Origin of the sequence: Pseudomonas sp. NFPP02 (assembly GCF_900119355.1) — a bacterium.
GTDB lineage: Bacteria > Pseudomonadota > Gammaproteobacteria > Pseudomonadales > Pseudomonadaceae > Aquipseudomonas > Aquipseudomonas paracarnis.
Genome location: NZ_FPJI01000008.1, coordinates 1 through 112,544, shown reverse-complemented (window position 1 = coordinate 112,544; position 112,544 = coordinate 1). Strand labels below are relative to the sequence as shown.

Annotated in this window: 115 protein-coding genes, 1 tRNA gene and 1 pseudogene (1 of these 117 running past the window's edge); 48 read left to right on the top strand and 69 right to left on the bottom strand. The window is 59.2% G+C overall.

All coding sequences use genetic code 11. The annotated features are described in order from the left end of the window. The 4 genes in view from nirB to cobA are tightly spaced (at most 10 nt apart) and all read left to right on the top strand, a layout consistent with a single transcriptional unit that may run on beyond the window. A protein-coding gene (gene nirB, locus BT204_RS15605; protein ID WP_072447409.1) for a nitrite reductase large subunit NirB crosses the window boundary here: on the top strand, positions 1-1,703 show its 3' portion. It extends 751 nt beyond the left edge of the window; the window shows 1,703 of its 2,454 coding nt (coding positions 752-2,454); its start codon lies off the left edge, out of view; the stop codon is at positions 1,701-1,703. After that, positions 1,700-2,017 (top strand): nitrite reductase small subunit NirD, encoded by a 318-nt coding sequence (nirD, locus tag BT204_RS15600; protein ID WP_014719483.1) that lies wholly within the window; start codon positions 1,700-1,702, stop codon positions 2,015-2,017. Before nirB ends, nirD begins: the two co-directional genes overlap by 4 nt. Beyond that, positions 2,017-4,725 carry a nitrate reductase gene (locus BT204_RS15595; RefSeq protein WP_072447408.1) on the top strand — a complete coding sequence of 903 codons (2,709 nt, stop codon included), beginning with the start codon at positions 2,017-2,019 and terminating at the stop codon, positions 4,723-4,725. The genes nirD and BT204_RS15595 overlap by 1 nt, the downstream gene beginning before the upstream one ends. 10 nt (positions 4,726-4,735) lie before the next feature. Continuing rightward, positions 4,736-5,479: a uroporphyrinogen-III C-methyltransferase gene (gene cobA, locus BT204_RS15590; RefSeq protein WP_057976264.1), complete on the top strand. Its 744-nt coding sequence runs from the start codon at positions 4,736-4,738 to the stop codon at positions 5,477-5,479. Positions 5,480-5,539: 60 nt separating this feature from the next. Here the strand turns inward: cobA and BT204_RS15585 are convergent, their stop codons facing one another. The 8 genes from BT204_RS15585 to ppsA all read right to left on the bottom strand — a co-directional run bounded on the left by BT204_RS15585 (position 5,540) and on the right by ppsA (position 13,678). Further along, positions 5,540-6,520, bottom strand: coding sequence for an OmpA family protein (locus tag BT204_RS15585; protein ID WP_019820540.1), 981 nt, complete (start codon positions 6,518-6,520; stop codon positions 5,540-5,542). A gap of 107 nt (positions 6,521-6,627) precedes the next feature. After that, complete coding sequence (gene sigX / locus BT204_RS15580) at positions 6,628-7,218, bottom strand: RNA polymerase sigma factor SigX (RefSeq protein ID WP_003193286.1); 591 nt, start codon at positions 7,216-7,218, stop codon at positions 6,628-6,630. An 87-nt stretch (positions 7,219-7,305) separates the two neighbouring features. Next, positions 7,306-8,130 carry a mechanosensitive ion channel family protein gene (locus BT204_RS15575; protein ID WP_003193288.1) on the bottom strand — a complete coding sequence of 275 codons (825 nt, stop codon included), beginning with the start codon at positions 8,128-8,130 and terminating at the stop codon, positions 7,306-7,308. 2 nt (positions 8,131-8,132) lie between these two features. Further along, positions 8,133-8,378: a hypothetical protein gene (locus BT204_RS15570; RefSeq protein ID WP_014719486.1), complete on the bottom strand. Its 246-nt coding sequence runs from the start codon at positions 8,376-8,378 to the stop codon at positions 8,133-8,135. Positions 8,379-8,464: 86 nt separating this feature from the next. Further along, a complete protein-coding gene (locus tag BT204_RS15565; RefSeq protein WP_054897192.1) occupies positions 8,465-9,460 on the bottom strand; it encodes a zinc transporter ZntB in 996 nt (331 codons plus the stop codon). 25 nt (positions 9,461-9,485) lie between these two features. Then, positions 9,486-9,977, bottom strand: coding sequence for a ribonuclease E activity regulator RraA (gene rraA / locus BT204_RS15560; RefSeq protein ID WP_014719488.1), 492 nt, complete (start codon positions 9,975-9,977; stop codon positions 9,486-9,488). A gap of 229 nt (positions 9,978-10,206) precedes the next feature. Next, complete coding sequence (locus BT204_RS15555; protein ID WP_072447406.1) at positions 10,207-11,196, bottom strand: alpha/beta fold hydrolase; 990 nt, start codon at positions 11,194-11,196, stop codon at positions 10,207-10,209. 106 nt (positions 11,197-11,302) lie between these two features. After that, a complete protein-coding gene (gene ppsA / locus BT204_RS15550) occupies positions 11,303-13,678 on the bottom strand; it encodes a phosphoenolpyruvate synthase (RefSeq protein ID WP_003193296.1) in 2,376 nt (791 codons plus the stop codon). 178 nt (positions 13,679-13,856) lie between these two features. On the opposite strand from ppsA, the gene BT204_RS15545 reads away from it, so the two are divergent. Then, positions 13,857-14,675: a posphoenolpyruvate synthetase regulatory kinase/phosphorylase PpsR gene (locus BT204_RS15545; RefSeq protein ID WP_003193298.1), complete on the top strand. Its 819-nt coding sequence runs from the start codon at positions 13,857-13,859 to the stop codon at positions 14,673-14,675. A gap of 123 nt (positions 14,676-14,798) precedes the next feature. On the opposite strand, the gene BT204_RS15540 is transcribed toward BT204_RS15545, so the two are convergent. Further along, positions 14,799-16,223: an aminotransferase-like domain-containing protein gene (locus BT204_RS15540; protein WP_034128356.1), complete on the bottom strand. Its 1,425-nt coding sequence runs from the start codon at positions 16,221-16,223 to the stop codon at positions 14,799-14,801. Positions 16,224-16,332: 109 nt separating this feature from the next. Between BT204_RS15540 and BT204_RS15535 the strand changes: the two genes are divergently transcribed. From BT204_RS15535 to BT204_RS15515, 5 genes are read left to right on the top strand one after another with little or no spacing between them, the layout of a single operon-like run. Then, positions 16,333-17,277 carry a DMT family transporter gene (locus BT204_RS15535; protein ID WP_034128416.1) on the top strand — a complete coding sequence of 315 codons (945 nt, stop codon included), beginning with the start codon at positions 16,333-16,335 and terminating at the stop codon, positions 17,275-17,277. 23 nt (positions 17,278-17,300) lie between these two features. Continuing rightward, positions 17,301-19,163, top strand: coding sequence for a molybdopterin-synthase adenylyltransferase MoeB (gene moeB / locus BT204_RS15530; protein ID WP_072447404.1), 1,863 nt, complete (start codon positions 17,301-17,303; stop codon positions 19,161-19,163). A gap of 16 nt (positions 19,164-19,179) precedes the next feature. Then, positions 19,180-20,094 (top strand): PLP-dependent cysteine synthase family protein, encoded by a 915-nt coding sequence (locus BT204_RS15525; RefSeq protein WP_072447525.1) that lies wholly within the window; start codon positions 19,180-19,182, stop codon positions 20,092-20,094. Positions 20,095-20,131: 37 nt separating this feature from the next. Next, the gene (locus tag BT204_RS15520; protein ID WP_072447402.1) at positions 20,132-21,124 is read left to right on the top strand and encodes a serine O-acetyltransferase; all 993 of its coding nucleotides are present in this window, start codon (positions 20,132-20,134) and stop codon (positions 21,122-21,124) included. Between the two features lie 2 nt (positions 21,125-21,126). Then, positions 21,127-21,861: an alanyl-tRNA editing protein gene (locus tag BT204_RS15515; protein ID WP_072447400.1), complete on the top strand. Its 735-nt coding sequence runs from the start codon at positions 21,127-21,129 to the stop codon at positions 21,859-21,861. A gap of 133 nt (positions 21,862-21,994) precedes the next feature. Here BT204_RS15515 and prpD read toward each other — a convergent pair whose 3' ends face one another. The 6 genes from prpD to BT204_RS15485 all read right to left on the bottom strand — a co-directional run bounded on the left by prpD (position 21,995) and on the right by BT204_RS15485 (position 30,391). Further along, on the bottom strand, positions 21,995-23,479 hold the full coding sequence (gene prpD, locus BT204_RS15510) for a 2-methylcitrate dehydratase (RefSeq protein ID WP_072447398.1): 1,485 nt from the start codon (positions 23,477-23,479) through the stop codon (positions 21,995-21,997). Positions 23,480-23,637: 158 nt separating this feature from the next. Beyond that, positions 23,638-24,828 carry a 2-methylaconitate cis-trans isomerase PrpF gene (gene prpF, locus BT204_RS15505; protein ID WP_072447396.1) on the bottom strand — a complete coding sequence of 397 codons (1,191 nt, stop codon included), beginning with the start codon at positions 24,826-24,828 and terminating at the stop codon, positions 23,638-23,640. 11 nt (positions 24,829-24,839) lie between these two features. Beyond that, complete coding sequence (acnD, locus tag BT204_RS15500) at positions 24,840-27,434, bottom strand: Fe/S-dependent 2-methylisocitrate dehydratase AcnD (protein ID WP_072447394.1); 2,595 nt, start codon at positions 27,432-27,434, stop codon at positions 24,840-24,842. A gap of 183 nt (positions 27,435-27,617) precedes the next feature. Next, positions 27,618-28,745, bottom strand: a complete 1,128-nt coding sequence (prpC, locus tag BT204_RS15495) for a bifunctional 2-methylcitrate synthase/citrate synthase (RefSeq protein ID WP_014719499.1) — start codon at positions 28,743-28,745, stop codon at positions 27,618-27,620. A gap of 42 nt (positions 28,746-28,787) precedes the next feature. Continuing rightward, positions 28,788-29,681, bottom strand: a complete 894-nt coding sequence (prpB, locus tag BT204_RS15490; RefSeq protein WP_003193320.1) for a methylisocitrate lyase — start codon at positions 29,679-29,681, stop codon at positions 28,788-28,790. Beyond that, the gene (locus BT204_RS15485; RefSeq protein WP_014719500.1) at positions 29,678-30,391 is read right to left on the bottom strand and encodes a GntR family transcriptional regulator; all 714 of its coding nucleotides are present in this window, start codon (positions 30,389-30,391) and stop codon (positions 29,678-29,680) included. The genes prpB and BT204_RS15485 overlap by 4 nt, the downstream gene beginning before the upstream one ends. Before the next feature lie 270 nt (positions 30,392-30,661). Between BT204_RS15485 and BT204_RS15480 the strand changes: the two genes are divergently transcribed. The 6 genes from BT204_RS15480 (at position 30,662) to BT204_RS15455 (ending at position 36,138) form a co-directional block, all read left to right on the top strand. Continuing rightward, positions 30,662-31,186 (top strand): retropepsin-like aspartic peptidase RloA, encoded by a 525-nt coding sequence (locus tag BT204_RS15480; protein ID WP_014719501.1) that lies wholly within the window; start codon positions 30,662-30,664, stop codon positions 31,184-31,186. Between the two features lie 18 nt (positions 31,187-31,204). After that, positions 31,205-32,737 (top strand): osmotic stress tolerance membrane protein RloB, encoded by a 1,533-nt coding sequence (locus BT204_RS15475; RefSeq protein ID WP_003193324.1) that lies wholly within the window; start codon positions 31,205-31,207, stop codon positions 32,735-32,737. After that, entirely contained in the window at positions 32,737-33,723 is a 987-nt protein-coding gene (locus BT204_RS15470) for an alpha-L-glutamate ligase-like protein (protein WP_003193326.1), read from the top strand. Before BT204_RS15475 ends, BT204_RS15470 begins: the two co-directional genes overlap by 1 nt. 186 nt (positions 33,724-33,909) lie before the next feature. Beyond that, positions 33,910-35,253: an aminodeoxychorismate synthase component I gene (gene pabB, locus BT204_RS15465; protein WP_072447392.1), complete on the top strand. Its 1,344-nt coding sequence runs from the start codon at positions 33,910-33,912 to the stop codon at positions 35,251-35,253. A gap of 226 nt (positions 35,254-35,479) precedes the next feature. Beyond that, positions 35,480-35,782 (top strand): type II toxin-antitoxin system HigB family toxin, encoded by a 303-nt coding sequence (locus BT204_RS15460; RefSeq protein ID WP_032903090.1) that lies wholly within the window; start codon positions 35,480-35,482, stop codon positions 35,780-35,782. Beyond that, positions 35,782-36,138, top strand: coding sequence for a helix-turn-helix domain-containing protein (locus tag BT204_RS15455; protein ID WP_072447390.1), 357 nt, complete (start codon positions 35,782-35,784; stop codon positions 36,136-36,138). Before BT204_RS15460 ends, BT204_RS15455 begins: the two co-directional genes overlap by 1 nt. A gap of 127 nt (positions 36,139-36,265) precedes the next feature. Here the strand turns inward: BT204_RS15455 and thrH are convergent, their stop codons facing one another. Then, positions 36,266-36,883, bottom strand: coding sequence for a bifunctional phosphoserine phosphatase/homoserine phosphotransferase ThrH (gene thrH / locus BT204_RS15450; RefSeq protein ID WP_014719505.1), 618 nt, complete (start codon positions 36,881-36,883; stop codon positions 36,266-36,268). Positions 36,884-37,034: 151 nt separating this feature from the next. Here thrH and BT204_RS15445 point away from each other — a divergent pair, with 151 nt between their 5' ends. The 3 genes from BT204_RS15445 (at position 37,035) to BT204_RS15435 (ending at position 40,531) form a co-directional block, all read left to right on the top strand. Beyond that, positions 37,035-37,769, top strand: a complete 735-nt coding sequence (locus BT204_RS15445) for a phosphoadenylyl-sulfate reductase (RefSeq protein ID WP_072447388.1) — start codon at positions 37,035-37,037, stop codon at positions 37,767-37,769. A 490-nt stretch (positions 37,770-38,259) separates the two neighbouring features. Continuing rightward, entirely contained in the window at positions 38,260-39,789 is a 1,530-nt protein-coding gene (locus BT204_RS15440) for an NCS1 family nucleobase:cation symporter-1 (protein WP_057976279.1), read from the top strand. Positions 39,790-39,802: 13 nt separating this feature from the next. Further along, positions 39,803-40,531, top strand: a complete 729-nt coding sequence (locus tag BT204_RS15435; RefSeq protein WP_054897200.1) for an aspartate/glutamate racemase family protein — start codon at positions 39,803-39,805, stop codon at positions 40,529-40,531. Positions 40,532-40,636: 105 nt separating this feature from the next. Here BT204_RS15435 and BT204_RS15430 read toward each other — a convergent pair whose 3' ends face one another. Continuing rightward, positions 40,637-41,560, bottom strand: coding sequence for a LysR family transcriptional regulator (locus tag BT204_RS15430; RefSeq protein WP_054897201.1), 924 nt, complete (start codon positions 41,558-41,560; stop codon positions 40,637-40,639). Between the two features lie 107 nt (positions 41,561-41,667). On the opposite strand from BT204_RS15430, the gene BT204_RS15425 reads away from it, so the two are divergent. Next, positions 41,668-42,414: a 3-oxoacyl-ACP reductase family protein gene (locus BT204_RS15425; RefSeq protein WP_054897202.1), complete on the top strand. Its 747-nt coding sequence runs from the start codon at positions 41,668-41,670 to the stop codon at positions 42,412-42,414. Positions 42,415-42,543: 129 nt separating this feature from the next. Here BT204_RS15425 and BT204_RS15420 read toward each other — a convergent pair whose 3' ends face one another. Continuing rightward, positions 42,544-43,230 (bottom strand): HAD-IA family hydrolase, encoded by a 687-nt coding sequence (locus BT204_RS15420; protein WP_054920599.1) that lies wholly within the window; start codon positions 43,228-43,230, stop codon positions 42,544-42,546. Positions 43,231-43,454: 224 nt separating this feature from the next. On the opposite strand from BT204_RS15420, the pseudogene BT204_RS15415 reads away from it, so the two are divergent. The 3 genes and pseudogenes from BT204_RS15415 to BT204_RS15405 all read left to right on the top strand — a co-directional run. Beyond that, a pseudogene (locus BT204_RS15415) lies at positions 43,455-43,706 on the top strand (type II toxin-antitoxin system RelE/ParE family toxin); the annotation flags it as partial. Continuing rightward, positions 43,690-44,016, top strand: a complete 327-nt coding sequence (locus tag BT204_RS15410; RefSeq protein WP_014719512.1) for a helix-turn-helix domain-containing protein — start codon at positions 43,690-43,692, stop codon at positions 44,014-44,016. The pseudogene BT204_RS15415 and the gene BT204_RS15410, both read left to right, overlap by 17 nt. Before the next feature lie 51 nt (positions 44,017-44,067). Next, positions 44,068-44,424: a DUF2784 domain-containing protein gene (locus tag BT204_RS15405; RefSeq protein ID WP_014719513.1), complete on the top strand. Its 357-nt coding sequence runs from the start codon at positions 44,068-44,070 to the stop codon at positions 44,422-44,424. Here BT204_RS15405 and BT204_RS15400 read toward each other — a convergent pair. After that, positions 44,411-45,379: an NAD-dependent epimerase/dehydratase family protein gene (locus tag BT204_RS15400; RefSeq protein WP_054897204.1), complete on the bottom strand. Its 969-nt coding sequence runs from the start codon at positions 45,377-45,379 to the stop codon at positions 44,411-44,413. The genes BT204_RS15405 and BT204_RS15400 overlap by 14 nt on opposite strands. 94 nt (positions 45,380-45,473) lie before the next feature. Between BT204_RS15400 and BT204_RS15395 the strand changes: the two genes are divergently transcribed. The 8 genes from BT204_RS15395 (at position 45,474) to BT204_RS27480 (ending at position 53,363) form a co-directional block, all read left to right on the top strand. Next, on the top strand, positions 45,474-46,358 hold the full coding sequence (locus tag BT204_RS15395; protein WP_014719515.1) for a LysR family transcriptional regulator: 885 nt from the start codon (positions 45,474-45,476) through the stop codon (positions 46,356-46,358). 53 nt (positions 46,359-46,411) lie between these two features. Beyond that, entirely contained in the window at positions 46,412-46,990 is a 579-nt protein-coding gene (locus tag BT204_RS15390) for a DUF4337 domain-containing protein (protein WP_003193347.1), read from the top strand. 178 nt (positions 46,991-47,168) lie between these two features. Continuing rightward, the gene (locus tag BT204_RS15385) at positions 47,169-47,504 is read left to right on the top strand and encodes a hypothetical protein (protein WP_054897205.1); all 336 of its coding nucleotides are present in this window, start codon (positions 47,169-47,171) and stop codon (positions 47,502-47,504) included. A 69-nt stretch (positions 47,505-47,573) separates the two neighbouring features. After that, positions 47,574-48,614 (top strand): DMT family transporter, encoded by a 1,041-nt coding sequence (locus BT204_RS15380; RefSeq protein WP_072447384.1) that lies wholly within the window; start codon positions 47,574-47,576, stop codon positions 48,612-48,614. 725 nt (positions 48,615-49,339) lie between these two features. Then, entirely contained in the window at positions 49,340-49,555 is a 216-nt protein-coding gene (locus BT204_RS15375; protein ID WP_038451147.1) for a hypothetical protein, read from the top strand. A gap of 516 nt (positions 49,556-50,071) precedes the next feature. After that, on the top strand, positions 50,072-51,055 hold the full coding sequence (locus BT204_RS27490) for a HipA domain-containing protein (protein WP_139271517.1): 984 nt from the start codon (positions 50,072-50,074) through the stop codon (positions 51,053-51,055). Next, positions 51,048-51,797, top strand: a complete 750-nt coding sequence (locus BT204_RS27485) for a HipA N-terminal domain-containing protein (protein WP_139271516.1) — start codon at positions 51,048-51,050, stop codon at positions 51,795-51,797. The genes BT204_RS27490 and BT204_RS27485 overlap by 8 nt, the downstream gene beginning before the upstream one ends. A 156-nt stretch (positions 51,798-51,953) precedes the next feature. Continuing rightward, positions 51,954-53,363 carry a hypothetical protein gene (locus BT204_RS27480; protein ID WP_072447382.1) on the top strand — a complete coding sequence of 470 codons (1,410 nt, stop codon included), beginning with the start codon at positions 51,954-51,956 and terminating at the stop codon, positions 53,361-53,363. Positions 53,364-53,486: 123 nt separating this feature from the next. Here the strand turns inward: BT204_RS27480 and BT204_RS15365 are convergent, their stop codons facing one another. From BT204_RS15365 to BT204_RS15255, 23 genes are all read right to left on the bottom strand, one after another. Further along, a complete protein-coding gene (locus BT204_RS15365; RefSeq protein WP_072447380.1) occupies positions 53,487-54,458 on the bottom strand; it encodes a hypothetical protein in 972 nt (323 codons plus the stop codon). After that, positions 54,431-55,135 carry a hypothetical protein gene (locus tag BT204_RS15360; protein ID WP_072447378.1) on the bottom strand — a complete coding sequence of 235 codons (705 nt, stop codon included), beginning with the start codon at positions 55,133-55,135 and terminating at the stop codon, positions 54,431-54,433. Before BT204_RS15360 ends, BT204_RS15365 begins: the two co-directional genes overlap by 28 nt. Continuing rightward, a complete protein-coding gene (locus tag BT204_RS15355) occupies positions 55,132-55,683 on the bottom strand; it encodes a baseplate complex protein (RefSeq protein ID WP_072447376.1) in 552 nt (183 codons plus the stop codon). Before BT204_RS15355 ends, BT204_RS15360 begins: the two co-directional genes overlap by 4 nt. Beyond that, entirely contained in the window at positions 55,680-56,603 is a 924-nt protein-coding gene (locus BT204_RS15350) for a hypothetical protein (RefSeq protein ID WP_072447523.1), read from the bottom strand. Before BT204_RS15350 ends, BT204_RS15355 begins: the two co-directional genes overlap by 4 nt. Beyond that, positions 56,600-57,307 carry a DUF4376 domain-containing protein gene (locus BT204_RS15345; RefSeq protein WP_072447374.1) on the bottom strand — a complete coding sequence of 236 codons (708 nt, stop codon included), beginning with the start codon at positions 57,305-57,307 and terminating at the stop codon, positions 56,600-56,602. The genes BT204_RS15350 and BT204_RS15345 overlap by 4 nt, the downstream gene beginning before the upstream one ends. 8 nt (positions 57,308-57,315) lie before the next feature. Beyond that, complete coding sequence (locus BT204_RS15340; protein ID WP_072447371.1) at positions 57,316-59,736, bottom strand: phage tail-collar fiber domain-containing protein; 2,421 nt, start codon at positions 59,734-59,736, stop codon at positions 57,316-57,318. Between the two features lie 8 nt (positions 59,737-59,744). Beyond that, entirely contained in the window at positions 59,745-60,269 is a 525-nt protein-coding gene (locus BT204_RS15335) for a phage tail protein (RefSeq protein WP_072447369.1), read from the bottom strand. After that, positions 60,266-61,438: a baseplate J/gp47 family protein gene (locus BT204_RS15330; protein WP_072447352.1), complete on the bottom strand. Its 1,173-nt coding sequence runs from the start codon at positions 61,436-61,438 to the stop codon at positions 60,266-60,268. The genes BT204_RS15335 and BT204_RS15330 overlap by 4 nt, the downstream gene beginning before the upstream one ends. Further along, positions 61,435-61,752, bottom strand: a complete 318-nt coding sequence (locus BT204_RS15325; protein ID WP_072447351.1) for a DUF2590 family protein — start codon at positions 61,750-61,752, stop codon at positions 61,435-61,437. The genes BT204_RS15330 and BT204_RS15325 overlap by 4 nt, the downstream gene beginning before the upstream one ends. Next, a complete protein-coding gene (locus tag BT204_RS15320) occupies positions 61,749-64,061 on the bottom strand; it encodes a phage tail tape measure protein (protein ID WP_072447349.1) in 2,313 nt (770 codons plus the stop codon). Before BT204_RS15320 ends, BT204_RS15325 begins: the two co-directional genes overlap by 4 nt. A gap of 170 nt (positions 64,062-64,231) precedes the next feature. After that, entirely contained in the window at positions 64,232-64,519 is a 288-nt protein-coding gene (locus tag BT204_RS15315; protein WP_043047322.1) for a putative phage tail assembly chaperone, read from the bottom strand. 34 nt (positions 64,520-64,553) lie between these two features. Beyond that, positions 64,554-65,006 carry a lysis protein gene (locus BT204_RS26950; RefSeq protein WP_083544069.1) on the bottom strand — a complete coding sequence of 151 codons (453 nt, stop codon included), beginning with the start codon at positions 65,004-65,006 and terminating at the stop codon, positions 64,554-64,556. After that, complete coding sequence (locus tag BT204_RS15305; RefSeq protein WP_072447345.1) at positions 65,006-65,539, bottom strand: lysozyme; 534 nt, start codon at positions 65,537-65,539, stop codon at positions 65,006-65,008. Before BT204_RS15305 ends, BT204_RS26950 begins: the two co-directional genes overlap by 1 nt. Then, complete coding sequence (locus tag BT204_RS15300; protein WP_032879140.1) at positions 65,536-65,742, bottom strand: hypothetical protein; 207 nt, start codon at positions 65,740-65,742, stop codon at positions 65,536-65,538. Before BT204_RS15300 ends, BT204_RS15305 begins: the two co-directional genes overlap by 4 nt. After that, entirely contained in the window at positions 65,739-65,957 is a 219-nt protein-coding gene (locus tag BT204_RS15295; protein WP_072447343.1) for a TraR/DksA C4-type zinc finger protein, read from the bottom strand. The genes BT204_RS15300 and BT204_RS15295 overlap by 4 nt, the downstream gene beginning before the upstream one ends. Next, positions 65,957-66,406, bottom strand: a complete 450-nt coding sequence (locus BT204_RS15290; RefSeq protein ID WP_072447340.1) for a phage protein — start codon at positions 66,404-66,406, stop codon at positions 65,957-65,959. The genes BT204_RS15295 and BT204_RS15290 overlap by 1 nt, the downstream gene beginning before the upstream one ends. Positions 66,407-66,412: 6 nt before the next feature. Beyond that, on the bottom strand, positions 66,413-67,528 hold the full coding sequence (locus tag BT204_RS15285; RefSeq protein WP_072447338.1) for a DUF2586 domain-containing protein: 1,116 nt from the start codon (positions 67,526-67,528) through the stop codon (positions 66,413-66,415). Positions 67,529-67,539: 11 nt separating this feature from the next. Continuing rightward, the gene (locus BT204_RS15280) at positions 67,540-68,220 is read right to left on the bottom strand and encodes a phage virion morphogenesis protein (protein WP_072447336.1); all 681 of its coding nucleotides are present in this window, start codon (positions 68,218-68,220) and stop codon (positions 67,540-67,542) included. Beyond that, complete coding sequence (locus tag BT204_RS15275) at positions 68,210-68,659, bottom strand: phage tail protein (protein ID WP_019817377.1); 450 nt, start codon at positions 68,657-68,659, stop codon at positions 68,210-68,212. The genes BT204_RS15280 and BT204_RS15275 overlap by 11 nt, the downstream gene beginning before the upstream one ends. Continuing rightward, positions 68,656-69,126: a head completion/stabilization protein gene (locus BT204_RS15270; protein ID WP_072447334.1), complete on the bottom strand. Its 471-nt coding sequence runs from the start codon at positions 69,124-69,126 to the stop codon at positions 68,656-68,658. Before BT204_RS15270 ends, BT204_RS15275 begins: the two co-directional genes overlap by 4 nt. A gap of 97 nt (positions 69,127-69,223) precedes the next feature. Beyond that, positions 69,224-69,952 carry a phage terminase small subunit gene (gene gpM / locus BT204_RS15265; protein ID WP_072447332.1) on the bottom strand — a complete coding sequence of 243 codons (729 nt, stop codon included), beginning with the start codon at positions 69,950-69,952 and terminating at the stop codon, positions 69,224-69,226. Beyond that, a complete protein-coding gene (locus BT204_RS15260; protein WP_072447331.1) occupies positions 69,949-70,971 on the bottom strand; it encodes a phage major capsid protein, P2 family in 1,023 nt (340 codons plus the stop codon). The genes gpM and BT204_RS15260 overlap by 4 nt, the downstream gene beginning before the upstream one ends. A gap of 1 nt (position 70,972) precedes the next feature. Beyond that, positions 70,973-71,890 carry a GPO family capsid scaffolding protein gene (locus tag BT204_RS15255; RefSeq protein ID WP_072447329.1) on the bottom strand — a complete coding sequence of 306 codons (918 nt, stop codon included), beginning with the start codon at positions 71,888-71,890 and terminating at the stop codon, positions 70,973-70,975. 163 nt (positions 71,891-72,053) lie between these two features. Between BT204_RS15255 and BT204_RS15250 the strand changes: the two genes are divergently transcribed. The 3 genes from BT204_RS15250 (at position 72,054) to BT204_RS15240 (ending at position 75,218) form a co-directional block, all read left to right on the top strand. Beyond that, positions 72,054-74,105 carry a terminase large subunit domain-containing protein gene (locus BT204_RS15250; RefSeq protein ID WP_072447327.1) on the top strand — a complete coding sequence of 684 codons (2,052 nt, stop codon included), beginning with the start codon at positions 72,054-72,056 and terminating at the stop codon, positions 74,103-74,105. Next, the gene (locus BT204_RS15245; protein WP_072447326.1) at positions 74,017-74,886 is read left to right on the top strand and encodes a phage portal protein; all 870 of its coding nucleotides are present in this window, start codon (positions 74,017-74,019) and stop codon (positions 74,884-74,886) included. The genes BT204_RS15250 and BT204_RS15245 overlap by 89 nt, the downstream gene beginning before the upstream one ends. Positions 74,887-74,960: 74 nt before the next feature. After that, complete coding sequence (locus BT204_RS15240) at positions 74,961-75,218, top strand: ogr/Delta-like zinc finger family protein (RefSeq protein WP_072447324.1); 258 nt, start codon at positions 74,961-74,963, stop codon at positions 75,216-75,218. Positions 75,219-75,517: 299 nt separating this feature from the next. Here the strand turns inward: BT204_RS15240 and BT204_RS15230 are convergent, their stop codons facing one another. Beyond that, complete coding sequence (locus BT204_RS15230) at positions 75,518-75,910, bottom strand: helix-turn-helix domain-containing protein (RefSeq protein WP_239695918.1); 393 nt, start codon at positions 75,908-75,910, stop codon at positions 75,518-75,520. A gap of 42 nt (positions 75,911-75,952) precedes the next feature. On the opposite strand from BT204_RS15230, the gene BT204_RS15225 reads away from it, so the two are divergent. From BT204_RS15225 to BT204_RS15190, 8 genes are all read left to right on the top strand, one after another. Beyond that, positions 75,953-76,165 carry a helix-turn-helix domain-containing protein gene (locus BT204_RS15225; RefSeq protein WP_057976343.1) on the top strand — a complete coding sequence of 71 codons (213 nt, stop codon included), beginning with the start codon at positions 75,953-75,955 and terminating at the stop codon, positions 76,163-76,165. A gap of 29 nt (positions 76,166-76,194) precedes the next feature. Then, positions 76,195-76,674 carry a YmfL family putative regulatory protein gene (locus BT204_RS15220; RefSeq protein ID WP_275668963.1) on the top strand — a complete coding sequence of 160 codons (480 nt, stop codon included), beginning with the start codon at positions 76,195-76,197 and terminating at the stop codon, positions 76,672-76,674. After that, the gene (locus BT204_RS15215) at positions 76,671-76,907 is read left to right on the top strand and encodes a hypothetical protein (RefSeq protein ID WP_072447316.1); all 237 of its coding nucleotides are present in this window, start codon (positions 76,671-76,673) and stop codon (positions 76,905-76,907) included. Before BT204_RS15220 ends, BT204_RS15215 begins: the two co-directional genes overlap by 4 nt. Positions 76,908-76,981: 74 nt before the next feature. After that, positions 76,982-77,215, top strand: a complete 234-nt coding sequence (locus BT204_RS15210) for a hypothetical protein (RefSeq protein ID WP_038451200.1) — start codon at positions 76,982-76,984, stop codon at positions 77,213-77,215. A gap of 3 nt (positions 77,216-77,218) precedes the next feature. Then, positions 77,219-80,017, top strand: coding sequence for a toprim domain-containing protein (locus BT204_RS15205; RefSeq protein ID WP_072447314.1), 2,799 nt, complete (start codon positions 77,219-77,221; stop codon positions 80,015-80,017). Between the two features lie 15 nt (positions 80,018-80,032). Then, positions 80,033-80,326, top strand: coding sequence for a hypothetical protein (locus BT204_RS15200; protein WP_072447312.1), 294 nt, complete (start codon positions 80,033-80,035; stop codon positions 80,324-80,326). 67 nt (positions 80,327-80,393) lie between these two features. Then, positions 80,394-80,642, top strand: coding sequence for a hypothetical protein (locus tag BT204_RS15195; RefSeq protein ID WP_072447310.1), 249 nt, complete (start codon positions 80,394-80,396; stop codon positions 80,640-80,642). 269 nt (positions 80,643-80,911) lie between these two features. After that, positions 80,912-82,096, top strand: a complete 1,185-nt coding sequence (locus BT204_RS15190; RefSeq protein ID WP_072447308.1) for an Arm DNA-binding domain-containing protein — start codon at positions 80,912-80,914, stop codon at positions 82,094-82,096. Here the strand turns inward: BT204_RS15190 and BT204_RS15185 are convergent. From BT204_RS15185 to BT204_RS15165, 5 genes are all read right to left on the bottom strand, one after another. Further along, entirely contained in the window at positions 82,080-82,331 is a 252-nt protein-coding gene (locus BT204_RS15185) for a hypothetical protein (protein ID WP_072447307.1), read from the bottom strand. The two genes, BT204_RS15190 and BT204_RS15185, sit on opposite strands and share 17 nt — an antisense overlap. Before the next feature lie 10 nt (positions 82,332-82,341). After that, positions 82,342-82,629, bottom strand: coding sequence for a hypothetical protein (locus tag BT204_RS15180; protein ID WP_072447305.1), 288 nt, complete (start codon positions 82,627-82,629; stop codon positions 82,342-82,344). 177 nt (positions 82,630-82,806) lie between these two features. After that, positions 82,807-83,013 carry a hypothetical protein gene (locus BT204_RS15175; RefSeq protein ID WP_072447303.1) on the bottom strand — a complete coding sequence of 69 codons (207 nt, stop codon included), beginning with the start codon at positions 83,011-83,013 and terminating at the stop codon, positions 82,807-82,809. Between the two features lie 83 nt (positions 83,014-83,096). Beyond that, positions 83,097-83,627, bottom strand: coding sequence for a hypothetical protein (locus BT204_RS27895; RefSeq protein ID WP_175550972.1), 531 nt, complete (start codon positions 83,625-83,627; stop codon positions 83,097-83,099). Positions 83,628-83,880: 253 nt separating this feature from the next. Next, positions 83,881-83,970, bottom strand: a tRNA-Ser gene (locus BT204_RS15165). A 321-nt stretch (positions 83,971-84,291) separates the two neighbouring features. Between BT204_RS15165 and BT204_RS15160 the strand changes: the two genes are divergently transcribed. From BT204_RS15160 to BT204_RS15150, 3 genes are all read left to right on the top strand, one after another. Further along, the gene (locus tag BT204_RS15160) at positions 84,292-84,984 is read left to right on the top strand and encodes a crotonase/enoyl-CoA hydratase family protein (RefSeq protein ID WP_054920502.1); all 693 of its coding nucleotides are present in this window, start codon (positions 84,292-84,294) and stop codon (positions 84,982-84,984) included. 212 nt (positions 84,985-85,196) lie between these two features. Then, entirely contained in the window at positions 85,197-85,919 is a 723-nt protein-coding gene (locus BT204_RS15155; RefSeq protein WP_054920500.1) for a 1-acylglycerol-3-phosphate O-acyltransferase, read from the top strand. A gap of 147 nt (positions 85,920-86,066) precedes the next feature. Further along, entirely contained in the window at positions 86,067-87,038 is a 972-nt protein-coding gene (locus BT204_RS15150; protein WP_003193449.1) for a magnesium and cobalt transport protein CorA, read from the top strand. Here the strand turns inward: BT204_RS15150 and BT204_RS15145 are convergent. From BT204_RS15145 to BT204_RS15135, 3 genes are all read right to left on the bottom strand, one after another. Beyond that, positions 87,035-87,760, bottom strand: coding sequence for an amidotransferase (locus BT204_RS15145; RefSeq protein ID WP_014719523.1), 726 nt, complete (start codon positions 87,758-87,760; stop codon positions 87,035-87,037). The two genes, BT204_RS15150 and BT204_RS15145, sit on opposite strands and share 4 nt — an antisense overlap. 206 nt (positions 87,761-87,966) lie before the next feature. Further along, positions 87,967-90,111 (bottom strand): 3-hydroxyacyl-CoA dehydrogenase NAD-binding domain-containing protein, encoded by a 2,145-nt coding sequence (locus tag BT204_RS15140; RefSeq protein ID WP_072447299.1) that lies wholly within the window; start codon positions 90,109-90,111, stop codon positions 87,967-87,969. 16 nt (positions 90,112-90,127) lie between these two features. Continuing rightward, positions 90,128-91,333 carry an acetyl-CoA C-acetyltransferase gene (locus tag BT204_RS15135; protein ID WP_054897210.1) on the bottom strand — a complete coding sequence of 402 codons (1,206 nt, stop codon included), beginning with the start codon at positions 91,331-91,333 and terminating at the stop codon, positions 90,128-90,130. Positions 91,334-91,980: 647 nt separating this feature from the next. Here BT204_RS15135 and BT204_RS15130 point away from each other — a divergent pair. Next, positions 91,981-92,781: a c-type cytochrome gene (locus BT204_RS15130; RefSeq protein WP_034127040.1), complete on the top strand. Its 801-nt coding sequence runs from the start codon at positions 91,981-91,983 to the stop codon at positions 92,779-92,781. Between the two features lie 171 nt (positions 92,782-92,952). On the opposite strand, the gene BT204_RS15120 is transcribed toward BT204_RS15130, so the two are convergent. From BT204_RS15120 to BT204_RS15055, 14 genes are all read right to left on the bottom strand, one after another. Next, positions 92,953-93,735, bottom strand: a complete 783-nt coding sequence (locus BT204_RS15120; protein ID WP_054897211.1) for a transglutaminase family protein — start codon at positions 93,733-93,735, stop codon at positions 92,953-92,955. After that, positions 93,732-94,682: an alpha-E domain-containing protein gene (locus tag BT204_RS15115; protein ID WP_034126756.1), complete on the bottom strand. Its 951-nt coding sequence runs from the start codon at positions 94,680-94,682 to the stop codon at positions 93,732-93,734. Before BT204_RS15115 ends, BT204_RS15120 begins: the two co-directional genes overlap by 4 nt. A gap of 4 nt (positions 94,683-94,686) precedes the next feature. Next, positions 94,687-96,096, bottom strand: a complete 1,410-nt coding sequence (locus BT204_RS15110) for a circularly permuted type 2 ATP-grasp protein (RefSeq protein ID WP_034127039.1) — start codon at positions 96,094-96,096, stop codon at positions 94,687-94,689. A gap of 445 nt (positions 96,097-96,541) precedes the next feature. Next, positions 96,542-96,883, bottom strand: coding sequence for a ribonuclease E inhibitor RraB (locus BT204_RS15105; RefSeq protein ID WP_003193463.1), 342 nt, complete (start codon positions 96,881-96,883; stop codon positions 96,542-96,544). 213 nt (positions 96,884-97,096) lie between these two features. Next, the gene (locus BT204_RS15100; protein WP_034126755.1) at positions 97,097-97,357 is read right to left on the bottom strand and encodes a hypothetical protein; all 261 of its coding nucleotides are present in this window, start codon (positions 97,355-97,357) and stop codon (positions 97,097-97,099) included. A gap of 79 nt (positions 97,358-97,436) precedes the next feature. After that, positions 97,437-98,042 carry an START domain-containing protein gene (locus BT204_RS15095; RefSeq protein WP_072447296.1) on the bottom strand — a complete coding sequence of 202 codons (606 nt, stop codon included), beginning with the start codon at positions 98,040-98,042 and terminating at the stop codon, positions 97,437-97,439. 41 nt (positions 98,043-98,083) lie between these two features. Further along, a complete protein-coding gene (locus BT204_RS15090) occupies positions 98,084-98,338 on the bottom strand; it encodes a YkgJ family cysteine cluster protein (protein ID WP_034126753.1) in 255 nt (84 codons plus the stop codon). A 162-nt stretch (positions 98,339-98,500) separates the two neighbouring features. After that, positions 98,501-98,992, bottom strand: coding sequence for a hypothetical protein (locus BT204_RS15085; RefSeq protein WP_034126752.1), 492 nt, complete (start codon positions 98,990-98,992; stop codon positions 98,501-98,503). Positions 98,993-99,085: 93 nt separating this feature from the next. Further along, positions 99,086-100,525 carry an aminotransferase-like domain-containing protein gene (locus tag BT204_RS15080; RefSeq protein ID WP_003193472.1) on the bottom strand — a complete coding sequence of 480 codons (1,440 nt, stop codon included), beginning with the start codon at positions 100,523-100,525 and terminating at the stop codon, positions 99,086-99,088. 269 nt (positions 100,526-100,794) lie between these two features. Further along, the gene (locus BT204_RS15075; RefSeq protein WP_072447294.1) at positions 100,795-101,607 is read right to left on the bottom strand and encodes an OmpA family protein; all 813 of its coding nucleotides are present in this window, start codon (positions 101,605-101,607) and stop codon (positions 100,795-100,797) included. Further along, on the bottom strand, positions 101,604-101,966 hold the full coding sequence (locus tag BT204_RS15070; RefSeq protein ID WP_003193475.1) for a DUF4398 domain-containing protein: 363 nt from the start codon (positions 101,964-101,966) through the stop codon (positions 101,604-101,606). Before BT204_RS15070 ends, BT204_RS15075 begins: the two co-directional genes overlap by 4 nt. A gap of 9 nt (positions 101,967-101,975) precedes the next feature. Then, positions 101,976-102,791, bottom strand: a complete 816-nt coding sequence (locus tag BT204_RS15065) for a substrate-binding periplasmic protein (protein WP_072447292.1) — start codon at positions 102,789-102,791, stop codon at positions 101,976-101,978. A gap of 156 nt (positions 102,792-102,947) precedes the next feature. After that, positions 102,948-103,877, bottom strand: coding sequence for an electron transfer flavoprotein subunit alpha/FixB family protein (locus BT204_RS15060; protein WP_034120769.1), 930 nt, complete (start codon positions 103,875-103,877; stop codon positions 102,948-102,950). Positions 103,878-103,879: 2 nt separating this feature from the next. Further along, a complete protein-coding gene (locus tag BT204_RS15055) occupies positions 103,880-104,629 on the bottom strand; it encodes an electron transfer flavoprotein subunit beta/FixA family protein (protein ID WP_014719538.1) in 750 nt (249 codons plus the stop codon). 516 nt (positions 104,630-105,145) lie between these two features. Between BT204_RS15055 and BT204_RS15050 the strand changes: the two genes are divergently transcribed. Next, positions 105,146-106,810 carry an electron transfer flavoprotein-ubiquinone oxidoreductase gene (locus tag BT204_RS15050; RefSeq protein ID WP_072447290.1) on the top strand — a complete coding sequence of 555 codons (1,665 nt, stop codon included), beginning with the start codon at positions 105,146-105,148 and terminating at the stop codon, positions 106,808-106,810. A gap of 345 nt (positions 106,811-107,155) precedes the next feature. Here the strand turns inward: BT204_RS15050 and BT204_RS15045 are convergent, their stop codons facing one another. After that, on the bottom strand, positions 107,156-108,049 hold the full coding sequence (locus BT204_RS15045; RefSeq protein WP_054922615.1) for an AraC family transcriptional regulator: 894 nt from the start codon (positions 108,047-108,049) through the stop codon (positions 107,156-107,158). A gap of 180 nt (positions 108,050-108,229) precedes the next feature. Between BT204_RS15045 and BT204_RS15040 the strand changes: the two genes are divergently transcribed. Next, positions 108,230-109,282 carry an NAD(P)-dependent alcohol dehydrogenase gene (locus BT204_RS15040; protein ID WP_054897943.1) on the top strand — a complete coding sequence of 351 codons (1,053 nt, stop codon included), beginning with the start codon at positions 108,230-108,232 and terminating at the stop codon, positions 109,280-109,282. Here the strand turns inward: BT204_RS15040 and BT204_RS15035 are convergent, their stop codons facing one another. The 3 genes from BT204_RS15035 to BT204_RS15025 all read right to left on the bottom strand — a co-directional run. Next, entirely contained in the window at positions 109,283-110,086 is an 804-nt protein-coding gene (locus BT204_RS15035) for an IclR family transcriptional regulator (protein WP_034126746.1), read from the bottom strand. It lies immediately after the preceding gene. Between the two features lie 220 nt (positions 110,087-110,306). Further along, complete coding sequence (araH, locus tag BT204_RS15030) at positions 110,307-111,272, bottom strand: L-arabinose ABC transporter permease AraH (protein ID WP_014719542.1); 966 nt, start codon at positions 111,270-111,272, stop codon at positions 110,307-110,309. Positions 111,273-111,294: 22 nt separating this feature from the next. Further along, the coding region (locus BT204_RS15025; RefSeq protein WP_072447288.1) for an ATP-binding cassette domain-containing protein at positions 111,295-112,544 on the bottom strand (1,250 nt) is incomplete at its 5' end.

Sequence of the window (112,544 nt, the reverse complement as noted above, 5' to 3'; positions counted from 1 at the left end):
AAAAGTCCGGCATCCCCTGCAACCGTGGGATCCTGGTCAACGACACAATGCAAACCTACGACCCGCGTATCTATGCGATCGGTGAATGCGCCAGCCATCGCGGCATCGCCTATGGCCTGGTGGCACCCTTGTTCGAACAGGCCAAGGTCTGCGCCAACCACCTGGCCCAATTGGGCTTTGCCACTTACAAGGGCTCGGTGACCTCGACCAAGCTGAAAGTCACCGGCATCGACCTGTTCTCCGCCGGCGACTTCATGGGCGGCGAAGGCACCGAAACCATCACGCTCTCCGACCCGATTGGCGGCGTGTACAAGAAGCTGGTGATCAAGGACGACATCTTGGTCGGCGCCTGCCTGTACGGCGATACCGCCGATGGCGGCTGGTATTTCCGCCAGATCCGTGAGAACCACGCCATCGGTGAAATCCGCGATCATCTGATGTTCGGTGAAAATGCACTCGGCGATGTCGGCCACCAAGGCCAGGACAAAGCCATGAGCATGGCCGACAGCGCCGAAGTCTGCGGCTGCAACGGTGTGTGCAAAGGCACCATCGTCAAGGCGATCCAGGAACAAGGGCTGTTCAGTGTCGATGAGGTGAAAAAACACACCAAGGCCGCCAGTTCCTGCGGCTCCTGTGCCGGGCTGGTCGAGCAGATCCTGATCAACACCGTGGGCGGCGCCGCCGACGTCAAACCCAAAAGTGAAAAAGCCATCTGTGGCTGCAGCGACCTCAACCACGGGCAGATCCGCCAGGCCATCCGCGAGCAGCACCTGCTGACCATCGACAGCACCATGCGCTACCTGAACTGGCGCACCCCCAATGGCTGCGCCACCTGCCGCCCGGCCCTCAACTACTACCTGATCTCCACCTGGCCCGGCGAAGCCAAGGACGACCCGCAATCGCGGCTGATCAACGAACGGGCCCACGCCAATATTCAAAAAGACGGCACCTACTCTGTGGTCCCCCGGATGTGGGGCGGCGTGACCAATCCTTCGGAGCTGCGCCGCATCGCCGATGTGGCCGACAAGTACAACGTGCCGATGGTCAAGGTCACCGGCGGCCAGCGCATTGACTTGCTCGGTATCAAGAAGCAGGACTTGCCAGGGGTATGGAAGGACCTGGATATGCCGTCCGGGCATGCCTATGGCAAATCCATCCGCACCGTCAAAACCTGTGTGGGCAGCGAGTTCTGCCGGTTTGGCACGCAGAACTCGACGCAACTGGGCATCGAGCTGGAGCATGACCTGTTCAATATGTGGTCGCCCCACAAGGTCAAGTTGGCGGTCTCCGGGTGCCCACGCAACTGCTCGGAAGCGGGCATCAAGGACGTAGGCATTATCGGTGTCGACTCGGGCTGGGAGATGTACATCGGTGGCAACGGCGGGATCAAGACCGAAGTCGCGGAGTTCTTCGTCAAGGTGAAGACCGCAGAGGAAGTGCGCGAATACAACGGCGCATTCCTGCAGCTATACCGCGAAGAAGCCTTCTACCTGGAGCGCACCGTGCACTACCTGCAGCGGGTGGGCATGGAGCATATCAAGAAGGCTGTGCTGGAAGACCCGGCCCGCCGCCAGGCCCTCAATGAGCGTTTGCAGTTCTCGTTGTCATTCGAGCAGGACCCGTGGAAAGAACGCCTGGAACAGCCGCTGCTGAAAAAGGAATTCGACGTGATCCCCGTCAAACAACTGGAGGTCTCGCTATGAACTGGCTGGATATCTGCGCGCTCGATGAAATCAACGCCCTGGGCTCGCGCATCATCAGCGGGCCGAAAGGTGACATTGCGATTTTTCGCACCAGTGACGATGAAGTCTTTGCCCTCGACGACCGCTGCCCACACAAAGGCGGGCCGCTGTCCCAAGGCTTGATCTACGGCAAGCGGGTGGCCTGCCCGCTGCACAACTGGCAGATCGACCTGGCGACTGGCCAAGCCCAGGCCCCGGATATCGGCTGCGCCCACCATCATCAAGCCCGGGTCGAAAACGGCCGGGTGATGCTGGCCCTGCGGGACGCGGGTTGATGAACCGCCAGACCACCGCGTCCACCTGTTGTTATTGCGGGGTGGGCTGCGGCGTGCTGATCGAGCATGACGGCGAACAGATCCTGGGGGTGCAAGGCGACCCCAGCCATCCGGCCAACTTCGGCAAGTTGTGCAGCAAAGGCGCGAGCCTGCACCTGACCGGCGACTTGAGCGCCCGTGCTCTTTACCCGCAATTGCGCTTGGGCAAAGAACTGGCGCGCACCCGCACCGACTGGGACACCGCCCTGGACCACGCGGCCAACGTGTTCGCCGATACTATTGCCGAACACGGGCCCGACAGTGTGGCGTTCTATATCTCCGGGCAACTGCTGACCGAGGACTACTACAGCTTCAACAAGCTGGCCCGCGCATTGGTGGGCACCAATAATATCGACAGCAATTCTCGGCTGTGCATGTCTTCGGCGGTGGTCGGCTACAAGCGCAGCCTGGGCGCCGATGCGCCGCCGTGCAGCTATGAAGACCTGGAAAACAGCGACTGCGTGATGATCGTCGGCAGCAATATGGCCTACGCCCACCCGGTATTGTTCCGACGCCTGGAGCAAGCCAAGGCGCAACGCCCGCAGATGAAAGTGCTGGTGATTGACCCTCGGCGTACCGACACCTGCGACTTGGCCGACCTGCACTTGGCCATCTTGCCGGGAACGGATGTGGCGTTGTTCCACGGGATTTTGCATTTACTGCTGTGGGAAGACTGGATCGACCGTGCGTTTATCCAGGCCCATACCGACGGCCTGGCCGAACTCAAGCGCCTGGTGCATGACTACACGCCGCAGATGGTCACGCAGCTGTGCGGCATCAGCGTCGAACAGCTGCGCCTGTGCGCACAGTGGGTCGGCACCTCCAGCAGCTTTTTGTCGCTGTGGTGCATGGGGCTTAACCAATCCACCGCTGGCAGCGCCAAAAACAGCGCGTTGATCAACCTGCATCTAGCCACGGGGACCATTGGCCGGCCGGGCTGCGGGCCGTTTTCCCTGACCGGCCAACCGAACGCCATGGGCGGGCGCGAAACCGGCAGCCTGTCCAACTTGCTGCCGGGCCACCGCGAAGCGGCCAACCCTGAACACCGCGCTGAAGTAGCGGCCTATTGGGGCGTGGAACAACTGCCCGCGACTACGGGCCTTACCGCCATCGAACTGTTTGAACAGGTGCAGGCTGGCAAGATCAAGGCGTTGTGGATCGCCTGTACCAACCCAGCCCAATCGCTGCCCGACCAGAACGCGGTGCGTGCCGCCTTGGCCGCGTGCCCGTTCGTGGTGTTACAGGAAGCGTTTCGTACCACCGAAACCGCCGCCTATGCCGACCTGCTACTGCCCGCCGCCAGTTGGGGTGAAAAAGACGGCACGGTGACCAACTCCGAGCGGCGTATTTCCCACGTACGCCGCGCCATCAACCCACCGGGTGAAGCACGCGCGGATTGGGCGATCACGGTGGATTTCGCACAGCGCCTGGAGCGTCGTCTGCGTCCGGGGTTGCCGAGCCTGTTCGCCTTTGAGCAAGCGGCGCAGCTGTTTGATGAATTCAAGCCACTGACCCAAGGCCGTGACCTGGATATGTCCGGCATCAGCCACTCCCTGCTCGACCGGCTCGGCCCGCAGCAGTGGCCCTTTCCCGAGGGTGCGCAAGCGGGTACGTCGCGCCTGTACACCGACGGCATTTTCCCTACTGACACGGGCCGGGCGCGATTTGTCGCCGAGCCTTACCGCGCCGCCAAGGAACAGCGCGATGCGCGATTCCCCCTGACCCTGATCACCGGTCGCCTGCGTGATCAATGGCACGGGATGAGCCGCACCGGCACGGCAGCGCAGCTGTTCGGGCACGTCAGTGAAGCATTGTTGAGCCTGCATCCGGATGAGCTACGCCGCCACCGCTTCAAAGAGGGTGACCTGGTCAGCCTGAAAAGCCGTCGCGGCAGCGTGATCGTCGCCGTCGGCAGCGATGACAGTGTGCGTCCCGGCCAAGCGTTTCTGCCCATGCACTGGGGCGACCGCTTTCTCAAGGGCGGCGTCAATACCCTCACTCAACCGGCGTTCGACCCATTGTCCAAACAGCCGGAGCTCAAGCACAGCGGCGTGCGCCTGGAAGCAGTGCAACTGCCGTGGCAGCTGTTTGCGCTGATCGAAGGCGATGTACAGCAACACTTCGAAGCCTTGCGCCCACTGTGTGAAACCTTTGCCTACGTCAGCCTGAGCCTGGCTGGCCGTGAACGCCCCGCGCTGCTGGTGCGCGCCGCGCATACCGAGGCGCCCGACCTGCAACTCTTGACCCGTATCGACCACCTGCTGGGCCTCAACGACGGCCCGGTAATGGCCTATGACGACCCGCGCCGCTCAATCGGCAAGCGCGTAAAAATCGAGAAAGGTCGCATCACGGCCCTGCGCCTGGCCGGCGAAACCCTGGCCCGTCACTGGCTGCAAAGCCTGTGGCTGGAAGGCCGGGCCGACGAGCAACTGCGGCGCTGGTTACTGGCGCCCTTGAGCGCGCCGCCGGGCGGTACCACGGCCAGCAACAAGATTGTGTGCAACTGCAAGAACGTCAGCGAAAACGCCGTGTGTGCCGGTATCGGCAGCGGCCTGGACCTGGATGGCCTCAAACAGGCCCTGGGCTGCGGCACCCAATGCGGCTCCTGCGTGCCGGAAATCAAACGTCTTTTGGCCAGCAACCCGCAGCCAATCGCCATCAGTGTTTAAGGGGAACAACATGAGCGCAAAAGTGTGGCTGGTAGGCGCAGGACCGGGTGACCCGGAGTTGCTGACCCTGAAAGCGGTCCGGGCTCTGCAGGCAGCGGACGTCGTGCTGATTGATGATCTGGTCAACCCGACAGTACTGGAACACTGCACCAGCGCTCGGGTAATTACCGTCGGCAAGCGCGGGGGATGTCGCTCTACCCCGCAGGATTTCATTCACCGCCTGATGTTGCGTTATGCACGCCAGGGCAAGTGCGTAGTACGCCTTAAAGGCGGTGACCCGTGTATTTTTGGCCGCGGTGGCGAGGAGGCAACCTGGCTGCGCGAGCGTGGAATCGAGGTGGAATTGGTCAATGGCATCACCTCAGGGCTGGCCGGGGCGACCCAGTGTGACATCCCTTTGACCTTGCGCGGGGTGAGCCGCGGAGTGACCTTGGTCACCGCGCATACCCAGGATGACAGTAGCTTGAACTGGCGTGCGCTGGCGGAGGGTGGAACCACGCTGGTGGTGTATATGGGCGTGGCGAAGCTGGAAGAAATCCGCGAACAGCTGCTCAACGGCGGCATGGCTGCGGATATGCCGGTGGCAATGATCGAAAACGCTTCGTTACCCCAACAACGCGAATGCCGCAGCTCCCTGGCGGCCATGCATGAAGCTGCAAAAGCCTTTGCACTGAAGAGCCCGGCCATCCTGGTGATTGGCCAGGTTGCCGGCGCCGCACAGATGGCTAGCATCGCCGCTGCGGCAAGCGCCTGAGGCAAATCGCAGGCGAAAAAAAGCCCGGCCTGAGCCGGGCTTTTCTTTACTACTCAGTAATTACTGAGCGGTAGCTTCAACCGACGCTTCTACGCGACGGTTAACAGCGCGACCAGCTTCAGTTGCGTTGTCAGCAACTGGGCGGGATTCGCCGTAACCAACAGCCGTTACACGGCTAGGAGCAACGCCGTCTTTAACCAGGACTTGCTTAACAGCGTCAGCACGACGCTGGGACAGCTTCTGGTTGTAAGCGTCTGGACCTACGGAGTCAGTGTGACCAGCAACTTCTACGTTGGTAGCTGGGTACTGAGCCATGAAGTCGGCCAGGTTTTTAACGTCGCCGTAGCTGTTAGGCTTAACAACGGCCTTGTCGAAGTCGAACTTAACGTCCAGCTCAACACGAACAACCTGAGCAACCGGAGCTTCTGGCTCTGGAACTGGCTCTGGAGCTGGTGCTGGGGTAGGAGCTGGAGCAGCTGCGCCAGCGTTACCGCCGAAGTTCACGCCCAGGCCAACCAGTGCGGAGTAGTCCCACTTGCCGTTGTCCAGACCGTAGTCAGCTTCAACACCAGCACGAGCGTACAGGTTGTTGGTGAAGTAGTACTTCACGCCGGTACCGATGGTAGCGAAAGTGGTCTGGTCGCGACCGCTGTGGCCGTCAGCCTGAACGTTGGTACGGCTCTGGTGGCCGAAACCGCCTTCAACGTATGGACGCAGGCTATCAACGCCAGCCTGACCGAAGTGGTACTGAGCAACGAGGCTGCCAGTGTCACCTTTGATCTTCTGGTTGCCAGTGCCGTCGTTCGAACGGGTGTGGTTGGTCTTGTCGTACGACAGATTCAACGACAGATCGTCGGTCAGGAAGTAACCAATGCGAGCGCCTGGGTTGAAGCCGTCTTCGATGTGCTTAACGCTATCGTTGTACTGCTTCTTGTAGAACAGCTCGCCTTCAACTGCGCCTTGGCCTTGTGCCAGAACGCCGAAAGAAGTAGCGGCAATAAGAGAACCAATGGCCAAGCCCAAGGTGTTTTTCAGTTTCATCCGTTAAATCCCCATCTGGTGATTGTAAAGCAGTCCCACAAACCGGGGGACAACTCGGCGACAAGTCTAACAGAACTTGCCTACACGTAAGAGATATTTGCTACGCACTAAGTTTCAGTCTCGCCCGCAAATTTCTCACGTAATTTATCAAGAGCACGCTTGTACCGCATTTTTGTAGCACTCAAACCCATATGCATGATGTCAGCGATTTCCTGAAATTCCAGCTCTGCGACAAATCGAAGCACCAGAATTTCGCGGTCAATCGGGTTCACATGCACCAACCAGCGATCAAGTCCGCCCTTTTCCTCGGGTGCCGGCGCCTTCTCTTCAGACGCCTCCTCAAGGGGGTCCAGACTCAAAGCGTCCATCAAGCGACGCTTTCGCCGTTCCTTCCGATACTGCGTGATGCACTCGTTGTACGTGATGCTGTACAGCCAGGTCTTGAACTTCGATTTGCCCTCGAAGTTCTTCAGGCCGTATAGCACCTTGAGCATCACTTCCTGACAGACATCATCCGCGTCTCTATCGTTCCCCAAATACCTTGAACAAACGTTGAACAGAGTGCGTTGATACCTGCGCATCAATTCTTCGTACGCGCGTGTTACGTGAAACAGCTCCGTGTGCGAGCGCGCGACCAACTCCTCATCAGAGAGCTCACGGGGGTCATAGCGCGTGGACAGCGTTTGGGCTTTATTCAAAACAAGTCGTGCCGACAGTCAGGTCAATGTCCGCTGCAACCCGGTCACCCGGGTTTGCGGCGGCGTACATTAGCAGGATTTGCCGGATTAGCGGCTACTGACCTGCTGCTCCAGGAGAATCCGGTTGGACAGCGACACCAGTTCCCCGTCATCGGTCAGCACGGTCGTCTTGACTGTGCCGATCTCCTCGATTTGCCCTTCGACCTCGCCCACACGCACCTGTTGCCCAACTTGATACAGCTCACGCACATAGATTCCCGCAAGAATCTGACCGGCAATTTCCCGGCTTCCCAACCCCATGGCCAGCGCAACTGCCAGACCAACGGTAATCAAAACAATCACAATCACGTGGTTGAGCAGGTCAGTTTTGACCTCCAACTGGCTGATCGCGACGGAAATACTGATGATGATCACCAGCCCCTGGGCAATTCGTCCCAGGCCCGCTGCGTAGTCCAACCCCACGCCTTCGGCGGCCCCGCGCACCAGCCCGTTGGCCAGTTGCGCGAGTAAAACCCCCACCAGCAGCACCAGCGCGCCGCCGAAAACTTTCGGCAAATACAGTGCCAGCATGTCGAGCGTAGCTGAAACTCGCTCAAGTCCAAGGGACTGCGCTGCAGAAACCAGAAAAATAAGTAGAACGAACCAATAGACGATCTTGCCGATCAGGGTCGAAATCGGTACTTGCAACCCTGCGCGGCCGAGCAATTTGGTCAGGCCAGTGCCCGCCATCAGGCGATCGAGCCCCAGTTTGGCGAGCAATTTGGACAGCAGGGTATCGAGCAGCTTGGCCACGACAAAACCCAGCAATACCAGGACCAGGGCACCAAACAGGTTGGGAATGAAATTCGCCACCTTGGTCCACAATGCGGTCATCGCGGTGACCAGGCTCTGGGTCCAGAGATCAAGTTCCATATTCAATCAGCCTTATCAGCAGTGCTAGCAAGAGGTTTACGACGGGAAACCGGTGACACATGGGCCGAACCATTGTTCAGGGCCATCATCAACGCCGGCAACCAACGCCCGAGCAGACCGAACAGGTCACCCGCCCCTACCTGACGGTTGGCGGTTTTCAGTACGCGGCCCAGGCAGGCATCGTCATCACGGTTGGATGGCGAAGCATTGAGCATGTCACGCAAAGATTGTTCGAACGGATCGTGCATAGAGACCTCTCGCAAGTGATTTAAAAGACGAGGGTAAAATTCATCGGGTCACATCGGCCCTTTCTTACGTTCAGGTCATATTCAGGTCAAACCCAGCGCAATCGTCGAAACAGCCACCATTGCCCCAGTGCCACAGACACCATCAACAGGCACGCAATCATGAATCCATAAGGGCTGGCAGAGAACGGAATGCCGCCCACATTGATACCGAGCAAACCGGTAAGAAAACTCATCGGCAAGAAGATCCCGGTGATGATCCCGAAGCGGTACATGGTGCGGTTCATGCGCAGGCTCAAGCGCCGGTCTTCAGCCTCCAGCACAAGCCCCACGCGCTCTCTGGCCAATTCCAGCTCTTCCAGGTAACGGGTCAGGCTGTTGTGCAGTTCGTTCCAATAGTCGGCATCGTCGTCGCAGAACCACGCCAATTTGATTCGTGTCAGCTGGGCGAAAATATCCCGCTGTGGGGCCAGGAAGCGCTTGAGTCCGGCGGCTCTTCGACGGATCTGCAGAACGCTGCCGTGCTCCGGGGTATACCGTTCGTCGGCATCGAGTTTTTCTTCCTCGGAATCGACGATTTCAGACAAGCCAGCGACCAGATCCTGCACTTTGTTGGTCAGGTACTGAGCCATATAAAGGATGAGTTCAGACGCCGTCCTGGGGCCTTTGCCGTCTGCCAGTTGCACCAGCAACTCATCGGTAGCGCGCAAGGGGCGCAAACGCAGGGAAATCACTCGGTTGGCGGCGGCGAAGATACGCACCGACACCATGTCTTCCGGCTCCGCGCCTGGGTTGAGATTGATCCCGCGCAGAAACAACAGCAACTCGGCGTCCGGCAGCGGCAACAGGCGTGGACGGGTGTTTTCCTCCAGCAGCAAGTCACAGGCAAACTCGCTAAGGCCGCTGGATTTACGCAGCCAGGTCTGGGTTTGAGGATGGCTGCGATCCCAGTGCAGCCACAGGCTTTCCTGGGGCTGCAACTGCAAATCGTCGAGTTCAGTCCGGGCAATCGAACGCGCACCGCCTTTACCGTCCAGCACCAGGGCATGCACCAGCCCCCATTGCGCGTTTTCTTCTTCGAACATCCTCACCCCGATCGGTTGCGGCAGTTTATTCAGGCATTTTCAGCGGGCTGGGTGACACGATCACCCCGTTGTTATCGGCATAAATGTACTCACCGGGGCGGAACGTCACGCCTGCGAATGTCACCGGCACGTTCAGGTCGCCAAGGCCGCGCTTGTCGGTTTTTTTCGGATGAGAGGCCAGGGCCTGCACACCCAGGTCGGTCTGGGCGATGACGTCTACGTCACGGATGCACCCGTAGATCACCAGCCCTTCCCAACCATTTTTCGCGGCTTTCTCGGCAATCATGTCACCCAGCAACGCGCAGCGCAGCGAACCACCACCGTCTACCACCAGCACTTTACCAGCGCCCGGCAGGTCAGCCTGCGCCTTGACCAGCGAGTTATCCTCGAAGCATTTGAGGGTGACTATCTCGCCACCAAAGGAGTCTCGGCCACCGAAGTTGCTGAACATCGGCTCCACTACCTGCACCAGCTCCGGGTAGGCGTCACACAGGTCGGGGGTCACGTAATGGTTCATCGAGAAACTCCTGTCATCAAAGAAGAGGTCGAACATCCACGGTGTACATCAAGAAAACGCCCCGCGACAGGCATTCTTTAAGCGCCTGCGGGTGGGCGGCGGCCATGATCAAACCACGATCAGCGCAACGCAATACACGTTACGCGACTGAATATGACCAGAAGCGCGTGGCGCGTCATATCTTAGCCGCAACCATTCAAGAGTGAAACGCCCTTGGTAGAGCGTTTCGTCAAACCACTGCGGACACTTCGGGCTGCGTACCCAGCAAGGGTGTCAGCGGGTCGTTCACCCAACGCTCGACCAAAGGCCACACTTGGGCCCGTGCGGCTTTGCTGACCAGCATCTGCACATGGCCGAAATCCTCGCTGAAACCTTGCTGACGTCCCAGGCACAGGTACTGGCGATGCTCGCTGCCCACTTGCTCGAAGAGCTTGCGGCAGGCCCAGTCCGGGTCTTGCCGGTCGCCCGCTGCGCTCACCGCCAACAGCGGCACATCGACCTGCGCCAAGCCTTTCCACCAATCATGCTCGGCATCGCCAAACCGGCCGAACAGGCCGTTCCAACGCATCGCTTCGATCATCACGCCGGCCGGCTCGTCCTCGGGCCCACGCTTGAAGCGCGGGCCGGACAGATGGGCAAGGCGCTTGAGGATAAAGCGACCGCTCCACTCCACCGGTGGAATTTTCAACGGCCAGTGGGTGCGACTGACCTGGCAGCCGAACAACGCCACCGAGGCCACCCCTGATGCATCCAAGTGCTGCCCACCCAAGGCCGCAGCCAGGGTAGTGGCACCGAGGGAATGCCCGATCCAGTGCGGAATTTGCCCACTTTGCTCACACACAAACGCCCCCACGGCCGGCAAATCGTAGCGCGCGTAATCGGCGACACGGTTTCTGGCGTAGTCGTGATTGCGCTTGGACAAACCATGGCCGCGCATTTCCGGGATCCACACATCAAATCCGCGACGCGCCAGGTAAGCCCCCAGGCCGATACCTTTGGGCGAATACCAGAAACGCCGATTGGAAAAACTGCCATGCAACAAAATAATCGGCGTGCCCCGGTTTTCCGGGACATCGGCCAGGCCCAAACGGGTAACCGCCAACTCGACGGTGCCGTCCGGGCTGTTACCGGGTTTGAGCCGGTAGACGTCTTCACTCAGGTCGCCGCGACGTTCAGCACTGATCAGGGCGACAGGAAACAGATGGCTGCTGCTTTGCATAATGCTCTTGCACAAAAAAGGGCGGCGTCCGCAAGGATTCCCGCCCTGTACAGATAAGAATGCCGGTCACCCGCAACGAGTGACCGGCACTTTTGACCACGCGACCTTAGGCGGACGCTTGGCCTTCAGCCAGGAAGAACCAGGTTTCCAGCACGGAATCGGGGTTCAGCGAGACGCTCTCGATCCCCTGCTCCATCAGCCATTTGGCCAGATCAGGGTGGTCCGAAGGGCCTTGGCCGCAGATACCGATGTACTTGCCAGCCTTGTTACAAGCCTGGATGGCGTTGGCCAGCAGCTTCTTGACCGCTGGGTTACGTTCGTCGAACAGGTGGGCGATGATCCCCGAATCGCGGTCCAGGCCCAGGGTCAACTGGGTCAGGTCGTTCGAGCCGATGGAGAAACCGTCGAAGAACTCCAGGAACTCTTCAGCCAGGATGGCGTTGGACGGCAATTCGCACATCATGATCACGCGCAGGCCGTTCTCGCCGCGGGTCAGGCCGTTTTCTGCCAGCAGGTCCACCACCTGGCTCGCTTCGCCCAGGGTGCGCACGAACGGCACCATGATCTCGACGTTGGTCAGGCCCATCTCGTTGCGCACACGCTTGAGCGCACGGCATTCGAGCTCGAAGCAGTCACGGAAGGCTTCGCTGATGTAACGCGAGGCGCCGCGGAAACCCAGCATCGGGTTTTCTTCTTCCGGCTCGTAGAGCTTGCCGCCGATCAGGTTCGCGTATTCATTGGACTTGAAGTCCGACAGGCGCACGATGACCTTTTTCGGGTAGAACGCCGCAGCCAGGGTGCTGATGCCTTCGACCAGTTTCTCGACGTAGAAACCTACCGGGTCGTTGTAGCCGGCGATGCGCTTGTCGACGCTTTCCTTGATGTCCAGCGGCAGCCCGTCATAGTTCAGCAGTGCCTTGGGGTGCACGCCGATCATGCGGTTGATGATGAATTCCAGGCGGGCCAGGCCCACACCGGCGTTCGGCAACTGCGCGAAATCAAAGGCGCGGTCCGGGTTGCCGACGTTCATCATGATCTTGAACGGCAGGTCGGGCATGGCATCGATGGAATTTTGCTTGATATCGAAGCCCAGCTCTCCTTCGAAGATAAAGCCGGTATCGCCTTCGGCGCAGGAAACGGTTACGCCCTGGCCATCCTTGAGCAATTGGGTGGCGTTGCCGCAACCCACGACTGCCGGAATCCCCAGCTCACGGGCAATGATCGCCGCGTGGCAGGTACGCCCGCCACGGTTGGTGACAATGGCACTGGCGCGCTTCATCACCGGTTCCCAATCCGGGTCGGTCATGTCGGAAACCAGTACGTCACCTGGCTGGACCTTGTCCATCTCGGACACGTCCTTGATGATCCGCACCTTGCCTGCGCCAATGCGCTGGCCAATGGCACGGCCTTCTACCAGCACGGTGCCGGTTTCCTTGAGCAGATAGCGCTCCATGACGTTGGCCGAAGTGCGGCTCTTCACGGTTTCCGGGCGAGCCTGCACGATGTACAGCTTGCCGTCGTCACCGTCCTTGGCCCACTCGATGTCCATCGGGCACTTGTAGTGCTTTTCGATGATCATCGCTTGTTTGGCCAACTCGCTGACTTCAGCGTCGGTCAGGCAGAAACGCGCACGCTCGGCCTTGTCGACTTCAACGGTTTTGACCGAGCGACCGGCCTTGGCCTCGTCGCCGTAGATCATCTTGATGGCCTTGCTGCCCAGGTTACGGCGCAGGATGGCCGGGCGGCCCGCTTCGAGGGTGCCCTTGTGTACGTAGAATTCGTCCGGGTTGACCGCGCCTTGTACGACGGTTTCGCCCAGGCCGTAGGCGCCGGTGATAAACACCACGTCACGGAAACCGGATTCGGTATCCAGGGTGAACATCACACCGGCAGTGCCGGTTTCCGAACGCACCATGCGCTGCACGCCGGCAGACAGGGCCACCAGCTTGTGGTCGAAACCCTGGTGTACGCGGTAGGAGATCGCACGGTCGTTAAAGAGGGAGGCAAACACTTCCTTGGCCGCGCGGATCACGTTTTCGACGCCGCGAATGTTGAGGAAGGTTTCCTGCTGGCCGGCAAAGGAGGCGTCCGGCAAGTCTTCGGCGGTGGCCGAGGAACGCACGGCGACGGCCATGTCCGGGTTACCGGCCGACAGGGTGGCGAAGGCGGTGCGAATTTCTTCGTTGAGCTTCTCGGGGAACTCGGCTTCCATGATCCACTGGCGGATCTGGGCGCCGGTCTTGGCCAGGGCGTTGACGTCATCGACGTCCAGAGCGTCCAGCGCGGCGTGGATCTGGGCGTTCAGGCCGCTCAGCTCGAGGAAGTCGCGGTAAGCCTGGGCCGTGGTGGCGAAACCACCGGGCACCGAGACACCAGCGCCTGCAAGATTACTGATCATCTCGCCGAGGGATGCGTTCTTGCCCCCCACATGCTCTACATCATGGACGCCGAGCTTATCGAGGGAAACTACGTACTCTACCAAGGTGATCTCTCCACTTTCTGTGTTGGAAAAGCTCAGGACGCGGGTTGCTCAGTAGGAGCTAACGCCAGCGCTTGTGGCCTGGACCTGGAAAATAAGTGAGAATGCGGCCCACTGCGGGACGGCAAAATCGCGCCTATCATATCCAAGATTCGCCATCAGCTTAAGGCCCAGGGCTCAAATGAAACGATCTGCTTTCTTTATTTCCGACGGCACCGGCATCACAGCCGAAACATTGGGCCAGAGCCTGCTCGCGCAGTTCGAAAACATTACCTTCGCCAAATTCACCCGGCCTTATATAGACAGCGTGGATAAAGCGCGGGCCATGGTACAACAAATCAATCTGGCGGCTGAAAAAGACGGTTTTCGCCCGATCATTTTCGACACCATCGTCAATCAAGACATTCGTGAGATTCTCGCAACGTCGAATGGTTTCATGATCGACATTTTCTCTACCTTCCTGGCGCCGCTGGAACAGGAGTTGAGTGAACATTCGTCCTATTCCGTCGGAAAGTCCCATTCCATCGGGCATAACTCCAACTATATGGAGCGTATCGAGGCGGTGAACTTCGCCCTCGACAACGACGACGGTGCCCGCACCCACTACTACGACAAGGCCGACCTGATCCTGGTGGGCGTGTCGCGTTGCGGCAAGACCCCCACCTGCCTGTACATGGCCATGCAATTCGGTATTCGTGCGGCCAACTACCCGCTGACCGAAGACGACATGGAACACCTGACCCTGCCCGCCGCCCTGCGCGCGCACTCACACAAACTGTTCGGCCTGACCATCGACCCGGACCGGCTGACCGCCATCCGCAACGAACGCAAGCCCAACAGCCGCTACTCCAGCTATGCCCAGTGCGAATTTGAAGTGCGGGAAGTAGAAAATCTGTTCCGTCGCGAAAATATTGCGCACATCAATTCCACGCATTTTTCGGTGGAAGAGATTTCGGCGAAGATTCTGGTGGAGAAGGGTGTGGAGCGGCGCTTCAAGTGATCTGATCGTTCCCACGCTCTGCGTGGGAACGCCGCCTGGGACGCTCCGCGTCCCGCAATAGCGACGCGGAGCGTCGCAAGATGGATTCCCACGCAGAGCGTGGGAACGAGCAATAACGCGGTCTCACAGATGAAACCGCCCGCCCCCCTGCCCCAACGCCGTGGCCAGCGCATCAAACCCCTCGCGCAATAACTGATCATCACCCGACGTGTTGCAGATACTCGCCCGAATAAACTGCGGCACCGCCGTCTGCCCCACGGCAAACGCCTCGGCGGTGGCGATCAGGTAATTGTTCTGCTTGAGCTCCGCCTCGATTTCCGAGGCGCGCCAGGGCTCCGGTACTTCGATCCAGAAGTGCGGGCTATTGGGGTGGGTGCGATAGGCCAGGCCGGTCAATAAATCTTCGACCAGCGTCTTGCGTCGGCTGATCTCGTTGATCTGCTGACGCAACAAATATTCCGCCGTGCCGTTTTCAATCCACTGGGTCGCCAGTTCCAGGGTCACAGGTGTGGCCATCCAGCAGGTCGAACGTAGCGCCGCCGAGATGCGGCTGACCAGCGCCGGCGGCGCATGCACGTAGCCCACCCGCAAACCGGCCGATACCGCCTTGCTCAGGCTGCTGATCAAGATCGTACGCTCAGGCGCGAAATAGCTGAGGGGCGGCGGACGGTCCTCCACCAGCACACCGTGGGCTTCGTCCTCCAGAATCAGCAGGTTATGTTCGCGACACACCCTGGCCAAGGCTTCGCGGCGCGCCACCGACAACACAGCGGTGGTCGGATTCTGGATAGTCGGCGTGCAGTACAACGCCGAAATACGGTGATTGCGACAGACCTCATCCAGCGCCGTGGGCAGTACGCCTTCCTCATCCATCTCCAGGCCGATCAGCCGCACCCCCAACATGCGTGCGGCGGTAATCAGCCCGGGATAAGTCAACTGCTCGGTGACCACCGTATCGCCAGCACGCAGCAACGCCATCATGGCGCACAGCAAGCCGTGCTGGCCGCCGTTGACGCAGATGACCTGCTCGGGAATCGGATGAAACTCGCGCTGCACCAGCCATTGCGCACCCGCTTCACGGTAACGCGGCAGGCCGGCGTCCGGGGTGTAGGCGCTGATGTCCTGGAGGAACTTGGCGTTGGTCGACAGGGTTTGGAAGCTCTGGGCGAGAAACACCGTCTCTTGCCCGGGAATGTGCATGTTGCGGCTCATGTCGAAGTACTGGCGCGGCTCCTCGCTGAAATTACGAAAGCCCTCATCACGCTGGCGCTCCATCCCACGCTTGCGCACGAAGGTGCCGTCACCTACCCGTGCAACCACCAGGCCCAGGCGTTCCAGTTCACCGTAAGCCCGGCTGATGGTGCCGATGGTCACGCCTAAATTGTCGGAAAGCACCCGATGGGGCGGCAGTTTTCGTCCCGGTTCAATCAAGCCTTCGAGGATGCCCCGTTCCATCACATCAGACAGGCGCTTGTACTTCACGCCCTGCCCGTTGGACAGGCCCTCACGCATAATTGACACCATGTCAATATTTGTTTTGACAGCCATCTTTCGCCCTAATAGTGTGCTTTTACGGGTTCAATCGCCGATAAACATAACTCATTACAAGTTCAATATAGAGTTCAATTTCGGCCCAGGGAAGCAATAAACGATGCCAATGTCCGCCGTTCTCGAAAACACTGCAAAAACAAAAACGCAAAAACAGTGGCTCGCCGGGCTGGTGACCAGCGTGATGTTCCTTATCGTGTGCCTGAGTTGGGGCACTACGTGGCTGGGCATCAAGATCGCCGTCGAGAGCGTGCCGCCGCTGACATCTGCCGGCCTGCGCTTTCTCATCGCGTTTCCGCTGTTCCTGTGTTTTGCCATGGTGCGCCGTGAGCCGATCCTGTTTCCCCGGGAAAGCCGCTGGTTCTTCGTATTCGTGACCCTGTCCTACTTCAGCGTTCCCTACTATTTGCTCAATTACGGCGAAATGCATGTGTCGTCGGGCCTCACGGCCCTGCTGTTCAGCTGCATGCCGGTATTCATCCTGATCTTCTCCGCGCTGTTCCTGCGCGAGCGCATCTATTTCTCCCAGGTGGTCGGCATCGGCATTGGTTTCGGCAGCCTTTACATGATCATCAAGAGCCAGGGCCTGCACCTGGACCACGCCGAGTTCTTCGGGGTACTGGCCATTCTGAGCGCCGCGATCATGCACGCCTTGTGCTATGTCATTACCAAACAAAAAGGCAGCGCCATCAGCGTCATCACTTACAACACCCTGCCCATCGGCATTGCCGGGCTGATGCTGTTCCTGGCCGGCCTGTGGTTTGAAACACCGACGTTCGACGACATCACCCTGCGCTCCTGGAGCGCGCTGTTCTACCTGGGGCTAGTGGCCTCGGTGGGTGGGTTCATTGTGTATTTCATGCTGCTCAAGCGCCTGAGCCCGATCATCCTGTCGTTCGTCTTCATCATCTTCCCGGTGTTCGCGGTCATCATCGGAGCCTGGTACGAAGGCGTGGAAATTTCCCGCGACCTGATGCTGTACTCGGCGATCCTGCTGGCCGGCTTTGCGATTACCAAGTTGCCGATCGAAAAACTCATGGCCAAGAAAAAGTGACCCTCAACCAACGCGAGAGAAACATGGACGTCCTCCGCCCTACCGCCCTGGAACAGATCTACGCCCACGCCAGCCGCAGCTACCCCGAGGAGTGCTGTGGTTTCGTCCTCGCCGACGGCAGCGTGTACCTGGGCAGCAATATCCAGAATGAGCTGCACCGCAAGAACCCCGAGATGTACCCACGCAGCGCGGCCAATGGCTACACCTTTTCGGTGGCCGACACCCTGCTGATGAACAAGGCGTTTCGCAGTGACAACCCGGTGGTGGTGATCTACCACTCACACCCGGATGTCGGCGCCTATTTCAGTGACGAAGACCAGGACAAGGCACTGTTCCTGGGCGAGCCGATCTTCCCCGTCAGCTACTTGGTGGTGGATGTCCGCCAGGGCCAGGCCCTGGGCTCCAAGCTGTTTGCCTGGGATGGCCAGCATTTCTCCCTTCAACCTTTCAACGACCTGCACACGGAGTTGTCCATGAACGCTGTCTCTTTCCCCGACATTCTGGTTCGCGTGGCCAAGCTGCCGGAATCGACCCTTGAGGGCGCCGGATCGACATTGCGCGAAGTCATTGAAAATCTCTGCACCCATCACCCCCAATTGCGTCAGCACCTGTTCCATGAAAAGAACAACCAGCTCAAGGAACACTTCCTGTTTACCGCCGAGGAGGCGCTGATCGACGCCGATGAAGCCCTGCCGCCGAAATCCCGGATCGAAGTGTTGCTCGCCACCTCAGGTGGCATGGACATCGACACCCTGAGCAACGAAGAAGTACAGCGTTACGTGCGCCACATCACCCTGCCGGGCGTCGGCCGCGAAGGCCAATTGAACCTGAAGAAAGCCAAGGTGCTGGTCATCGGTACCGGTGGGCTGGGCTCGCCCATCAGCCTGTACCTGGCCGCGGCCGGCATCGGCACCCTGGGGCTGGTGGACTTTGATGTGGTGGAAAGCAGCAACCTGCAACGCCAGATTGTGCATGGCAACAGCACCCTGGGCATGCCCAAGGTCGAGTCCGCCAAGCAGCGCCTGCTGGACCTCAATCCGCATATCCAGATCAACGCGTACAACACCGCGCTCAACAGCGACAACGCCCTGGAACTGGTGGGCGCCTATGACCTGGTGATCGACGGAACCGACAATTTCGACACCCGCTACCTGGTCAACGACGCCTGTGTGCAGTTGGGCAAACCTTTGGTGTACGGCGCTATCTACCGTTTCGACGGGCAGATCAGCGTGCTCAACTATAAAGGTGGGCCGTGCTATCGCTGCCTGTTCCCCAAGGCCCCACCCGCAGAGTTGGCACCCAATTGCAGCGCGGGCGGTGTGATCGGCGTGTTGCCGGGCGTGGTCGGTATGATCCAGGCCACTGAGGCGATCAAATTGCTGATCGGTATTGGCGAACCCTTGTCCGGCCGCTTGATGCGCTTCGACGCGCTGGCGATGAAGTTCAGCGAAATCCGCTTCAAGCGCCGCGCTGATTGCCCCTGCTGCTCGGACCTGCGCCATAGCGAAACCGTCGCGCCGGCCACCTGCGCCGATGCCGTACCGAGCCTGCCCTCCCTGGCCGCGGAACGCTACATCAAGCCCCAGGTGCTCAAGCAAGTGCTCGAACACCCCAGCAGCGCCGATGTATTGCTCGACGTGCGCGACGCCAGCGAACTGGAAGTGTGCAAATTACCGGGCGTGGTGCATATCCCGTTGGCAGAACTGGATGGGCAACTCGCCAGCCTGAGCCGCGACAACACCCACTACCTGATCTGCTACGCAGGCGCCCGTGCCGAGCAAGCCGCCAGCACCCTGTTGGCGGCCGGCTTTGCCAACACCAAAGTCCTCCAGGGTGGCATGAAACATTGGGTTCGCGACGTCGAACCTGACATGCCGTTGTACTGAAAGTGGGGACGTGCTGATGCTGCATAACTCCATTCTCGACGTTATCGGCCAAACGCCGATCGTGCGTCTGGCCCAGTTTTCCGAAGACCTCGGCATCGAGGTCTACGCCAAGCTGGAGTCCCTCAACCCCGGCGGCAGCCACAAGACGCGCATCGCCCTGGGCATGATCCTGGATGCCGAGCGCCGCGGCGTGCTGATCCGTGATTCCGGGCAGACCATCATCGAACCCAGTGGCGGCAACACCGGCATTGGCCTGGTGATGGCCGGCAATGTGCTGGGTTACAAAGTAGTGCTGGTGATCCCTGACAACTACAGCCCGGAAAAACAGAAACTGCTGCGTCTGTATGGCGCCAGGGTAGTGCTGTCCGACAGTCGCCTGGGCAATAACTCCCACGGCGAAAAGTGCATGGAGCTGCAGTTGGAGAACCCCAACTATGTGATGCTCAACCAGCAACGCAATGGCGCCAACCCCCAAACCCACCGCGACACCACCGCCCCGGAAATCCTTCGCGCCTTCGGTGAACAGCGCGTGGACTACTTCGTCAGCGGCATTGGCACCGGTGGACACATCACCGGTATCGGCGAAACCCTCAAGGCCGCCTGGCCGGCGCTGCGGGTGATGGGTGTAGAACCGGAAGAGTGCGACCTGCTCAAAGACCAACACGCAGCGCACGGGATCCAGGGCCTGTCGATTGGCCTGATCCCCAGCATCCTCAACCTGGACGTGATCGACGGCATGCTCAAGGTGTCGCACGCCGATTGCCTGGACATGATCAAACGCATCATGCGCACCGATGCCATCAGCCTGGGGCTGTCTTCGGCCGCCAACATGGTCGCCATCGCCCAACTCGCCCCCGAACTGCCGCCTGAAACGGTGGTGTTGACCATGGTCTACGACAATGCCGACAGCTACCTGCCCAGTTTCGAGTAACCGGGTTTTTAACCATCCAACATACGGGGGTGTCTCCATGGGGGGCTTTATCGACATGCAACAGCTGCACGATGAGTTGCTCACCCACCTCATCACCACCCTCACGCCCAGACAGATGAAGCAGCTGGAGCCGCACCTGGCGCCGTTGATTCAGAACGCCGCCCAGGCGGTGGCCGAGGACCTGATTGCCTATGCCTATCGCGACCCCGCGTCCCGTGGGCGCGGTGAGTTGATCCTGGAATCCTACGCCTCGTTCAAGGCCGTGCTGTTCTACCGCCTTGCGCACCTGGTGTGGCATTTCCAGGCCGCTGACCACGGCGATTTTTCGCGCATGGCCCTCAAACTGAGTAACCAGGGCAAGATTCTCTCCGGCGCCGAGATTCACCCGGCAGCGCGCATCGGCCGGCGCTTTGTGCTGGACCATGGCTACGGCACGGTCATCGGCGAGACCTGTGTGATCGGCAACGACTGCTACATCCTCTGCGGCGTGACCCTGGGTGCGCGTGGTATTGCCAACAACCCGGACGGCAAACGCCACCCGCGCCTGGGCAACAACGTCGAAGTCGGCGCCGGCGCCCGGGTGCTGGGCTATGTTTCGATCGGCGATAACGTGTTTATCAGCCCCTCCTGCGTGATTACCCAAGACGTGCCGGCAGGCACCAAGGTCAAGGTGGTCAACCAGATCCAACTGCAGAAAAACGATGAATCGGACCACAGCAACTACCTCGGCGCCTTTGCCCTGGATGAGCGCTTGCACGTGGTGGGCGAAGTGAGTGCCGGCCACAAGGTCACCGTGCTGGACGCCGACTTTCATCCGCTGCAAGGGCTGATGCTCGAACCCACGGTAAAAGAGCGGCACCACCTGCAGTTTCGCCTGCGTCGCCTCGACAACGACGAGCAACTGCCACGCCTGCCGCTGAACCTGAAGGTGTGCGGGCCGGAATTTGAAATCACCCTGCTCTCTCCCCCTGGCTTGAGCGCACTGGTGCGCCACCTCTTGCAAGCCACCCCATTGATCGTCGGAGGTTGAACATGTCCGTGCATACCATGGAAACCCTGGCGCTGTTTGACAGCGCGCCCTACCAGAACGCCTTCAGCGCCCGGGTGATTGCCGTCAGCGAACAGGGTGTCGCCCTGGAGCACACCCTGTTCTACCCCACCGGCGGCGGGCAACCAGGCGATACCGGCCACTTCACCCTGGCCGATGGCACACGGGTCGAGGTGACAGGCACCGTGCGCGACCCGGTGTTGCGCTCGATCATCTGGCATCAGGTAGACCATTGCCCCGAACAGTTGGCCGCTGGCGTCCAGGTCGACGCCGGGCTGGATTGGGAGCGGCGCTACCAGCACATGAAGATGCACACTTGCCTGCACTTGCTGTGCTCCCTCATCGACGCGCCCGTGACCGGTTGCAGCATCAGTGCGGATAAAGGCCGACTGGATTTCGACCTGCCGGAGATGACCCTGGACAAAGACGGCCTCACCCGTGACCTCAACGCCCTGATCGAGCAGGCCCACGCGGTGAAAACGCTGTCGATGCCTGCCACCGAGTACGCGACCCTGCTGCAGATCACCCGCACTCAGGCGGTTGCGCCGCCGGTGGTCTCCGGTTCGGTACGGGTGATTGAAATCCCCGGCATCGATATCCAGCCCTGCGGCGGTACCCATGTGCTCAATACCGAGGAAATCGGCCGGGTGTTCTGCGAGAAGATCGAGAAAAAGAGCAAGCACAACCGCCGGGTGATACTGCGGTTTGGACACGCTTGAGCCTGCGTCATTGCCTCTGTAGGAGCGAGCTTGCTCGCGAAAAACCCATAGGCGCCGCGCTTACTCAGGAAGCACGCGGCATCGTTGACGTTTTTCGCGAGCAAGCTCGCTCCTACAGTGACTGTGCTGTTTTTCAGATAGTGAGCAGGTCCATGAAACGGTTGACTGGAGTAGCCTCAAGCCGTGCCTGATCCTTGCACAACGCAAAGATTTCGGCGCTGCGTTGCGCGGTGAACCGCGTGGCCAGGTTGGCCTTGAACTTGTCTTCCAGCAGTGGAATGCCGTCCACCCGACGGCGGCGATGGCCAATCGGGTACTCCACCACCACCTGCTCGGTGCAGGTGCCATCCGTGAAAAACACCTGCACCGCGTTGGCAATCGAGCGCTTGTCGGCCTCCAGGTATTCGCGGCTGTAGCGCGGGTCTTCGATGACGACCATCTTGTCGCGCAGCTCATCGAGGATCGGGTGGGCGGCGTGGAAATCATCTTCATACTGCTCGGCCACCAGATTGCCGAACGCCAACGGCACGGCGGTCATGTATTGCAGGCAGTGGTCGCGATCAGCGGCGTTGGCCAATGGGCCGACCTTGGAAATAATGCGAATCGCCGACTCGTGGGTAGTGATCACGATGCGGTCGATTTCATGCAGGCGATGCTTGACCTGCGGGTGCAGGGCGACTGCCGCTTCACAGGCGGTTTGCGCGTGAAACTCGGCCGGAAAGCTGATCTTGAACAGCACGTTTTCCATCACATAGGTGCCGTAGGCTTGGGGCAGGCTGAAAGCTCGCTTGTCCTCGGGCTTGAGCGCCAGGTCCTTGTTGGTGTGGCTGAACAGCACGTCATAGAAGCCCCACTGCGGCGCACTCAACACGCCGGGGATGCCCATTTCGCCACGCAGGGCGATGTCTGCCAGGCGCACGCCGCGGCTCGACGCATCGCCCGCCGCCCAGGATTTGCGCGAGCCGGCATTCGGTGCATGACGATAGGTGCGTAGCGCCTGACCATCGACAAAAGCGTGGGACAACGCCGATAGCAACTGCTCGCGGTTGGCGCCCATCAGCTTGGCGGTGACCGCCGTGGTAGCGACTTTCACCAGCAACACATGGTCGAGGCCTACCCGGTTGAAGGAGTTTTCCAAGGCAATCACGCCTTGGATTTCGTGAGCCATGATCATCGCTTCCAGCACTGCACGCACGGTCAGCGGCGCGTCGCCATTGGCCAGGCGCTTTTGCGACAGGTGATCGGCCACGGCGAGGATGCCGCCAAGATTGTCTGAAGGGTGGCCCCATTCGGCGGCAAGCCAGGTGTCGTTGTAGTCGAGCCAGCGCACGATGCAACCGATATCCCAGGCGGCCTTGACCGGGTCCAGGCGAAACGAAGTGCCCGGCACCCGTGCACCGAACGGCACCACGGTACCCTCGACCATCGGCCCCAGGTGCTTGGTGCACTCGGGGAAGCGCAGGGCCAGCAGGCCACAGCCGAGGGTGTCCATCAGGCAGTTGCGGGCGGTATCCAGGGCGTCCTGGGAGTCAATGCGGTAGTTGAGGACGTAGTCGGCGATGCCCTGCAAAACCGGGTCGTAGTCGGGGCGGTTGTTCTGGTCGACGTTGGCGCTCATGGCAGTTCTCCTAAAAGGTGGGGTTGTTCCTCAAGGTCAAGGTTGATGTTGATCGTTCCCACGCTCCGCGTGGGAATGCATTCCGTGACGCTCTGCGTCACAGCAGGACGCAGAGCGTCCCAGGCGGCGTTCCCACGCGGAGCGTGGGAACGATCAAGCTAAAAGGCGTCGCCGGGGATGCGCACGTAGCCTTCCATCAACACCCGCGCACTGCGGCTCATAATGGCTTTTTTCACCACCCATTCACCGTCCACCTGGCTGGCCTCGGCCCCCACACGCAAGGTGCCGGACGGGTGCCCGAAGCGCACGGCATTGCGCTCTACGCCACCCGCCGCCAGGTTGACCAAGGTGCCGGAAATCGCCGCGGCGGTGCCAATCGCCACCGCCGCAGTGCCCATCATCGCGTGGTGCAGTTTGCCCATCGACAAGGCGCGCACCAGCAGGTCCACATCGCCGGCCTTGATCGCCTTGCCGCTGGAGGCCACGTAATCGGCTGGCTTGGCGACGAACGCCACCTTGGGCGTGTGCTGGCGCTGGGCGGCTTCGTTCAGGTGTTGGATCAGGCCCATGCGCAACGCGCCATACGCCCGCACGGTCTCGAACATCGCCAGGGCCTTGGGGTCGCTGTTGATCGCGCCTTGCAGCTCGGTACCGGTGTAGCCCAGGTCTTGGGCATTGATGAAAATCGTCGGAATACCGGCGTTGATCAACGTGGCCTTGAAGGTACCGACGCCGGGCACCTCCAGGTCGTCGACGAGGTTGCCGGTGGGGAACATCGAACCACCACCGCCCTCTTCTTCCGCCGCCGGGTCCATGAATTCCAACTGCACTTCGGCGGCCGGGAAGGTCACGCCGTCCAGTTCAAAGTCGCCGGTTTCCTGCACCGCACCGTCAGTGATCGGCACGTGGGCGATGATGCTCTTGCCGATATTGGCCTGCCACACCCGCACCACGGCCACGCCGTTATGGGGCACGCGGGCCGCATCGACCAGGCCGGCACTGATGGCGAACGAACCCACCGCCGCCGACAGGTTGCCGCAGTTGCCGCTCCAATCGACAAATGGCTTGTCGATGGAGACCTGGCCAAACAGGTAATCCACGTCGTGATCGGCGCGGCTGCTTTTGGCCAGGATCACGGTCTTGCTGGTGCTCGAGGTGGCCCCACCCATGCCGTCGATCTGCTTGTCATAGGGGTCGGGGCTGCCGATCACCCGCAGCAACAAGGCGTCGCGTGCAGGGCCCGGCACCTGCGCCGCTGCGGGCAGGTCCTGGAGGCTGAAGAACACGCCCTTGCTGGTGCCGCCACGCATGTAGGTGGCGGGGATCTTGATTTGCGCTACGTGTGCCATGGTTATCCTCTTCAGGCGGTCGCCTTTGATTCCAGGAAGTCCTGGGCGAAACGTTGCAACACGCCACCGGCCTCGTAGATCGACACTTCTTCGGCGGTGTCCAGGCGGCAGGTCACTGGCACCTCGACACGTTCGCCATTCTTGCGGTTGATCACCAGGGTCAGTTGCGCACGCGGGGTGCGCTCGCCGACCACGTCATAGGTTTCACTGCCGTCGATTTGCAGGGTGTGGCGGTCGGTGCCCGGCAGGAACTGCAGGGGCAACACGCCCATGCCCACCAGGTTGGTGCGGTGGATACGCTCGAAGCCTTCGGCGGCAATGGCTTCCACACCGGCCAGGCGTACGCCCTTGGCCGCCCAGTCACGGGACGAGCCCTGGCCATAGTCGGCGCCCGCGATGATGATCAACGGCTGTTTGCGTTCCATGTAGGTTTCAATCGCTTCCCACATCCGCGTGACCTTGCCTTCCGGCTCGATACGCGCAAGAGAGCCCTGCTTGACCTTGCCGTTTTCCTGCACCATTTCGTTGAACAGTTTCGGGTTGGCGAAGGTGGCGCGCTGCGCCGTCAAATGGTCACCCCTGTGTGTCGCGTAGGAGTTGAAGTCGACCTCGGGCAAGCCCATTTTCGCCAGGTATTCACCGGCGGCGCTGTCCAGCATGATCGCGTTGGACGGCGACAGGTGGTCGGTGGTGATGTTGTCCGGCAGCACCGCCAGCGGGCGCATGCCTTTGAGCGGCCGTGCACCGGCCAGCGCGCCTTCCCAATATGGCGGGCGGCGGATATAGGTGCTTTGTGGGCGCCAGTCGTACAGCGGCGTGACCTTGGGCCCGGTGTCTTCGTGAATGGCGAACATCGGGATATACACCGCACGGAATTGCTCGGGTTTCACCGAAGCCTTGACCACCGCATCGATCTCTTCATCGCTCGGCCAGATGTCTTGCAGGCGGATTTCCTTGCCGTCGGCATCCAGGCCGAGCACGTCCTTCTCGATGTCGAAACGGATGGTACCGGCAATCGCATAGGCCACCACCAGCGGCGGCGACGCCAGGAAGGCTTGCTTGGCGTAAGGGTGAATGCGCCCGTCAAAGTTGCGGTTACCCGACAACACCGCGGTGGCGTACAGGTCGCGGTCGATGATCTCTTGCTGGATCACCGGGTCGAGCGCGCCCGACATGCCGTTGCAGGTGGTGCAGGCAAAGGCCACCACGCCAAAACCGAGTTTTTCCAGCTCATGGCCCAGGCCGGCTTCTTCCAGGTACATGGCCACGGTTTTCGAGCCCGGCGCCAAAGACGACTTGACCCACGGCTTGCGGGTCAGCCCCAGCTTGTTGGCGTTGCGTGCCAACAGGCCGGCGGCAATCACGTTGCGCGGGTTGCTGGTGTTGGTGCAACTGGTGATGGCAGCGATGATCACCGCGCCGTCGGGCATTTGCCCCGGCACGTCATCCCATTGGCCAGCGATGCCTTTTGACGCCAGGTCGCGGGTGGCCAGGCGGGCATGGGGGTTGCTCGGGCCGGCCATGTTGCGCACGACGCTGGAGAGGTCGAAGCTCAGACTGCGCTCGTACTGCGCGCCTTTCAGGTCGTCCGCCCACAGGCCAGTGTGACGTGCGTATTGCTCGACCAAGGCGACTTGTTCGTCTTCGCGGCCGGTGAGTTTGAGGTAAGCGATGGTTTGCGCGTCGATGTAGAACATCGCGGCGGTGGCGCCGTACTCCGGGGCCATGTTGGAGATGGTGGCACGGTCACCCAAAGTGAGTGCCGACGCCCCTTCGCCGAAGAACTCCAGCCAGGCGCCGACCACCTTCTGCTGGCGCAGGAATTCGGTGAGCGCCAGCACCATATCGGTGGCGGTGATGCCCGGTTGCAGCTTGCCGGTCAATTCCACGCCCACGCTTTCCGGCAGGCGCATCCACGACGCACGGCCGAGCATCACGCTTTCGGCTTCCAGGCCGCCAACGCCGATGGCGATCACCCCCAGGGCATCCACGTGGGGCGTATGGCTGTCGGTGCCCACGCACGTATCCGGGAAGGCCACACCGTCACGCACTTGAATCACCGGGGACATTTTCTCCAGATTGATCTGATGCATGATGCCGTTGCCCGGCGGGATCACATCGACGTTCTTGAAGGCCTTTTTGGTCCACTCGATAAAGTGGAAACGGTCTTCGTTGCGACGGTCTTCAATGGCGCGGTTTTTTTCGAAGGCTTGCGGGTCAAAACCACCGGCCTCGACGGCCAGGGAATGGTCGACGATCAGTTGGGTAGGCACCACCGGGTTGACCTGCGCCGGGTCGCCGCCTTGCTGGGCGATGGCATCGCGCAGGCCGGCAAGGTCGACCAGAGCGGTCTGGCCGAGGATGTCATGGCACACCACGCGGGCGGGGAACCACGGGAAGTCGAGGTCGCGCTTGCGCTCGATCAGTTGACTCAGGGACGCGTCGAGGGTGGCCGGGTCGCAACGGCGCACCAGGTTCTCGGCGAGCACACGCGAGGTGTAGGGCAACGTGGCGTAGGCGCCGGGGGTGATTGCCTCGACAGCCGCACGGGCGTCGAAGAAATCCAGGCGGCTGCCGGGGAGCGGTTTGCGAAATTCAGTGTTCATCGTCAGGACTCGGTCACGGTAAGTTCGAAAGGTGAACTGTCGACACTGGCTTTGTTTCCTGTGGGAGCTGGCTTGCCTGCGATGGCATCACTGTGGTGTGACAGGTACACCGAGGTGATGCCATCGCAGGCAAGCCAGCTCCCACACACAAGCACATGAGCCAGCGGGCACAGCCCATCCCATTCAGCGTCGTTCGATTGGCACGAACTTGCGCTGCTCAACGCCGGTGTACTCGGCGCTTGGACGGATGATGCGGTTGTTGGCGCGCTGCTCGAACACATGCGCAGCCCAGCCAGTCAGGCGCGAGCATACGAAGATCGGCGTGAACAGCTTGGTCGGGATGCCCATGAAGTGGTACGCCGAGGCATGGTAGAAATCGGCGTTAGGAAACAGCTTCTTCTGTTCCCACATGGTCTTGTCGATGGCTTCGGAGACCGGGAACAACACGGTGTCGCCCACTTCGTCAGCGAGTTTTTTCGACCAGCCCTTGATCACTTCATTGCGCGGATCGCTGTCTTTATAGATCGCGTGGCCAAAGCCCATGATCTTGTCTTTGCGCGCCAACATGCCAAGGGTGCCTTCAACCGCTTCCTGGGCCGAGGAGAAACGTTCGATCATTTCCATCGCCGCTTCGTTGGCACCGCCGTGCAGCGGGCCGCGCAGGGAGCCGATGGCAGCGGTGACGCAGGAATACAGGTCGGACAATGTCGATGCACACACCCGTGCGGTGAAGGTCGAAGCGTTGAATTCGTGTTCGGCGTAGAGGATCAGTGACACGTTCATCACTTTGACGTGCAGCTCGCTCGGTTTCTTGCCATGCAGCAGGTGCAGGAAGTGGCCACCGATGCTCGGCTCGTCGGTCACGCAGTCGATGCGCTGGCCGTCGTGGCTGAAGCGATACCAGTAGCACATGATCGCCGGGAACGCGGCGAGCAGGCGGTCGGTGACATCGCGCTGCACGCTGAAATCTTTCTCCGGCTCGATATTGCCCAGGAACGAGCACCCGGTGCGCATCACGTCCATCGGATGGGCGTCGGCGGGGATGCGTTCGAGCACTTCTTTCAGGGCCTGGGGCAGGTCACGCAGTTTGCTCAGCTTGTTGCTGTAGGCGGCCAGTTCGGCCTGGGTTGGCAATTCACCGTACAGCAGCAGGTAGGCGACTTCTTCAAACTGGGCGTCGGCGGCCAGTTCGCGTACGTCGTAGCCACGGTAGGTCAGGCCGGCGCCGGCCTGGCCCACGGTGGACAGTGCCGTCTGCCCGGCAACCTGGCCACGCAGGCCTGCACCACTCAATACTTTAGCTTCAGCCATGTTCGTTCTCCAATTTTGTAGTTGTTCAGGGAACCACAGGGTTTATTTTTTCGCGGCGAACAGCGCGTCGAGCTTCTGCTCGAAGGTGTGGTAGTCGATGCGATCGTAAAGCTCCATGCGCGTTTGCATGGTGTCGATCACATTCTGCTGCGTACCGTCGCGACGAATCGCGGTGTAGACATTCTCGGCCGCCTTGTTCATGGCACGGAAAGCCGAGAGCGGGTACAGCACAATGGAAACATCCGCAGATTTCAACTGTTCGGTGGTGTACAGCGGTGTGGCGCCGAACTCGGTGATGTTCGCCAGGATCGGCGCCTTCACGCGGGAGGCGAACAGCTTGTACATTTCCAGTTCAGTGATGGCTTCCGGGAACACCATGTCGGCACCGGCCTCGATGCATGCGGCGGCGCGCTCCAGCGCGGACTCCAGGCCCTCGACCGCCAGGGCGTCGGTGCGCGCCATGATCACGAAGCTGTCATCGGTGCGCGCATCCACGGCGGCCTTGATGCGGTCGACCATTTCCTGCTGGGACACGATTTCTTTGTTGGGGCGATGACCGCAGCGCTTGGCGCCCACCTGGTCTTCGATATGGATGGCGGCGGCACCGAACTTGATCATCGACTTGACGGTACGCGCCACGTTGAACGCCGAGGAGCCGAAACCGGTGTCCACGTCCACCAGCAGCGGCAGGTCGCACACGTCGGTAATGCGGCGCACGTCGGTGAGCACGTCATCCAGGCCGGTGATACCCAGGTCCGGCACGCCGAGGGAGCCGGCGGCTACACCGCCACCTGACAGATAAATCGCCTTGAAGCCGGCGCGCTTGGCCAACAGCGCATGGTTGGCGTTGATGGCGCCCACCACTTGCAAGGGCTGTTCACTGGCGACGGCGTCACGGAAACGCTGGCCGGGAGTGCTGTTGTTGTTGGAACTCATGACTCACCTCGTGATGAAGGCGCACCGTCCGGGAAGTGACGGGCAATGTTGCGTTTGGAGGCGCCGATATGCCGGCGCATCAACAGTTCGGCCAGTTCACCGTCGCGATCGGCAATCGCGTCCAGAATGCGGTGATGCTCGGCAAAGGCCTGGCGTGGACGATTGGGGGTGGCGGAGAACTGGATGCGGTACATGCGCACCAGTTGATACAGCTCGCCGCAGAGCATTTGGGTGAGGGTGCGGTTACCGGCACCTTGAATGATGCGGTAGTGAAAATCGAAGTCGCCTTCCTGCTGGTAATAGCCGACACCGGCCTGGAACGCCGCATCCCGTTCGTGGGTGTGCAACACCTGGCGCAGTTCCTCGATCTCTGCGTCAGTCATGCGCTCGGCGGCCAAGCGACAGGCCATGCCCTCCAGGGACTCGCGAATCTCATACAGTTCGACCAGCTCGGCGTGACTCAAAGACACCACGCGTGCGCCGACATGAGGCACCCGCACCAGCAGGCGCTGGCCTTCCAGGCGATGGATCGCTTCGCGCAGCGGGCCGCGACTGATGCCGTAGGTGCGCGCCAGCTCCGGCTCGGAAATCTTGCTGCCGGGGGCGATTTCGCCTTTGACGATGGCGGCCTGGATACGCCGGAAGACGTTCTCTGACATGGTCTGGGAATCGTCTGGTGCCACCGATGGTTTTTCCAGTTGCTCCAGCATATTGTCGACACCTTTAAAATCAATGCCGCAAAAACTAGCCAATAAGCCTCTCACAGTCAAAGAATAAATACACATTGTCGACAATCGTCTAATAACCCCCTCATTCGCTTGCCAAGGCATGGCCGCCTGCCAGCGCTGGCGCCAAAAAAGCATCATGTTAGAATGCCCGCCGCTTTTGCCTGACATCAAATGATGAAAGGGCGCACCCGAGATTGCGCAGCAATGCCAGTCCCCATGAAATGAACAGTGCACTGCCCTGCCTCAGGATTTATGAGACTCAAGCCTTACCTACTAGTGATGTGCCTGCTGTGCATACCGAGCCTTGGCGCTGGCGCCGAGAAGACCGTGTACGGCCTGAATGAATACGCCAAGCTTGCGGGTATCGACCTGGAAGTGGCGGCCAAACTCGACACCGGCGCCAAGACCGCCTCGTTGAGTGCCCGCGATATCAAGCGCTTCAAGCGCAATGGCGAATCCTGGGTACGCTTCTACCTGGCCATCGACACCGCCCATTCCCACCCCATCGAACTGCCCCTGGCGCGTGTCAGCAAGATCAAGCGCCGCGCCGGCGACTACGACCCCGATGAGGACAAGAACTACACCGCCCGCCCAGTGATTGCGCTGGATATCTGCATGGGCAGTGCTTTACGCAGCATCGAAGTGAACTTGACTGACCGCAGCGCATTCCAATACCCGCTGCTGATTGGCTCCGAAGCCTTGAAACGCTTTGATGCGCTGGTCGACCCCAGTCTTAAATATGCAGCAGGCAAACCCGCCTGCGCCGCCGACGCTTAATACCGCCGAGTAAACCGAATGCGCTCTCTGACCCTGCACCTGAAAATCCTGATCACCTTGCTGGTGGTGCTGGGCATTTCGGTCACCGCTTATCAGATCTTCGTGCTGGGAATTCCCGTCACCGAAGATGCCACCGACGACTTGTGGAACATCGACGCCAAGGTCGAGTTCGTCGCCAACCCGAAAGACCCGGTCAAGATCCAGATGTTCGTGCCGCCCTTGAGCCGCGACTTCGTCAGCCTCAATGAGAGCTTTATCTCGAACAACTACGGGGTGAGCGTCAACCGCATCGACGGCAACCGCAAGGTCACCTGGTCGGCGCGTCGGGCCAAGGGCAACCAGACCCTCTATTACCGCCTGGTGCTGACCAAGCGCTACAGCGGCGAAAAGGTCAAGATCAAAGGCCCGACCTTCCGCGACAGCATCGCCGTTGAAGGCCCCGAGAAGATCGCCGCCGAAGCCTTGCTGGCCCCGATCCGCCAGCACTCGGCCGACGTCGAGACCTTTATCAGTGAAGCCATCAAGCGCACCAACAACCTCAACGACGACAATGTGAAGTTGCTGCTGGCCGGCGACCCCTCGACACCGCACAAAGCCAAGATCGTCGAACTGCTGCTGTCCATCGCCCACGTGCCGGTAGAGAAAGTCCACACCATCCGCCTGGTGGCCGACCAGCCGCAAACCCCGGAACTATGGCTGCGCAGTTTCAACGGCAACGACTGGCTGTACTTCAACCCGGAGACTGGTGAACAGGGCCTGCCCGCCGACCGCCTGCTGTGGTGGACCGGCGATGAAAACCTGATCACCGTCGATGGCGGCAAGAAAGCCATGGTGACCTTCAGCCTGAACAACAGCGAGATGAACGCCATCCGCCTGGCCAAGCTGACGGACGAAAACACCGACGCCAACTTCCTCGAATACTCGCTGTACGGCCTGCCGCTGCAAACCCAGCAGACCTTCATGATCATGGTGATGATCCCGATAGGCGTGCTGGTAATCTTGATCCTGCGCAACCTGATCGGCCTGCAGACCCTGGGCACCTTCACCCCCGTACTGATCGCCCTGGCATTCCGCGAGACCCAGTTGGGCTTCGGGATTGTGCTGTTCACGATCATCACGGCACTGGGCCTGTCGCTCCGGTCGTACCTTGAACACCTTAAACTGCAGATGCTGCCGAGGCTGTCGGTGGTGCTGACCTTCGTGGTGGTGCTGATTGCCGCCATCAGCCTGTTCAGCCACAAGCTGGGGCTGGAACGCGGTTTGTCGGTGGCGCTGTTCCCGATGGTGATCCTGACCATGACCATCGAACGCCTGTCGATCACCTGGGAGGAGCGTGGCGCCAACCACGCGCTGAAAGTGGCGATTGGCACGCTGTTCGCTGCGTCCCTGGCGCACCTGATCATGAGCGTGCCGGAGCTGGTTTACTTCGTGTTCACCTTCCCGGCGATCCTGCTGATTCTGGTGGGCTTCATGCTGGCCATGGGTCGCTACCGCGGCTATCGCCTCACCGAGCTGGTGCGTTTCAAGGCGTTCCTGAAGGCTGATTCTTGATGTTCGGCTTCTGGAAGACCTGGAAGGCCCTGGAAGCGCGGGGAATCATGGGCATTAACCGGCGTAATGCCGACTACGTGCTCAAGTACAACAAGCGCAGCCTGTACCCCATCGTGGATGACAAGATCATCACCAAGGAACGGGCCCTGGCGGCCGGCATCCATGTACCGGAAATGTACGGGGTGATCTCCACCGAGAAGGAAATCGACAAGCTCGACGAGATCATCGGCGGGCGCAGCGACTTCGTGATCAAGCCCGCCCAGGGCGCCGGCGGTGACGGCATCCTGGTGGTGGCCGACCGGTTTGAAGGGCGCTATCGCACGGTGTCCGGCAAAATCATCAGCCATGAGGAGATCGAGCACCAGATTTCCAGCATTCTCACCGGCCTGTATTCCCTCGGCGGCCACCGCGACCGCGCGTTGATCGAGTACCGCGTGGTGCCCGACCAGATCTTCAAAAGCATCAGCTATGAAGGCGTGCCGGACATCCGCATCATCGTGCTGATGGGCTACCCGGTGATGGCGATGCTGCGCTTGCCCACCCGCCAGTCCGGCGGCAAGGCCAACCTGCACCAGGGCGCGATCGGCGTGGGTGTAGACCTGGCCACCGGCCTGACCCTGCGCGGCACCTGGCTGAACAACATCATCACCAAGCACCCCGACACCACCAACGCGGTGGATGGCGTGCAACTGCCCAACTGGGACGGTTTCATGAAGCTCGCCGCCGGCTGCTATGAGCTGTGCGGGCTGGGTTATATCGGCGTGGACATGGTGCTGGACCAGGAAAAAGGCCCATTGATCCTTGAGCTGAACGCTCGGCCTGGGCTGAACATCCAGATTGCCAACGATTGCGGCCTGACTTTGCGCACCCATGCGGTGGAGGCACGGCTTGAAGAGCTCAAGGCAGCCGGGGTGACAGAAACCCCCGAGGAACGGGTGAAGTTCGTGCAGGAGATGTTCGGGCATATTCCGCCGGTTGAAGGCTAAGCAGCGCATCGCAGGCAAGCCCGGGCTCGATAGGTGGGAGCTGGTTTGCCTGCGATAGCTTTCTGACAAGCCAGTTGCCCCTCAGGCTATACCCTCTATCGAGCTATCACCGACATCCCCTCTAGGAGCAAGTCCTACAGAGGACTACAATCCCCTCCCCCCCGCCACTGGCTGATTCACCCTCGCATGTCGACCTGCTCCGTTTACCCCTTACCCTACCGGGCCAACCCCGCCGAGTACTTTGCGGCTATTCGCCATGCGCCTGGCGCGGTGCTGCTCGACAGCGGCCGCCCGGCTGCCGAGCGGGGGCGTTATGACCTGCTCAGCGCCTGGCCCGAAGCGACCTTGACGGTTGGGCCGGATGAACGCGGCAGCGATTTCCTGCAACGCCTGCGCGAGAACCTGGCGCAGTTGGGTGAGGCGGCCCTGCCTGCTGGCGTTGAATTGCCATTTGCCGGCGGTTTGATCGGTTACTTGAGCTATGACTTCGGCCGGCACTTGGAACAGGTCTCGCGCCTGGCCGTGGACGACCTGCATCTGCCGGATGCGCGCCTGGGGCTGTATGCCTGGGCACTGGTCAGCGATCACCTGGCGCACACCAGCCAACTGGTGTTTCACCCGGTGCTGGCCGATAGCGAGCGGCAACGTCTGATCGCCCTGTTCAGTCATGCAACAGGTGACACCCCCACCACCTTCAAGCTCCAGGGCACCATGGCGCCGGACCTCAGCGTGGATGCGTACCAGCAGGCCATCCTGCGTATCCAGGATTACATCCAGGCCGGCGACTGCTACCAGGTCAACTTTGCCCAACGCTTTCGTGCGCCGTGCATCGGCGATCCATGGGCAGCCTACTGCGCGCTGCGCGAAGCCTGCCCGACGCCGTTTTCCGGGTTCCAGAGTTTGCCCGATGACGGCGCGGTGCTGAGCCTGTCGCCGGAGCGCTTCGTGCGCATCAGCGAAGGCCAGGTCGAAACCCGCCCGATCAAGGGCACCCGCCCTCGCGGTTTGACACCGGAAGAGGACGCTGCCAACGCCGCTGAGCTGCTCGCCAGCCCCAAGGACCGCGCAGAAAACCTGATGATCGTTGACCTGCTGCGCAACGACCTCGGCCGCAGTTGCCGAATCGGCTCAGTGAAAGTGCCGGAGCTGTTCAGCCTGGAAAGTTACCCCAACGTGCACCACCTGGTGAGCAGTGTCACTGGCATATTGGCCGACGACAAAGACGCCCTCGACCTGATCGCCGGCAGCTTCCCTGGCGGCTCCATTACCGGCGCGCCAAAGATTCGCGCCATGCAGATCATCGATGAGCTGGAGCCCACCCGCCGCGGGTTGTATTGCGGCTCGCTGGTGTACCTGGACGTGCGCGGCGAAATGGACAGCTCCATCGCGATTCGCAGCTTGCTGGTCAAGGATGGGCAGGTGTGTTGCTGGGGTGGCGGCGGGATTGTGGCGGATTCAGAGTGGCAGGCGGAGTATCAGGAGTCGCTGACGAAGGTGCGGGTGTTGTTACAAACGTTGGAAAACCTGTAGGGCACAGCCCCTGCCTAGCGTTCGAGTAGAACGCCATGCGATAGAAAAAGCCTGAATCAGAACCGCTGTGGACGGAATAGACGCTTGCAGATAGCGTCCGGATCGACCGTCCACCGCCACCTGTGAAGGATCACATGAAGCGACTACCTCCTCGTCTGGAAATATTTCCGAGATTGCCTAACCACGCAATCGCACCTATGATCTCCCAAAACGGGAGGTTGAAGCGATGCGGATAATCGCTCTCTCTACCCTACGAATATTCTGGGAAAGCCATTCAGCTTATAGCGACGCCAGAACACCGCTGGTCGAGTGGTATCGGCACATGGAAAAGGCCAATTATCCAACACCGCAAGCACTCAAGGCCGAGCTCAGAACAGCGAGCATTCTTAAGGGCGGCAGGGTCGTGTTCAACGTCGGCGGCAACAAGTATCGAGTGATCATGGCCATCGACTACCAGCGACAACTAGGGTTTATACGGTTCGTGGGGACCCACGCTCAGTACGACCAGATCAACGCGGAGACTGCGTGATGAACATCAAACCTATTCACTCCCAGGAAGACCTGACTGCGGCACTCGTACGAGTCGAGCAGATATGGGGAGCACTACCCGGCTCGCCTGAAGGTGATGAGCTGGAAATCCTGGCAATCCTCATCGAGAAGTACGAAGCCGAGCATTACCCCATGCCCCCTTCGGATCCGGTAGAGACTATCAAGTTTCGCATGGAGCAATTGGGCATGACCGCCCGCGATCTGGAGCCGTTTATCGGCACCAGTGGGCGGGTGTCAGAGGTGCTGAACCACAAGCGCAAGCTGAGCCTGGCGATGATCAAACGCCTGCATGAAGGCTTGCGTATTCCTTATGAGCGCTTGCTGGCCGAGGGTTAGGCGGTGACGGAGCCGACGCCGTCGCGGGCAACCCCGGCTCCCTCCGTTGACCGCGTCGTTTGACGTTACAGGGTCGAAGGTGGGAGCTGGCTTGCCTGCGATGGAGCAATCAGCCGCGCCGCATAACTTACAGGCTCAACTGCCGATTCGACGCCTTGATAAACTCTTTCTTCAGGTCTTCAAACGTATGCACCGCCGGGAACTGCGGGAATTCGCGAATCACATTGTCCGGCGCATGGAACAGAATCCCACGGTCAGCTTCACCCAGCATGCTGGTGTCGTTGTAGGAATCACCGGCAGCGATCACGCGGTAGTAGAGCGTCTTGAATGCCAGCACCGATTGGCGCTTGGGGTCTTTCTGGCGCAGTTGGTAGCTCACCACCCGATCGTTTTCATCGGTGATCAAGCGGTGGCAAAGCAAGGTCGGGAAACCCAGCTGACGCATCAGCGGCTGGGAGAACTCATAGAAGGTGTCGGACAGGATCACCACCTGGAAGCGCTCGCGCAGCCAATTGACGAACTCAATGGCGCCGTCCAGCGGCTTGAGCGTGGCGATAACGGCCTGGATATCGGCCAGCTTGAGCCCATGCTCGTCGAGGATGCGCAGGCGTTGCTGCATCAGCACGTCATAGTCGGGAATGTCGCGGGTGGTGGCGCGCAGGGATTCAATACCGGTTTTTTCGGCGAAGGCGATCCAGATTTCCGGAACCAGCACCCCTTCCAGGTCAAGGCAGGCAATTTCCACACGACACTCCTGTTAGATATTGTTAGTTGAGCGAGCAAAAGAACTGCCGAACTCTAGCGACTCAAGCCAGCCGCCGCAACGCGGGACAGTTTTTGATACCATCGCCCTCCTAGAGAGCGCTCAGCGCCACTGACCTGTAGGAACCGTCCTGATGAACCAAGCCTTCGACGTCGTTGAACTCGCCACGACTTATGCCAACAAGTCTGCCCAGGACATTCTCAAGCTGGCGTTCAGCCAGTTCGGCGATGACTTGTGGATTTCCTTCAGCGGTGCCGAGGATGTGGTCCTGGTGGACATGGCCTGGAAGCTGAACAAAAACGTCAAGGTGTTCAGCCTCGACACCGGCCGCCTGCACCCGGAGACCTACCGGTTTATCGAGCAGGTGCGTGAGTTCTACAAGATCGACATCGAGCTGATCTCGCCAGACCCGAGCAAGCTGGAGCCCTTCGTCAAAGAAAAAGGCCTGTTCAGCTTCTATAAGGACGGCCATGGCGAATGCTGCGGCATCCGCAAGATCGAACCGCTGCGCCGCAAACTCGCAGGCGTCAGCGCCTGGGCCACCGGCCAGCGCCGCGACCAGAGCCCCGGCACTCGCAGCCAGGTGGCGGCGCTGGAAATCGACACGGCGTTCTCCACACCGGAACACACCCTGTACAAGTTCAACCCGCTGGCGCAGATGACCAGCGAAGAGGTCTGGGGCTACATCCGCATGCTGGAGCTGCCGTACAACAGCCTGCATGAGCGCGGCTTCATCAGCATCGGCTGCGAGCCCTGCACCCGGCCGGTACTGCCCCGCCAGCATGAGCGCGAAGGCCGCTGGTGGTGGGAAGAAGCCACGCAGAAGGAATGCGGGCTGCATGCGGGGAATATCATCAGCAAGGCTTGAGCCTCCGATGCCACCGCCTCTGTAGGAGCGAGCTTGCTCGCGAAAAACTCACGGACGCCGCGTTTATTCAGGAAGCCCGCGTTATCGTTGACGTTTTTCGCGAGCAAGCTCGCTCCTACATAAAGCGATATTTGCCTTGGGGGTCGGGTAAACCTGTACACAACCTTGTAACCATAGGTGCCATTTTTGTGTGCAACTTAATGTACAACGCACCAAAACGTAACATCTCCCTGCGCCAATGGCGCTGCATATAAATAACCCTGCAATTAATGAAAAAATAAATACCTGTTCAAACGGTCAACTTATAGTGCCCGTAATTCAGTAAGTTATTCGAAACCTATATAAAAACGAAATTAGCCAAGATTTTCATATATCGAGAATTGGCACGCATATGGCTTAGGCAGAAGTACGCTTTGTATACAATCAATACAAAACCTACATACACTTTGCCATCCGCCGCTTTGCTGCAGATGCGCTGGAGCCTGCCGGAATGCGTACAAGTCTCTCGAACACCCTCGCACTGGATCTGCCCTCCTCCCCCCTGAATCCTGCAGCCACAGGCCCCGGCCCGCTGGTACTCAGCCCGCGCCTGCACAACAAGGACCTGGCGCCCACCAAAGTTGAAGGCCGACGCTGGGGGCGCTATAGCATCTTTGCGCTGTGGACCAATGACGTGCACAACATCGCCAACTATTCATTCGCCATTGGGCTCTATGCCCTGGGCCTGGGCGGCTGGCAAATATTGCTGTCCCTGGGGATCGGCGCAGCACTGGTGTACTTCTTCATGAACTTGTCGGGCTACATGGGGCAGAAGACCGGTGTGCCGTTTCCGGTTATCAGCCGCATCAGTTTTGGCATTCATGGGGCGCAGATTCCGGCGTTGATTCGGGCGGTAATTGCGATTGCCTGGTTTGGGATCCAGACCTACCTGGCCTCGGTAGTTTTCCGCGTGCTGCTGACCGCCATTCATCCAGGCTTTGCCGATTATGACCACGACTCGATTCTCGGCCTGTCGACCCTGGGCTGGGCGTGTTTTGTGGCGATCTGGCTGGTGCAGTTGGTGATCCTCGCCTATGGCATGGAAATGGTACGTCGCTATGAAGGCTTCGCCGGGCCGGTGATACTGCTGACCGTGGCCGCACTGGCCGGCTGGATGTACTTCCAGGCGAACGGGCAGATCGCCTGGTCGATCCGCGAGCCCCTGAGTGGCGGCGAGATGTGGCGCAATATCTTTGCCGGCGGCGCGCTGTGGCTGGCCATCTACGGCACCCTGATCCTCAATTTCTGCGACTTCGCGCGTTCATCGCCGTGCCGCAAGACCATCCAGGTCGGGAACTTCTGGGGCCTGCCGGTCAATATCCTGGTGTTCGCCGCAATTACCGTGCTGCTGTGCGGCGGACAGTTCCAGCTCAATGGCCGCGTGATCGAAAGCCCGACCGAAATCATCGCGGCGATCCCCAACACCTTTTTTCTGGTGCTCGGCTGCCTCGCTTTCCTGATCGTCACCGTGGCGGTGAACATCATGGCCAACTTCGTCGCCCCGGCCTTTGTACTGAGCAACCTGGCGCCCAAGTACCTGAACTTCCGGCGCGCCGGGTTGATCAGCGCCTTCGTTGCCGTGCTGATCCTGCCGTGGAACCTCTATAACAGCCCACTGGTGATCGTGTATTTCCTCTCTGGCCTCGGCGCGCTGCTGGGGCCGTTGTACGGGGTGATCATGGTCGATTACTGGCTGATTCGTAGAAGCCAGGTGGATGTACCGCAGTTGTACAGCGAAGACCCCCAAGGCATTTATTACTACAGCCGCGGGGTGAATATGCGTGCGGTGGCCGCGTTCATTCCGGCGGCAGTGATCGCCATCCTGCTGGCGCTGTTGCCGGGGTTTGCCAGCGTCTCGCCGTTTTCCTGGTTGTTTGGCGCCGGCATTGCCGGGTTGCTGTACCTGCTGATTGCCAAGCGTCAACCGCACTACGCCGATGTCAGCGGCGAAAGCATTGCCGTCGATAACGTCAGTCATTAAACAAGGACTTTCCATGCGTATCCTCGTGGTCAACGTCAACACCACCGAATCCATCACCGACACCATTGCCCAGCAAGCACGGGCCGTGGCTTCACCGGGCACCGAGATTGTCGGGCTCACCCCGTACTTCGGCGCAGAATCGGTGGAAGGCAACTTTGAAAGTTATCTGGCAGCCATCGCCGTGATGGATCGGGTCATGGCCTACGACCAGCCCTTTGATGCGGTGATCCAGGCCGGCTATGGCGAACATGGCCGTGAAGGCCTGCAGGAACTGCTCAATGTACCGGTGGTGGATATCACCGAAGCGGCGGCCAGCACCGCGATGTTCCTGGGGCACGCCTACTCGGTGGTGACCACCCTGGACCGCACTGTGCCGCTGATTGAAGACCGGCTGAAACTCGCCGGCCTCTACCAGCGTTGTGCTTCGGTGCGCGCCAGCGGCATGGCGGTGCTGGAACTGGAAGAAGACCCGCTGGGCGCCATGGAGGCCATCGTGCGCCAGGCCGAACTGGCCATCCGCGACGACAAGGCCGAGGTGATCTGCCTGGGCTGCGGCGGCATGGCAGGGCTGGATGAGCAGATCCGTCAGCGCACCGGGGTTCCGGTGGTGGACGGGGTAACGGCGGCGGTGATGGTGGCCGAGTCGTTGGTGCGGTTGGGGTTGTCGACCTCGAAGGTCAGAACTTATGCGACACCGCGGCCGAAGAAGGTCATCGGCTGGCCGGGCAAATTCGGGCGGTAGACCGATGCGCCTGCATCGCGGGCAAGCCCGGCTCCCACATTGGATTGCGATCACTGTGGGAGCCGGGCTTGCCCGCGACGGCCACGACTCGATGCAAGGCCCTGCTCAGATAGCACTGAACCGTTGAGCCAGTTTCTGCTCGGCGAACTGCTCAATAATAAAATCCACAAACGCCCGCGTCTTGCCCGGCAGCAATTTATGCTCGGCGTAGTAGATGGAAATATTGCCGTCGTCCACATACCAATCGGGTAACACTCGCACCAACGCACCGCTGTCCAGGAACGGCACCGCCATCGGCATACTCACCAGCGCGATGCCAAGGCCCTGGGCACTGGCGCAGCAAGCGGCTTCGGAGTCGCTCATGGTCATCGCTGGTTTCAGCACTAGAGGGCTGTGCTCGCGCTCACGATGGGTCAGTTGCCATGAACGCACCCGGCCTGTCTGCGGCGAGCGGATCAAGATGCCAAGGCAGTGCGACAGGTCGTCGGGCGCCCGTACCGGCAAGCACCGCGCCAGGTAATCCGGCGACGCCACCAGCACCCGGTGCGCCGGGGTCAACTTGCGCGCAACCACGCCTTGGGGCAGCTCAAACCCGCCGCCAATGGCCGCATCGAAGCCTTGCCCGATCAGGTCGACCTGGCGGTTATCGAAATGCCAGTCCGGGCTGATATCCGGATAGCGCCGCATAAATTCGCCCAGCAACGGCACCACGTACCGGTTACCGAACACTGGCCCCATGCTGACCTTGAGCGTGCCCACCGGCCGCCCTTCGGCACTGGCCAGGTTGGCGACCGCATTCTGGATGGTGGTGAGGCTGCCGCTGACTTCCGCCAGGAACATCTTGCCGGCTTCGGTCAGCGCCAGACGCCGAGTGCTGCGCTGGAACAGCCGCACACCGAGGCGCGCCTCCAACTTGGCAACGCTTTTACCCACCGCAGCCGGGGTCAGGCTCAGGTGCCGAGCAGCCTCGGCAAAGCTGCCACCCTCGGCGCTGCGCACAAAGCATTCGATACTGCCAAAGCTTTCCATATCGCCACACTCTAAACTTTTGGTTTACACAGACTATAGCAACCACGGGCTACCGAGCAGCGCGGGTGAGGTCGATACTCGCTCCATCAACTACCTCGGAGATCGACATGACCACACACAACCTCACCGGCAAAGTCGCCTTGATTCAAGGCGGTTCCCGCGGCATCGGCGCCGCCATCGTCAAGCGCCTCGCCGCCCAGGGGGCAGCGGTTGCCTTTACCTACGTCAGCTCGGCCGCCAAGGCTGAAACACTGCAGAACGAGGTGATCAGCGCAGGGGGGCAGGCTCTGGCGATACACGCCGACAGCGCCGATGCCACGGCGATTCGCGCTGCGGTCAACGCCACGGTCGAGGCGTTTGGACGCCTGGATATCCTGGTGAATAATGCCGGCGTGCTGGCCATCGCGCCGCTGGAAGACTTCAAGCTGGAAGACTTCGACCAGACCCTGGCGATCAACGTACGCAGCGTGTTTATCGCCACCCAGGAAGCCGCCAAACACATGGGTGAAGGCGGCCGCGTGATCAATATCGGCAGCACCAACGCCGAGCGTATGCCGTTCGGTGGCGGCGGCCCTTATGCGATGAGCAAGGCGGCACTGGTGGGGTTGACCAAGGGATTGGCGCGGGATCTGGGGCCACGTGGCATCACCATCAACAACGTGCAGCCTGGGCCGGTGGACACCGATATGAACCCGGCGAACAGTGATTTTGCCGAAAGTCTGATCGGGTTGATGGCGGTAGGTCGGTATGGGCATGTGGAGGAGATTGCCAGTTTTGTGGCCTATCTGGCCGGGCCGGAAGCCGGCTATATCACTGGCGCCAGCCTGACCATCGATGGTGGTTTCAGCGCCTGATTTTGCAAAACCGCAAACCAAATGTGGGAGCGGGCTTGCTCGCGAATACGGTGAGTCAGTTGATAAATCTACTGACTGACACCCTGCATTCGCGAGCAAGCCAGCTCCCACATTTTTGACCGCGCGGGGTCAGGCCATGGGGGGCAAGCCGTAGGCGGCCAAATCAAAGTCGGCGAGCTTGCGAATAATCTGGTCAGCATGCTGGTACTTGCTGTCAGCCATCGCCTCATCGGGCACCGCAATAGCGGTCATGTGCGCAGCCTTAGCGGCCGTCACGCCGAAAGGCGAATCTTCGAACACCAGACAATCCTCAGGCGCTACACCCAACCGGCGCGCGGCGGTGAGGAAGATATCCGGCGCGGGCTTGGCAGCGCCTACTTCCGGGTCGTCAGCGGTGACGATGGTGTCGAACAGGCCAAACCATTCACGGTGCAGGGTGGTCTTGTGGCCAAACGAGTTACGCGATGAACTGGTGCCCACCGCAATCGGAATATTGTGCGCCTTCAAATGCCGCACCAACGCCTCGGCGCCGGGCATGCCCTGGGCCTTGGGAAAGCGCTCGCTCATCAGCGGTTCGCGTATTTCCAGAAACTCGGCGGGCGTGATCGGCAGGTCCAGGGCCTTGACCACGTAATCGGCCAAATCCTGGGCACCCCGCCCGATGATGTGCTGCTTGATGCTCCAGTCGTAGGTACGACCATAGCGTTCGGCAATGATCTGCGTGACTTCGGTGTAGATGCCTTCGGTATCCAGCAACAACCCGTCCATATCGAAAATAACGGCTTTGATCGGGACAGCGGTACGCGGTGCATTCATCACAACACAACCTTGGGGCGAGGACTAAAAGGATTCAGCACAATAACGGCCCTCATTGCCGGCAAGCAACCTTCGTGGGCCTTCCGTTGATTCATACCACGCAACAGTTTTACCCGTCGGCGCTGACGGCGGCCGTCTAGGGTTTGAAAGGAAAACGTCATGACCCGTTGACGCGGATCTGAAAATACCGATTGCAAACCTTATAAAAGACTTATTAACCTCCCATGAATTCAATCCAATGGACGCGAAAAGCCGTCAAACAATTGCTTCGGTTGCATTCGTATCATCAGCAACAGGTACGCGATGCCGTGTCCGCTCTTGAACACATGCCCGATGCAATCAACGTCAAGGCGCTGGTTAACCATCCTCACAGCTCTCGCTTGCGGGTAAGTCATTACCGGGTCCTTTTCGACTGGGACGGCAGCATCCAGGTCGTCAGCATCCAAGAGGTTAAAAAACGTGACGAGCGAACCTACTGCCGTACAGATCATCCACAATACGCAGGGCGAGCCAGCCTATGTGGTGATTCCCTATGAACACTATGTGGCGCAGCAAAACGATCCAAACCTGATACCCCATGCGGTAGTCAGCCGCCTGGTGGATGGCGCAACACCTATTCGCGCGTGGCGCGAGCATCTGAGCCTGACCCAGGAAGAAGTCGCCAAACGCCTGGGTATTTCACAATCGGCATTTGCCCAGCAGGAAGCGGTCAGCAAACCCCGCCGCACCACGCGAGAAAAGATAGCCAAAGCGTTCGGTATCAATGCCAGTCAACTGGAGCTATAACGGCGCGCTGCAAAAATTCACGTACCCCTTCACCTCACATCGAGCTCAAACATGCTCTACCGCCTAGCCGCCGACGGCCTCGTGCTGTTCCACCTGGCCTTTATCCTGTTCGTGCTGTTCGGCGGCCTGCTCACCCTGAAGTGGCCCAGGGTAATGTGGCTGCACCTGCCCGCCGTTGCCTGGGGCATCGCGGTAGAGGTGCTGCACCTGCCCTGCCCACTCACCCGTTGGGAAAACCTGTTTCGCCACTTGGCCGGGCAGGATGGTTATGGCGGTGGGTTTATCGAGCATTACATTCTGACGATGATCTACCCAGCCGGGCTGACTGCGAATACTCAATTAGTGCTGGGGGCCGTGGTGGTGGTGGTCAACCTCGCCGTGTATGCACGCCTGATCAAACGCAAGTAGGCAGGCAACCCAGGCCAACCAGGGTGGCCTCCACCGCCTGTTCCAGCGGTGTGTGGGGCTCATGGCCGAGCGTCGCGAGCAGGCGCTGGTTATCCAGGCGCAACGGTGTTTGCCACAGGTAGCGCATCTCCTGCATCTCACGCACGGTGACGACAAAAGGCGCCGCCCAGTTCAACAACCACCAGGGAAACGCGCCGACCCTGGGTTGCTGGCCCGTCCTGCGCAGCACCACACGCTGGATCGTCTTAGCCATCTGCGTACCGTCCGCATCCATGTACCCAGCCATATGAAAGCAGGCGAAGGCGCCAAGACTGGCACGACGCTCAATCAACTCAAGCATTGTACGCGCTACGTCCGGCAGATAAGCCCATTGATGGGCCACGCCGTAATCGCCTGGGTAGCGGATGGTGTGCACCGGTTTGCCGGGTTTGACCAAGCCTTGGGCAAACCAGTTATTGGCCACCCTGGCGCCGAAAAAATCCCCAGCGCGCAAAATCACCACCCGGGCGCCCTGAGTGGAAGCGGCTCGCAAGCGCTGCTCCATCTGCACACGGATCGCGCCCTTGCGAGTCAGCGGGTGCTGGGGTGAGTCTTCGTGCAGCACAGGGAATGCATCCGGCCCGAAGTTGTAGACCGTGCCGGGCAGCACGACTGTCGCGCCTTCGCAGATGGCCGCCGCAATGGAGTTGTCGATCATCGGCAACACCCACTCGGCCCATTTGCGATAACCCGGCGGATTGACGCCGTGCACGATTACCGCGCAGCCCCGGGCGGCCGCGATCACGTCGTCGCGATTCAGGGCATCGCCTTTTAGCCACGTAAAAACAGGATTTTGGCTGCGAGCCTTGATCAGATCCCGAGTCAACGCCCGCACCTCCCAGCCCGCCGCGCTCAACTGCCGCGCCACTTCGCCACCAATGCCACCGGTTGCACCCAAAACCAGAACCTTGCTCATCACCCTCTCCCACTGTTGGTTGATGAGGGTATGTTGGATGCGGAACAGCTATAGAGGAATTGCCCAAGGGTATCGAGCCGCTATACATTTATGTATGGCTACGAATATCGGTTGGGAGCTTTACCGGTCATTTCTCGGTGTACTCAAGGAAGGATCGCTGTCGGGGGCCGCACGGCAGCTCGGCATCACCCAACCCACGGTAGGGCGGCACATCGCCGCGCTGGAAACGGCGCTGGGCGTCGTGTTGTTCACCCGCTCGCCCTCAGGCTTATTACCCACTACGGTCGCCCACACACTGCGGGCGCATGCAGAAACCATGGCGCGTACCGCCGCCGCCCTTGAACGCGCCGCCTCGTCCCAAGGCGATGAGGTGCGCGGCGTGGTACGAGTATCGGCCAGTGAAGTGGTGGGTGTGGAGGTACTGCCGCCGATCATCACGCAATTGCGCCGGGAACACCCGCACCTGAAGGTGGAACTGGTGCTGACCAACCGCTTGAGCGACCTGCTGCAGCTGGAAGCCGACATTGCCGTGCGCATGGTGCGCCCCAGCCAGGAGCAGCTGCTGGCGCGGCGTATCGGCCTGATCGAAGTCGGCCTGCATGCCCGTGACGATTACCTGCAGCAACACGGCATCCCCCAACACATGCACGACCTGGCCGGCCACTCCGTCATCGGCTTTGATCAAGCCACTGCATTTATCCGCAGCCTGGCAATCAAGGGTTTTGAGCGCAACGCCTTCGCCATCAGTAGCGACAGCGACCTGGCGCAACTGGCAATGATCCGCGCCGGTGCCGGCATCGGTGGGTGCCAGGTACAACTGGCCCAGCGCGACCCACGTCTGCGCCGAGTGCTGCCTGACGGCTTCGCGTTTAAAATGGACACTTGGGTCAGCATGCACGAAGACCTGCGCAACAGCCCACGCTGCCGGGTGACATTCGATGCACTGGTGGCAGGTTTGCAGCGTTACGTACAGGCTTGAGACAGCTGCGCTGGTGAACAATCAGCGCACCTCAATCCGTTCGCGGTCGCCCCATGTCCGAAGCCTTCGAAGTTCCCAGCCCCCACGAAAAACACCTTGAACACACCACCGAGCATGCTCACGGCCGCGGCGATAGCTTTGCCAGTCGTATCGCCGTGATGACCGCGATCATGGCGACCGTCGGTGCCATGCTCAGCTATCAGGCCGGCTCCAGCGAAAGTGAAGCTGCGATGGACAAGAACAACGCCGCCATCATCAAGACCGAAGCCGCTAACCAGTGGAACTACTACCAGGCCAAATCCAGCCGCCAGAACCTGGCAGAACTGGCCAGCCATATTCCCGGCGTGGATGCGGCGCATTACCAGGCGGAGATCGAGCGCTACAAGCGCCAGAAGGAAGAAGTGCGTAAACAGGCCGAAACGCTTGAGGCCACTTCACGGGACTGGGACCACAAATCCGAGGAAGCGCTGCACCAGCACCATCGCTGGGCCCAGGCGATGACGGCGATTCAGATCGCGATTTCATTGGCGGCGATTACCCTGCTCACGCGCAAGGAATGGCTCAAACGCATGTCGTACACCGCCGGCGGGGTGGCGGTGATGTTGGGTGGCCTGGCGTGGCTGCATCTCTGACACGCCGAAGAATAAATGTGGGCGCTGTCGAGCCCCAACCAGGCTGCAATGGGATCACCGCGCAGTACCCGCCAGACTGCGACCCAGCCTCGCTGATTGATTTCAATCTGCCAACTGAGCGCTTAGAGTGTCGCCCCCCCGAGAATTGAATCTCGAGATTGAACCTATGGAGTTATGAGTGAAATACGTCAGTAAAGTCGTTGCAGCAGCCGTACTTAGTTTCACCCTGGCAGGTTGCACCGGCACCGCCATGAAAACCCAGCAATACGACGCCAGCCAATACACCGTCCTCGGCCACAGCGAAGCCAGCGCCACCGGCATCATGCTGCTGGGCGTCATCCCCATCGGCCAGAACAACCGCTTCGTACGCGCCCAGGATGCAGCCATCAAGGCCAAGGGCGGCGACGCGTTGATCAACACACAAGTGCAGGAAAAGTGGTTCTGGGCTTGGGTATTGAACGGTTACACCACCAAAATCTCCGGTGATGTGATCAAGCTGAAAACCGCGCAATAAAGTACGAAATTGCCAGGGCGCTGACCCCGGCAAGCGACGTATCATGGGCCTGACTTTCGAGGATGGCCCATGAACCTCAGCATCATTTACGCCCTCGCGGCCGCCGCCCTGTTCGGCGCCAGCACCCCGCTCGCCAAAAGTCTTGGCCTGGGCCTCTCGCCCATCCTGCTCGCCGGCCTGCTCTACCTCGGCAGCGGCATTGGCCTTGCCGGTGTGCGCTTGATCCGTGATCGCGGCTGGAAACCTACCGGGCTAACCCCATCGGAATGGCCCTGGCTACTTGGCGCCATCGCCTTCGGCGGCCTCCTCGGCCCCGTTGCACTGATGTTCGGCCTGACCCGCACCACCAGCGCCAGCGCCTCCCTGATGCTCAACCTTGAATCGGTACTGACCGCCGTGATCGCCTGGGTCGTGTTCCGCGAAAACGCCGACCGACGCATCGTCCTCGGCATGCTTGCCATTGTGTTGGGCGGCGTGGTGTTGTCGTGGTCCGGTGCTGACAGCAGCCATCAGGACTGGACCGGACCGCTCGCCGTTGCGCTGGCGTGTTTGTGCTGGGGCATTGATAACAACCTGACGCGCAAGGTGTCGGCGTCTGACGCGCTCTTTATCGCTGGCGCCAAGGGTTTGATTGCGGGGTTGGTGAATTGCAGCCTGGCGCTTTACCTGGGGGCGCAGATTCCGGGCATGGCGCAACTGGCGCCGATTCTACTGGTAGGTTTCCTCGGCTATGGCATCAGCCTGGTGATGTTCGTGCTGGCCCTCCGCGGGCTGGGCAGCGCGCGTACCGGCGCTTACTTCTCCACGGCACCCTTTCTCGGTGCTGCAGTGGCGTTACTGGTGTTTGGCGAGTCGGTGACCGTCGCCTTCTGGATTGCCTCGGCGCTGATGGCCGTGGGCGTGTGCCTGCACCTGACGGAGCGGCATGCCCATGAGCATGTGCATGAGGCAACGCAACATGGGCACTGGCATGTGCATGATGAGCATCATCAGCATGAGCATGGGTTTGAGTGGGACTCAAAGGTGCCTCATAGCCATGAGCATGCACATGGAGTGATGAGGCATAGCCATGCGCACTTTCCGGATGTGCATCATCGGCATAGGCATTGAGGGCGGGCTTAGGCATAGGGTGTGACGTCATGGGGCCGCAGACTGAAAGGCCAGACAACTGAGCTGATAAAAGTTGTACCTTTCAAACCCCAGAAATCACAAAACCCCTGGTTTCTTTCGAAACCAGGGGTTTTGTTTACATCGAATTTGGCGGTGAAGGAGAGATTCGAAACTACCCGCAAAGTAACTTTCATTATGCAAGTTCCCGTATTACGCGGGCTGTAGAGGTGCGAGCGCTCTAAAAAATCGACTCTTTTAGTCCCATGGCGGTCCCATGAGTTTTGCACCACATTGGTGCGATAGAGTTGAGATGGGGTGAAAAATGGCACGCGGGCCGTTTTATGTTGAGGCATGGGAAAAAGGTAATATTGGTAATAAGCTTGATAAAAATGAATAAAACCCTTTATTTTCAATGAGTTGATGATTTTTCAGAAAGGTAATAATTAGGTAATTTATGGGTTAGGTCATTACCTTTTTATCGGGTAATTCTCGACAGGCTCAATCCCCAGCAAAACCGGGCACTTCGGCGAATATTACCTTTGCCATTACCCAATATTACCCTTCCAGGTAATGCGTCAAACCCACGGATTACAAGGGCTTCAGCAGGTGTAATGCCTTTCCTAACCAAAATTACCTTTTTCCCAGCCCTGGTTCCAAAATAGCCATCTGTTAGGCGAATCCTGCTGCTTTGGGCTAGGCTGAGATTTCACGAGAGGAACGTTCGTATGACGCATGAATATCCGCTTTCGGATGTGCTTGGAAGGATGTATGAAAATCAGTTGGCCCTTGAAGCGGCATTGATGGAGCTAACGCTTCGCCTAGAAGAACAAGGCTCAGTCGAAGCCGGTGGAAACGTGCGTGGCGCCTTAGAGACGATTGGTGAAAACGCCGGCCATATCAAGCAAGGTTTGGCCCGCCTCAAACGGCAAGAAACCAGTTAGGGTCAAGACAGGTTTTGAAATCCCCTTTCATCGCTGACCCCTTGCACCTGGCGGCCTAGGGCAGCTTTTCGATGGAATCGAAGGTAATGGTTAGGGTAGGAACTCGATCTATCGCGTTTCGGAAAATACCCGTACTCCTACATTTTTCTCTTTCTTGAGCAATGAATCCAGGGCCTACAGCCCTGCCCCGTTCGTAATCGCTTGCTACATCGCTGTGCAACCGCTCTGCATTTCTCTTCGAAACTTTGCAATCTGTGAAATTGCCGCTCGCCCGCAGAGCGGCCCGGCCCGCCTGGGCTGCCGATTCGTTTGCACTACATCTGGGTTTGCACAAAAAAAGAACGCAGACCCCGTCGGCGGGAGGGGGATAAGTGCTTTCCGAGCAATATTTTTCTTCAAAAGAAAAGGATTAAGGCATATCTTCAACGGCGGGCAGCCGCGTTGAGTTCCTTAACGCGACGTTCAGCCAGCCTCACCGCAATATAAAAAAACACTCTCGGCGAGTTAGAAAACTCTATGACTTATCAAGTTTTTGATATTTCTGAATTCAAACATGAAGAATTTGAACCTTTAGGCACCAAAGCAAAATACTGGTGTTCAGACAAAAAAGGAAATGACTATCTATTTAAGTCGATTGAAACACACGATTCACAAAACAACACCATAACTAGAGATGGTGAAGACTGGTCTGAAAAAGTCTCCTGCGAAATTGCAAAAAAACTAAGTATCCCGTGTGCGCAATACGAGCTAGCCTACAACAATGAAACTCGAGGAGTAATAACTAGGAGCTTTATAACAGGATCCAACACGTATTTAGTAACCGCAAATGAAATCTTGCAAAACTATAGCGCGCCAATCAATAACGAAAACATTAAAAAAACAGAAAAACAAAACATAATGCACGTATACATTATCTTAAGGAGAATAATTAGGAACAAGCCACTGAGTTTTAAAAGTCGCCCAGGAATTAAAACAGCTGCAGATTTTTTCACCGGCTATCTGATGCTTGATACTCTTCTTTCGAATCAAGACCGGCATAGTGAAAACTGGGGACTGATTGTAACAGGTAAAGGACGATTTCATCTCGCACCAAGCTTTGACCACGCGGCCGGACTAGGGAGAAATGAGTCCGACGAGACAAAAAATAAACGTCTGAGCTCAAAAGATAGCGGACAACAGGTCTCAACATATGTAACTAGGGCCAAGTCATATTTTTACTTAAGGGAACGTAGGCTTAGAACTTTTAAAGCATTTGAATATTTCGGCATACTCAATCCGAGGGCCGCATTGAGTTGGCTTGAAGAGCTAAACGGATTGACTGAAGAGATGATGCGAGTTATTATCGATTCAGTCCCTACGGAAATCATGAGCGATGTATCTAAAGTATTTGCCCTTGAAATGCTGGTGTGTAACAAATCGAATATGATGAACCTGGTATCTTTTTTCGAAGAAAACTTGGATCCATCGTATAGAAAGCGGCAGATTAAAATATATGAATAGTGCATTCGTCATCTGGCGAGACCCTGTTACCACAATGTGGCAGCCAGTTGCAAAACTGACAGAGCGAGACGGAATTTATACTTTCTCCTACACTCGAGGCGCTCTTAATAAAAAATTCATTCCTTTTCCACGAATGAGCATTCTTGAAAAAGAGTATGTATCTCATGAACTATTACCTTTTTTTCAGAATCGTCTAATCCCTGAGCGCAGGCCTGAGTATTATACAATGCTTTCCTGGCTCGACATGGCTCCAGGCCCTAATGACCCCTTTGAAATTCTAAGCGCTTCGGGTGGAGCTCGAAAAACCGACAACTTTCGGATTGTGAAAGTACCTCAAAAAACCGAAAACAATGAATATCGCTTGAAGTTCTTTATCAGTGGTGTCGCCTACATTTCAGACGAGGCGAAGTGTGACCTTATCAATTTAAACAATACCATTTTTCTACCTTGCATCAATGAAGACAAGAACCCAGCAGACTCTAACGCAGTAGCCATCATTAATCCTAAAACCGGAAGGCGTCTAGGTTACTACCCACGATATTTAAATGAAGATTTAATTAAAGTAAATCGTATGTTGGGAGTAACTGGCGATGAGTTACTCACAAAAATCCGTGTACTGAAAGTTAATGTGAGTGCTCCAGAGCAGTACCGTGTTTTTTGCGAGTCAATTACATCCTGGCCTGACGGCTTTTCACCGTTCCAATCGGATAGTTATAAACTATTAGCTGGGGAAATTAGCTAATCACTAAGAATTGCCAACTTGATCGATAGTCTTTTTAAAGTCAAAGTATCAAGGTGGATAGGAGAAACCTATCCACCAATGTAATCAGATTGAAGATCACTAGCCCTCATGATATCAAAATGATAACCTGCAAATTCCTGCAATGGAGTTCAGGTTATGACCATACACGTGAGTTTCCCACTCAACAGCGACACCTCAAATAAAGAAGTTTTTAAAGAATGCATTAATTGGATTTTAGATTCGCCTCATACGGAGTTTGCTGAGGAAGATCTGAGAAAACTTAGCAGTGAAGAAGACTTCAAATACTCCTCAAATCAAGAAGTTGTTGAGTTTTCTCGTTCAGAAACATCAAGCTTTTGCGTTTCATCATTTAGATACACCAAGCATTCAGCCAATACAAGTTGGATCACTGAAATTTCTACGCGCACACAGCCTAATCATCATTGGATAAGTGTAAAAGCGAGCATAGTTAAAACCACCGCATCAAACGCAACACCCGAAGTAAAAAAACCTTTAATCGTCATAAGACTTATCGATAGATTTGGTGGAGGGCATGATGGGGATATACCCATTACGTTAACCCCCATCAAACTAGACGAAAGCGCTCACAGCTTGAGCATAGCAAAAGCAGTTATTAACGGAGACAGTAACTGCACACTCCCGACTGTTTACATAAGTGCCAACACAGCTAGCAAACATTCGATAATTCCAGAACGTCTAGCCAGAAAGTTATGTGGCATGGCACATGTAGTGGTAGAACCCAGCCGTGCATTCTCTCATAACTTAAGGCGAGAAGTAGGTTCTAGAAATGTTTATGGCGGCGTAGTAGGAATATATTGGCCGAAAGGTTCAGGAGTGACTATTTTCAGAAGGGAAAATAAGGAAGTAAAAGTTTTTGAGAACGAAATTTTTACTACTATTTGTGAGGCGCTTTCGCTTTTAATCCCCGCGAAAGAATGTAGCTGGGATGAAGTTACCCACGTAAAAAATCGCAACGCAATTGAATTGATGAAGCGCGAGGGGATCAATGCTGACGAAGCTAACCAAATCGTTTCATTATATGAAAAAGAAATCGGGCAAAATCGTGATCATATTGATACCTTGAATCGAGAAATAGAAAGACTCAACACGATGGTACGTTACTTAGAATCAAAAACCCCGGTCCAAGGAGGAATTATAATTAATACCGGGGATGAAGAGGACCTCTTCGACTCCGAAATCTATGTCTTTGTTTTAGCAGCATTAAAAGATTACATTGATAAGAACACCTATGCAAACTCGCGAAAAGAGCATGTATTAAAATCAGTAGTACATAGCAATAACTACATTGATCTTCACGAACAAAAAACAAAAATCCTCAAAGAAACTCTTCGCAACTATAATAAAATGTCAAAAAGCATCAAGGATACTTTGGAAGATCTCGGGTTTAATGTTAAGGCCGATGGAAAGCATTGGAAACTCACATATTTTGAAGACGAGCGTTACACATATGTCTTGCCTAAGACTGGCAGCGATCACAGAGGTGGGCTTAACGCATATGCAGACATTGCGAATATAGCATTCTAGTCAAAATCCTCTGCATACTTTATCTAAACCAATTAAAATCTAAGCCGCTCAATTTATAAGCGGCTTAGTTCAGAGCCTCTACTGGACTCCTACGTCACACGCTTGCACTTTAAATAACGATCACTAGCAAGTAATGTCTTTCAACTTAGCTTCTAATTCCAAAGATATCAGAGCATTACTCAAAAACTCTGCGGACATCTGGGATACGGGACTCGCTCCATGTGTGTGGTTAGCCAGTTGTGTGTTCATGTTTTTTACCAAACCCAGTAAATCACACACCACTTGCAGTACATTTACAGCTTCGGATCCCAGCCAGGTTTGAGGCGCAACCAGACGCTGGCTGACCGCAGCCATACTATTAAGCAACCCCTCAATTCTTTTCTCCACATCGCCACCCACGGTGACGTTGTACTTTTGCCCCACCAACTGATTCAAGTCGCGCCCGGTCGCCTGGTGCAGATCATCCACCGCCGCCAGGCTCGCAGATCCGCCCGACAGTAGCTTGAGGGCACCCAGCGCCTCGATCGTCTTGATCCCACCCACCGACTCAGTTGAGTGGTCGTCCACCGTCCTGGTGTGGCTCTGGAACGTCTCTGTGTTGCCCATCGCTTCGACTTCCCGCTCGATCGCCTTATCGCGGATCTTGCCGTCCGTTTGGCGTAGCCAATTGCCGTCCGCGTCGACGCGCTGCTGACTGGCTTCGCTGTGCTGCCAAACCTGATCTCCCTTCGGCACACTGGGCATACTCAGCCCGTGGGGCAGGATGGTTTGGATATAGGGCTTATGCGGCAGGCCGTAGGCGAAGCACACCACAACCTGGGTGCCTTCCTCGGGAAAGGCATAGATACCCATCTCTTCGCCACCGGTGGGCAGCGGCAACGGCACGCCGGCCAGTATCGGCAGCTTGGTATCTGGTTCGCCATCCGGCCCCATGACCTCGATGTCAACCGCATAGCGCGGCCGAAAGTCGTCACAGATGCCGGCGCCGGCCGGGGCGTCTGCCACGGCGACAACGCGGGCAAAGCGTGGCAGGTGATAACCGCCGGTGAGTTCGGGGAATTGTCGTTCTACGCTGTGGCGGATTGCGTCGTCCATCGGATGGCCATCTGGTTGTCGATGAGCGCCACACTGGTGATGCGCTCGCCGTGGTTGATTGTTGCACCTGGTCGCAACCCGGGAAGGGCTGCAATCATTGCGCTTTGATTGCCCTGGTAGTCGTCGAACAGTTCCACCGGCAGCTGTAGCGGCGAGCGAACGCCAAAGAAACTGTCGACCCAACTGCCCACGAACACTTCCCCGTCGCCCTGCTGCTGCCAGATAAAGTCGGGGATGTTGAAAACCCGGGCCAGGCTGTCCATGGCTTGATAGCCAGCGGCCAGGCTGTAGAAGAACGGCGCCTTAACGCCCGCGTAGGGCCGATCCGGGACGCGAAAGCGCAACCCGGTGTGCTGGCTGATCTCGACCAAGACAGCGCGAAGATCGACGTGACGCAGGTTCAGCGGCAGCGGGTTGGCCAGGATCGCGGCCAGCTCGCGACAGAACAGCACCTGTTGAGTGCTGCTGGCCGTGGTGGAGCGTTCGACGTAGCCAATGAAGTGTCGCCGCAGCGTGTTGCCGTTGTAGCCGATATCGAGCGTCACCAGCCCCTTGACCGGCGCCGAGGCTTGGATAGTGAATGTCGCCCGGCCGGGGCTTTTCGCGTCCAGTCGGACTTCGTTTTTGACCAGGACGTAGGGCACGCCGTTGATGGCCAGCTCCTTATGCAACTTCATGTGTTAGCCCCGCCCAGCCAACCGTCCACCTTTTTCAATGTGGCTTCAAAGCCGGTTAGTTCTTCCGGTCCGTTGTTGGAATCGCCACCGGTGCCACCGCTACCACCCACTGCCCCGCCTGGGCCGGACTGCGCGGTGACCGCGTTGCCCGATCGCCGGCCCTCGACTTTCTCAGGGTTCGACAGCTTTTCAGTCAGGGTGAACTGGATCAGCCAGCCGCGCAGGTTGTCGTCTTCCCGGGCGCTCACGCCTTCGGTGAACGTCACCTGGCGCATACCAAATGCGGCGGCGGTGTCGTTGACGATGCGGTAGGTCTTGAGCTGGCCACCGCCTTCGGTCGCTTCCACCAGGCGCATCAGGTCGCGCAGCTGCACCTGGTCAACGAAGGGAATCATGAGGCTAACCGTCAGGGTCTTGGGCTTGAAGCCCTTGTGCCCCTTTTCGGTGTTGCTCGTCTGGCCTGACAAATCGTCGCTCTCAATGCGCAGATTGCCGGTGACCTTGAGGTTCTTCCCGCGGACCTCTTGCCCATCCAGTAGCAGCGTCATAGGCCCACCAACTCACGAACAAAGCTCAGACCTTTTTCCGATCCCACCAGGAGCGCGCCGGCACACAGCACCCATTCATGCCCCGGGGCGTCACCGGCCAGCAGCGCCTGGCGCAGCTCGGTGGCGTTGCCTGGTCCGATCAGGCGCGCGCGCATACTGCTGTCAGGGTTGCCGCCGGCGAGTGAGGCTTTCAGGTCGGCCAGTTGCTGATCCCGGCCCTGCTGTTGAGCTGCCTTGCGTTTGGCCAACGCGGCAAGGTCGCCCATGGGCGAGCTGTCGGCCGCGTAGCTCTCAAGGACGGCGAGCTGGCCTGACATAGATTGCTGCGCGGCCTTGACCACGGTGCAACGCTCCAGGGGCAACGACTGCCAACGCGGCAAAGTGCCGGCGGCGGGGATCTCCCACTTTTCCGTCTCCAGCTTCGACAGGTGCCGTGCGCGGCGCTCGGCTCGCACCAGGTCAGGTATGGGCAATAGCGCATTGAAGTGGGCCAGGCTCTCGGCTAACTGATCAAAACGCGTGGCCAGGAACATCAGGCACAGGGCGAACTGGGGGCCATCCGGTCGGCCGGTGTCGCTCACGTCCACCAGCTTGCCAGCCAGTTGCTGCAGCAGGTTCGGCGCCGACAGGAAGCGCTGATAGCCACGACCCTGGCCGATACCACTTTGAAATGGCGTCACCACCAGGCACGCCGGGGCCTCGCCCATCTGATCAGCCAGTGCCCCACGGCCGGCAACGATCGCGCCCTGGGCGGCGTCACCCACCGGCCCCGGGTTGGTGCTGGCCTTGCCGTCCAGGTCCGCCAAGCGCTTGGCAGTGCTGGCCTGCTCAGTGCTGGCCAGATCCTTAGCCGCTGATAGCTGGCCCATCCATTGGGTTGCCTGGTCTGGCCAGCGCATTGTGACCGGGCTCCAGGTCATGCCGGTGGCGCCCATTTAATGGCCTTCATGACCTTGAGCTTTTTATCTTTAAGCGCGATGGCCAAGTCTTGCTTGAGATTGTTGGCGTGCTGCAGCGCCGCTTGTTTGAAGCGGACCAGATCCTGGCTCACCCGGTGCAACTGGGCCGCTGTATGCGGGAGAAAACCTTTCACCTGGTTGGCATCGAAACAAGCGTAGCTAGCATCCAGGCCGCTTAAGACCATACCCGTCAGATTGATTTGGTCATCCATCTGGCTGCTGTAACGGTATGGCCCGCCCAATGCACTGGAGATAAACCCGCTCTCGATATGACGATTACAGCCAGTGTTGATCTCCTGCAGCTTTTGTTCATACAACGCGGCCAGTATTGCGCCGATATCGTCTACCCATTCGCCATCCTTCCACACCTGGTCAGGCCCTGGCTTTTTCACGGTGTAGCCGCTGGGAATTGGCCCCAGGCCGGTGATCGTCTGCGGTTCACCGGTAGTGATGCTGTAGACGATGAGCCCGTCAAAATAATCAACAAGGCTCCACTTTCCGTTAATCCAGCAAGCTGCTTTGTTTGCCGGGATCTTCGGTGGCGCCGTCTCGACACAACCGCCGGGGATCAGAAACACACCAGGCTCCAGGGGCGATTCTTCGGCCTCGGCCTGGCCGACATAAAGGCCCAGTTGGTTGGTTTGGTAGACCATTTTGGTTTTCATGTTGAACCTCAATACTTGATGCAATACATCATCGCGACGTTGATAGGCCGCGACTCATTGCCGCCGGACGCGTTTACTGTGATGTTGTGGCTGTGGGCGCCTGCAGCTGTGCTGTTTGCCGACAAATTAGCGCCTACCGAGTAGTGTCCGGCACCTTGACCTGTGGCGATATTGAGCGCGATCGGCCAGATTCCGTGGGAGTGCTCGCCCTGCACATCACTGGTGGCGGTATGGCTATGCGAAGCGTTTTGGCTACTCTGCAGCGAGCCAAAATTGCGGCCCGGGTCAACACCTCGGGAGTCATCCGCGCCACGGACAAATACCGCCCTTAGATCAGGCAGGGCAAAGGTAGAGACGCCGTCGCCGGTGCCGTAATAGGTGCTGATCTGGGCGAACAAATCCGCGTAGATGGCCCTGGAAACTAAGGCACCGTTAGCCTTGAGATAACCGGTAGGAGGGACGTCCATAGCGAACGCTACAATGGCACCGGCAGGCACGATAGTGCTGGGGTTCAGGTTGCCTGTGTGCCAAACCTCGCGTGTTGGCGTCCATCCCTTTTCAGTGTTTGTCACAGAACGGATCAACACACGAGGCTCTGCCCGTCCCTGTACAAACCCGATCTGCCCAGCGTATTCGCCACTGCCGTAGGGAATATTTACCAACCCCGCGTACTGGGAAAAGCTGGTGGCTCCTTCACCAAAGTAATAGAAACCACCTGGTAGACCGATAGTGTCGATCGCCGCCTGGGGGGCCACGTTCGACGCCAAACCATACTTGCCGATTTGAATAGCATCCTTGATGCCATAACCGGCCAAGGTTGTGGCCTTGTCCGCTTTGGTGTTCGGATCAAAGCTGCCGCTATGCCAAATAGCGCTTCCATTCCAACAAAGCTGGCCACCAGCAGCCATAGCCAAATCACCGGCCACCACAGTCGCCCAGTGAAAAATCATACGTGGCGCATAATCAAACCCGCTTTGAGCGTCATACACCAATTGTGCCTCTCGAATCTCTAACGCCCCGCTTGTGTAAGTACGCCCTGGCACCGGCGCATACAGTTGTGGGCGCTTATCTGTGGTCCCCAGTGGCAGCGCGTTAGTGATGCCGTACCCGTCCAGCGTTGTAGGCTTTCCGGTGGTGATGATCGACCAGTCCAGGGCGGGGATATCACTTCGCACCAAGCGTTCATTTCCGTAGACCAGACCTTTGGCATTAATCAGCACCTTCGTATAGGTGCCAGGCACTACCCCTGTATCTGCCAACGTCATAGCAATGTTGGCATCGGCAGTGCCGTCAAAGGTTGCCGAACCTGTAGCCGCCCCGCTCACCGACAACCGGCGTGCAGTCTCCAGCTGTTTGGCCTTACCGGCCGGCGTGACACCGTTTATCAACTTGTTGATGGCGTTCTGCAGCGTCCAACGAGCCGTATAGACGGCCTTGGTGGTAGCCAGGATAGAGCTGCTATTGGTGTCATCATCGTCGCTGATGGCATTGGGCACATTACTCAGCCCTACATCGCCTTTAGTGGTCGCCCTGGCGCGCAAGTTCTGATAGTCACCGTTGCGCGCAGCCAAGTACTGAATCAGCGGCGCGGTAATCGGCTCAACCGTCCGGTGGTCCGTGATTGCAGTACTGGTGATAGACGCCAAAGAAATACAAAAATACTGGGTGCCGGCGCTGTCCACGTAGTCGACCTGGTTAGGATCAAAAACCACCTTCCAAGTCGCCACGACATCGTTTAACTCGCGGCGTAGCGCCACATGTAGCCACACGGGCACCGGAATTGCTGGAAGGGCCAAGGGCAACGGCGCGCTTAATTGGATTCGTACCCCCTCGATATAGGCCAGGCCTGGTGCAAGCTGGTATCCCTGGCCGACCTTTTCAACCTGGAACGCGGCTCCAAAGAAACAGGCACGGCCAAATACATCTCGATTGCTCAGGCGCTCACGTTCATCTATGCCTTTAAGCCGCACGGTGAAGTCGTGCTGCCAGGTGCTGGCGTCGATGGTGACGCCAGTCAGTGCCTGGGCTCCGTCAAACACCACCAGGATGTTGCGGGTAACGTTGTTGCCCAGCTGCAGCGGGGGAATATTCTTGCGCTTCTGCTGCAGCGGCACATAGGCCACGGCCAGCAGCACGTTTTCGGCGGTTTCCAAGCCGATCCAGTTCCAGTCAAAGTCCCCAATATCACTGCCTAGCATCGAGCTGTAGACCACCTGGTTAGGGTTCACAAAACCGATGTTCTGTGGCGGGATCGTGTAGGTATGCACAATCTGCGCTGCCGGCGGCTTTGCGGCACCACGGTTTACCGGCGTGTTCGGGTCGAGGCCCGGCACATTGGCGAACACAAAGCGCACGACATCGAGGCGCTCTTTAGAGCCCAGTTTTTGGGCAATCAGGCTTTCACCTGCAAGGGTAATACTGGCTCCCATTGGGGCTCCTACAGGCTGGCGATCAGCGTTTGCTGATCGTCGTTGAAGTCCACCGCGACGATGCGCAGCGATACGGGGGTGATGGTCACGAAGTCATAGCGCCGGCAGGTGCGGCCGTATTGCTGGATCAGCACGCGCAGCAGCTCAGGGTTCTGCGACAGCTGCGAGTCGGAAAGGCGCAGTAGCACAACGTCCCAATCCCGATCTGACATACGTTCGTCGATCTCGACGTAGCCCACACCCAGGCGCTGCAGAATGCGCTTGAGTCCTGCCGTGCTGCCGGCGTCGACAGCATTGAGAAAGGCGAACTTGACTCGCAAGCGGTACAGGCTTTCTGGCTCGTCCTTGAAGCGGGTGATATCCCGCTCCCAGGCCAGCAAATCAAGAACGGTCAGATGGCAGGTTTCGGCGTCCATCTGCAGCAGTGGCCATTGCAGCCAGCCCTCTACCGTTTCCCACCAAGACTGTGCGGCAGCTTTCAGCTTGGACAACTGCGGGCCATCGAGCCAGAACGGCAAACCGAGCTTGATCATGGCAACACCACCTGCAGGCTGCTGATGCGTGGAATGGTCAGCTCAGACACGATGTCGTCATTGTCGAAGTGCAGTGACTCAATGCCGGGGAACTGCTGGTGGAGTTCTTCGCCCAGGCGGCTGAATGAAAATCGCGCCTGCGGATAGGTCAGGGTCGGCTGGTAATCACCGGTTCCACTTTCACGGAAGGCAGCACGGATAAATTGATCGACCTCGGCCTGTAGCTTGGTGCGCTGCTCACTCGTCAAGACAGGCCGAGGCCACAACGACACACGCAATGCATGCTGGGTTTCGGGCATCACCATCACCAACAAATCATCCCCATGGCCATGGTTTCCCTGGTCGCGGATGTGGGCGTTGATTTGCTCCAGGTACGTCGCTGCCGGCACGTCAGCTTCAAACAACACATAGGCATTGGCGCTGCCTGGGCCCCGAGGTGCGCCATGCAGGAAATACACACCGTCCGGCCGCACACCTGGAAAGGCCGCGATCATGGCGCGGTACACCGCGTCTGTGTGCCATTGATTGACCGCTGAAAACTGGTTGCGCACGCGCAAACGTAGCTGATCGTCGGGCTCAGGATCTGCACCTGGTGCAATCAGCCAGCCATCGGTGTTCACCACCTGGACGATGCCAGCAATGGGCACCGGCAAAATGGCGTAGTAACCCGGGGCCAAGTTGTAGCCGCTGCCGACCTCCTGCGCTTCTGCAGGCACTTCCAACTGCAGCACGCCATCGGCAAAGGTCACCGCCTGGGTAGTAACCAGTTGGTAAACGTGGCCGTTAATCGCTGCCGATTGCACCTGGATGCCAGCCGGCAGCTGCAGCACGCCGCCAGCAACATCACGGGTAAACAACAGCATTCCCTTTGCCTTGGTCGCACCTTTGCGCTCGACGTTGACCGCCCAAGCCAGCATGTCCAGCCACTTGTCGCGGGCGGTTTTGACAAAGAAGTTGGGCAGGACCGTACCGCTGACAAAGTTGATCAGCCATAGCACCGGCTTGGTCACCAGGGCGGTGATCACCCGCCAGAACGGTGAGTAAGCGCTGGTGTTGCTCATCTTGCTGCCCTGGGCCGCGACTTCCTTTTCCCACGCCTGGCGCAAGCCTTCCTCAGTGACCGGGATGCCGCCATCCGCCAGCGCCTGTTTAAAATCAACGTCGGTCACAAGGCCACCTCGATGTCGCCAAATTTCAGCGTTTTCGCCGTGACCAGGTACTGGCCAGACTCCACTTGTTTAATGAGTGCTGTGCCCGGTACCAGGCGTGCATCGGCCTCAACCAGCAGTTCCAGTTGCTGGATGCAGTCGCGCTGACGCAACTTGCTGCGCTCGGCCACTAACGTGACCAGTAAGCCGCTCTCGCGGATCATGTGCGCGATGTCCTGGGCGATGCTGGCCCGGTCCTCGATCAGCAACGGCTGACGCGATGGGTCCAGAACCAGATCGTTGTCCCTGATCAGCAAGTCGATGTATTCGCTCATCCACCCACCGCCATGGCCAACATGCCTTCCAGCTCCAGCGGGTTCATCGGTTTACCGGTGTGAATGTTGACGTTCTCCACATGCGTGCCCTTGTTTTGGGTTTGGCTGTTGTTCTGGATGCTGGCCAGCAGGCCGCCACGGGGAACAGCGTCCGGCCGCTTGGGTGACAGGCTGGTCACTGCGCTGTTGATTCGTTGCTGGCTTTGCTCGGCCTTTTCGGTCGGTTTAGATGCGGTGACCAGGGCCGGCGGCTGGGTTGGTTGCGGGACGTTCAACTGTGGCCCGATCGGCGCCGGGGTTTTCAGTGCAGGTGCGGCCACAAGTGCCGGCACTGGGCGCGATACCTCGGGCGCGGTCAGTGGCTGTGCTATTGAAGCCGGTGTTTTCGGCACCGGTGCGACCACCAGGGCGGGCGCTTGGGCTTGAGGCTGCAGCGCGTTGAGGGTGGGCATTGCTGGCGCGGGGGTGTCTGGCGTTGCAGCCATGACCAAAGGCGGCGCCTGGATCGGCTGCTGGGGAGCGCTCACCAGTTGCGGCAGCAACGGCGCCTCAACGGTTGGAGCGCTGATACCCGGCAGTTCAGGCGCCGCCGGCATATCACCAAACGCCGCCTCAATGTTCACGCCGGGGATCTTGTTCAACATCTCGATCAAGCCATTGATGGCCTGCTTAAAGATGCTGACGATGCCGTCCCAGGCGGCGCTGGCCATGGCAGACCAACCACCCATCGAGTCGAACCAGTCAGACAATGCGGTCAGTTGGCCGCTGACCCATTTGAACGCCTCGCTGTTGAGTAGCGCGCTGGTCCACTGGTCCCAGTAAATGATTGCCGCCGCCACGGCCGCGACTAGGGCAACGATGCCGATCACAATCCAGGTCACCGGATTGGCCAGCAACGCGGTGTTGACCAACCAAATAGCTCCCTGCCACACCAGCATTGCACCTTTGACCAGGCCCATCCAGGCGACCATCAGCACCAGGCCGGCCACGAAGCCAATCACCATAACGGTGTGATACAGGAACATGGCGATACTGCGCAGTCCCGCCATAGTCAGCACTTTCCACACCGTGACCAGGCCCAACCAAACCATCTTCGACATCCCCACGGTCAAGGTGAGCAAGGACATGGCGGCGATGATGCCGAACACCACCAACGTGGCGATGCCGATCACGCGGGTGATGTTGGGGAACAGCTGGGTCCAGCGGGTCAGCGTGCTGGCGATCCCCACCAGGCGATCCATTAGCGGTGCCAGGATCGGGATCAATGACTGGCCGAAGGCAATACGCAGGGCCTGCACAGCGGCGCCGAACTGTTGCCACGGGTCCACCATAGCCTTGGCCATGCGCTCGGCGTTCTCCAGGCCGCGCACATTGCCCAACTGCTCCATGCCGTTTTTCAAGCGGCCGGTGTCGCCCATCAGGGTAGTGATCAGGCGGGCCGCTTCACCACCAAAGGCGTCGCGCAGTTGCTTGCCGTTGGCCTCGATCGACAGATCCCCGAACTTGCCCTTGAGCTTGTCCAGGATGTTCATCATTGGCAGCAACTTGCCCTGCTGGTCGACAAAGGACATGCCGAGCTTTTCCGATGCGCCGCTGACGTTCTCAAAGAACGACTTGTAGAGGCCACCGGCCTCCCCGCCATCCATGGTGCTGCCCAACGTGCCCAGCACCGCCATTTGCTCGGCCAAGCTCACACCGGCAGTGCTGGCCAGGCCGCCCGCCGCTTTGAATGCCTCACCGATCTGCTCGCCACTGGTGCGGAACAGTTGCACGGCGGTGGCAGTTTGGCCGGCCAGCGTTTCAACCCACTGGCCCTTGCCCATGGCGTCGGCCTGGCCCTTAAACAGGTTGTACATGGTGCCGACGTAGGTGCCCATGGTGTCTGCGTCGGCCTTGGTGGCCTTGGCAAGCACATCACTGGCGTTGGTGAACGTCGCCAGTTGATTGCCCACCAGCCCTTTAATGGCGCCTTCGATGTGGTACGCCGAGGCGACAAAATCTCGGGCGTTCTCCCCATAAGCGACGGAGAATTCCAGCGACTTGCGATTCAGTGCGTTCAGCGCATCTTCGGCCACGCCCAGCGATCGGACTTCGCCCAAGGCGCGGTTCATCTCCAGGGCCGGTTCCAGGGACTGTGTGATGGCCACGCCGGCGCCCACCATCCCAGCCAGGCCAAGGCCCATCTGGGTGATGTTCTTCTGGCCCTGTTGGGCCAAGTCAGAAAAGCTCGTCTTCACCTTGCCCATGGGGGCGGTGACCTTATCGGTCAGGCTCAAAATGAAGGCCAGGCGGGCGCTACGGTCTGTCATCAATGCTTATCCGTTGAGTGCGTGGGCGATGCCATTGGCGATGGCAATCTCCATCCGCCGCCAGTGCTCGTCCTCCAGCCACTTGGCCGTCCCCATCACCTCGGCGGTGGGTTCGGCACCAGGTAGCCAACGACCGGCCAAGGCCACCAGTTGGCCAAGGCCGTTTTCGGTTAGTCGTTCGGCGTGGTCGAGGGCTTTTTTACGGTGATTTCAACGTCCGGGCCGTACTCCTCGAGGAGCGCGCCGGCCAGTTGCATGACCAGTACCGGGTTGCCCAACTGGGCCTTGAGACTGGCGCGCTCTTCCTGCTTGACGGTGGTCACCAGCAGGTTGTTGGCCGGCGAAACCTTGTTGGTCTGGGTCACGGCGTTGAAGTACTTGGTCACGTCCTGCGGGGTCAGTGCGAAGGTAAATTCCTTGTCGCCGACTTCCAGGGTGATATCGCGTGTATCGGTCATGGTGTAACTCCATTCAGGTTAAAAAAGTGGTGAGTCAGCGCAGGCAAACCCGGCGCACGTGGTCCTGCAGGCCCAGGATCATTTGCCGACTGAGGGCAAGCTGATCTCTGAGGGTGAAATAATCCTGTCGAGCGTCTGCTGTGAGTTCGGGGGTGTTTGCATCAGCCACGCAGCCGGTGCTGGCCGTTTGGGCGGCTGGGGCGCTGCAGGTGGCGTTGAGGCGCAACCGCTTAAGGCCAGCATCAACGTCAAGGCGCAGAGCCTCGTTTTCAGCACGTTCATAGTTCAGTTCCTGGGTACGTTGAAGGTCGATGGCGTCACGCTCGGCCAGCATCTCGCCGCTGATGCGCGCCGCTTCGCGCAGGCCGCTGGCTTCGAACAACGCTGCGTCACGCTCGCTACGGGCGGTGTCGCGCTGGCCTTCCAGCAGGTCAAAGCCGAACCAGGCCACCAGGCACGCCACCAGGATGAAAGTGCCTTCGCGAATCACAGGTCCGTCTCGCACAGAGCCGCTTCCGCCAGACGGCGCGCGTGTAGGCCCGGGATAAACACCTTTTTGCCCTGGGCGGTGGTCACGAAGGCCCACACCGGGGTTTTGCCATCAGGCGCCCAGGCCAGGGCCTGACAGCCCTCTTTGATGCGGCCGGCATTGATCAGGCCCACGGCGCGACTCGCGCAGGTGCTGGGGTTGCCGAAGTTGTGGCCATGGCTGCTCAGGGCGTCGAACGTGTTCTGGCCCACGTCCTGGTTGGTGATGCAGTCGGCCAGTTGCAGTTGGCCTTTGCTGATCACCAGTTGCTCGACCTCGTTGCACCGGGCGTCCGACCAGTAGTCACCCACGACCACCGGGTAAGGGCTGGTATGGCGGGTGATGCCTTTGCATACGGTCGGCAGGTCACGGGCCAGCTTGTCGGCGTAAACCGTGTTTTGGCCGTTGCCTTCCCAGATGCCCAGGAACACCACCAGCGTTGAGCTACAAAGCGCAATGGCGCCGGCGGCAATCTTGCCGCGCAGGCTCATGGTTTCACCTTCCAGTCGCGCAGCATTTGGCGATACTTGGGAACCAGCAGCAGGATCTGCAGCACCATGTAAAGGGCAGTCAGCATGTAGGCGACAGCCGACCAATCGACGGTCCCTGTCGCGCCAGTGGCCGCAACACCGATCGCAGGCGACGCCTTTGCCAATGCGATGGCGGTGTCCTGGGCCGCCTGATTCGCGCTCATCGCTGCATTCCTCTTTCGAAAAAAGACTGGCACGGTACGCAACGGGTCTTGCCGCCAAGCGCCTGGCGCGCTGCAGGAATCTCGTTGTCACAGTCCTGACAGTGAGTAAGGCTTGGGCCCGCTGACTCACGCCGGGCTTGGGCCAACTGGGCGTCGATAGCCTGGTCCCGCTGACGTTGTTCCAGGGCTTGGGCGCGGTCGAACGGGCAGACCATCAGCTAATGCCCTCAATCTCGGTTGCATCCAGGTACGGCACGCCGTTGATACGGATAAAGTCCGGGCTGGTGACCTCAAACGGCACCTTGTGCTTGGTCTTTTCGCCGCCCTTGGGGTCGATGTTCAACAGGCTCGACACCTTCAACTTGCAGCCGAACGCTTCAATGCGCAGCTCGTCGTCGCCGGCCTTGGCGAAGAACAAGACGTCGAAGGCTTCCAGCTTGCGAAAGCTGCCTGCAGTACGTGCCGCCTCGACGACCAGGGCAAAGTTGGTGGAGTCCAATTCCATCTCGCCCGCTGCCGCCACGTCGCCGTCAACGTAGCCGTCAGGCACGCCCCGGGTTTGCGCGGTCTTGCTGTTGTCGGTGATATCCAGGGTGCAGCTCTCGACGTGGACCTGCAGATCGCCCAGGTTCACGTCGAAGTTCTTGCCGCCAATACGTGACATGGGGGGTTACTCCGAATCGTCGGTGGAAAGGTCCAGGGCGATGTTCGCCGTGAGGTCTTTCGGGCAGTTGTGGGGCTTGATTTTTATGTACACCTCAACGGCGGTTTTGCTCTTCCAGGTCAGCACGATGTCGCCGTCTTTCGGCGATTCGATCTCGCCCGGGAACACCTCGCCGGCAAACTTGACTGACTTGGCCATCTTGCGAAGTGGAGCCATCAACGCGTTGACGTTCACGGCCATGCTGTTAGCGGTGCTGTTCAAGCGACGGTCAGCCACGCGACGGATCAGCAGCGGCCGCACCAGGCGCGCCGCCTTGTCTGAAAGACGCAGATATTCGATCACTTGGTAGTCGCTGGCCGGCGTGTCCAGCATGTTGCCGTCGCCCCAGTACACGCCTGGGTAATCGGGATAGGTCTGTGAAACAGAAAAGCGGGCTTTATCCAGCTCGGCGCGGATCGAGGACGGCAACGGGATACCTTCCTTGTCCACAGGCACCGGCCCCAGGCCCAAAACGGCACCACTTGCCACTCGCATAGGGCTGTCTGCGATGCTCACTGCAGCGTTAGCCAAACGACCGCCCAACACGCCCAGGTCATTGCCGTGCAGTTGAGGAACGGCCAGCACACGGGGAGCGGCAAGACCGTCCACGATGGCTTTCTGGTCCACCAGGTATTCAGACCAGCTCTGCAGCGGTGTCGGGCTAGGCGTGGCCGCCATCACGAACACGCGGCGCCCATAGACGTTGCCGAGCGCAATCGCGGCGTCGTGCATCGCTGACAGCTCAGCGCCCTTGGTCACCGGCTGGGTGATAACCACGGCCTCGACAGAAAAACCTTGTTGCTGGGACTGCTCCAGGGCCGTTTGCCAGTCGCCTTCGGGGCCGATTGGCGCTGCCAAGCATGCCCAGCGATCGCCACCGTTCAAGCGTGCGGCCGTGACTTGGGTTTTCAGATCGCTGGCCGGCAGGCCGAGCTGGGAATCCAGGTCGCTGTCGGTGTTAAGGGCGATCAATTTGCCGGCGTTTTTCGGGCCGGGGCCGATGAACAGAAAATAGCGCTCGATCTCAGTCACGGCGCCTTGGCCCAGATTGAGATTGTTAACGCTGACCTTGCCAAGTGCCATGGTGTGCCTCGTTAGCGGGGTGAATTAAGGATTTGTTGGAACACCTGGTTAACCAGGTCGCGGGTTTCACTCCCGCTCTCCACACCGAGGAACTGGCGTTTTGGCAGGGTGATATCCCAGCTCTGCGCGCCCGTTGTTTCGGTTCGTTCGTCGTTCAAAATGCGGATCAGCAAGCCGGCCTTGGCGTAGTTCACATGCTCTTGAATCCAGGCCACTGACGGCCTGGCCAACGCCTTTTTGCCCTTCTGGCGGACGCGGAAGCCCAGCCGGCGCAAGCGCTTGGCCTGTTTGTCGGTGCAGGCGATGCCTGGGGGGACTTTGTTCCAGCGCCGCATCTGCGCGGCGGTACGTCGCTCGCTGACGCCGTTGTGCTGCTGCGCGGCGACCCAACGAGTCAGGGCGTTTTTCCAGCCCAGTTCGGCTTCGTCGGAGCTGACGCGGGTCACCTGCAGCAGTTTGGCCAGGCCGGCTTCCATCTTCTTTTTGCCCTTGGCCGAGCCCTTGCGCTCAGCGAACGGCGTGCCGTCCAGGTTCTTTTGTTCGCGTACCCGCTTACGGCTCATCGTCCGCACGCGCTTGGTCACGTTGTTCAGCAGTCGCCGGCGCAACTGGGGCGGCAACTCAAGCAGCGCCAGTTGGGCGTCGACGTTGACCGTGCCCCTGATATCGAGGGCCAGCGGATTAGCGGCCATCGCTACCAACCTCGCCTTGCTCAGCTACCCATAGATCGAATGGGACGAACGCCCAAGTCTTGCCGAACGCCTCGATCTCGCCGGCGGGATCTTCGGCCAGGTACTGCGGCTCGATGAATTCCAGGGACAGGTCTACGTCGAAGCTGTCCTGGTCGAGGGGTTCAACAGCAAACAGCGGCGCTGGCAGTTCGTGTCGGTCCCGATCGGGATCGTGGTTTTCCAGCCAACTGCCTACCAGGGCCATCAGTCGCGCCGGGTTGCCGGTGAAACGCTCAAGAGAGAACACAGCGCGGTAGCGCATATCAGACATGTGCAGGCCGTCGCGGTCGGGCTTCCAGATCAGCTCAAGGCTGACCTGTTCGGTCCAACTGTCGAACTGCTCAGGCGGCACCAGGTTGCGGGACATCAGGTAGGCGGTCAGCGCCTGCAACTGGATCATTGCAACGACGCCGTAATGCGGCCACGGCCCTGCAGGGCACGCACGGCCTGCTGGCTAAAAGCCAGGAAGGTTTCAGCACGCTCCGGCGCTTCCTTGCCCGTGTTTTCGGCGCTTTCGCGGCGGGTGACAGTGGCGAACTGGGGCAGTGAATTGCCCTTGGCACGGCTGTAGACAGCGCGTTTATAGAGCGTGACCTTATAGGCGTAAGCCCATCCTGCCGGGGTGGCCACGCCGGCCGCTGCCTGCAGGTTCGATACCCCTGCCGTCTGCAGCTTCGCTCTCACGCGGGCCAGGTCGGTGTTCACTTCGAACATGGCGCTTTTCAATGTGTCGACCAGCAGCTCCACCAGGTACTCAGCCGGCACGCGTTGTTCTTTCTGAAACTCGGTCACGGAAAGGTCTGGCCAGAAGCCGTCATTCTCGATCGTCAGTTCCACAAAGGTGGTGGGTTTCCCGGAAAAGCTCATTGCTGGCCGCTCAAATAGGGCGGGGAGCCTGTTTTCAGTGGGACGGTCCATAAATGGGCGGCTCACTTCCACAGGTCCCCGCTGGGGGGGTAGTCGGTTATTCGGAGGCCGGGTTAGCAGCCGCTTGTTTTTCCAAGGCCCTGCGGACCTTCTTGATGCGGGTGTCGTTGCCGGCTTTCGGGTACAGCTCGGTAGAGCGCTCCAAATGTTTGAGCGCGGTTTCCCACTGCTCAGCCTCCATAGCGCGCATGCCGATCAACTTGTGGTAGTTGCTCGGGATCTGCTCAGGCAGGTCCCATTCGCCGTCAACGCGGGGCAACAGCTCGGATAGGTAAGGCTCAGGGCTGCGGCCCGCGTTGTATTCGTCGTAGGCCCAGTCGGCTACCGCATCAGCAACAAAGGTCTGGATGTCGCGGCGCTTGAATCGCTCCGGCATCTTCTGGCCTTGCTCCATCAGGAAGTCGGCCAGCTCCAGCGCGTCTTCGAACTGGGCGGTGTCGAACAGCCACACCATAACTTGCACTGCAACGCGATTAGGGAAGTTCAGCCCCGACTCGCAGTAGCGCTGGACGTATTCCTGGTACTTGGGCAGCAGCTCGTCGCGCTTGAGCAACTGGCGTCCCGCCATAGCTCCTTTCATCGCGCTCAGGCGCTCCAGGTCCTGGTCCAATGCCGCTTCCTGCAGTAGCAGGTGCTTGCGAGCATTGGCGGGACTACTCAGCGCATCGGCCGGCGAATAGGCCAAGCTTGCAGCAGCGGACATCGCCGCTACTGCAGTGCTGCCCATGGCCAGGGTGCGGCGCTTGTGCGCCAGGGCCAAACTCACGCCGCCACCAATTCAACGTTTTCAGTGAACGCGATCTTTTCCAGCTGCTCGATCACGTAGCCTTCGTTGCGGCTGTTGTAGTCCTCGACGCGGGAGCGCTTCGGGTTCTCGATCGTCTGCTTACGCCAGCTGGTGTCCTGGTAGTAGATCGACAGGTTGTCCCAACTGGTGACCAGCACCGCGTTGACCGGGAAGTTCGGCACGCTGAAAGCTGGCAGGCCACCATAAGTCGCAATCACCTGGGCGTTTTCGATGCGCTCTTTTTCGGTCGGCGTGTCGCCTTGCTTGGTGTACAGCTTGGCCTTGTCAGAGGCGAGCAAGTCGGTGCCGATGATCGCGACCAGGTCGCCATCTTCGCGCAGGATCTCGTCCACCATCTGCTTGGTGTCATGCACCAGGGCATCAAGGTTGGCGTAGTCACCACCAGCGCCCAACGTCACCTTGCCGGCGGTGGCGCCCTCTTTAAGCACCTGCTGCGGGGCCTGCTCGCGCAATTGCTGCAGCCAGCCCTTGTTCACGTCCTGCAGCTTTGGATTGGCCGCCAGATCGGTCTGAGGGGCGGCACGGGTTCCGTGGAAGCCGATAACGATACGGTCCTGGGCAATGCGTTTTTGCACAGCAGCGGAATAGCGCTCTTTGAAGTCGGGAAACTTCGCCCAGGCGTCGATCTTGGCGTATGGCAGGCCCACGTCCGACTGGGTATCAGCCAGTTCGTAGGTGGTGTTGTCCAGCGCCGAGGCGTCCTTGGCTTCGCGGTCGGTGGTCTTGGTATTGGTGCGGCCAGTGACCGGGCCATTCACACCGATAAAGACTTTTTCGCCCTTAATCTCGCTGACCGGGACGACGTTGATACGTTCCAGGAAGTCGGCTTTCGCGGTGATTGCGTCGTTCAGCTCCTGGGCAATCGTCGGTTCCACGCTGAACATGCGGCTCGATCGCTCGACGCCGTACGCTTCGGCCATCGCTTCTTGCAGCTCGGCATACTGTTTGGCGCCACGGGCGCTTAATGGCTGGGCCATGTCAGAGCACCTTACGTCGTGGGGCGGCTACTGGACCGGGGTTGCGTGGCAACTGGCGACCGGCCGAGGTGTTCTGTAGTGCGGTGAAGCGCTTTTCCAAAGCCGCCATGCTCGCCAACAGTGCCTTATTCGTGGCCGCGCCCTTACGGCTGAACTCACGCTCGTCTTCTGCTGTAGTGACGATCTCGTCTACGGCCGTGCTCACGTCGTCGATGGGTGCCTGGTCGGGTTCTGGTGCGTCTGCGGCGGCGGGTTCAATCACAGCCTGAATGCCGGCAGCGACGACAAGCAGCTGCTCCAGCAGGGCTTTAAGCGCCGTTGCGGTAGCTTCATCCATTGGGGGTTTGCTCTCAGTTGGGGTGGTGGGTTCGGCGGGCTCGGCATCCGTGGAAAAGCGCTTGAACAAACCGGTGAGCAAGCCGATCAACTTGCCGACCTCGCTTTGCGGCTCAGCTTCAAAAGAGCCCAGTTCAACGGACGCGGCGTAGTACGTCGCTTTATTGGTTTGGCGGGAGAAGTACAGCTCTTGAGTGCCAAGGCTTGACGGTGTGTCGGTGACCGCAAGGCCGGTCAGGTAGGATTTGCCGCTACCGGCGAAATTCGGCCAAATCTCAATACTGGTAAACAGCTTCTGCCCCTGGTCATTCAGGTACAGCAGCCGATCGTTGGGCTTGAGCTGGGCCTCCAGGGCAACCTGCCCTTCCTCCAGATCATCGCCCTCCTCGACCAGACGGACCGCGTAAACGGTGCCGAAAGAACCTTCTGCACGCTGGTGTTCACACCAGATCACAGCCGTGTATTTCGACGGTTTATAGGTTTCAGCGATATCGCGCAGTTCCTGGGGAAGGATCTCGCGACCATCGGCGGTAATGCCGCTGGTGGCGACACGTTTCCAGAATGAAACAAGGGAACGGGGCATGGGCGATAACTGCGCTCAATCGGTTGAATGAGCCGCCACGATAGGGAGCCGCCAAGCCCCAAACAAACGGTTCAAATGCGCGTTTCACCTATATCAGCGATATAGGTGGATCACGGAATTTAACCCCGCGTTTCCAGCGTTTTCGCCGCATAGACTGCGGCCCATGTACTACTCGACCGAAGTTAAAGAAGCCGCTAAACGCCTGTTTCTACGCCGCTGTAAGGCCAAGGAAATTCAGGCGCAGCTCAACCTGCCCAACATCCGCATCGTCTACTACTGGATACGCCAGGGCGGTTGGGAGGACATGCTGTCGGACGAAGAACCGCTGACCGCTGTTGGCCGGCGTATCACCCTGCTCCTGGACAAAGCCAGCAGCCTGACCAAAGACGAACTCAACGAGCTGGACCGCCTGACAACGGTACGCGAGCGCTTGTTAAAGCAAGCGGTCAAGCCGTCGCCGGCACCGGTCGGGGAATCAGGCAGCGAACCGCAGGAACGCCGCCAGGGCACGCGTGGCGAACGTTCGGGCCGTGGCGATAGCGGAGGGAAGAAACGCGAGAAAAAAGCCAAGAACGACATCAGCGGGCTGACCGAAGTCGACTTCCTGGATAAGTTCATCAGCAAGATGTACCGCTATCAGCAGGAGCTGTTCGCGGCCAAGCAAAACCCGCTGACGTGCCGAATCCGCAACATTCTGAAAAGCCGCCAAGTGGGTCTCACCTACTATTTCGCCGGCGAAGCGTTCATGGATGCGGTGCTGACTGGCGACAACCAGGTGTTCCTGTCGGCCAGCCGCTCGCAGTCGGAGATTTTCCGCAGCTACATCATCCAGTTTGCCAAACAATGGTTCGACATCGAGCTGACCGGCAACCCGATCACGCTCAGCAACGGCGCCGAGTTGCGCTTTCTCAGCACCAACAGCAGCACCGCCCAGGGCTACCATGGCCACGTCTATGTCGATGAGTATTTTTGGATACGTGACTTCGACAAACTCAGCACCGTGGCCAGCGCCATGGGCACCCACAAGAAGTGGCGTAAAACCTACTTTTCGACGCCCAGCGCGGTGTCGCACCAGGCTTATCCGTTCTGGTCCGGTGAGGAATTTCGCAACAGCAAACGCGGCAAGAAAGCCGGCGGCACTTGGCCCACCGAGGCGTCTTACACCCAGGGCGCGCTGTGCCCGGATGGTCAATGGCGCAAGACCATCACCCTGGACGATGCCATCGCCGGCGGCTGCGATCTGTTCGACCTGGAGCAGCTGCATCTGGAGTACGACGAAGACAAATTCCAGCAGCTGTTCTACTGCAAGTTCATCGACAGTAGCCAGAGCGCGTTCGGCCTCAAGGATCTGGAGCGATGCTATTCCGACCTGTCGTTGTGGAAGGACTACAACCCGGACCTGGATCGGCCGTTTGGTAACAGCCCTGTTTGGCTTGGCTACGATCCAAGCCGGACCCGCGACGACGCCACCTGCGTGGTGATCGCCCCGCCACTGGAACCCGGGGCGAAATTCCGCATTCTGGAAAAGCACAGCTGGCGTGGTCAGTCGTTCAAGTACCAGGCCGACCAGGTCAAGAAGCTTACCGAGCGTTTCAACGTGCAGCACATCGGCATCGACACGACCGGTATCGGTTACGGCGTGTTTGACCTGGTGCGCGACTTCTACCCGCGTGCGACTGCTATCCATTACAGCCTTGAAACCAAAAATACGCTGGTACTCAAGGCCCAGGACACGATCCAGGGCAGCCGCATCGAGTGGGACGCCGGCTGGACCGACATCGCCCAGGCGTTCCTGACCATCAAACGCGGTACCACCACCAGCGGCCAGGTCACCTACAGCGCTTCGCGCACCGACGCCACCGGCCATGCAGATATCGCCTGGTCGATCATGCACGCCCTGTTCAATGAACCCCTCAACACCAACAAGCGGCGCCGTAGCCGCTATGTCACGAGCGGAACCAATGCCCAAGCCACGACACAAAAAGCCCCAAGCCAGCCAGCAGGTACAACAGCCACAGCCCATGCGGGCGTTCACCTTCGGGGAACCGGAGCAGGTGCTGTCCGGCAACATAGGCGAGTACCTGGGGGTGTTTCTCAGCGACGACGGCGAAATCTACAAGCCTCCGGTGTCGCGGGCGGGCCTGGCCAAGCTACTGCGCGCCAACGCGCACCACGGCGCCATCCCCAAGTTCAAGCGCAACCTGCTGCTGCGTGAATTCATCCCGTCCGAGGGCTGCAGCACGCAGACCATGGGCCGGGCGAGCCTGGATTACATGGTGTTCGGGGAGGCGTATTTCTATCGTGATACCAACGCCTTTGGTGAAGTTCTGGAGATGCAGCACCTACCGGCGATCAACATGCGGGTAAAGGTCGACGGCGGTTTCAGGATGCTGCTGCCAGACAGCAAGTACATGGACTTCCACCAAGACGAAATCGAACACGTCCTGGACTACGACGTGGAACAGAACATCTACGGCGTGCCCGACTATCTGGGCGGCCTGCAGGCGCTGTTGCTGAACGAAGCTGCCACCCTATTCCGCCGGCGCTACTACAGCAACGGCGCGCACGCGGGTTACATCTTCTACACAAACGACCCGGACCTGACCGAAGAAGACGAAGAGAACCTGCGGGCCCAAATCAGCGCAAGCAAGGGTGTGGGTAACTTCCGCTCGATGTTCGTCAACATCCCCAACGGCAAGGAAAACGCCATCCAGATCATCCCCGTAGGGGACTTCCAGGCCAAGGACGAACTAGAGAAGGTGAAGAACATCACGCGCAATGACGTGATCGCGGCGTGGCGTATGAACCCTGCCTTGGCCGGAATCATCCCGGAAAACAACGGTGGGTTCGGGGACATCGAAAAAATAGATCGTGTGTACACCAGCAACGAGATCAGGCCGATCTGTCAGCTGTTCAACCAACTCAATGATGTACTTCGTCATGACAGGCGCATCGACTGGAAAAAGATCGATAAAGCAGGTGAAACCACTACCTGATACTTCACAAGTAGAGAAATATACTGCACCACATGCGAACATAGTGGCAATTCGTTGCACCCTGGGGAGGGAATATGAGAGTGACTTGTAAGTGCGGGCACAAAGGTCGGATCGCATCGCGTGATGTGCTATCCGCCGACTTCGCGAAACTTTACTGCCAATGTCTCGATGCCAAGTGCGGACATAGCTGGGTGGCTAACCTTACGTTTTCTCATACGCTTAGCCCATCCGCTCAGACGTTCGACAGGCTGTTGATGGATCGGCTGAGAGATATGCCTAGGGCCCAACAGCAGGAGCTATTTGAAAAGCTCGGATCGCAGGCCGTCGCATAATGCGCGCCGCCGACAATCGAGTTTCAGCGGCGCAGGGGTCAGTCTTCGTCGGAATGATCCGGGTTGCTTATCAGCGCTTCGGTCAGTCTGCGCAATCGCTGTTTGTCGCGAAGGCTCAACTGACGATACAACCCAATCAGACGTCGCTCAGTGTGCGAAAGCTCATACCGCGCGGATGCTGCCATTTCAACGTAACCGACATCCGCGTTTGTGCGATCCAACATGCTTACCACTCCATAAAATCCATTGCTGTCGCAGTGATATGGGGGCAAGCGAGTGGCAAGACGAGAAGTGAGGGCTTAACTCACCCCTTTGGCAGTATCGTCAGCAACGGCTTTAAGAAAGCGCCGGATGGCTTTTTGATCGTCCAAAGGAATGCTGCGGTACTGCTGAACAATGCTGTCTTCAACCTCAGACAATGCATCACTTCTCAGCGTAGTACGAGTTCCGCTAATGATGTAAAGCACGTCAAATCCGAACGTGCTTGCGGCCAAGCTCAAGTAAGAGGCTGGTGCGTCACTGGCACCGGACTCGTAGTTTCCTTGAGTTCTTTTCGAGACACCAAGTTGTTCCGCAAGTTGATCTTGCGTCAGCCCAGCCTGGGCCCGTTGTTGGCGCAACCTTGCGCCAATCTCTTCGGAGAGTGTCAATATTTTTCCATCCAGATATTTACATTGGCAGATTTTTGCCACATCCTGCGCTCGTCATCACACGAAAACGCAAGGAATTGCACTATGCCCAACTCACCCATCACCGAGCAAGCTCGCCAGCAGGCGCGTGCATCGTTGGAGAAGCGTGGCCAGTCAGCCAAAGACTTCGCAGCTCAACATCAACTTAACCCCAGCACCGTCTATGCGGTCCTGAGTGGGCAGAGCCAATGCCGTCGTGGGGAGGCTCATCGCGCAGCCGTATTACTCGGAATCAAAGACGGTGTGATTGAACAGTAATGGCCAAGCCCCTGAGGGAACAGCAGAATATGAAAAGTCAGGTTCTGAAAACACGCCGTGAAGTTGTCAGTGCAATTATTTGCACCTTCGACGGTGGCCGCGAACGGGCCGCCGCTCGCATAGGCCTATCACTCAAGAAGTTCGATAACCACGCTTACGAGAACAACAACTGCCGCCCGCTGACGGACCTACAGATCTTTCAACTGGAACAAGTCACCGGCACCCAGCACCTAGCCAACTACGTCGCAGCACTGTACGGCGGCATGTTCGTGCCGGTCATCCAACCGGAAAACCTCGACAACGTTGAGATGTACGCACGGGCAGTGCAGACCTCGGCTAAACAGGGCACGGTCGATCAGGTTATCGCTCAGGCTATCGAGGACGGCGTGATCACCAAAGATGAGGCCGAGCTGATCCTGAACGCGCACGTCTTGCACATAGCTGCACGTACTGCCGAAATTCATGCCGCTATCGACCTCTACCGCGCCAAATCAGGTAAAGGCCAATGAACCCTCAAATCAATGCATTGGACTATCAACAGTGCGTGCAAAACGCTGCACTGGCGTTCCTTAAGCGCCACCAATCCGAACACCTGGGCGATCTGTCAGCGCTACGCAACCGAGCAGTCATTCATCTGGTGGAGAACCTCGACGTGGCCGAACCAGTTGCAACCAAACTGACTTACCTCGCCCACACCGAGTTATTGGAACTGGCGCGCCGCCAACGTTCCGCGAACTTGTAACACCGACCCCAACCAATCGCCGGCCCCACATCCCGTGGGTTTGGGTGAGCTGCGCCCGAAATTGAGGTTTAACGATGACAAACGCCGTAATTGTCACCACACAACTGCCTCCAGCAGAGGCAGAAGCGTTGCTGGCCAACCTGCGCGAACAGTATCGCTTGAGCCTCAATGAACACTGGTACGACGACCAATTCCGCCTTGTTGCGGCCGGTCTGCGCCATGGCGCGATTCTCGCCCATATTCCGGTCATGGCTGCGCAAAAACGCCTTATGGCAGCCCTGTCCCACAGCCTCAAAGCAGTGAAGTAACCCATGAAAGAAGAACTTCGTCACGACGTGCTGCAACGCCTTCAGGCCGACTTCGGGCTCAAGCACCGCACGGGCACCGACTACATGCGCGGCGGCATATGCCCCAAGTGCAAAAAGAAAGAGCTGTATTCCCGCTTTGATACGCCTTGGATGGTGATCTGCGGGCGGCCCGAAAAGTGCGGCCACACCCTGCATGTGAAAGAGCTGTACGACGATCTGTTCGAAAACTGGAGTAAGCGAGCGCCGGCGACAGACCTGCATCCCAACGCAACGGCACGCGCCTACCTGGAGTTCGCCCGAGGCTTTCGGTTTGAGCTGATCAAGGGCTGGTTCACCCAGGAATCGTTCTACTCCGCTGAACACAACGCCGGCAGCGCAACAGTGCGCTTCGCCTTGGAAAAAGGCGGCTGGTGGGAACGCCTGATTGATCAGCCACACCGCTTCGGCAAGATGAAAGCTCGCTTCAAATCCAAGGACAGCTATCGCGGCGTTTGGTGGTGCCCGCCCTGCGTCGACCTATTGGAAGCCAAGGAAATTTGGATTGTCGAAGGGATCTTCGACGCCATCGCCCTGGTGCACAACGACATCGCGGCCGTATCGGCCATGTCTTCCAACGCGTTTCCTGGGGACTCGCTCAAGGCTCTGATTAAGACCCGGGAGGGCGCAAAGTTGCCCAAACTGGTATGGGCTTTGGACAACGAGCCGAGCGCAAACGCCTACACCAGGCGTTGGGTCCGTGAGGCCCGTGCCCTGGGGTTCATCTGCGAGTCAGCACAGATCCCGCAACGCGACGGTCGCAAGTCGGACTGGAACGACCTTCATCAGCGCTGGAGCTTCATCCAGGACGAAACCAAACGCACCGACCAGATCACCACTGACCTCAAACAAGCCCGCCATCACGGCGCCCTGTTGCTGGCCGAAAGCGCGGCGGAAAAAGCGTTGCTCATTTACGACTGGAACAAGCGCGGGGAATTTCACCTGGGTTTCGGCAACCGCCTGTACTGGTTCAAGTTGGACATGGAGAAATTCAACCGGGCCATGTCCGACATCGAGGACAGCGAGAACCACGACGACCAGTTACTGAACCAGGCGCAACAGCGCGAAAAGGCGCTGCAGCAGTCCGGCAGCGTCGTGGAGATCGCCAACTGCTACCCCCAGGCACTTTATTTCCAACGCAACGAAGTGACGGACGAGTCCTGGTACTACATGCGCGTGGACTTCCCGCACGACTCTGAAAGTGTGAAAAACACCTTCACCAGCGGCCAGCTATCAGCCGCAAGCGAATTCAAAAAGCGGCTGCTCGGCATGGCGGCAGGCGCGATGTTTACCGGCAGTGGCCAGCAGCTCGACAAGCTCATGAAAGATCAGCTGTTCGGCATCAAAACCGTGTCAACGATCGACTACGTGGGCTACAGCAAGGAGTACGCCTGTTACGTCTACGGCGATATCGCAATCAAGGATGGCACCACTTACAAGGTCAACAGCGAAGACTATTTCGAGTTCGGCAAGCTGCGCTTAAAAACCTTGCAAAAAGGCGTCCCGATCAAGCTACAGCGTGAAGCAAAGGGTTTTGACGAAAAGTGGGTGCAGTTGCTGTGGACCTGCTTCGGCGCCCAGGGCTTTGTCGCACTGGTGTTCTTTTTCGGTTCGTTGTTTTGCGAACAGATTCGCGCTCGCTATCAGTCCTTCCCCTTCCTGGAGGCCACGGGCGAAGCTGGCGCGGGCAAGACCACCCTGCTGAACCTGCTGTGGAAGCTGCTCGGCCGCGAAGGCTATGAAGGCTTCGACCCAATGAAATCAACGAAGGCAGGACGCTCCCGTTTGATGGGTCAAGTCTCCGGTATGCCCGTTGTGTTCCTGGAGGCCGATCGTCACGGCGATGATCGGGCACACGCGAAAACCTTTGAATGGGACGAGCTGAAGGACTTCTACGGCGGCGGCACGCTGGCTACGAAAGGCGTCAAGACGGCAGGCAACGAAACCTACGAGCCGCCATTCCGGGGCACGATTGCTATCAGCCAGAACGCGGCCGTGGTGGCGCACGAAGCGATCATGACGCGCATTGTGAAGCTGCATTTTGTGCGCCCGATCGTTACACCGCAAAGCCGTGCGGCAGCGGATCAACTCAATGCTCTGGACGGTAGCACCCTCAGCCACTTCCTATTGCGAGCGGTAGGGAAAGAGTCGGCGGTGCTTGAGCTATTCGCCCAGCGTGTGCCCGAGCACGAATCCAAGCTGCGCCGTTTGCACACTCATTGCTTCGCCTGCAGCACGGCCTATGCCAGTGACCAGGGCAATTGCACCAGCTGCGGCTATGACCTGCGCGGCTACATCCGCGTGGAGCGCATCAGCAAAAACCACGCGCAAATGCTATCGCTGCTGGACGGCCTATGCCTGGTCCTGAAATTGAGTGCCCCCCAGGTCGCTGCCACCCAGCGTCAGATCGTGCGGATGGCCATCGAGCGCCAGGCGTCGATCAGCTCCGACCATGCCGCCGTGGCCGAGTTTTGGGAGGTTTACGACTACCTCGAATCCTTGAGTGAAGACCCGGTGGTGGACCACAGCACCGACCCGACCGTGATCGCTATCAACCTCAACGAGTTCTGCGAGCGCGCCGTCGAGCACAAACAGAAGGTGGCCGACGTGGCCACGTTGCGCGATCTGCTCAAGGAGTCCCGCTCCCGCAAGTTTCTGGACAGCAATAAGGCCGTCCACAGCGCGGTACGTGCAGCTTTCAACAACCGCAACCCGTGTTCACAACCCCGGCCGACCACAGTGAAGTGCTGGACATTCAAGGCATAAAGGAGAGCAACAACGATGCAGATTCAAGTGTTTATGGGCACTGCCGGCAAAGGCAAAACAAGCAAGCTGCAAGCCGTGCAGGACCGCTTGGAATTCACCGGCGAGAGCGCACCGGTCATCCAGGCCGGTGCATATGGCGAGGATGGTTTGTTGGAGATTCTGGAAGTCAGGGCAGCCGGTGGCCAGCGCGAAATCCTGGTGGACGACTGCAGCCGGCAACAAATTCTGAGGGTACTGGCGTGGCAATCATGCGTTGAGCATGAACCCGATTTTGACGGCCTGGTGATCCACCTGGCCCGCAAGGACTGACGGTTTAAAAAAGCAGTGCCGAGGAGTTGCAGCTCCCCGACACCCAACCACCACCGAGGACTAAACCATGCAAGCGCAGACCCAAAGCAGCAGCGGCACAAAGGCTATCACACCGGCACGGCATCTGGTGGCCACCGCGATTATTGGCGCGGCCGTCATAGGCTACCTGGTACATAAAACGCCCGAATCACGAATCCGTCTGGAAAGTCTAAGTAAGATGGCCAGCACCCTGGGCGAATTGAGCGAAACGGATGCGGCCGTGGTCGCCCAATTGCTCGCCAAGCCAGCAACACGGGGTGTATCACGCCATGTCTGACCGTCCTACTGCAGCCACCGCACGCCGCTTTCCCTGGAACATTGACCACACCAGCCTATGCGATCAATGCGGCTATTGGCGTATACAAGGCAGTCACCTGAAATGCAGCCAGCGGCGCCAGCTGCAAAACGCCCATTTACGCAACCAGAAGCCGAAACGGTAAGCCGCGTCCACCAGAAGATGCGCCACCAGATACTTGGCCCGGAAACGGGCCTTTTTGTTTCCGATCGTCAGACTGTCGTTACACGAGTACAGCGTTAGGGGTTTACATGAGTGGGGTCGAAGCTCGCGGCAATTCCGTGAGAATCTATTTTCAGTACGACGGCGAAAAGTGCCGTGAGTCCATACCAGGAGGCAACAAACCGGCCACGGTGGCCCAGGCAAAGCGCTTGCTTGCCATCATCGAATACGAGATTGATTCCGGCATCTTTGACTACGCCCGCCACTTTCCCAACTCGACCAGGCTGGTGGAAAACACCTTTGGTCACTACCTGGACCTGTGGTTGCGGATCAAGGCCAACAGTGTGGCGGCTTCAAGCTATCGCGGCTACGCCAACAAGGCCGAGGTGCATGTGCGGCCACGCTGGGGCAAGGTGCAAATCAACGCAATCGATCACCTGGACCTGCAGGAGTGGATTCAGGGCACGCTGTCCAAAACCCTCAAAAACAAGACCATCCGCGACATCATCAGTAACGTGCGCCAGGTGTTTCGGCTCTATCGCACCCGGATGAAAGTCGCCCACGATCCCACCGAAGGCTTGATGGTGCGTCTCCCCGATCCCGAAGCACCGGACCCGTTCACCCGGGCGGAAATCAAACAGATCCTGGAAACGCCGACCAACCGCACCTATGAGCTGCTGATGGTGCAGTTCATGTTGTGGGCTGGCCCACGTGTGTCTGAAACCATCGCCTTGGCCTGGGAGGACGTCGACCTGGAACAAGGCACCGTAACCTTTCGCCGATCGAAGGTACGCGGTGCCTATCGCGTCACCAAAACCCGCCGCTCGATGCGCAAGGTGCGTTTGCTCGCTCCCGCTTGGGAAGCGTTGCGCAAGATCGATGCCCTGACTCGACAGCGCAAAGCGGAAACCGTGGAGATTGTTGAACGTGACAATAAGACGGTACGCAAGCACACCTTGCACTTCGTGTTTTTGAACACCAAAAGCGGCCTGCCCCATGCCAACGACTTCGTGGTGCGTGACCGGTTTTTTAAGGCGCATCTACTTGCAGCGGGGGTTCGATACCGTGGGCCAGGTCAGTGCCGGCACACCTACGCCAGTCAGTTGCTGACCACCGGCATCGCCTCAATCGATTGGATCGCCGAACAGATGGGGCATACCAACGGCAATATGATCCGTCAGCACTATGGGACCTGGATCAATGAGGACGGGCCAGATGTGGTGGGCATGCTGCAGTTGGCGTTAAAACTTTCGCCGGTCACAGTTCTACACTGAAACCCGCGAGGCCCACGGCCTCGGCAAAACGCCCCACGGCCGTCAGGCTCGACCAGATGCGCAACGGCTCACGCCGCGAGCGCACTGGCACCAGGCGCGCGGTGGGACTGCCCAAACGGATGGAGAGCGTCCACTTGCTGTTGTCTCCTGCAAGGCGGCCCACCACTACTTCCCGTACCACGTGCTGGCTGACCAGGACTTTCAAGGTATCGGACTGAATGGCCTGACCGATCATGGCGTCAGCCCTAAGCGTGTCGATGGGTGCGACGCACAGCTGCCTCGCGAGCCTTGGACAGCAGCTCGTACATCAGGTCGCGTTGCTCATCCGTAATCAGAGCACCAATAGACAAACCCAAGATAAAGCCCTTTGCCGTTGCGGTGTCGATCTCGATCTCGGCACCGTCATGTTCGACGCGGCGCAAGTTATCCAGTAGATCCCCCCAAAAGTGCTGCAGTACGGCCGTGCTCAGCTCGACTCGAGGTTCGCCGAACTGGAATTGGGCGGGCTTTGGATTTGCTTCAGGGGTAGCCATGAGCGGATCTCCTTATCAGGGATGAGTGGGTGGAATCACGTGACCAGCATAGGGGGGCGTGGTAATCCAGTCCACGGCATTCCGGCGGACGGTAGGTAGCAAAAAGGCCCCCACACCTGGCTTCGATGTGGGGGCCTTTTTGACATAAGCGGCGTTATTGGTAACGCAGCGGACTTACTACCCGGTGACGTGCTTACCCATCTTGAAGCCTTCCATCGGGTCTTTCTTCTCCTTCGGCTTACCCACTGTCCAGCACGTCGCAGGTTTCCCAGTGTCCGGGTGGGTGCAGCTGGTCGGATTGCCAACCAGCTCCCAACCTTGTTTCACGTAGTCGTTCAGCTTTTCAACGGTGTATAGCGCTTCGAATTCTTCGTACTTACTCATTTGTTACTGCTCCTTGCGGTGAATGATTGCCCATTGTAACCACGGCGACCGTAGCGGGGGTTCCTTTCTGTTCGTTAAGCGCCTTATTGAAAGGCTTGCCACAATTGATAGCAGAAAATCCACATTAACAGAGAGCCTGCAGCCAAACCGCTTAGCACTGAAGGGACCAAAAAAAACCACCATACCCTCTGTGACCGAACTTGAAATAACTGACTTGATGCGATGAACCGCTGGATAAGCTCAGGCCCACTCATGTTTTGTATCATCGCGCTCGTTCGAGACATATGGATGTTGCTCCATATCATCTTGATGACCTCCCAAGCTATAAATAACACCAGAGAAAGCACAGCAAGAAGCCCACAGAGCGCATACAAACGAGGCGGTAGCTTTGGGGAAAGTGTGGACCAAAGCCCAAAAAAACCTGCATAGCCTGCTACCAAGATGAGGTTGATATAGGTTCCTGCACTAGCCATCTGCCTTTCGTGCACCTGCATCAGTGCGTTAGCGCCTTTATCTACTTCCAGATGACGCTGAAACTCTCTGAGTTCATCAATAGCTTCCGAGTGCGTGTTCACCACGGTTTCCACCTGCTCATTCCATCGCTGCTGATTCATCTCATTCCGCTCCATTAGAGAGTTATTACAGCTGGGTCCCGTGGACGCAAATATCGACCGGCGTCGAGCCCAATATGCGCCAGATGATTTGGCGTGAAAACCACCCTACGCTTCCGGGCTCCGCACGCTCAGGTTTTCGCACCAATATAGAGCGCCAGTCCCATGGTGGTCCCATGAGGCTATTTTTTGGACGTCAAAAACCACAAACCCCCGACTTTCTCTAGGAAAATCAGGGGTTTGAGTTTTCGTAATTTGGCGGTGAAGGAGAGATTCGAACTCTCGATACAATTTCTTGTATACACACTTTCCAGGCGTGCTCCTTAAGCCACTCGGACACTTCACCGTATCTCGTCAAACCAGTTCAGTCTGTCGAGGCGCGCTAATGTAGTCGAAAGCCTTTCTGATGGCAAAGGTTTTTTTCAGAATTTTCATGCGGTTAGACCGTTATGCCATTCACCGCGCGGCAAGGGGTGGTGATTGTGCCATTCTCAGGCAGCGGCGGCACGCGTCTGGAGCGCTTGCTGCGCCCTGCTGCGGGGTGTCTACCCTTGGGGATGGGGCAAAAGCCTGACTGGGTAGTCAGTCACGGCGCTTTACCCGCGGGGGCGTGGTGAGTAACGTCTGCGCATCTACCTCTATAACAAGCCCTACAAGGAACCGCGTCATGAGTGAGTTGATTGCCTACCACTTCGAAGACGGTATCGCGACCCTGACCCTGAGCAACGGCAAAGTGAATGCCATTTCTCCGGCGGTGGTCAGTGAGTTTAATGCGGCGCTGGATCAGGCCGAGAAGGATCGGGCGGTGGTGATCATCACGGGCACGCCGGGGATTTTGTCGGGTGGCTATGACTTGAAGGTGATGACCGCCGGCCCTAAAGAGGCAATCAGCCTGGTGACCTCGGGTTCGACCCTGGCGCGGCGGATGTTGGCGCATCCGTTCCCGGTGATTGTGGCCTGCCCTGGGCATGCGGTGGCCAAGGGTGCGTTCCTGTTGTTGTCGGCGGATTATCGGATTGGCGTCGAAGGCGCGTTCAGCATTGGCCTCAATGAAGTGGCGATTGGCATGACCATGCACCACGCCGGTATCGAGTTGGCGCGGGATCGCCTGCGTAAGTCGGCGTTTCAGCGTTCGGTGATCAATGCCGAGATGTTTGATCCGCAAGGCGCCTTGCACGCCGGTTTCCTCGACAAGGTGGTGGCACCCGAAGAACTGCACGCTGCAGCATTGGAAGCAGCGCGGCAGTTGAAGAAGATCAATATGAACGCGCACAAGCACACCAAGTTGAAAGTGCGCCGCGCACTGCTTGAAGCCCTGGACGATGCAATCATCCAGGATCAGGGCCATAGCCTGAGCTAAGTCCTACACCTGCTGTGCCTGAGCCCGACCTTGAGTCGGGCTTTTTCTTACCTATAAATGTGAAACGTCCGTAGCCGCTCTAGCTAGCCGTTATCGGCTCATGTGGAAACATGCGCTTAAACATCGGCTATCTCCTACGTCTGTAGGGGCAATTGCCGAATACAGTGCACATCCGTACACTGCGCCACCTTTTGTCCCTATGGGCCGTGTCGATGCTTTTTCTGTTGCGTATGTTGTTGATGGGCCTGCATTTTATGATCGCTGGCGTGCTGGGTGTGCTGGTCGGTGTGTGCAGGCCGTTCAACCCGGACAACAGCCGTCTCTGCGCTCGCCTCTATGCGTTGCCGGCCATGCGGATCCTGGGCTTGAACGTAAAGACCGACGTCGACTCGCTGCGCAACAAGCCCGGTACCTGCGTGGTGATCGCCAACCATCAGTCCAATTACGATTTGTTTGTGTTCGGCAATGTAGTGCCCCACCGCACGGTCTGCATCGCCAAGAAAAGCCTGAAATGGGTACCACTGTTCGGCCAGTTGTTCTGGCTGGCGGGCAATGTGTTGATCGACCGTGGCAATGCGCACAAGGCCCGGCGTGCGATGCTGACCACCACGCATACCTTGCAGCATGAGGACACGTCAATCTGGGTGTTCCCGGAAGGTACGCGCAACCTGGGCAAAGGGTTGTTGCCGTTCAAGAAAGGCGCATTCCATATGGCGATTGCGGCCGGTGTGCCTATCGTGCAGGTGTGTGTCAGCAATTACGTGACGCAGATGAAGCTCAATCGTTGGGACAGTGGCAGTGTGCTGATACGCTCGTTGCCGCCGATTCCTACCTGTGGCTTGACGGTGGATGACATCCCTCAGTTGCTGCTGACGTGTCAGACGCAGATGGATGAGTGCATTGCACAGATGGATCGCGAACTGCAACGCGCGTAGGCGCCCGCTTAGGGTGACGCGGAGCGTCACGGGCGGCATTCCCACGCAGAGCGTGGGAACGATCAGTGATATCAGCCAGCAACAACGGAACGCCATTCAGGCTAAGCTGCCCAACATCTGTCCTCTTGATAAGAAGTGATCAGCACCATGGGTAGAGTTGTTGCGGCTGCCGTCTACAGCGCCGGTAAGAAAGTCTCGGATATCACTCTCGATGAAGGCGCGGCCTGGGCCGCCAAACCTGGGCACTTTGTGTGGATCGGCCTGGAAGAACCCAGCGCCCAGGAACTGAACAACCTGCAACGCCAGTTCAACCTGCACGAGCTGGCGATTGAAGACGCCATGGAAAAACACAGCCGCCCGAAGCTGGAAACCTTCGGCGACGCGCTGTTTATCGTCACCTACTCACCGGTGCGCGAGAACGGCAAGCTGGAGTTTATCGAAACCCATATTTTTGCCGGCAACGGCTACATCATAACCGCACGCAACGGTCACTCGGCGTCCTACGGCTTTGTGCGCCAACGCTGTGAGGCGCGGCCGCTATTGCTGGAGCATGGGGAAGATTTCGTACTCTATGCGTTGCTGGATTTTGTCACTGAAAACTACCAGCCGGTGAGCGAGGCGATCCATGCCGAGATCGATGAGCTGGAGCGCAACGTGCTGTGCAGTTCACTCAATGAGCGCGATATCCAGCACCTCCACGGGCTGCGTCGTGACGTCCTGCGGCTCAAGCGGCATGTGGCGCCGATGGTGGAAATCAGCCAAGAGTTGCAGAAGCTCAGCTTCCCGTTTATCGACAAGAACATGCGCCCGTATTTTCGTGATGTGCAAATCCACGTTACGCGACAGATGGAAGACCTCACCACCCTGCGCGACATTGCCAGCCAGACCATCGAGATCGGTGTGTTGCTGGAGGCTTCGCGCCAGAGCGTGGTGCAGCGCAAGTTCGCCGCGTGGGCGGCGATCCTGGCGTTCCCCACGGCGGTGGCGGGGATTTACGGGATGAACTTCCAGAACATGCCCGAGCTGCAATGGCACTACGGCTATTTTGCGGTGCTCGGTTTTATTACCTTGGGCTGTACCGGTTTATGGGCCAGCTTCAAGCGTTCGGGCTGGCTTTAAGCCTTGGCTTCAGGCTGGTGCGCCACAAAGCGCATCATCCACTCCGCCACGGTCACGCCGTGGTGGTCGCGCTCCAGGCTGGCCACGCCGTTGCTGTAGACCTTTTCACCCAGGGTTGTCTGAAGTATTTCCAGCAACTCACGGGAATAGTCGTGAACAAACTCCGGATGGCCCTGGAAGCACAGCACCTGGTCGCCAATGTGATACGCGGCAAACGGGCAGAATTCGCTGGAGGCGATCACGGTGGCGTTTTCTGGCAAGGTGGTGACTTGGTCCTGGTGGCTGATCAATAGCGTCAGTTCCGGCACCTCAGGACTCATCCATGGCGTCTTCGCATCCAGCTTGTAGGCGTGGGTGCCCATCCCCCAGCCCTGACTGGCACGTTCGGCCTTGCCGCCCAGCAGCAGCGCGAGCAACTGATGACCGAAGCACACGCCCAGCAGCTTGTCGCCGCGCTCATAACGCGTGAGCAGGTAGGTTTTGAGCGTCTGGATCCAAGGGTCGGTACCGAACGAATCGGCCTTGCTGCCGGTGATCAGGTACGCGTCAAACACTTCGTCATCCGGCGGGTACTCGCCTTGCACCACGTTGTAGACCACAAACTCGGCGGCTATCGGTTGCTTGGCGAACAGGCGCTTGAACATCTGCCCATAGCCTTGGTACTCATCGATCAAAGCGGGACGCAGAATATCGGTTTCCAGGATGCAGACGCGTAGCGACATAAAAAATACCTGACACGGCGATGGGAATATTGCACACCCCAGAGCCTGCCTTGAAATACCTCCCCAAAGCAAGCCCTCAATGGCCGCCCACACTCCCTGTAGGAGCGAGCTTGCTCGCGAAAAACGTCAACGATAACGCAGGTGGCCTGGATAAAAGCGTTGCCTGTGCGTTCTTCGCGAGCAAGCTCGCTCCTACAGTGGAACGTCTAAAACAGCGCGCCTTTTGCGGCTTTTTCCAGTAATAACGCCGGTGGCGAGAAGCGCTCCCCGTACTCCTCGGCGAGGTAGCGGGCGCGGGCGATGAAGTCGTTCAGCCCGTACTGGTTGATAAACTGCAACGCGCCGCCACTCCAAGCGGCAAAACCGATGCCGAAGATTGAACCAACGTTGGCATCCGCCGTGGACATCAACACGCCCTCCTCCACACAGCGCACGGTTTCGATGGCTTGGATAAACAGCAAGCGGTCACGCACATCCTGGGGGGAGATTTGCTTGCCGGGCTGTTCGAACCGGTTTTTCAGCTCAGGCCACAGGTGCTTCTGGCCGCCAGCGGGATAGTCGTAAAAACCACCGCCGGCCGCCTTGCCCGTGCGCTTGTATTCGTTCACCAACAGATCAATCACCGCCGTCGCCGGATGGTTCGGCATAGCCTTGCCTTCGGCCTGCAGGTCCTTGGCCGTTTGCTGTCGGATATGGCTCATCAGGCTGAGGGACACTTCATCGGACACCGCCAGCGGCCCCACTGGCATGCCGGCCTTGCGCGCTTCGGTCTCGATCATCGGCGCCGCCACGCCTTCGCCGAGCATGGCGATGCCTTCGTTGGTAAAGGTGCCGAATACCCGCGAGGTAAAGAAACCGCGACTGTCGTTGACCACAATCGGGGTTTTCTTGATTTGGAGTACGAAGTCAAAACCTCGGGCCAGGGTTTCGTCGCTGGTGCGCGCCCCCTTGATGATTTCCACCAAGGGCATCTTGTCCACGGGGCTGAAGAAGTGCAGGCCGATGAACCTGGCTTGATCAGGCACCGCCGTGGCCAGGCCGCTGATGGGCAAGGTGGAGGTGTTGGAGGCGATCACCGCGTCGGCCCCCACCACGCTTTGCGCTGCGGCCGAGACCTTGGCCTTGAGTGCGCGGTCTTCGAATACGGCCTCGATGATCAGGTCGCAGCCGGCCAGGTCGGCGTCATCCTGAGTAGGATGAATGCGCGCCAGGGTGGTTTCGCGCTGTTCGGCGGTCAATTGCCCACGGCTGACTTTCTTGTCCAGCAATGCGGCCGAATGGGCTTTGCCTTTTTCAGCGGCGGCCAGGGTGATGTCTTTGAGCACCACCTCGATCCCCGCACAGGCACTGACATAGGCGATGCCCGCGCCCATCATCCCGGCGCCGAGCACGCCGACTTTGCGCGTTACATAAGGCGCAAAACCCTGCGGTCGCGAGCTGCCGGCGTTGATTTGGTTGAGCTGGAACCAGAAGGTGCCGATCATGTTCTTCGCCACTTGCCCGGTCACCAGTTCGGTGAAGTAACGGGTTTCGATCAGGTGCGCGGTGTCGAAGTCCACTTGGGCGCCCTCGACCGCTGCACACAGGATTTTCTCCGGCGCGGGGAAGCAGCCCTGGGTCTTGCTACGCAAAATCGACGGCGCAATGGCGAGCATCTGTGCGACTTTAGGGTGGGATGGCGTGCCGCCGGGAATCGCGTAGCCCTTGGTGTCCCAGGGTTGCCTGGCCTGCGGATTAGCCAGAATCCAGGCACGGGCCTGGGCCAGCAATGCCTCGCGATCCGCCGCCAACTCATCAATCAAACCCGCTTGCAGGGCCTGTGCGGGCCGCACCTTTTTGCCTTCGAGCAAATACGGCAAGGCTTTTTCCAGGCCAAGCATGCGCACCATGCGCACCACGCCACCGCCCCCGGGCAACAGGCCAAGGGTGACTTCCGGCAAACCCAGTTGCACGGACTTGTCGTCCAGCGCGACCCGGTGATGGCAGGCCAGGCAAATCTCCCAACCACCTCCCAGGGCCGCGCCATTGATCGCGGCGACCACCGGTTTGCCGAGGGTTTCCAGGCGGCGCAATTGCGCTTTCAATACCAAGACACTGTCGTAGAACGACTTGGCGTGGGCTTTATCGACCTTGATCAGCTCATTGAGGTCACCCCCGGCAAAAAAGGTTTTCTTGGCCGAGGTGATCACCACCCCGGCGATCTCGTCCTTTTCCGCTTCCAGGCGCGCGAGGGTGGCCGCCATGGCTTCACGGTAGGCGGCGTTCATGGTGTTGGCGCTCTGGCCGGGCATGTCCAGGGTCAGTACCACGATCTGGTCCTGGCCTTTTTCGTAACGAATGGCATCGGTCATGACAAATTCCTTAGGCTCAGAGGCGTTCGATAATGGTGGCGATCCCCATGCCACCGCCGACACACAAGGTGGCCAGGCCGTAGCGTTGCTGGCGCACCTCGAGCTCGTCGAGCAAGGTGCCGAGAATCGCGCAGCCGGTGGCGCCCAAGGGATGGCCCATGGCGATGGAGCCGCCGTTGACATTGACCCGTGCGGTGTCGATGCCCATGTCCTTGATGAACTTGAGCACGACCGAAGCAAAGGCTTCGTTGACTTCGAACAGGTCGATGTCTTCAACCCGCAGGCCGGCTTTGGCCAGTGCTTTGCGAGTGGCCGGCGCGGGGCCGGTGAGCATGATGGTCGGGTCGGTGCTGGTCACCGCCGTGGCGACAATACGCGCCCGCGGTTGCAGGCCCAGTTCACGGCCTTTGGCCTCGGAACCGATCAGCATCAGCGCGGCGCCATCCACAATGCCGGAACTGTTGCCCGGCGTGTGCACATGGTGGATGCGCTCCACGTGGCTATAGACCCGCAACGCGGTGGCGTCGAAGCCCATCTGGCCCATCATTTCGAAGCTCGGCTTGAGCTTGCCCAAGCCCTCGAGGGTTGAGTCGCCGCGGATAAATTCGTCATGGTCCAGCAGCACAATGCCGTTCTGGTCGTGCACCGCGATCAGCGACTTATTGAAGGAACGGTCTGCCCGCGCCCTGGCGGCTTTCTGCTGGGACTGTAGGGCAAAGGTGTCGACATCCTGGCGTGTGAAGCCTTCCAGGGTGGCGATCAGGTCGGCGCCAATGCCTTGGGGCGTGAAGTGGCTGTGCATATTGGTTTGCGGGTCGAGCACCCAGGCGCCGCCATCGCTGCCCATGGGCACGCGGGACATGGACTCGACGCCGCCAACAACCACCAGGTCTTCGAAGCCGGAACGCACCTTCATCGCCCCCAGGTTCACCGCCTCCAGGCCCGACGCGCAGAAGCGATTGACCTGTACACCGGCAACACTGACATCCCAGTCGGCCACCAGCGCGGCGGTCTTGGCGATATCGGCGCCCTGGTCGCCCACGGGGGTGACGCAGCCAAGGACGATGTCATCCACTTGGCGGGTGTCGAGGTCGCTGCGCTGCGCCAGCGCCGTGAGCAAGCCGGCCACCAGGTTTACCGGCTTGACGCTGTGCAGGGCACCGTCGGCCTTGCCTTTACCCCGGGGCGTGCGTATCGCATCAAAGATCAAAGCTTGGGTCATGACATCCTCGAACCGCTATGGGTGTGTGCCCCTACCTTAGGCCCGATTGACACGGTTTCAATGACGGATGCGCTCATTGCTTTTGACCCCCTCGCTCGGACGAACGGTAGGTACCTACGGGAAATGCCTGATTAATCGTTTTAGCCGTCTAGCCCTAGGGCTGGCGCCAAGATGGCAATAAGCCTCATGCCGTTTTTAGCGCAAATACTTCTTAGCTGATATGAAATGAGTCTAAGCCAGAAAGAACGGGCGCTCTAAGGTTGAATCTGTAAGACGCTGCTGCCGGGTTTTGCTGGAGCAGCTGTAAGAAAAGTGCAACGTCACCTCGCGATACTGACTTCAACGGCACGCATTTGACGCTCAGGAATAACAACAAAAGAAAAGGCAGTCAGCCATGTTCAAACAATCGAAAGTACGTCAGGCGGGACTTATCCTGTTCGCCACCACCTTGATTCTGATCTTGCCCAATTTAACCAAGGTTATTGGGTGACACTTCCAGCTTCCGTGCACACATCGCACCAGGCCTGCAGCTTTTGGCAGCACCTGCCAGGACATTGCGCTTAGCGCTCCTGTTGCAGGGGCTGTCTTTTTACCTGCCGTTTTCCGTTATCGTGTGCGCCCTCACTCTCTCGCAACGGGCCTGTGCCTTGAAACCGATCCTCGCCCTTTTTGCCCTGCTGCTGAGCCTGCCTGCGGCGGCGGCACAGTTGACCATCGAGTTGGACCACACCCACAAAACCTGGGAGACCGCCGAGCTGCTCAAGCATCCCGACGCTCAGACGGTGCAGATCGTTGATGATGTGTCCTACAAGCGCAACATGACCTATCGTGCGGTGCCCCTCGCGGTGCTCTTGCCGGGCCTTAAATCTGCGAACCACCTGCAAGCCGTTGCCCTTGATGGTTTTGCCGCCGAACTTGCCGCCGCGCCGTTGCTGGAAAAAAACGGCGCCCGCGCCTGGCTGGCCGTGGAAGACCCGGCCCATCCATGGCCACCACTGGCACAGGGCAAGCCCAGCGCCGGACCGTTCTATCTGGTCTGGACCAACCCTCAAGCCGGACGTATCAGCCCGGAACAGTGGCCGTTCCAGGTCTCCAGGTTCAAACAGTTGCAGACGGTTGGCGAGCGTTTCCCGGCGTTATTGCCCGACCCTAAGCTGGCGGCGAACGACCCGATCAACCAGGGCTTTGCGTTGTTCCAGAAGAACTGCCTGGCGTGCCATCGCCTCAATGGCGGCGGTGATGCCCAGATGGGGCCGGACTTGAATGTGCCCTACAACCCCACCGAGTATTTCAGCGGCGATTTTCTCAAGCGTTACATCCGCGACCCGCAAAGCCTGAGGCATTGGCCACAGGCGAAGATGCCGGCGTTTACAGCCAGTGTATTGCCAGACAATGAGTTGGACTTGCTGGTGGGGTATCTGCGGCATATGGCGGGCCGCAAGCTGTAGGGGCGAGCTTGCTCGCGAAAAGCCTGAGAGCACCGTCGAGCGTTCCCACGCTCTGCGTGGGAACGCCTCTTGTGATGCTCTGCGTCACGCTATGGGACGCGGAGCGTCCTGGGCTGCATTCCCACGCAGAGCGTGGGAACGATCAAGCAAGCTTGCTCCGACAGTTATCGGTCATTGCTGCGGCGCCACGAATACCTTGGCGTGCATCTGCTCATGCCCACCGCCACGGCGCATGCCCCGGACCGGGCAGGCGTCGAGGTAGTCCAGGCCGACGGCCAGCTTCAAGTGCCGCTCCGGCCGCGCCAGTTGGTTGGTCACGTCAAAGCTGTACCAGGCGTCATCCAGCCAGGCTTCGGCCCAGGCATGGCTGGCCAGGTGCGTGCTGTCTTCGGTATACAGATACCCGGACACATACCGCGCAGGGATCCCCAGGCTGCGTGCGCAGGCCAGGAACGCATGGGTGTGGTCCTGGCACACCCCTGCTGCACCTGCAAAGGCCTGGGCGGCGCAGGTATCGACGTCGGTCGCACCGGGGGCGTAGACCATGGTGTGGTTGAGCGCGTGCATCAAGTCGATAAGCGCCGTGCGGTCGCGACGCTGATGGCAGTGTTGCCCGGCAAACCCGCGCAGGGCGTCGTCGGGCTCGGTGAGGCGCGTGGAGCGCAGGAACGGAAAGGCAGACTGACTTTCGTGTTCGGCCTCGCGCAATTCATCGATCTCCACCACGCCCCGGGCGCCAATGATGATGGCGTCATGGGGCTCGTCCAGCGTAAGCACATGCAGGATGTTGCCGAACGGGTCCACCTGCGCCCGCACGGGGCGTGGAAGGTCGAGTTGCCAGCTCAGCACGTGCTGGCGCTCGCTGTCATGAGGGGTCAGGCGCAGGTACTGGATGCTGGCGCGCACCTGGTCTTCGTAGTGGTAGGTAGTGTCGTGGCTGATGGAGAGTCTCATGCCGCCTCCAGGTAGGAACTGTAGATGGCGTCGCCCAACTGGCGGACCAAGGGGATAAAGTCGGTCAGCCAGGCATGCAGGCCTTCCTCGAGGATTTCGTCGATGGCCGTAAAGCGCAGGCGCGCATCCATCTCGGCGGCCAGGCGCTGGGCCGGGCGACCATTGAGGCCTGGCAGGCTCGCGAGGATCTGGTCGATCTCTTCGCTGCAAGCACGCAGCGAACGCGGCACATCCGCGCGTAAGAGCAGCAGTTCGGCCACTTGCCGAGCGCCCGGCGCATCGCGATAAATCTCGGTGTACGCCTCGAACGACGACAGAGCGCGCAGCAACGCACTCCATTGGTAATACGCGTGAGCCGTACCATCGCTGACCGCCGCCGCCTGTTCGCCGGCCATTTCGTAGCGGGCATCCAGCAGGCGCAGGGTGTTATCGGCACGCTCAATAAAAGTGCCCAGGCGGATAAAGCGGAAGGCATCGTTGCGCATGATGGTGCCGTACGTGGCGCCCCGAAACAGATGGGAACGCTCCTTGACCCACTCACAAAACCGGCTCATGCCGTAATGGCTGAGCCCCTGCTGGGCGATATCGCGAATGTCCAGCCAGGTGGCGTTGATGTTTTCCCACATGTCGGCGGTGATCCGCCCACGTACCGCATGGGCGCTGGCCCGCGCCGCACCCAGACAGCTGTAGATGCTCGCCGGGTTGGCCGCGTCCAAGGCAAAAAAGTGCAGCAAGCGTTCAGCGTGCAATGGGCCATGGCGCTCGTGGTAATCGTCCAGAGTGCCGGTGATCAACAGCGGCATGGCCAATTCGTGCAGGCCATCGCCGCGCCCGTCCTGGGGCATCAGCGACAGCGAATAGCTGACATCGAGCATGCGTGCGAGGTTTTCGGCACGCTCCAGGTAACGTGACATCCAGTACAAATCCGAGGCAGTTCTACTCAACATGGCATCAGTCCTCGACCACCCAGGTGTCTTTGGTTCCGCCGCCCTGGGACGAGTTGACCACCAGCGAGCCTTCGCGCAGCGCCACACGGGTCAGGCCACCCGGCACCACGCGGGTGTCCTTGCCGGACAACACGAAGGGGCGCAGGTCGATATGGCGCGGGGCGATGCCGTTTTCGACAAAGGTCGGGCAGGTGGACAAGCACAGGGTCGGCTGCGCGATATAGGCGTGTGGCTTGGCCTTGATACGCGCCCGGAACGCTTCGATTTCTGCGGTCGTAGACGCCGGGCCAACCAGCATGCCGTAACCACCGGAGCCCTGGGTTTCCTTGACCACCAGGTCGGGCAGGTTGGCCAGCACGTGGGACAACTCGTCAGGCTTACGGCATTGAAAAGTCGGAACGTTCTGCAGGATCGGCTCTTCATCGAGGTAGAAGCGGATCATCTCGGTGACGAACGGGTAAACCGATTTGTCGTCCGCGACTCCGGTGCCAATGGCGTTGGCCAGCACCACATTGCCGCACCGGTAGGCGGCGAGCAGGCCGGGTACACCGAGCATCGAGTCGGGGTTGAATGCCAAGGGATCTAGAAATGCATCATCGAGGCGACGGTAGATCACATCGACAGCCTTGGGCCCATCGGTGGTGCGCATGAACACACGGTCATCGCGCACGAACAAATCCGCGCCTTCCACCAACTCCACACCCATTTCCCGAGCCAGGAAGGCATGTTCGAAGAACGCGCTATTGAAACGCCCGGGCGTCAGTACCACCACACTGGGGTTATCCAGGGGGCTGGCGCTTTTGAGGGTGTCGAGCAGCAGGTTGGGGTAATGGTCGATGGGCGCGATGCGCTGGGCCGCGAACAACTCGGGGAACAGACGCATCATCATCTTGCGGTCTTCGAGCATGTAGCTGACACCGCTGGGCGTGCGCAGGTTGTCTTCGAGCACGTAGTACGTGCCGTCGCCATCGCGTACGAGGTCCACCCCGGAGATGTGCGAATAGATATCGCGGTGCAAGTCCAGGCCCTGCATTGCCAGTTGGTATTGCTCGTTGGCCAATACCTGCTCGGCGGGGATGATGCCGGCCTTGATGATGCGTTGGTCGTGGTACAGGTCGGTGAGGAACAGGTTCAGCGCCTTGACCCGCTGGATGCAACCGCGTTCGACAACCCGCCATTCACTCGCCGGAATGCTGCGGGGGATGGTATCGAAGGGGATCAGACGCTCGGTGCCTTGTTCGTCCCCGTAGAGGGTGAAGGTGATGCCGGCGCGATGGAACAGCAAATCGGCTTCACGCCGGCGCTGGGCCAGCAGTTCGGCAGGGGTGTCGGCCAACCAACGGGCGAACTCGCGATAATGGGGGCGAACCTGCCCTGCCCCATCGTACATTTCATCGTAATAAGTGCGGATCATGCCGTACTCCTTGTCACCCGGACGCAAGAACCTTCGCAAGGCCCGTGCCAGCGGCATAAACACTTGATAATCAAACAGTTGCATAATCCGAGGGGATTTGCGGCACCGTCCTGGTGCGCGCAATTGCCTGGGCCACGCCGTACGCTCCGTTGCAATGCGGTGTTTGGCTATCAACAGCATAGTCAGAGTTGATTTCACTGCCCGCCTGCACATGCGGATAATCGCCCACATCGGTTGAACAGGACGTGTCCTACAGCCAAACCCTTTGCACATTCAGTAACGTATTGACTCGTGTACTGATGACTCCTCGGTCTTCCCTTTCCGCCACCCCATCCGGGTGGCTTTTTTTTGCGCCTGAAACGGCAGTTTCCGTTGCGACGGTAGCCCAAACAAAATCGGCCGACCCAAAGGTCAGCCGATACGCTGTGCTGCTCATAAATACCAACTACATGGGTAACCCACGCACCTCCTGCTTGACGCCCCATCCTTCGATGATCCCTCCCAGGGGCTCGACCACCGCTTCAAAGTCTTGCTCGAAGTCTCCTATGCCGTCGTAGGTTGCGAACATGATTTTGCTCAGTTCCAGGTACCAGGCGCCATCGTCGCGCGCGCTGACCTGGGCGTTGAGGGACTCCCCACGAAATCGACCCGCAGCCCTGCGCGCCCGTTCCTCATCCGGGAAAATGGCGTAGAACTCGATGGGGTGAAAGCGCGAGAAATCAAAGCCGCCTTCTTTCATGCGGCGCAGTACGTTGGTGCTGATGTCTTCTTGATAGGCTGTGCTCATGAAACGTCCTCCTCACACCGATGGATAGACTTTCCGTGCTTCCTGAAGCCCCGCGCCCTGCTGGCGCGGGCACCACGGCATAACAACACCGCAGGAAAACAAGCATGTAGCTGACAAGACCAGACCTTAGCGATTCATTCGCTGATCTCGATTGCAGAGTAGCGTGAAGCTGTCACCACCACCAGAGGGGCTTGAAGGGTCTATAGAAAATGTTCAGGCCGCGGGTTCGACCTTGAGGTCCTTGATACCATTCTGATCATGCAGGCTCTTGACCGTGGGGTCGGGGACACGGTCGGCAAGATCGTTAAGGTCCAGCTTTTCCAACACCGGCGACACACGCACGCGCACCATTTGTGCGGCTTCTTCCAGCGTCGGCTCATGCTCGCAGTCGAATTGCTCGACTACCGGCTCGCCGCGGTCGTTGATGAAAGAAACATTCCACTTCGGCATCGGTGCCTCCTCGATAAAACCCATAGGTGGGCTTACTTCTATCTGGACCGTGAGGGCTCGCCAAACGTTCCACTCAAGGCCGGAGGCACCGGATCAACTGCACTTATTTTTCAGCGTGTTCTTTCAAGGCTTTCAAGGTGTTGAACGGCGCGTCCACCACAAACTTGTTGGCCAGCCACGACGGCACGCTGCCGCCTGGCTCGGTGTGTACCTGGTAGGTGACTTCGGTCTGGTTATCGCCCTTTGGCACCAGTTTCCAGAAACCCTCCACCTGGGCGACCCGCACGTAGCCTTTTGCTTCGGGCTTGTAGGTCGGCACACCTTCCAGTTTGCGCGTGACGGTGCCGTCAGCGGCTTTGGTGGTGGTGACGTGGATGTACGAGTCGCGGTCCGTCACGGGGAACGGGGCCTTGAACTGGGTGTAGGTCCAGGCCTCGTCGCCTTTCTTGTCGACGAGTTTCTGGGATTTGCATTCATGGATCCATGCGCAAGCACCGACCACATCTTCCTGCAGCGCCTGGACTTTGGCCAAAGGCGCCTTGATCACGGTCACGCCGCGATAGGCCTTGTACTTGGAACCGGCAATCTCGCTCAGGGACACCTTGATACCGTCTTCGTCCTTGGCGACTTGCCAATCCTCAGCCTGGGCAGTGGCCGCAAACAACAGCGTAAAACCGCACAGCATAGCCACTCGTTTCAGCGAACCCATCGTTGTATTCCTTATTGTTGAAGTTCCGATAGTAAAGCCCATCAAGCCGCCGTCATCTGCTCCCACCAGCCGATCAGCCGGATGGCATCGGCCTGGTCGTTGCCGCACACCTCAATATCGGCCTTGAAATCACTGCACACGGCGGGCCGCTGCGGTTGACCGAACAACTGGCACAATTGTTCCACCGACAGGTGCACGCAACGGACGCCAGCGGGTTTGCCCTGGGGCATTCCGGGTAGTGGCGAACTGATGGAGGGGGCAATGCAGCAGGCGCCACAGCCTTCACGGCATTTCATGACCAGCAGGTCCTCGACGACTCAATAGGGATGGCCGGGCTAGAGTACGCCCTTAAACAGCCGTTTTAAAATGGGCCAACAGGAGTTTTTCGCACAAAACAAAAATGACCGACCAGTCTGCGACAGATGGTCGGCAACCTGGGTCACCTGTGGCCCGAAAGTTTATTGCTTGAATTCGAAATCCAGCGCAGCGCCTTCAACATCACGGCGCTCTTCGTTACGCAGTTGCAGCTTCATCTCATTGCTGAGCAAGCGGCCGTTGATCTGGAACGCACTGTTGTCGGTGGGCTTTTCACCAAACATCGGCGGCAACAGAGGCACGCTCTTGGGCTTGGGCATGGTGCCAATGGGTTGCAAGTGCCTGACCATGTCCGAAGGCAGGGACAGGTCCAACTGTGCCGGTGGCAGTTTGGTCTGGGCGACCTCATGGGCCGACTTGGACTTGCTCGCCACGGGTGCACGCTTTTTGGTCGAAGCGGCTTTTTTTTGCGCGGCAGGGGATTTTTTCGCAGGCGTTGGCTGCTTGGCTGAGGTCTTTTGCTCGGCACCGACAACAGGCTTGCCTTCAGCCACCGGTGCTGCAGCCAGCACGCTACCGGCATTGCACAGGCTCAGCAGACCAAGCATCAACGTAACGCGAAAAATAGAAGTCATATCGCCAACAGCATTAACGGCAGAAGGCCATATGCTCGCTTGTTGTGCGCGGCATGACAAGGGCACAGATCAGTCTTGTCCCCTTTGCTCGCCTCAAAAACCCGCTGCGGCCTCTTGGCACAGCTGGCTGGCAAGCATTCCCAGGGTCATCAACGCCCTCTCCGCCTCGCGGTTCCACGGCGTGCCGCAATTGAGGCGAATACAGTGGTTGAACTGTTCGGTATTACTGAAAATCAGCCCTGGCGCAATGCTGATGCCTTGTTGCAGGGCACGCACATGCAGTTCCTGAGTATTGACCCGCCCCGGCAAACTGACCCACAGGATAAAGCCGCCGGTCGGGCGGGTCATCTGGGTGCCCTCGGGGAAATACTGCTGCACCGCCAATTGGAAGGCGCTGAGGTTCTTGCGGTATTCCTGGCGGATGTAGCGCAAATGACGGTCGTAGCCACCGTTTTCCAGATAGGCCGCGACGCCCATCTGGGTGACGCTGCATGCCGAATGCGTGCTGAACATCTGCAGGCGCTGGATTTCCTGCTGGTATTTACCGGCAATCATCCAGCCAATGCGTACGCCCGGCGACAAGGTCTTGGAAAAGCTTGAGCAATAGATCACCCGGTCGAGGCGGTCGTAGGCCTTGAGAGCTTTGGTGCGGCCGAGTTCGAACATCAACTCGCCGTAAATATCATCTTCGACGATCTGGATATCAAAGTCCGACGCCAGGCGCAGCAACTGTTTCTGCCGCTCCTCTGGCATGGTGCCGCCCAGCGGGTTACTCAAGCGCGTGGTCAGCACCAGCGCCTTGATCGACCATTGGTTGGCGGCCAGTTGCAGGGCTTCCAGGCTCATGCCCGTGGCAGGGTCACTGGGGATCTCGATCACCTTGAGGCCCAGCAAATCAGCCAATTGCAGCAAGCCGTAATAGGTCGGTGATTCAGCCGCGATCAGGTCGCCAGGGCGCGTCAGCACGCGCAACGACATTTGCAAGGCATCGACACAGCCGTGGGTAATCACCACTTCGGAAGGGTCCACTACCACCCCGGCATCGCGCATGCGGATCGCCACCTGGCGCCGCAGGGGTTCAAAGCCAGGGCTGAACATGTAGCTGAACGCCCGTGGGCTCTGGAAACGCGTGACCTTGGCCAATTGCTGATGCAATGCCCGCACCGGCAGGTAGTCGACACTCGGCACCGCCGCCCCCAGGGGAAAAACCCCTTCACGGCGCGACTCGACCAGCACCTGCTGGATGATACTGCTACGGGTGACCAACCCTGGGCGCTCGACCCGTGCGATATCAGGCGTAGGCGCCGTGAGTGCTGGCGTCTGGTGCACGTAGTAGCCCGACTGCGGCCGCGCCCGGATCAGCCCCTGGTCTTCCAGGTTGGCGTAGGCCTGCAGCACCGTGGCATGGCTCACATTGAGCTGGGAACTCATCTTGCGCACCGACGGCACGCGCTCCCCCGGTTGGTAAACACCGCGGCGGATGTCCTCAGCCAGTTGCTGGGCAATACGTTGGTAAAGCAACAGATTGGTCATGACGCAGCACTCGATTTCACGGGCATTTTATTTTTGTGTGAAACATACATACCGGCACAGTTTAGAAGTGTACGGGGACAGTTGCCACAATAGTCGAGCGTGGGCAGGAGTGACAGTAAAAACTGCCGGGGGAGCTGGGGTGGGCATCGCCGAAACGAAATGTGGGAGCGGGCTTGCTTGCGAAGGCGGTGTGTCAGTCAGCACATCCTGTACTGAGCCACCGCATTCGCGAGCAAGCCCGCTCCCACAATTTGGAGCTGCGTCAGCTGTTAGCGCGCAGCGCCCAATTGGCCCTTCTCGTCAGAGAAAACAATTTCCACCCGACGGTTTTGTGCACGACCACGCTCGGAGGCATTGGCTTCCACCGGGTATTGGTCGCCGTAGCCCTCGACTTCGATGCGCTTGTCATCGATGCCCAGGTCCATCAACAGGTCGGCCACCGATTGAGCCCGGTCGCGGGACAGTTTCAGGTTTTCCTGCTCGCCACCGGTGTTGTCGGTGTAGCCCTCGATGCGCACCCGACGCTTGGGGTTCAGTTGCAGGAATTGCACGATCTTGAGCACCGTGCGGTTGGCCGAGTTCTGCAGCTCCGCTTCGCCGGTGTCGAACAGTACGTCGCCCAGGGTCATCACCAGGCCACGGTCGGTCTGGGTGGTGAGGCTGGCGATTTGCGCTTCAACCCACCTGCCCTGCTGTTGCACGCTGGCCAGCTTGTTTTCGCGCAAGGCCAGTTGCAGGCGCTGACGTTCCAACTCCAGTTGGGTGCCGCGCTCGGCATTCAGGCCCTGCTGGGTGTGCTCTCGGGCGATGGCGCTGTACCGCTGGCTCAGGTAGGCGTAATGCACCACATCGGAGCCGCTGCCCCAGTAGCTGGACAGGCGATCGGCGCGGGCCAGGGACTCTCCGGCGCGGATCACGTCCTTGGGCGCGAAGCGCAGCACGTTGGCGTCTTCCTTGACCTTTTGAAAGTCATCGCCGGCCTGCTGCAACGCCTGCTCACTCGTGGGTTGGCTCGCACAGCCGCCCAGGGCCACGCTGCCCAGCAGCAGTACACAGCTCAGGCCACGGATCATCGGGCTCATTGTGCTTCTCCCAACTGCAGCTGCTTACGCAGGCGAGTGATACGGGTATTGAGCACGTTCAATTGTTCCTGGCTCTTGCCGGTCAGCACTTTGGCTTCGGCCAGGCGTGCGTCCAGCTCAGCCTGCTCGGCGCGCATCCGCGCTCGCTTGTAGGATTGGTCGGCCATGTTGCCCTTGGCCCGGGCGAATTTTTCTTCGGCCAGCTTCAGTTCGGGGGATTCATCGGTGTTGGCCCCGACCGCGGTGGCTTGTTCCAAGGCTTGCTGGGTCAGGCGCATTTGTTCGATCGGCGCAGGATCGGTTGCGCATCCCGCCAGCGCGACAACGGCAAGGGCCGCGAAAAGAGCTCGAAAAATCACTGTAAATCCCTACTTTGTTGGGGTGCCGACAGGTTGTTGCAGTTGTGCTTTCCAACGCTCCAGATTGCGCTGCAGCGCGGCTTGAGCGGCACCGGAGGCGGGCAATTCTGTCATCTTTTTCGTCAGCTGTCCGCGAAGCCAAGGATCATTGCAGGCCGAGTTGTGGGAAATCGCCAGGTACAGGCCAGGCTGATCGACAGGCACCTCATGGGCCACCAGGTCATTACTCATGCCCAGGGTCTGGGCCATGGCCATGCCGGAATAGCGCCCAGCCAGCACGTAGTCCACCTCACCGAGCAACAGTTTCTGAAAAGCCGGCGTCAAATTGGGCAGGCGTTGCAGGTTGAGTTGCTGGCTGGCGAAGGTTTCGAACTCCGCGCTCAAACGCGCACGTTCCGAGACTGCGCCTTTGTGGCCGTGCAAATCGGCGGCGGTGGAATAGACCACGGCTGAATCCTTGCGCGTCCATACCAGGTAGTCGGTCTGCATCAGCGCCGGATGGATGTAGTCGAAGTGGTCCAGCTCACCCAGGTTCAGCGGTGCGTCGGCGAGAATGTCCATGCGCCCGCTGCGTGCTTCATCAAGGGCCAGGAAGCGTTTGCCGCCGTAGAGCAGGTCGATTTTCAGCCCGAGCTCCTTGCCCACTTGTTGCAGCACGTCAGCGGTCGCGCCGATCAGGTGCGTAGGGTCCTGGGGGTCGCGCCAGAGTAAAGGCGGTGCGTCCGGGCTGCCGGTGATCACCAGGCGCTCGCACTTGCCGGCGGCGAGCGTCAGGCTCGGCAGCAGCGTAAGGCCCAACAGTACAGTCCAGGGGCGCAGCGCCATGGCATGTTCCTTCCTAAAGTGCTCGCGAAAAACGTCAACGATAACGCGTGCGTTCTGAATAAATGCGGCGCCTGTGGTTTTTTCGCGAGCGAGCTCCTACAGGGAATAAAAAAGCCCGGTCATAAGACCGGGCTCTTTATAAGTGAAGCGGCTGGATTAGACCAGCTTCTCCAACTCAGGTACCGCTTCGAACAAGTCCGCCACTAGGCCATAATCGGCGACCTGGAAGATCGGCGCTTCTTCGTCCTTGTTGATCGCAACGATCACTTTGGAGTCTTTCATACCGGCCAAGTGCTGGATCGCGCCGGAGATACCGACGGCGATGTACAGCTGTGGCGCAACGATCTTGCCGGTCTGGCCGACCTGCATGTCGTTGGGTACGAAACCTGCGTCAACGGCTGCGCGGGAAGCGCCGACCGCAGCGCCCAGCTTGTCGGCCAGGGCGTACAGGTGTTTGAAGTTGTCACCGTTCTGCATGCCACGCCCGCCGGAAACGACGATCTTGGCAGCAGTCAGTTCAGGACGATCCGACTTGGCCAGCTCTTCACCGACGAAGCTGGAAGTGCCAGCGTCGTGGGCAGCGGAGACGGCTTCAACGGCAGCCGAGCCACCTTCGGCGGCAACCGGGTCGAAACCGGTGGCGCGTACGGTGATGACCTTGACCGAGGCGTTGGACTGCACGGTAGCGATGGCGTTACCGGCGTAGATCGGGCGCTTGAAGGTGTCGGCGCTTTCTACCGAGATGATCTCGGAGATCTGGTCAACATCCAGCTGCGCGGCAACGCGTGGCAGGATGTTTTTGCCGTTGGAGGTAGCGGCGGCCAGGATGTGGCTGTAGCCAGCGCCAAGCTCGGCGACCAGCGGTGCAACGTTTTCCGGCAACTGATGCGCGTAAGCGGCATTGTCAGCGTTCAGGACTTTGCTCACGCCCGCGATTTTCGCAGCGGCTTCAGCCACAGCGCCGGCGCCCTGCCCTGCTACCAGGACGTGGATGTCACCACCGATTTTGGCGGCAGCAGCCACGGTGTTCAGGGTGGCCGGGGCCAGCACCTTGTTATCGTGTTCGGCGATTACGAGGATAGTCATGATCAGATCACCTTCGCTTCGTTTTTCAGTTTCTCGACCAGTTCAGCCACCGACTTGACCTTGATGCCCGCGCTGCGTGCAGCCGGCGCTTCGACTTTGACGGTCTTGTTGGTAGAGGCGGTGGAAACGCCCAACGCGTCCGGAGTCAGCGTCTCCAGAGGCTTCTTCTTGGCTTTCATGATGTTTGGCAGGGACGCATAACGCGGCTCGTTCAAACGCAGGTCGGTGGTGACGATGGCCGGCAGTTTCAGGGAAACCGTCTGCGCGCCGCCGTCGATTTCACGGGTGACCGCAACGCTGTCGCCGCTCACTTCGACTTTCGAAGCGAAGGTGCCCTGGCCGTAACCGGTCAGTGCAGCCAACATCTGGCCAGTCTGGTTGTTGTCGCTGTCGATGGCTTGTTTGCCCAGGATCACCAATTGTGGCTGTTCCTTGTCGACAACGGCCTTGAGCAGCTTGGCAACGGCCAGGGAGGTCAGCTCTTCAGCGGACTCCACCAGAATGGCGCGGTCGGCGCCCAGGGCCAAAGCGGTACGCAACTGCTCTTGGGCAGTGGTCGGCCCGATGGACACCACGACGATTTCCGTCGCCACGCCTTTCTCTTTCAGGCGTACGGCTTCTTCCACAGCGATTTCGCAGAAAGGGTTCATCGACATCTTGACGTTAGCAAGGTCGACGCCGGAATTGTCCGCCTTGACGCGAACTTTCACGTTGTAATCGACAACGCGTTTGACAGCTACAAGAACCTTCATGGATTCCTCGTTACTCTCCGGTGAAAAGAAAGTCGCCTAGGCGAACCTGGCGGTTGATGCTCATCGGCACACAAGGGCACCTCCAAAGACCTCGGCAGTGGCCTTGCACACGGGAAATGACGACCGTTCGTCAGTGGTGACTGAGAGGTCATTCTTTATCGCGGCGTGTAAACTGCGCTCCAACGTTTGGGTGCGCATCACCTTCATTGCCTTCAGCCTGTCTTTGGACGTGCTCTTGAAACCTGCAGTCTGCCTACGGGAAGCGCAAAACCGACCGTATCTTGACCGGAACGCCTATTCTGGTCAATACGGCAAAATGGTCAGTCATAAGCCCCGTTGCTTTGATTTATCTAGGCTGCAGGCAATTCAAACAAACGTTTGTATTGGACGCTGTCAGTGGTCTATATATAATGCGCCACCTAGAGAGACAGGTGGGTGCTGCCTTCGCGCAGAACCACACCGAACCTCCACCCATTAGAAAAAAAAGCCTGTTGAGCCTTGAGTAGGAGATAGCCTGTGGAACGCGAATACATGGAATTCGACGTGGTCATCGTCGGCGCTGGCCCGGCTGGCCTGTCTGCCGCCTGCCGACTGAAGCAGAAGGCCGCCGAAGCCGGTAAGGAAATCAGCGTCTGCGTGGTCGAGAAAGGCTCCGAAGTCGGCGCCCATATCCTCTCCGGTGCCGTGTTTGAACCACGTGCCCTGAACGAGCTGTTCCCGGACTGGAAAGCACTCGGCGCCCCGCTCAACACGCCCGTGGTGCGCGATGACATCTATGTACTGCGCAGCCCGAAAGCCTCCACCAAGGTGCCCGACTTCTTTGTGCCCAAGACCATGCACAACGAAGGCAACTACATCATTTCCCTGGGCAACCTGTGCCGCTGGCTGGCCCAGCAGGCCGAGAACCTCGGCGTGGAAATCTACCCAGGCTTCGCCGCCCAGGAAGCGCTGTTCGACGAGAACGGCGTGGTACGCGGCATCATCACCGGCGACCTCGGCGTCGACCGTGAAGGCAAGCCAAAAGACGGCCTGTACACCCCGGGCATGGAGCTGCGTGGCAAGTACACGCTGTTCGCCGAAGGTTGCCGTGGCCACATCGGCAAGCAACTGATCCAGCGCTTCAACCTGGACAGCGACGCCGACGCCCAGCACTACGGCATTGGCCTGAAGGAAATCTGGGAAATCGACCCAGCCAAGCACCAGCCGGGCCTGGTGGTGCACACCGCCGGTTGGCCGCTGGACATCATGAGCGCAGAAAACACCGGTGGCTCGTTCCTCTATCACCTGGAAAACAACCAGGTGGTGGTCGGGCTGATCGTCGACCTGTCCTACAGCAATACCTTCCTGTCGCCGTTCGATGAATTCCAGCGCCTCAAGCACCACCCGGTGCTGGCCCAGTACCTGGAAGGCGGCAAGCGGGTCAGCTACGGCGCCCGCGCGATCTGCAAAGGTGGCCTGAATTCGCTGCCGAAAATGGTCTTCAAGGGCGGCGCGCTGATCGGTTGCGATCTGGGCACCCTGAACTTCGCCAAGATCAAAGGCAGTCACACCGCGATGAAGTCCGGCATGCTCGCCGCCGACGCCGTGGCCGACCGCCTGTTTGCCGAATCCGAGGGCGGTGATGAGCTGACCACATATGTCGACAGCTTCAAAGCCAGCTGGCTGTATGAAGAACTGTTCGCCAGCCGTAATTTCGGCCCGGCCGTGCACAAGTTCGGCGCAATCATCGGCGGCGGTTTCAACTGGCTCGACCAGAACATTTTCGGCGGCAAGATTCCTTTCACCCTGCACGACACCAAACCGGACTACGCCTGCCTGAAGCTGGCCAAAGACAGCCAGAAGATCGACTACCCCAAACCCGACGGCAAGCTAAGCTTCGACAAACTGAGCTCGGTGTTCATCTCCGGCACCAACCATGAAGAAGAGCAGCCGTGCCACTTGAAGCTCAAAGACCCAAGCATCCCGATCGGCACCAACCTGCCGCTCTACGATGAACCGGCGCAGCGCTACTGCCCGGCTGGCGTGTATGAAGTGGTGACCAAGGAAGACGGCGAGAAACGCTTCCAGATCAACGCCCAGAACTGCGTGCACTGCAAGACCTGTGACATCAAGGACCCTTCGCAGAACATCACCTGGGTGACGCCGGAAGGCGCGGGCGGGCCGACTTACCCGAATATGTAAGTCGTTCGCTTAACCAGAAAAGGCTCCCGAAATGGGTAATGCCAGTCAGTTAAGACAGAATCGGTAACTGTGGCGAGGGGGCTTGCTCCCGCTGGGGCGCGAAGCGGCCCCAAAAATGGGACTGCTACGCAGTCCAGCGGGAGCAAGCTCCCTCGCCACAAGTCACTGGTTGTCTGCTCTAGCTCTTAACTGACTGGCATTACCCGAAATGGGAGCCTTTTTTGTGGGCGACATCGATCAATATGTGGGAGCTGGCTTGCCTGCGATGGCGGTCTTCAGGTGCCAAATGTATAGCTGACCCACCGTTATCGCAGGCAAGCCAGCTCCCACAATAACCTCGTGGTGTCAGGCGGCCCGCTCTTCCCCCGGGTTGCGCAGGAAATAGCGCTTGTACTCCCGACTGAACTGCGACGTGCTCTGGTACCCCACCTTGTGCGCCGCCTGCGCCACGCTCATGCCTTCCACCAGCAGCAACTGCTGGGCCTTCAATAGCCGCAGGCGCTTGAGGTACTGCACCGGCGATAACAAGGTGCAGCGTTTGAAATGCTCATGAAAGGTCGACGCACTCATGTGCGCATACCCGGCCAACGTCTCGATATTCAGCGGCTCGGCGTAATGGGCATGCAGGTGATTCAATGAGGTGGCGATGCGCGAAAACTGCCCCTGTTGTTCCACCAGCGCACGCAGCACATCGGCCTGAGGCCCACGCAAGGCGGTGAACAACAATTCGCGCACCCGCGCAGGCCCCATGATCCGGCTTTCCAGCGGATCGTGCAGGCACTGCAACAACCGCTCGACGCAGCCGCGCATCGTATCGTCCAGCACCACCGAACTCATCGACTCCAAGGTCTGCGCGGTCGGCGGCGGCCCGGCTTGCATGCCCATGGCAATCACCAACTCGCCCAACACCACCCGATCGATGCCCACCGTCACGCCATACAACGGCGCCTCGGGGGCCATGGCAAAGGTCTCGCATTCGAACGGCACCGGCATCGCCTGGATCAGGTAATGCCCGGCGCCATACTCCAACGTGCGCGGGCCGAGGTAGGCGACCTTGCTGCCCTGGGCCACGAACATCAGGCTTGGCTCATAGATCTGCGGCCCACGCGCCACATCGCAACTGGCGCGCAGCACCTGCACGCCGGGCAGGTGAGTCGGGGAAAAACCGTCGCGGGGCGTGAGCCCTTCGATCAAGGCAACCAGCGTGGCATTGGCGTCCAAATGGCGGGTCAACAGCATGGCAAAAAACTTCGCGAATAGGGGATGACACCATCATCGCAGGTCTGGCGGCCAATATATCCAAAGCTCTGGCACTGCCGGACGAATAGGCATGAGACTCGGAGCAATTGCCATGTTCGCGCCAGGGGCCGGCGCGCAGAATTTGCCGCCTCTGCAGTCCAAGCTTTTGTGAGGTTTACTATGTACACCGCCATCGGTTACGCCGCCCAGTCGGCCACCACGCCCCTCGCCCCGATGTCATTTGAACGCCGCAGCCCGCGCGTCGATGACGTGGCCATCGAGATCCTCTACTGCGGCGTGTGCCACTCCGATATCCACCAGGCGCGCAACGAATGGGGCATCGCCGTGTACCCGCTGATGCCGGGCCACGAGATTGTCGGCAAGGTCACCGCCGTCGGCGCCAACGTCACTGCGCATAAAGTCGGTGACCTGGTGGGCGTAGGCTGCATGGTCGACTCGTGCCGTCACTGCGAAGCCTGCCAATCAGACCTTGAGCAATACTGCCTCGAAGGCCCGACCATGACCTACGCCACGCCGGACCGCGTGGATGGCAGCAACACCATGGGCGGCTACTCCGACAGCATCGTGGTCAGTGAACACTTTGTGGTGAAGATCCCGGCCAAACTCGACCTGGCCAGCGCTGCGCCGATCCTGTGCGCAGGCATTACCACCTACTCGCCCCTCAAGCACTACGGCGTGAAAGCAGGAGATAAAGTCGGGATCCTCGGCATGGGTGGCCTGGGCCACATGGGCATCAAATTCGCCAAAGCCATGGGCGCCGAAGTCACGTTGTTCACGCGCTCGGCCAGCAAGGCCGAGGAAGGCCGTCGCCAGGGCGCCGACCATGTGATCGTGTCCACTGATGCCGAGCAAATGAAAGCTGCTGCCGGGCACTTCGATTTCCTGCTGGACACCATCCCGGTGCAGCACGACCTGAACCCCTACCTCGATGTGCTGCGCTTTGACGGCGTGCATATCCTGGTCGGCCTGATCGAGCCGGTGGACCCACCCGTCAACGCTGCCAAGCTGGTGCTGGGTCGTAAAGTCTTGGCCGGCTCGCTGATCGGCGGCATTGCCGAAACCCAGGAAGTCCTGGATTTCTGCGCCGAGCATGGCATTACCTGCGACATCGAGATGCTCGACATTCGCCAGATCAACGAAGCTTATGCGCGCATGATTGCCGGTGATGTGAAGTACCGCTTTGTCATCGACATGGCGAGCCTGAAAGCCTGATCAGGCCTTGGCGCCCAACTCCGCTGACAGCCGGGCTGCGACCTGTTTGATCACAGGGATCAGTTCGGCCATTTTCTCCAGCGGCATGTAGGGCACCGTACTGGCAATGCTGATGCCGGCGACAATGCGCCCGCTGGCATCGCGCACCGGTGCGGCCACGCAGCGGATCGAAGGCTCGTTGTCTTCGAGGTCAAACGCGTAGCCACCCTCGACATACTCATGCATGCGCTGTTCGAACTGCGCCCAGGATTGCTCCGGGTGCTGCGGCCATTGCAGGCTCTTGCCCACCGCCGGCAAGCTCGCCTCATACAAGCGCTGCCACTCCTGCGGCGAATCATCCAGCATCAACGCCTTGCCGATACCGGTGCGCGCCAGCGGCATGCGATGGCCGACCCGCGAGCGCATTTCCGGCCCATTGCGGCCGGGGTTCTTGTGCAGGTAAAGCACCTCGTCGTACTCACGAATCGCCAGGTGAATGGTATCGCCGGTCAGCGCCGACAACTCATCCAGGTAGGGCACCGCCAGGTTCACCAAGGGCAACTCTTCACGGGCCTGGAACCCCAACTCGATCAGCTTGGGCCCCAGCAGATAACCGACCTGGGGCACCACGCGCAGGTAACGCTCGTCCACCAGGCAACTGGCCAGGCGGTGCGTTGTGCTGCGCGTGGTGCCGATGCGCCGGGCGATCTCCTTGAGATCCCGAGCACCAGCCGCCACCGCTTGCACCACGCCCAGGCCGCGCAACAGGGTCTGGGTGCCGGTGGGGGCGGCGTCTTTGACGGGGGTGTGGGCGTTTTCCTGCATATCGGGCCTATAAGTATGAAAGCGGGGGCATTATGGCAAATACCGCCCTCCTGAACACAGGAGATCCAAAGTGGGAGCTGGCTTGCTGTGGCGAGGGAGCTTGCTCCCGTTCGACAGCGCAGCTGGAGCCGGCTTTTGGGGGCGCTTCGCACCCCAGCGCAAGCAAGCTTGCTCGCCACAGCAAGCCAGCTCCCACAGTTTGATCTTCACAGGCCGACCATTAGCGTTGTTTCATGCGGTCGATTATCACCGCCAGCAACAGGATCGAGCCACGAATCACATATTGGTAAAAGGTATCGATGTTCTTCAGGTTCATCGCATTCTCGATGATCGCCAGAATCAACACCCCGGCAATCACATGGCGGATCATGCCGATACCGCCGCTCAACGACACCCCGCCCAGCACGCACGCCGAAATCACCGTCAGCTCGAAACCCTGGCCAATCATCGGCTGGCCCGAGGTCATGCGTGACGCGAGGATCACCCCGGCCAAGGCGCCGATCAAACCGTGCACGGCAAAGATGATGATCTTGGTGCGATCGACATTGACCCCGGCGAGCAACGCCGCTTCCTGGTTGCCGCCAATGGCCATGGTGTTGCGCCCATAGGTGGTGTAATTGAGCAGCCAGCCAAAGAACACAAAGCACAGGACGGTGATGATGATCGGCACCGGCACGCCCAGCAACTGGCCGTTGCCGAACACGAAGAACCCTTCGTTCATCACCCCCACCGCCTTGCCGTTGGAGAAGATATAGGCCAGGCCGCGCACGATCTGCATGGTCGCCAGGGTGGCAATCAACGCGTTGATGCGCAGCTTGGCAATCACAATGCCGTTGATCAGCCCTACCACCAAGCCCATGGCCAAGGCTGCCGACACGCCGAGTGCCACGCTGTCGGTGTCGCGCATCACGATGCCCGCCACCACCCCGGCGCAGGCGATCACCGAGCCTACCGACAAGTCGAAGTGCCCTGAGGCCAGGCAGAACAACATGGTGCACGCAGCAATACCGACGGTCGAAATCGCCAGGCCCAGACCGCGCATGTTCAGCGGCGAGAGGAAGTTATCGATGAACACCGCGCTGAGCACAAAAATGCCCAGTGCCGCCAGCAGCATCACCCAGTCATCGAGGAATTTGCGCTGATTGAAACCCGGCCAGAAACCCTTTGCAGTTTTTACCTCAGACATAGCCAAACCCTCTTATTCTTGTTCAAGCCCGCGACTGTGGCAGCGCCAGTTGCAGCAGGCGCGCTTCATCCGCTTGGGCGCGGGGCAACTCACCGGTCAGGGCGCCTTCACTCATCACCAGGATGCGGTCGGAGATGCCCATCACTTCCATCAGGTCACTGGACACCACGATCACCGCTATGCCGCTGGCCGCCAGGTTATGGATGATTTGGTAGATCTCCGACTTGGCGCCGATGTCGATACCCCGGGTGGGTTCGTCCAGTAGCAGGACCTTCATCGGCATCGACAACCAGCGGCCAAGGATGGCTTTCTGTTGGTTGCCACCGGACAGGTACAGGATCTTCTGCGCCGCGTTCGGCGTTTTGACCCGCATCGCCTGGATCTGTCGGTCGGCGTTACCTTTCTCCCAGCCTTCGCGCAACAGCCAGCCAAAGGTGGAATGGGCGCCACGGGCGCTGATGTTGATGTTCTCAGCGACGCTGCCCAGCGGGATGATGCCCTCTTTCTTGCGATCCTCGGGACACAGCAATACCCCGGCGGAGATGGCGTCCCGGGGTGAGCGCAGTTGCAGCGCTTGCCCGCACAGTTCCAGGCTGCCGGCACTGGCGCGCTCCAACCCACTGAGCAGGCGAAACAGCTCGGTACGCCCCGCGCCCACCAGCCCGAACAGGCCCAGGATCTCGCCCTTGCGCACGTCAAAGCTGATCGGTTCACGCAGGCCAGGACCGAGCAAGCCGTCTACCTTGAGCGCCACTTCGCCCTGCTCACGCGGTCGGTAATCGTAAATATCCTGGATATCGCGACCGACCATGCAGGTCACCAGCTGATCGTGGGTCAGCGTGTTCATGTCCTCGAACGTACGCACGTAGCGACCGTCCTTGAAGACCGTCACTGCGTCGCAGATACGGAACACTTCTTCCATACGGTGCGACACGTAGAGCACTACTTTGCCCTCCTCGCGCAGGCGCGTGATGATGGCCATCAAGCGGTCGATTTCCCGCGCCGAGAGGCTACTGGTCGGCTCGTCAAAGGCGATCACATGGGCGCCACGGGACAGCGCCTTGGCGATTTCCACCAATTGGCGCTGGCCCAGGGACAGGCGCCCGAGTTTCTCGTCGGGGTCGATTTCATCGGCCAGGCCCTTGAGGCAGGCCAGGGCCTGCTTGCGCAGCAGGCTCCGGTTGACCACGCCAAAGCGCGTGGGCAAATGCCCGAGGAACAGGTTCTCGGCCACGCTCATTTCCGGCACCAGATGTAGCTCCTGGTGAATCA

What these genes read in the sequence shown, in the direction of transcription:
- nirD (WP_014719483.1), top strand. Translation starts at nt 1,700, where the DNA reads ATGAACTGGCTGGATATCTGCGCGCTCGATGAAATCAACGCCCTGGGC.
- BT204_RS15595 (WP_072447408.1), top strand. Translation starts at nt 2,017, where the DNA reads ATGAACCGCCAGACCACCGCGTCCACCTGTTGTTATTGCGGGGTGGGC.
- cobA (WP_057976264.1), top strand. Translation starts at nt 4,736, where the DNA reads ATGAGCGCAAAAGTGTGGCTGGTAGGCGCAGGACCGGGTGACCCGGAG.
- BT204_RS15585 (WP_019820540.1), bottom strand. Translation starts at nt 6,520, where the DNA reads ATGAAACTGAAAAACACCTTGGGCTTGGCCATTGGTTCTCTTATTGCC.
- BT204_RS15575 (WP_003193288.1), bottom strand. Translation starts at nt 8,130, where the DNA reads ATGGAACTTGATCTCTGGACCCAGAGCCTGGTCACCGCGATGACCGCA.
- BT204_RS15570 (WP_014719486.1), bottom strand. Translation starts at nt 8,378, where the DNA reads ATGCACGATCCGTTCGAACAATCTTTGCGTGACATGCTCAATGCTTCG.
- BT204_RS15565 (WP_054897192.1), bottom strand. Translation starts at nt 9,460, where the DNA reads ATGTTCGAAGAAGAAAACGCGCAATGGGGGCTGGTGCATGCCCTGGTG.
- rraA (WP_014719488.1), bottom strand. Translation starts at nt 9,977, where the DNA reads ATGAACCATTACGTGACCCCCGACCTGTGTGACGCCTACCCGGAGCTG.
- BT204_RS15555 (WP_072447406.1), bottom strand. Translation starts at nt 11,196, where the DNA reads ATGCAAAGCAGCAGCCATCTGTTTCCTGTCGCCCTGATCAGTGCTGAA.
- BT204_RS15545 (WP_003193298.1), top strand. Translation starts at nt 13,857, where the DNA reads ATGAAACGATCTGCTTTCTTTATTTCCGACGGCACCGGCATCACAGCC.
- BT204_RS15540 (WP_034128356.1), bottom strand. Translation starts at nt 16,223, where the DNA reads ATGGCTGTCAAAACAAATATTGACATGGTGTCAATTATGCGTGAGGGC.
- BT204_RS15535 (WP_034128416.1), top strand. Translation starts at nt 16,333, where the DNA reads ATGTCCGCCGTTCTCGAAAACACTGCAAAAACAAAAACGCAAAAACAG.
- moeB (WP_072447404.1), top strand. Translation starts at nt 17,301, where the DNA reads ATGGACGTCCTCCGCCCTACCGCCCTGGAACAGATCTACGCCCACGCC.
- BT204_RS15525 (WP_072447525.1), top strand. Translation starts at nt 19,180, where the DNA reads ATGCTGCATAACTCCATTCTCGACGTTATCGGCCAAACGCCGATCGTG.
- BT204_RS15520 (WP_072447402.1), top strand. Translation starts at nt 20,132, where the DNA reads ATGGGGGGCTTTATCGACATGCAACAGCTGCACGATGAGTTGCTCACC.
- BT204_RS15515 (WP_072447400.1), top strand. Translation starts at nt 21,127, where the DNA reads ATGTCCGTGCATACCATGGAAACCCTGGCGCTGTTTGACAGCGCGCCC.
- prpD (WP_072447398.1), bottom strand. Translation starts at nt 23,479, where the DNA reads ATGAGCGCCAACGTCGACCAGAACAACCGCCCCGACTACGACCCGGTT.
- prpF (WP_072447396.1), bottom strand. Translation starts at nt 24,828, where the DNA reads ATGGCACACGTAGCGCAAATCAAGATCCCCGCCACCTACATGCGTGGC.
- acnD (WP_072447394.1), bottom strand. Translation starts at nt 27,434, where the DNA reads ATGAACACTGAATTTCGCAAACCGCTCCCCGGCAGCCGCCTGGATTTC.
- prpC (WP_014719499.1), bottom strand. Translation starts at nt 28,745, where the DNA reads ATGGCTGAAGCTAAAGTATTGAGTGGTGCAGGCCTGCGTGGCCAGGTT.
- prpB (WP_003193320.1), bottom strand. Translation starts at nt 29,681, where the DNA reads ATGAGTTCCAACAACAACAGCACTCCCGGCCAGCGTTTCCGTGACGCC.
- BT204_RS15485 (WP_014719500.1), bottom strand. Translation starts at nt 30,391, where the DNA reads ATGCTGGAGCAACTGGAAAAACCATCGGTGGCACCAGACGATTCCCAG.
- BT204_RS15480 (WP_014719501.1), top strand. Translation starts at nt 30,662, where the DNA reads ATGAGACTCAAGCCTTACCTACTAGTGATGTGCCTGCTGTGCATACCG.
- BT204_RS15475 (WP_003193324.1), top strand. Translation starts at nt 31,205, where the DNA reads ATGCGCTCTCTGACCCTGCACCTGAAAATCCTGATCACCTTGCTGGTG.
- BT204_RS15470 (WP_003193326.1), top strand. Translation starts at nt 32,737, where the DNA reads ATGTTCGGCTTCTGGAAGACCTGGAAGGCCCTGGAAGCGCGGGGAATC.
- pabB (WP_072447392.1), top strand. Translation starts at nt 33,910, where the DNA reads ATGTCGACCTGCTCCGTTTACCCCTTACCCTACCGGGCCAACCCCGCC.
- BT204_RS15460 (WP_032903090.1), top strand. Translation starts at nt 35,480, where the DNA reads ATGCGGATAATCGCTCTCTCTACCCTACGAATATTCTGGGAAAGCCAT.
- BT204_RS15455 (WP_072447390.1), top strand. Translation starts at nt 35,782, where the DNA reads ATGAACATCAAACCTATTCACTCCCAGGAAGACCTGACTGCGGCACTC.
- BT204_RS15445 (WP_072447388.1), top strand. Translation starts at nt 37,035, where the DNA reads ATGAACCAAGCCTTCGACGTCGTTGAACTCGCCACGACTTATGCCAAC.
- BT204_RS15440 (WP_057976279.1), top strand. Translation starts at nt 38,260, where the DNA reads ATGCGTACAAGTCTCTCGAACACCCTCGCACTGGATCTGCCCTCCTCC.
- BT204_RS15435 (WP_054897200.1), top strand. Translation starts at nt 39,803, where the DNA reads ATGCGTATCCTCGTGGTCAACGTCAACACCACCGAATCCATCACCGAC.
- BT204_RS15430 (WP_054897201.1), bottom strand. Translation starts at nt 41,560, where the DNA reads ATGGAAAGCTTTGGCAGTATCGAATGCTTTGTGCGCAGCGCCGAGGGT.
- BT204_RS15425 (WP_054897202.1), top strand. Translation starts at nt 41,668, where the DNA reads ATGACCACACACAACCTCACCGGCAAAGTCGCCTTGATTCAAGGCGGT.
- BT204_RS15420 (WP_054920599.1), bottom strand. Translation starts at nt 43,230, where the DNA reads ATGAATGCACCGCGTACCGCTGTCCCGATCAAAGCCGTTATTTTCGAT.
- BT204_RS15405 (WP_014719513.1), top strand. Translation starts at nt 44,068, where the DNA reads ATGCTCTACCGCCTAGCCGCCGACGGCCTCGTGCTGTTCCACCTGGCC.
- BT204_RS15400 (WP_054897204.1), bottom strand. Translation starts at nt 45,379, where the DNA reads ATGAGCAAGGTTCTGGTTTTGGGTGCAACCGGTGGCATTGGTGGCGAA.
- BT204_RS15395 (WP_014719515.1), top strand. Translation starts at nt 45,474, where the DNA reads ATGGCTACGAATATCGGTTGGGAGCTTTACCGGTCATTTCTCGGTGTA.
- BT204_RS15390 (WP_003193347.1), top strand. Translation starts at nt 46,412, where the DNA reads ATGTCCGAAGCCTTCGAAGTTCCCAGCCCCCACGAAAAACACCTTGAA.
- BT204_RS15380 (WP_072447384.1), top strand. Translation starts at nt 47,574, where the DNA reads ATGAACCTCAGCATCATTTACGCCCTCGCGGCCGCCGCCCTGTTCGGC.
- BT204_RS15375 (WP_038451147.1), top strand. Translation starts at nt 49,340, where the DNA reads ATGACGCATGAATATCCGCTTTCGGATGTGCTTGGAAGGATGTATGAA.
- BT204_RS27490 (WP_139271517.1), top strand. Translation starts at nt 50,072, where the DNA reads ATGACTTATCAAGTTTTTGATATTTCTGAATTCAAACATGAAGAATTT.
- BT204_RS27485 (WP_139271516.1), top strand. Translation starts at nt 51,048, where the DNA reads ATGAATAGTGCATTCGTCATCTGGCGAGACCCTGTTACCACAATGTGG.
- BT204_RS27480 (WP_072447382.1), top strand. Translation starts at nt 51,954, where the DNA reads ATGACCATACACGTGAGTTTCCCACTCAACAGCGACACCTCAAATAAA.
- BT204_RS15365 (WP_072447380.1), bottom strand. Translation starts at nt 54,458, where the DNA reads ATGGACGACGCAATCCGCCACAGCGTAGAACGACAATTCCCCGAACTC.
- BT204_RS15360 (WP_072447378.1), bottom strand. Translation starts at nt 55,135, where the DNA reads ATGAAGTTGCATAAGGAGCTGGCCATCAACGGCGTGCCCTACGTCCTG.
- BT204_RS15355 (WP_072447376.1), bottom strand. Translation starts at nt 55,683, where the DNA reads ATGACGCTGCTACTGGATGGGCAAGAGGTCCGCGGGAAGAACCTCAAG.
- BT204_RS15350 (WP_072447523.1), bottom strand. Translation starts at nt 56,603, where the DNA reads ATGACCTGGAGCCCGGTCACAATGCGCTGGCCAGACCAGGCAACCCAA.
- BT204_RS15345 (WP_072447374.1), bottom strand. Translation starts at nt 57,307, where the DNA reads ATGAAAACCAAAATGGTCTACCAAACCAACCAACTGGGCCTTTATGTC.
- BT204_RS15340 (WP_072447371.1), bottom strand. Translation starts at nt 59,736, where the DNA reads ATGGGAGCCAGTATTACCCTTGCAGGTGAAAGCCTGATTGCCCAAAAA.
- BT204_RS15335 (WP_072447369.1), bottom strand. Translation starts at nt 60,269, where the DNA reads ATGATCAAGCTCGGTTTGCCGTTCTGGCTCGATGGCCCGCAGTTGTCC.
- BT204_RS15325 (WP_072447351.1), bottom strand. Translation starts at nt 61,752, where the DNA reads ATGAGCGAATACATCGACTTGCTGATCAGGGACAACGATCTGGTTCTG.
- BT204_RS15320 (WP_072447349.1), bottom strand. Translation starts at nt 64,061, where the DNA reads ATGACAGACCGTAGCGCCCGCCTGGCCTTCATTTTGAGCCTGACCGAT.
- BT204_RS15315 (WP_043047322.1), bottom strand. Translation starts at nt 64,519, where the DNA reads ATGACCGATACACGCGATATCACCCTGGAAGTCGGCGACAAGGAATTT.
- BT204_RS15305 (WP_072447345.1), bottom strand. Translation starts at nt 65,539, where the DNA reads ATGAGCCTGCGCGGCAAGATTGCCGCCGGCGCCATTGCGCTTTGTAGC.
- BT204_RS15300 (WP_032879140.1), bottom strand. Translation starts at nt 65,742, where the DNA reads ATGAGCGCGAATCAGGCGGCCCAGGACACCGCCATCGCATTGGCAAAG.
- BT204_RS15295 (WP_072447343.1), bottom strand. Translation starts at nt 65,957, where the DNA reads ATGGTCTGCCCGTTCGACCGCGCCCAAGCCCTGGAACAACGTCAGCGG.
- BT204_RS15290 (WP_072447340.1), bottom strand. Translation starts at nt 66,406, where the DNA reads ATGTCACGTATTGGCGGCAAGAACTTCGACGTGAACCTGGGCGATCTG.
- BT204_RS15285 (WP_072447338.1), bottom strand. Translation starts at nt 67,528, where the DNA reads ATGGCACTTGGCAAGGTCAGCGTTAACAATCTCAATCTGGGCCAAGGC.
- BT204_RS15280 (WP_072447336.1), bottom strand. Translation starts at nt 68,220, where the DNA reads ATGGCCGCTAATCCGCTGGCCCTCGATATCAGGGGCACGGTCAACGTC.
- BT204_RS15275 (WP_019817377.1), bottom strand. Translation starts at nt 68,659, where the DNA reads ATGATCCAGTTGCAGGCGCTGACCGCCTACCTGATGTCCCGCAACCTG.
- BT204_RS15270 (WP_072447334.1), bottom strand. Translation starts at nt 69,126, where the DNA reads ATGAGCTTTTCCGGGAAACCCACCACCTTTGTGGAACTGACGATCGAG.
- BT204_RS15260 (WP_072447331.1), bottom strand. Translation starts at nt 70,971, where the DNA reads ATGGCCCAGCCATTAAGCGCCCGTGGCGCCAAACAGTATGCCGAGCTG.
- BT204_RS15255 (WP_072447329.1), bottom strand. Translation starts at nt 71,890, where the DNA reads ATGCCCCGTTCCCTTGTTTCATTCTGGAAACGTGTCGCCACCAGCGGC.
- BT204_RS15250 (WP_072447327.1), top strand. Translation starts at nt 72,054, where the DNA reads ATGTACTACTCGACCGAAGTTAAAGAAGCCGCTAAACGCCTGTTTCTA.
- BT204_RS15240 (WP_072447324.1), top strand. Translation starts at nt 74,961, where the DNA reads ATGAGAGTGACTTGTAAGTGCGGGCACAAAGGTCGGATCGCATCGCGT.
- BT204_RS15225 (WP_057976343.1), top strand. Translation starts at nt 75,953, where the DNA reads ATGCCCAACTCACCCATCACCGAGCAAGCTCGCCAGCAGGCGCGTGCA.
- BT204_RS15220 (WP_275668963.1), top strand. Translation starts at nt 76,195, where the DNA reads ATGAAAAGTCAGGTTCTGAAAACACGCCGTGAAGTTGTCAGTGCAATT.
- BT204_RS15215 (WP_072447316.1), top strand. Translation starts at nt 76,671, where the DNA reads ATGAACCCTCAAATCAATGCATTGGACTATCAACAGTGCGTGCAAAAC.
- BT204_RS15210 (WP_038451200.1), top strand. Translation starts at nt 76,982, where the DNA reads ATGACAAACGCCGTAATTGTCACCACACAACTGCCTCCAGCAGAGGCA.
- BT204_RS15205 (WP_072447314.1), top strand. Translation starts at nt 77,219, where the DNA reads ATGAAAGAAGAACTTCGTCACGACGTGCTGCAACGCCTTCAGGCCGAC.
- BT204_RS15200 (WP_072447312.1), top strand. Translation starts at nt 80,033, where the DNA reads ATGCAGATTCAAGTGTTTATGGGCACTGCCGGCAAAGGCAAAACAAGC.
- BT204_RS15195 (WP_072447310.1), top strand. Translation starts at nt 80,394, where the DNA reads ATGCAAGCGCAGACCCAAAGCAGCAGCGGCACAAAGGCTATCACACCG.
- BT204_RS15190 (WP_072447308.1), top strand. Translation starts at nt 80,912, where the DNA reads ATGAGTGGGGTCGAAGCTCGCGGCAATTCCGTGAGAATCTATTTTCAG.
- BT204_RS15185 (WP_072447307.1), bottom strand. Translation starts at nt 82,331, where the DNA reads ATGATCGGTCAGGCCATTCAGTCCGATACCTTGAAAGTCCTGGTCAGC.
- BT204_RS15180 (WP_072447305.1), bottom strand. Translation starts at nt 82,629, where the DNA reads ATGGCTACCCCTGAAGCAAATCCAAAGCCCGCCCAATTCCAGTTCGGC.
- BT204_RS15175 (WP_072447303.1), bottom strand. Translation starts at nt 83,013, where the DNA reads ATGAGTAAGTACGAAGAATTCGAAGCGCTATACACCGTTGAAAAGCTG.
- BT204_RS27895 (WP_175550972.1), bottom strand. Translation starts at nt 83,627, where the DNA reads ATGAATCAGCAGCGATGGAATGAGCAGGTGGAAACCGTGGTGAACACG.
- BT204_RS15160 (WP_054920502.1), top strand. Translation starts at nt 84,292, where the DNA reads ATGAGTGAGTTGATTGCCTACCACTTCGAAGACGGTATCGCGACCCTG.
- BT204_RS15155 (WP_054920500.1), top strand. Translation starts at nt 85,197, where the DNA reads ATGCTTTTTCTGTTGCGTATGTTGTTGATGGGCCTGCATTTTATGATC.
- BT204_RS15150 (WP_003193449.1), top strand. Translation starts at nt 86,067, where the DNA reads ATGGGTAGAGTTGTTGCGGCTGCCGTCTACAGCGCCGGTAAGAAAGTC.
- BT204_RS15145 (WP_014719523.1), bottom strand. Translation starts at nt 87,760, where the DNA reads ATGTCGCTACGCGTCTGCATCCTGGAAACCGATATTCTGCGTCCCGCT.
- BT204_RS15140 (WP_072447299.1), bottom strand. Translation starts at nt 90,111, where the DNA reads ATGACCGATGCCATTCGTTACGAAAAAGGCCAGGACCAGATCGTGGTA.
- BT204_RS15135 (WP_054897210.1), bottom strand. Translation starts at nt 91,333, where the DNA reads ATGACCCAAGCTTTGATCTTTGATGCGATACGCACGCCCCGGGGTAAA.
- BT204_RS15120 (WP_054897211.1), bottom strand. Translation starts at nt 93,735, where the DNA reads ATGAGACTCTCCATCAGCCACGACACTACCTACCACTACGAAGACCAG.
- BT204_RS15115 (WP_034126756.1), bottom strand. Translation starts at nt 94,682, where the DNA reads ATGTTGAGTAGAACTGCCTCGGATTTGTACTGGATGTCACGTTACCTG.
- BT204_RS15110 (WP_034127039.1), bottom strand. Translation starts at nt 96,096, where the DNA reads ATGATCCGCACTTATTACGATGAAATGTACGATGGGGCAGGGCAGGTT.
- BT204_RS15105 (WP_003193463.1), bottom strand. Translation starts at nt 96,883, where the DNA reads ATGAGCACAGCCTATCAAGAAGACATCAGCACCAACGTACTGCGCCGC.
- BT204_RS15100 (WP_034126755.1), bottom strand. Translation starts at nt 97,357, where the DNA reads ATGGGTTTTATCGAGGAGGCACCGATGCCGAAGTGGAATGTTTCTTTC.
- BT204_RS15095 (WP_072447296.1), bottom strand. Translation starts at nt 98,042, where the DNA reads ATGGGTTCGCTGAAACGAGTGGCTATGCTGTGCGGTTTTACGCTGTTG.
- BT204_RS15090 (WP_034126753.1), bottom strand. Translation starts at nt 98,338, where the DNA reads ATGAAATGCCGTGAAGGCTGTGGCGCCTGCTGCATTGCCCCCTCCATC.
- BT204_RS15085 (WP_034126752.1), bottom strand. Translation starts at nt 98,992, where the DNA reads ATGACTTCTATTTTTCGCGTTACGTTGATGCTTGGTCTGCTGAGCCTG.
- BT204_RS15080 (WP_003193472.1), bottom strand. Translation starts at nt 100,525, where the DNA reads ATGACCAATCTGTTGCTTTACCAACGTATTGCCCAGCAACTGGCTGAG.
- BT204_RS15075 (WP_072447294.1), bottom strand. Translation starts at nt 101,607, where the DNA reads ATGAGCCCGATGATCCGTGGCCTGAGCTGTGTACTGCTGCTGGGCAGC.
- BT204_RS15065 (WP_072447292.1), bottom strand. Translation starts at nt 102,791, where the DNA reads ATGGCGCTGCGCCCCTGGACTGTACTGTTGGGCCTTACGCTGCTGCCG.
- BT204_RS15060 (WP_034120769.1), bottom strand. Translation starts at nt 103,877, where the DNA reads ATGACTATCCTCGTAATCGCCGAACACGATAACAAGGTGCTGGCCCCG.
- BT204_RS15055 (WP_014719538.1), bottom strand. Translation starts at nt 104,629, where the DNA reads ATGAAGGTTCTTGTAGCTGTCAAACGCGTTGTCGATTACAACGTGAAA.
- BT204_RS15045 (WP_054922615.1), bottom strand. Translation starts at nt 108,049, where the DNA reads ATGCTGTTGACCCGCCATTTGGACGCCAATGCCACGCTGGTTGCCTTG.
- BT204_RS15040 (WP_054897943.1), top strand. Translation starts at nt 108,230, where the DNA reads ATGTACACCGCCATCGGTTACGCCGCCCAGTCGGCCACCACGCCCCTC.
- BT204_RS15035 (WP_034126746.1), bottom strand. Translation starts at nt 110,086, where the DNA reads ATGCAGGAAAACGCCCACACCCCCGTCAAAGACGCCGCCCCCACCGGC.
- araH (WP_014719542.1), bottom strand. Translation starts at nt 111,272, where the DNA reads ATGTCTGAGGTAAAAACTGCAAAGGGTTTCTGGCCGGGTTTCAATCAG.